Annotated in this window: 80 protein-coding genes and 1 pseudogene; 51 read left to right on the top strand and 30 right to left on the bottom strand. The window is 73.5% G+C overall.

Annotation, left to right across the window (positions count from 1 at the left end; all coding sequences use genetic code 11):
• The 6 genes from AB0424_RS28415 to AB0424_RS28390 form a co-directional block, all read left to right on the top strand.
• Nucleotides 1-565: HPP family protein (locus AB0424_RS28415; protein ID WP_366309422.1), on the top strand; the 565-nt coding region annotated here is incomplete at its 5' end.
• A gap of 67 nt (nt 566-632) precedes the next feature.
• Nucleotides 633-1,538, top strand: coding sequence for a sulfurtransferase (locus AB0424_RS28410; protein ID WP_366309421.1), 906 nt, complete (start codon nt 633-635; stop codon nt 1,536-1,538).
• Nucleotides 1,531-1,956, top strand: a complete 426-nt coding sequence (locus AB0424_RS28405; RefSeq protein WP_366309420.1) for a cupin domain-containing protein — start codon at nt 1,531-1,533, stop codon at nt 1,954-1,956. Before AB0424_RS28410 ends, AB0424_RS28405 begins: the two co-directional genes overlap by 8 nt.
• Nucleotides 1,957-2,064: 108 nt before the next feature.
• Nucleotides 2,065-2,538: a cobalamin-dependent protein gene (locus tag AB0424_RS28400; RefSeq protein ID WP_366309419.1), complete on the top strand. Its 474-nt coding sequence runs from the start codon at nt 2,065-2,067 to the stop codon at nt 2,536-2,538.
• Entirely contained in the window at nt 2,535-6,086 is a 3,552-nt protein-coding gene (locus AB0424_RS28395; protein WP_366309418.1) for an FAD/NAD(P)-binding protein, read from the top strand. Before AB0424_RS28400 ends, AB0424_RS28395 begins: the two co-directional genes overlap by 4 nt.
• The gene (locus AB0424_RS28390) at nt 6,083-7,810 is read left to right on the top strand and encodes an AMP-binding protein (protein WP_366309417.1); all 1,728 of its coding nucleotides are present in this window, start codon (nt 6,083-6,085) and stop codon (nt 7,808-7,810) included. The genes AB0424_RS28395 and AB0424_RS28390 overlap by 4 nt, the downstream gene beginning before the upstream one ends.
• 208 nt (nt 7,811-8,018) lie before the next feature.
• Here AB0424_RS28390 and AB0424_RS28385 read toward each other — a convergent pair whose 3' ends face one another.
• A complete protein-coding gene (locus AB0424_RS28385) occupies nt 8,019-8,597 on the bottom strand; it encodes a helix-turn-helix domain-containing protein (protein WP_366309416.1) in 579 nt (192 codons plus the stop codon).
• Between the two features lie 206 nt (nt 8,598-8,803).
• Between AB0424_RS28385 and AB0424_RS28380 the strand changes: the two genes are divergently transcribed.
• The 6 genes from AB0424_RS28380 (at nt 8,804) to AB0424_RS28355 (ending at nt 13,921) form a co-directional block, all read left to right on the top strand.
• Entirely contained in the window at nt 8,804-9,352 is a 549-nt protein-coding gene (locus AB0424_RS28380) for a carboxymuconolactone decarboxylase family protein (RefSeq protein ID WP_366309415.1), read from the top strand.
• A gap of 152 nt (nt 9,353-9,504) precedes the next feature.
• A complete protein-coding gene (locus AB0424_RS28375) occupies nt 9,505-10,515 on the top strand; it encodes a LysR family transcriptional regulator (RefSeq protein ID WP_366309414.1) in 1,011 nt (336 codons plus the stop codon).
• Nucleotides 10,516-10,728: 213 nt separating this feature from the next.
• Nucleotides 10,729-11,325, top strand: coding sequence for a TetR family transcriptional regulator (locus tag AB0424_RS28370; RefSeq protein WP_366309413.1), 597 nt, complete (start codon nt 10,729-10,731; stop codon nt 11,323-11,325).
• A gap of 415 nt (nt 11,326-11,740) precedes the next feature.
• Nucleotides 11,741-11,947 carry a cold shock domain-containing protein gene (locus tag AB0424_RS28365; protein WP_366309412.1) on the top strand — a complete coding sequence of 69 codons (207 nt, stop codon included), beginning with the start codon at nt 11,741-11,743 and terminating at the stop codon, nt 11,945-11,947.
• Between the two features lie 28 nt (nt 11,948-11,975).
• Nucleotides 11,976-12,335: a metalloregulator ArsR/SmtB family transcription factor gene (locus AB0424_RS28360; RefSeq protein WP_366309411.1), complete on the top strand. Its 360-nt coding sequence runs from the start codon at nt 11,976-11,978 to the stop codon at nt 12,333-12,335.
• Nucleotides 12,336-12,463: 128 nt separating this feature from the next.
• Nucleotides 12,464-13,921 (top strand): MFS transporter, encoded by a 1,458-nt coding sequence (locus AB0424_RS28355; protein ID WP_366309410.1) that lies wholly within the window; start codon nt 12,464-12,466, stop codon nt 13,919-13,921.
• On the opposite strand, the gene AB0424_RS28350 is transcribed toward AB0424_RS28355, so the two are convergent.
• Complete coding sequence (locus AB0424_RS28350; RefSeq protein WP_366309409.1) at nt 13,849-14,595, bottom strand: TetR/AcrR family transcriptional regulator C-terminal domain-containing protein; 747 nt, start codon at nt 14,593-14,595, stop codon at nt 13,849-13,851. The genes AB0424_RS28355 and AB0424_RS28350 overlap by 73 nt on opposite strands.
• A 136-nt stretch (nt 14,596-14,731) precedes the next feature.
• Between AB0424_RS28350 and AB0424_RS28345 the strand changes: the two genes are divergently transcribed.
• On the top strand, nt 14,732-16,258 hold the full coding sequence (locus AB0424_RS28345; protein ID WP_366309408.1) for an MFS transporter: 1,527 nt from the start codon (nt 14,732-14,734) through the stop codon (nt 16,256-16,258).
• A 98-nt stretch (nt 16,259-16,356) separates the two neighbouring features.
• On the opposite strand, the gene AB0424_RS28340 is transcribed toward AB0424_RS28345, so the two are convergent.
• The 3 genes from AB0424_RS28340 to AB0424_RS28330 form a co-directional block, all read right to left on the bottom strand.
• Nucleotides 16,357-16,827: a hypothetical protein gene (locus AB0424_RS28340; protein WP_366309407.1), complete on the bottom strand. Its 471-nt coding sequence runs from the start codon at nt 16,825-16,827 to the stop codon at nt 16,357-16,359.
• 102 nt (nt 16,828-16,929) lie between these two features.
• Entirely contained in the window at nt 16,930-21,234 is a 4,305-nt protein-coding gene (locus tag AB0424_RS28335; RefSeq protein ID WP_366309406.1) for a bifunctional nitrate reductase/sulfite reductase flavoprotein subunit alpha, read from the bottom strand.
• A gap of 264 nt (nt 21,235-21,498) precedes the next feature.
• Nucleotides 21,499-23,454, bottom strand: a complete 1,956-nt coding sequence (locus tag AB0424_RS28330) for an amino acid transporter (RefSeq protein ID WP_366309405.1) — start codon at nt 23,452-23,454, stop codon at nt 21,499-21,501.
• 349 nt (nt 23,455-23,803) lie between these two features.
• On the opposite strand from AB0424_RS28330, the gene AB0424_RS28325 reads away from it, so the two are divergent.
• Complete coding sequence (locus AB0424_RS28325) at nt 23,804-24,655, top strand: DUF4239 domain-containing protein (RefSeq protein ID WP_366309404.1); 852 nt, start codon at nt 23,804-23,806, stop codon at nt 24,653-24,655.
• Complete coding sequence (locus AB0424_RS28320; protein WP_366309403.1) at nt 24,652-25,044, top strand: VOC family protein; 393 nt, start codon at nt 24,652-24,654, stop codon at nt 25,042-25,044. Before AB0424_RS28325 ends, AB0424_RS28320 begins: the two co-directional genes overlap by 4 nt.
• Before the next feature lie 25 nt (nt 25,045-25,069).
• Here AB0424_RS28320 and AB0424_RS28315 read toward each other — a convergent pair whose 3' ends face one another.
• The 4 genes from AB0424_RS28315 to AB0424_RS28300 all read right to left on the bottom strand — a co-directional run bounded on the left by AB0424_RS28315 (nt 25,070) and on the right by AB0424_RS28300 (nt 29,715).
• Nucleotides 25,070-25,873, bottom strand: coding sequence for a thioesterase family protein (locus tag AB0424_RS28315; RefSeq protein WP_366309402.1), 804 nt, complete (start codon nt 25,871-25,873; stop codon nt 25,070-25,072).
• Between the two features lie 158 nt (nt 25,874-26,031).
• Nucleotides 26,032-27,498 carry a PHB depolymerase family esterase gene (locus AB0424_RS28310; protein ID WP_366309401.1) on the bottom strand — a complete coding sequence of 489 codons (1,467 nt, stop codon included), beginning with the start codon at nt 27,496-27,498 and terminating at the stop codon, nt 26,032-26,034.
• 172 nt (nt 27,499-27,670) lie between these two features.
• The gene (locus AB0424_RS28305) at nt 27,671-28,501 is read right to left on the bottom strand and encodes a glycoside hydrolase domain-containing protein (RefSeq protein ID WP_366309400.1); all 831 of its coding nucleotides are present in this window, start codon (nt 28,499-28,501) and stop codon (nt 27,671-27,673) included.
• Nucleotides 28,502-28,608: 107 nt separating this feature from the next.
• Nucleotides 28,609-29,715 carry a magnesium and cobalt transport protein CorA gene (locus AB0424_RS28300; protein ID WP_366309399.1) on the bottom strand — a complete coding sequence of 369 codons (1,107 nt, stop codon included), beginning with the start codon at nt 29,713-29,715 and terminating at the stop codon, nt 28,609-28,611.
• A gap of 156 nt (nt 29,716-29,871) precedes the next feature.
• Between AB0424_RS28300 and AB0424_RS28295 the strand changes: the two genes are divergently transcribed.
• Nucleotides 29,872-31,011: a winged helix DNA-binding domain-containing protein gene (locus AB0424_RS28295; RefSeq protein WP_366309397.1), complete on the top strand. Its 1,140-nt coding sequence runs from the start codon at nt 29,872-29,874 to the stop codon at nt 31,009-31,011.
• A gap of 42 nt (nt 31,012-31,053) precedes the next feature.
• Here AB0424_RS28295 and AB0424_RS28290 read toward each other — a convergent pair whose 3' ends face one another.
• The gene (locus tag AB0424_RS28290; RefSeq protein ID WP_366309396.1) at nt 31,054-31,869 is read right to left on the bottom strand and encodes a helix-turn-helix transcriptional regulator; all 816 of its coding nucleotides are present in this window, start codon (nt 31,867-31,869) and stop codon (nt 31,054-31,056) included.
• 161 nt (nt 31,870-32,030) lie between these two features.
• On the opposite strand from AB0424_RS28290, the gene AB0424_RS28285 reads away from it, so the two are divergent.
• Entirely contained in the window at nt 32,031-33,716 is a 1,686-nt protein-coding gene (locus AB0424_RS28285) for an AMP-binding protein (protein ID WP_366309395.1), read from the top strand.
• Complete coding sequence (locus tag AB0424_RS28280) at nt 33,713-35,326, top strand: AMP-binding protein (protein WP_366309394.1); 1,614 nt, start codon at nt 33,713-33,715, stop codon at nt 35,324-35,326. Before AB0424_RS28285 ends, AB0424_RS28280 begins: the two co-directional genes overlap by 4 nt.
• Nucleotides 35,327-35,404: 78 nt before the next feature.
• Here AB0424_RS28280 and AB0424_RS28275 read toward each other — a convergent pair whose 3' ends face one another.
• From AB0424_RS28275 to AB0424_RS28260, 4 genes and pseudogenes are all read right to left on the bottom strand, one after another.
• Entirely contained in the window at nt 35,405-35,920 is a 516-nt protein-coding gene (locus AB0424_RS28275; RefSeq protein ID WP_366309393.1) for a GNAT family N-acetyltransferase, read from the bottom strand.
• A 145-nt stretch (nt 35,921-36,065) separates the two neighbouring features.
• Nucleotides 36,066-36,851, bottom strand: coding sequence for a TIGR04222 domain-containing membrane protein (locus tag AB0424_RS28270; protein ID WP_366309392.1), 786 nt, complete (start codon nt 36,849-36,851; stop codon nt 36,066-36,068).
• Between the two features lie 122 nt (nt 36,852-36,973).
• Nucleotides 36,974-37,897 (bottom strand): hypothetical protein, encoded by a 924-nt coding sequence (locus tag AB0424_RS28265; protein ID WP_366309426.1) that lies wholly within the window; start codon nt 37,895-37,897, stop codon nt 36,974-36,976.
• A gap of 246 nt (nt 37,898-38,143) precedes the next feature.
• Nucleotides 38,144-38,431 (bottom strand): annotated as a pseudogene (locus AB0424_RS28260) (hypothetical protein); the annotation flags it as partial.
• 214 nt (nt 38,432-38,645) lie between these two features.
• On the opposite strand from AB0424_RS28260, the gene gcl reads away from it, so the two are divergent.
• A complete protein-coding gene (gene gcl / locus AB0424_RS28255; protein ID WP_366309425.1) occupies nt 38,646-40,424 on the top strand; it encodes a glyoxylate carboligase in 1,779 nt (592 codons plus the stop codon).
• Nucleotides 40,425-40,533: 109 nt separating this feature from the next.
• Here the strand turns inward: gcl and AB0424_RS28250 are convergent, their stop codons facing one another.
• Nucleotides 40,534-41,511 (bottom strand): DUF5937 family protein, encoded by a 978-nt coding sequence (locus tag AB0424_RS28250; protein ID WP_366309391.1) that lies wholly within the window; start codon nt 41,509-41,511, stop codon nt 40,534-40,536.
• Between the two features lie 76 nt (nt 41,512-41,587).
• Between AB0424_RS28250 and AB0424_RS28245 the strand changes: the two genes are divergently transcribed.
• Nucleotides 41,588-42,934, top strand: coding sequence for an MFS transporter (locus tag AB0424_RS28245; protein WP_366309390.1), 1,347 nt, complete (start codon nt 41,588-41,590; stop codon nt 42,932-42,934).
• A 327-nt stretch (nt 42,935-43,261) separates the two neighbouring features.
• On the opposite strand, the gene AB0424_RS28240 is transcribed toward AB0424_RS28245, so the two are convergent.
• From AB0424_RS28240 to AB0424_RS28230, 3 genes are all read right to left on the bottom strand, one after another.
• Nucleotides 43,262-44,719 carry a catalase gene (locus AB0424_RS28240; protein WP_366309389.1) on the bottom strand — a complete coding sequence of 486 codons (1,458 nt, stop codon included), beginning with the start codon at nt 44,717-44,719 and terminating at the stop codon, nt 43,262-43,264.
• Between the two features lie 187 nt (nt 44,720-44,906).
• Nucleotides 44,907-45,797 (bottom strand): 2-hydroxy-3-oxopropionate reductase, encoded by an 891-nt coding sequence (locus tag AB0424_RS28235; RefSeq protein ID WP_366309388.1) that lies wholly within the window; start codon nt 45,795-45,797, stop codon nt 44,907-44,909.
• A 44-nt stretch (nt 45,798-45,841) separates the two neighbouring features.
• Nucleotides 45,842-46,675, bottom strand: a complete 834-nt coding sequence (locus tag AB0424_RS28230; protein WP_366309387.1) for a TIM barrel protein — start codon at nt 46,673-46,675, stop codon at nt 45,842-45,844.
• Between the two features lie 140 nt (nt 46,676-46,815).
• Between AB0424_RS28230 and AB0424_RS28225 the strand changes: the two genes are divergently transcribed.
• From AB0424_RS28225 to AB0424_RS28185, 9 genes are all read left to right on the top strand, one after another.
• Entirely contained in the window at nt 46,816-47,067 is a 252-nt protein-coding gene (locus AB0424_RS28225) for a hypothetical protein (protein WP_317875524.1), read from the top strand.
• Between the two features lie 44 nt (nt 47,068-47,111).
• The gene (locus tag AB0424_RS28220) at nt 47,112-47,450 is read left to right on the top strand and encodes a helix-turn-helix domain-containing protein (protein ID WP_366309424.1); all 339 of its coding nucleotides are present in this window, start codon (nt 47,112-47,114) and stop codon (nt 47,448-47,450) included.
• 155 nt (nt 47,451-47,605) lie between these two features.
• Nucleotides 47,606-48,130 (top strand): 2-oxo-4-hydroxy-4-carboxy-5-ureidoimidazoline decarboxylase, encoded by a 525-nt coding sequence (uraD, locus tag AB0424_RS28215; RefSeq protein ID WP_366309386.1) that lies wholly within the window; start codon nt 47,606-47,608, stop codon nt 48,128-48,130.
• A complete protein-coding gene (gene uraH, locus AB0424_RS28210) occupies nt 48,127-48,516 on the top strand; it encodes a hydroxyisourate hydrolase (RefSeq protein WP_366309385.1) in 390 nt (129 codons plus the stop codon). The genes uraD and uraH overlap by 4 nt, the downstream gene beginning before the upstream one ends.
• 5 nt (nt 48,517-48,521) lie before the next feature.
• Nucleotides 48,522-49,445, top strand: coding sequence for a factor-independent urate hydroxylase (gene pucL / locus AB0424_RS28205; RefSeq protein ID WP_366309384.1), 924 nt, complete (start codon nt 48,522-48,524; stop codon nt 49,443-49,445).
• A 73-nt stretch (nt 49,446-49,518) separates the two neighbouring features.
• Nucleotides 49,519-50,937, top strand: coding sequence for a nucleobase:cation symporter-2 family protein (locus AB0424_RS28200; protein ID WP_366309383.1), 1,419 nt, complete (start codon nt 49,519-49,521; stop codon nt 50,935-50,937).
• 48 nt (nt 50,938-50,985) lie between these two features.
• On the top strand, nt 50,986-52,374 hold the full coding sequence (locus AB0424_RS28195; RefSeq protein ID WP_366309382.1) for an 8-oxoguanine deaminase: 1,389 nt from the start codon (nt 50,986-50,988) through the stop codon (nt 52,372-52,374).
• Between the two features lie 383 nt (nt 52,375-52,757).
• Entirely contained in the window at nt 52,758-54,107 is a 1,350-nt protein-coding gene (locus AB0424_RS28190) for a nucleobase:cation symporter-2 family protein (RefSeq protein ID WP_366309423.1), read from the top strand.
• Nucleotides 54,108-54,166: 59 nt separating this feature from the next.
• The gene (locus AB0424_RS28185; protein ID WP_366309381.1) at nt 54,167-54,814 is read left to right on the top strand and encodes an aspartate/glutamate racemase family protein; all 648 of its coding nucleotides are present in this window, start codon (nt 54,167-54,169) and stop codon (nt 54,812-54,814) included.
• Nucleotides 54,815-54,854: 40 nt separating this feature from the next.
• Here the strand turns inward: AB0424_RS28185 and AB0424_RS28180 are convergent, their stop codons facing one another.
• Complete coding sequence (locus AB0424_RS28180) at nt 54,855-55,541, bottom strand: hypothetical protein (RefSeq protein ID WP_366309380.1); 687 nt, start codon at nt 55,539-55,541, stop codon at nt 54,855-54,857.
• A 142-nt stretch (nt 55,542-55,683) separates the two neighbouring features.
• Here AB0424_RS28180 and AB0424_RS28175 point away from each other — a divergent pair, with 142 nt between their 5' ends.
• The 3 genes from AB0424_RS28175 to AB0424_RS28165 all read left to right on the top strand — a co-directional run bounded on the left by AB0424_RS28175 (nt 55,684) and on the right by AB0424_RS28165 (nt 59,786).
• On the top strand, nt 55,684-56,655 hold the full coding sequence (locus AB0424_RS28175; protein WP_366309379.1) for a fibronectin type III domain-containing protein: 972 nt from the start codon (nt 55,684-55,686) through the stop codon (nt 56,653-56,655).
• 117 nt (nt 56,656-56,772) lie between these two features.
• Nucleotides 56,773-57,858, top strand: a complete 1,086-nt coding sequence (locus tag AB0424_RS28170; protein ID WP_366309378.1) for a hypothetical protein — start codon at nt 56,773-56,775, stop codon at nt 57,856-57,858.
• Between the two features lie 119 nt (nt 57,859-57,977).
• Entirely contained in the window at nt 57,978-59,786 is a 1,809-nt protein-coding gene (locus tag AB0424_RS28165; RefSeq protein ID WP_366309377.1) for a hypothetical protein, read from the top strand.
• Nucleotides 59,787-59,836: 50 nt separating this feature from the next.
• Here AB0424_RS28165 and AB0424_RS28160 read toward each other — a convergent pair whose 3' ends face one another.
• The 3 genes from AB0424_RS28160 to AB0424_RS28150 form a co-directional block, all read right to left on the bottom strand.
• On the bottom strand, nt 59,837-60,982 hold the full coding sequence (locus tag AB0424_RS28160) for a GDSL-type esterase/lipase family protein (protein WP_366309376.1): 1,146 nt from the start codon (nt 60,980-60,982) through the stop codon (nt 59,837-59,839).
• Between the two features lie 200 nt (nt 60,983-61,182).
• Nucleotides 61,183-62,805, bottom strand: a complete 1,623-nt coding sequence (gene aceB, locus AB0424_RS28155; protein ID WP_366309375.1) for a malate synthase A — start codon at nt 62,803-62,805, stop codon at nt 61,183-61,185.
• A gap of 226 nt (nt 62,806-63,031) precedes the next feature.
• The gene (locus AB0424_RS28150; RefSeq protein ID WP_366309374.1) at nt 63,032-63,646 is read right to left on the bottom strand and encodes a nucleotidyltransferase family protein; all 615 of its coding nucleotides are present in this window, start codon (nt 63,644-63,646) and stop codon (nt 63,032-63,034) included.
• Nucleotides 63,647-63,831: 185 nt separating this feature from the next.
• On the opposite strand from AB0424_RS28150, the gene AB0424_RS28145 reads away from it, so the two are divergent.
• Together AB0424_RS28145 and AB0424_RS28140 are read left to right on the top strand one after the other, a co-directional pair.
• A complete protein-coding gene (locus AB0424_RS28145; RefSeq protein ID WP_366309373.1) occupies nt 63,832-64,152 on the top strand; it encodes a DUF5955 family protein in 321 nt (106 codons plus the stop codon).
• A gap of 64 nt (nt 64,153-64,216) precedes the next feature.
• Entirely contained in the window at nt 64,217-64,762 is a 546-nt protein-coding gene (locus tag AB0424_RS28140; protein ID WP_366309372.1) for a GNAT family N-acetyltransferase, read from the top strand.
• Between the two features lie 30 nt (nt 64,763-64,792).
• Here the strand turns inward: AB0424_RS28140 and AB0424_RS28135 are convergent, their stop codons facing one another.
• Complete coding sequence (locus tag AB0424_RS28135; RefSeq protein ID WP_366309371.1) at nt 64,793-65,419, bottom strand: response regulator transcription factor; 627 nt, start codon at nt 65,417-65,419, stop codon at nt 64,793-64,795.
• On the bottom strand, nt 65,416-66,699 hold the full coding sequence (locus AB0424_RS28130) for a sensor histidine kinase (protein WP_366309370.1): 1,284 nt from the start codon (nt 66,697-66,699) through the stop codon (nt 65,416-65,418). The genes AB0424_RS28135 and AB0424_RS28130 overlap by 4 nt, the downstream gene beginning before the upstream one ends.
• 112 nt (nt 66,700-66,811) lie before the next feature.
• Here AB0424_RS28130 and AB0424_RS28125 point away from each other — a divergent pair, with 112 nt between their 5' ends.
• Together AB0424_RS28125 and AB0424_RS28120 are read left to right on the top strand one after the other, a co-directional pair.
• Entirely contained in the window at nt 66,812-67,888 is a 1,077-nt protein-coding gene (locus tag AB0424_RS28125; protein WP_366309369.1) for an ABC transporter permease, read from the top strand.
• Nucleotides 67,885-68,565: an ABC transporter ATP-binding protein gene (locus tag AB0424_RS28120; RefSeq protein ID WP_366309368.1), complete on the top strand. Its 681-nt coding sequence runs from the start codon at nt 67,885-67,887 to the stop codon at nt 68,563-68,565. Before AB0424_RS28125 ends, AB0424_RS28120 begins: the two co-directional genes overlap by 4 nt.
• 113 nt (nt 68,566-68,678) lie before the next feature.
• On the opposite strand, the gene AB0424_RS28115 is transcribed toward AB0424_RS28120, so the two are convergent.
• Nucleotides 68,679-69,488 carry an IclR family transcriptional regulator gene (locus tag AB0424_RS28115; protein ID WP_366309367.1) on the bottom strand — a complete coding sequence of 270 codons (810 nt, stop codon included), beginning with the start codon at nt 69,486-69,488 and terminating at the stop codon, nt 68,679-68,681.
• 327 nt (nt 69,489-69,815) lie between these two features.
• Here AB0424_RS28115 and allB point away from each other — a divergent pair, with 327 nt between their 5' ends.
• Nucleotides 69,816-71,150: an allantoinase AllB gene (gene allB, locus AB0424_RS28110; RefSeq protein WP_366309366.1), complete on the top strand. Its 1,335-nt coding sequence runs from the start codon at nt 69,816-69,818 to the stop codon at nt 71,148-71,150.
• 3 nt (nt 71,151-71,153) lie between these two features.
• Nucleotides 71,154-72,272: an allantoicase gene (alc, locus tag AB0424_RS28105; RefSeq protein WP_366309365.1), complete on the top strand. Its 1,119-nt coding sequence runs from the start codon at nt 71,154-71,156 to the stop codon at nt 72,270-72,272.
• A gap of 290 nt (nt 72,273-72,562) precedes the next feature.
• Here the strand turns inward: alc and AB0424_RS28100 are convergent, their stop codons facing one another.
• Nucleotides 72,563-73,303 carry an SDR family oxidoreductase gene (locus AB0424_RS28100; protein WP_366309364.1) on the bottom strand — a complete coding sequence of 247 codons (741 nt, stop codon included), beginning with the start codon at nt 73,301-73,303 and terminating at the stop codon, nt 72,563-72,565.
• A gap of 172 nt (nt 73,304-73,475) precedes the next feature.
• Between AB0424_RS28100 and AB0424_RS28095 the strand changes: the two genes are divergently transcribed.
• The 4 genes from AB0424_RS28095 (at nt 73,476) to AB0424_RS28080 (ending at nt 76,659) form a co-directional block, all read left to right on the top strand.
• Nucleotides 73,476-74,084 (top strand): dihydrofolate reductase family protein, encoded by a 609-nt coding sequence (locus AB0424_RS28095; RefSeq protein WP_366309363.1) that lies wholly within the window; start codon nt 73,476-73,478, stop codon nt 74,082-74,084.
• A 116-nt stretch (nt 74,085-74,200) separates the two neighbouring features.
• Complete coding sequence (locus AB0424_RS28090) at nt 74,201-75,124, top strand: DMT family transporter (protein WP_366309362.1); 924 nt, start codon at nt 74,201-74,203, stop codon at nt 75,122-75,124.
• 364 nt (nt 75,125-75,488) lie between these two features.
• A complete protein-coding gene (locus tag AB0424_RS28085) occupies nt 75,489-76,004 on the top strand; it encodes an RICIN domain-containing protein (RefSeq protein ID WP_366309361.1) in 516 nt (171 codons plus the stop codon).
• Between the two features lie 175 nt (nt 76,005-76,179).
• Nucleotides 76,180-76,659: an RICIN domain-containing protein gene (locus AB0424_RS28080; protein WP_366309360.1), complete on the top strand. Its 480-nt coding sequence runs from the start codon at nt 76,180-76,182 to the stop codon at nt 76,657-76,659.
• A 194-nt stretch (nt 76,660-76,853) separates the two neighbouring features.
• On the opposite strand, the gene AB0424_RS28075 is transcribed toward AB0424_RS28080, so the two are convergent.
• A complete protein-coding gene (locus AB0424_RS28075; protein WP_366309359.1) occupies nt 76,854-77,075 on the bottom strand; it encodes a hypothetical protein in 222 nt (73 codons plus the stop codon).
• Between the two features lie 146 nt (nt 77,076-77,221).
• Between AB0424_RS28075 and AB0424_RS28070 the strand changes: the two genes are divergently transcribed.
• The 3 genes from AB0424_RS28070 to AB0424_RS28060 all read left to right on the top strand — a co-directional run bounded on the left by AB0424_RS28070 (nt 77,222) and on the right by AB0424_RS28060 (nt 80,358).
• On the top strand, nt 77,222-78,433 hold the full coding sequence (locus tag AB0424_RS28070; RefSeq protein ID WP_366309358.1) for a histidine kinase: 1,212 nt from the start codon (nt 77,222-77,224) through the stop codon (nt 78,431-78,433).
• A complete protein-coding gene (locus tag AB0424_RS28065) occupies nt 78,430-79,104 on the top strand; it encodes a response regulator transcription factor (RefSeq protein ID WP_366309357.1) in 675 nt (224 codons plus the stop codon). Before AB0424_RS28070 ends, AB0424_RS28065 begins: the two co-directional genes overlap by 4 nt.
• A gap of 75 nt (nt 79,105-79,179) precedes the next feature.
• Nucleotides 79,180-80,358, top strand: a complete 1,179-nt coding sequence (locus AB0424_RS28060; protein WP_366309356.1) for a cytochrome P450 — start codon at nt 79,180-79,182, stop codon at nt 80,356-80,358.
• Nucleotides 80,359-80,430: 72 nt separating this feature from the next.
• Here the strand turns inward: AB0424_RS28060 and AB0424_RS28055 are convergent, their stop codons facing one another.
• Nucleotides 80,431-81,426: a Gfo/Idh/MocA family oxidoreductase gene (locus AB0424_RS28055; RefSeq protein ID WP_366309355.1), complete on the bottom strand. Its 996-nt coding sequence runs from the start codon at nt 81,424-81,426 to the stop codon at nt 80,431-80,433.
• A 115-nt stretch (nt 81,427-81,541) separates the two neighbouring features.
• Here AB0424_RS28055 and AB0424_RS28050 point away from each other — a divergent pair, with 115 nt between their 5' ends.
• From AB0424_RS28050 to AB0424_RS28025, 6 genes are all read left to right on the top strand, one after another.
• Entirely contained in the window at nt 81,542-82,300 is a 759-nt protein-coding gene (locus AB0424_RS28050; RefSeq protein WP_366309354.1) for a GntR family transcriptional regulator, read from the top strand.
• An 87-nt stretch (nt 82,301-82,387) separates the two neighbouring features.
• Nucleotides 82,388-83,407 carry a sugar ABC transporter substrate-binding protein gene (locus AB0424_RS28045; RefSeq protein ID WP_366309353.1) on the top strand — a complete coding sequence of 340 codons (1,020 nt, stop codon included), beginning with the start codon at nt 82,388-82,390 and terminating at the stop codon, nt 83,405-83,407.
• Nucleotides 83,404-84,459 carry an ABC transporter permease gene (locus AB0424_RS28040; protein ID WP_366309352.1) on the top strand — a complete coding sequence of 352 codons (1,056 nt, stop codon included), beginning with the start codon at nt 83,404-83,406 and terminating at the stop codon, nt 84,457-84,459. Before AB0424_RS28045 ends, AB0424_RS28040 begins: the two co-directional genes overlap by 4 nt.
• Nucleotides 84,456-85,274: an ATP-binding cassette domain-containing protein gene (locus AB0424_RS28035; protein ID WP_366309351.1), complete on the top strand. Its 819-nt coding sequence runs from the start codon at nt 84,456-84,458 to the stop codon at nt 85,272-85,274. Before AB0424_RS28040 ends, AB0424_RS28035 begins: the two co-directional genes overlap by 4 nt.
• Nucleotides 85,275-85,332: 58 nt before the next feature.
• Nucleotides 85,333-86,508, top strand: a complete 1,176-nt coding sequence (locus AB0424_RS28030) for an ROK family glucokinase (RefSeq protein ID WP_366309350.1) — start codon at nt 85,333-85,335, stop codon at nt 86,506-86,508.
• Nucleotides 86,505-87,119, top strand: a complete 615-nt coding sequence (locus AB0424_RS28025; protein ID WP_366309349.1) for a hypothetical protein — start codon at nt 86,505-86,507, stop codon at nt 87,117-87,119. Before AB0424_RS28030 ends, AB0424_RS28025 begins: the two co-directional genes overlap by 4 nt.
• Before the next feature lie 19 nt (nt 87,120-87,138).
• On the opposite strand, the gene AB0424_RS28020 is transcribed toward AB0424_RS28025, so the two are convergent.
• Both AB0424_RS28020 and AB0424_RS28015 read right to left on the bottom strand, forming a co-directional pair.
• On the bottom strand, nt 87,139-88,701 hold the full coding sequence (locus tag AB0424_RS28020) for a mucoidy inhibitor MuiA family protein (protein ID WP_366309348.1): 1,563 nt from the start codon (nt 88,699-88,701) through the stop codon (nt 87,139-87,141).
• A gap of 7 nt (nt 88,702-88,708) precedes the next feature.
• The coding region (locus AB0424_RS28015; protein ID WP_366309347.1) for a DUF4139 domain-containing protein at nt 88,709-89,603 on the bottom strand (895 nt) is incomplete at its 5' end.

Below are 89,603 nucleotides of genomic sequence, written 5' to 3'. Positions count from 1 at the left end.
ATGCGGTCCATGTGCCCCTCCCCAGACGGATGCTGTCCTTCCGTCATTCGAAGGGGGCGGGGCGACATCCCCTTGTCGAGTACAGAACATCCACGCCCCGCCCTTCCCCGGCGCCCGGCCCGCCGTCCTCGGCACCGCCGCCACCGTCGTGTCGCTGCTGATCCTGGTGGCCCTGGGCGAGGCGACCGGCCATCTGCTCATGATCGCGCCGCTCGCCGCCACCGCGATGATCGTCTGCAGCACCCCCGCCCTGCCCCCGGCCCAGCCCCGGGGCGTCATGCTCGGCCAGGTCGGCTCCGGTGTCCTCGGCCTGCTCGCCGTCGCCGCCTTCGGCCACTCCCTCTGGGTGGCCGCCGTCGCCGCCGGCCTCAGCGTCGGACTCATGCTGCTGCTGCGGGCCGTCCACGCGCCCGCCGCCGCCACTGCCGTCCTCGCCGTGCTCCAGGACCCGGAGCCCCTGCGCTTCCTCGTCCTGCTCGCCGTCGGCAGCGCCCTCCTGGTCGCCGTGGGCGTCGTCGCCTCCCGCCTCGGCGCGATCGGCAAGTACCCGACGTACTGGTGGTGAACCACCCGCCCCGGCCGTGACCCCCGTCCAGCGCGCACACCCGCGCGTCGACCCCAACGGAGCGCCCATGCAACGAGACAGACTGCTCGTCAGCTGCGAGCAGGTCATGGAAGGGCTGCGGAACCCCGCGGCCCGCGACACGGACACCGTCGTCGTCGAGATCACCGAAGGCGGCAGCACCCAGGGCCGGGTCCCCGGTTCCGTCCGCCTGGACTGGACCGGCGACCTCCAGGACCCGGTACGGCGGGACGTCATCGGCCCCGAGGCGTTCGCCGCACTCCTCGGCAGGCACGGCATATCCGCCGACCACACCGTCGTCTTCCTCAGCGGCAACAACAACTGGTGGGCCGCCGCCGGATACTGGCAGTTCGCCCTCTACGGTCACCGGCGGCTGCGGCTCCTCGACGGCGGCCGGCTCCGCTGGGAGGAGCTCGGCGGCCCCCTCACCCAGGAGACCCCGGAGCGGCCGCCCGTCGACTACCCCGTACCCTCCCTCGACGAGACCGTCCGGGCCCGCCGCGAGGACATGCTCGACCACATCGGCCGCCACCAGCTCCTCGACGTGCGCTCCCTGGAGGAGTACCTCGGCCGGAGCAACACCCCGCCCGGCGTCCCCGAGGACCTCGGCGTGCGGTGCGGCCACGCGCTCTCCGCCGACCACATCCCCTGGAACACCGCCGTCCGCCCCGACGGAACCTTCCGCGACCAGGAGGAGCTGGCCCGCGCCTACGCCGGCGTCCGCACCGACGCCCCGACCGTCGTCTACTGCCGGGTCGGCTGGCGCTCGGCGCACAGCTGGTTCGTCCTGAGCGAACTCCTCGGCCTGCCCGACATCCGCAACTACGACGGCGCCTGGCGGGAGTTCGGCTCGCTCATCGGCGCCCCCATCGTCAACGGCCCCCAGCCCTGGGGCCCCGACGGCATCCCGGCCGTCGTCGCCCAGCGGACCCCGGAGGTCACCGCCCGTGCCTGACGTCACCGTCTTCCGCGACGTGTTCCGCAACGGCTTCGACCAGACCGACCTGCCCTGGGTCCCCTGGGCCGAACCCGGCCGCGTCGGCGTCGAGTACGTCGTCCTCTGGGGCCCCGACCCCGCGGCGGACGAGGACTCCGCCTCCCTGCTGCTCCGCTTCCCGCCCGGCGCCCACGGCGACTTCCACGAACACCTGGGCCACGAGCTGATGCTCGTGCTCGACGGCACCCTCGACCACAGCGACGGACGCCGCTTCCACCGCGGCGACCTCGTCGTCGAGGAACCCGGCACCCGCCACCAGATGTCCAGTGCCACGGGCTGCACCGTCCTCGCCGTCCGCGCCCGCCCCGCCGCCCCGCGCACCCCGCAGGACGGCGAGATCACCACCGGCGTCGGAGCCGGCGTCCCGGCCCCCTGACCCGTCCGCACACCCCGAGGCCACCGGGCGCACAGGCCCGGCGGCCTCGCTCCGTACCCGCGCCCGTCCCGAACGCCCGCCCGTCCGCACGCCTTCCGGAGAGACGCCATGACACCGCCCACACGGCCCCAGTCCCTGCGCAGTCCCGAGCCCTCCCGCCGGGTCCTGCTCACCACCGGTTCCTCCGACGCGCACACCTGGAACCTGGTCCACCTCCAGCTCTTCCTGGAGGAGCACGGGCACTCGGTGCTCAACCTGGGGCCCTGCGTCCCCGAGCGGCTGCTCGTCGACAGCGCCCGGATGACCAGCCCCGACCTCGTCGTGCTCTCCTCCGTCAACGGCCACGGCCACCAGGACGGGCTGCGCGCCGCCCGCGCCCTGCGCGCCGACCGCGCGACCCGGTCCGTCCCCATGGTCATCGGCGGACTCCTCGGCATCTCGCCGGAGGGCGCCGCCGCCCGCACCGCCGAACTCCTCGACGCCGGATACGACGAGGTCTACGCGGACGGCACCCCGCCCACGGCGCTGCTGCGCCGGCTCGCCGGACTCGGCGGCGCGTGTACGGGGCGGGCCGCGGCTTGACGACGTCCGCCCCGCCCCCGCCCCCGCACGCCCCCGGAGACCTCGGCGCCCACGTCCGCGCCGCGGCCGAGGCCGGCGAACTGGTCGTCCAGCCCCGGATGGGCATGGTCGGGTCCCGCGAGATGGCCGCCGGAGTCGCCGCCGTCGCGGCCCTGCCGGAACGCACCGTCGCCACCCTCACCATCGACAGCTACACCCGCGTCGGCGACCACGCCGCCGCCACCGCCGCCCTGCGCGGCGGCCGGCCCCTCAACGGGTTCCCGCTCGTCAGCCACGGCCCCGCCACCACCGCACGCGTCGCCGCGGCGGCCGGCCGCACCACCCCCGTCCAGGTCCGGCACGGTTCGGCCGACCCGATGGCGATCTTCCGCACGATGACCGCCGCCGGCCTCGCCGCCTCCGAGGGCGGCCCCGTCTCGTACTGCCTGCCCTACGGCCGCACCCCGCTCGCCGAATCCGTCGCCGCCTGGCGCGAGTCCGTCGCCTACCTGACCGAGGAGAGCCGCGCGCACGGCCGCCGCGCCCACCTGGAGTCCTTCGGCGGCTGCCTGCTCGGCCAGCTCTGCCCGCCCTCGCTGCTCGTCGCCGTCTCCGTCCTGGAATGCCTCTTCTTCGCGGCCCACGGGGCGACCAGCGTCTCCCTCAGCTACGCCCAGCAGACCCACCCGGCCCAGGACGCCGGAGCCCTCACCGCGCTGCGGCTGCTCTCCGACGAGTTCCTGCCGCCGGCCGTGGACCGCCACATCGTGCTCTACACCTACATGGGCGTCTACCCGAGGACCGTGCCCGGCGCCCGGCTGCTGCTGCGCCGAAGCGCCGAACTGGCCGTCCGGGGCGGCGCGCAGCGCCTCATCGTGAAGACCGAGACCGAGGCGCACCGCATCCCGACCGTCGCCGAGAACCTGACCGCCCTGCGGATCGCCGCGGCCGCGGCCGCCCGGACCCCCCGTGGCGCCGGCACCCCCGGGGCCGGTGCGCGGGCCGGCCGGGGAGGTCAGGCCGACGCGGACGCCGAAGAGGTGCTCGTCGAGGCCCGCGCCCTTGTCACGGCCGTCCTCGACCTCTCCGACGACATCGGCGCCGCCCTGCTCAAGGCGTTCGACCGGGGCCTGCTCGACGTGCCGTTCTGCCTCCACCCGGACAACCGGGGCGCCGTCCGTTCCACCGTCGCACCGGACGGGCGCCTGCAGTGGACCGACCTGGGCGCGCTTCCGCTGCTCACCACCAGCAGGAGGACCACTCCGATGACTTCGCGACAGCTCTCCGGCATGCTCGACCGGGTCGCCCGCGAGCACGACCGCGCGGCCGGCACGGACGACGACCGGGAACCGGCTGTCCCCGGACCCGGGAACCGCCTCCGGGCCGGGGGGCGGGCCGAGGCACACGACCAGGCCCAGGACCACGTCCCGGACCACGTCCCGGACCGGGCGACGGACCGGGCCACGGGTCCGGCCCGGAGACACGACCGGGCCCCGTCGCCGACGGCGGCCCCCGGCCGGGAGCCCGCGCCGGACCCCGTACGCCGCGGCGCCCCGGCGGAGCCCGCGGCCCCGCTGCGGATCGCGTTCGTCGGCATGGGCCCGCGCGGTCTCTCCGTACTGGAGCGGCTCGCAGCCCGCTGCGCCGAGGAGGCGCCCGGACGGCCGGTGGAGGTGTACGCGGTGGATCCGTACGAGGCGGGGGCCGGTCGGATCTGGCGGACGGACCAGTCGCCCTGGTTCCTGATGAACACCCCCGCCCAGGAGGTCACCATGTTCTCCGGGCCCGCCGACGACGGGCCGCACCGGCCCGGCGCCGGACCCACCCTGGGGGAGTGGTGGGCGGAGGACGACCCGGCGGACGCGGCACCCGAGGGGTACGCGCCGCGCGCCGTCTACGGCCGCTACCTGACCCACGTCATGCGGCGGATCGAGGAGACCCTGCCGCCCTCGCTCACCGTCCACCGGGTCCCGGCCCGGGTGATCTGCGCCGACCGCGTGCACGGGGACGGACCCGGAGCGCACCGGCTGCGGCTCGACCGCGGGGACGTCCTCACCGTCGACCGGGTGGTCCTCGCCACCGGCCACCCCGTGAACGAACCCGACGCGGACCAGCGCGCCTGGCAGCGGTTCGCGCGCGAGCACAGCACCCCCGCCCGCCCCGTCCGGCACATCGCCGGCGGCTCGGCGAGCGAGATGCCGCTCGCCGAGATCCCGGCGGGCGCGAGCGTCGGCATCGTCGGCATGGGACTCACCTTCTACGACATCCTCACCGAGCTCACCCTCGGCCGGGGCGGCGTCTTCACCGAGGGCGGCGAGGGACTCCTCTACCTGCCCAGCGGCAAGGAGCCCCGCATCCTGGCAGGCTCCCGAGGCGGCGTGCCGCTGCTCACCCGGGGCGCCAACCAGAAGGGTCCCGCCCACCGCTACCGGGCCCGGCTGTTCACCGCCGAGCGGATGGCCGCCCTGCGGTCGGCGGCGGCGCCGGTCGACTTCGAGCGGTCCGTCCTGCCCTGGCTGCTGGCCGAGGTCAACCTCGTCCTCCTCGCCACCCGGATCCGCCGGGCCCACGGTGCCGACGCGGCGGCCGAGTTCACCGAGCGCGGCGTCGAGGCCCTCGCGGACCGGCCCGACCTCCGGCTCCTGCAGGGGCTGGCCGCCGCACACCGCGTCGACCCGCGGCCGCTCACCGGCCTGGACGCGCTGGCCCGCCCGTTCGGCGGCCGGCACTTCGGCTCCCCGGCCGAGTTCCACAAGGTGCTCACCGACTGGCTGCGCAGCGACCTGGCCGAGGCGCGCCAGGGGAACGCCGACGGCCCCCTCAAGGCGGCCGCCGACGTCCTGCGGGACGTCCGGCAGACGATCCGCTCGGTCGTCGACTTCGGCGGCCTCGCCCCGGAGTCGCACCGCCGCTTCCTCGCCGAGTTCGGCCCGGTCGCGGCGATGGTCTCGACCGGGCCGCCCCAGGTGCGCTCGGAGCAGTTCCTCGCCCTGCTCGCCGCCGGCGTCCTCGAACCCGTCGGCCCCGGGGCCCGGTTCGCCGCCGACCCCGTCGAGGGCCGGTTCTCCGTCGAGTCCCCCCAGGTCGAGAACTCCTGGGTGCCGCTCGACGTCGTCGTCGACGCCCGGGTGCCGGGGACCGACCTGGCGGCGGACCGGGACCCGCTGATCCGCGGTCTGATGGTGGACGGTGAGATCCGCACCTTCACCAACCACGCCGAGGGCGCCGGTGAGTTCGCCACCGGCGGCCTCGACTGCACCGACGCCCCGTTCCATCCGGTGCGTGCCGACGGCTCGGTGGACACCACCACCCACGTCCTCGGCATCCCCAGCGAGCACACCCGCTGGTTCACCCAGGTGGGCAGCGGACGCCCGGGCGCCTGGGGCTCCTTCACCCGGGACGCGGACGCGATCGCGGCGGCGCTGCTGCGCGGGGCGGCGGTCGGGGGCGGGTCCCTCCGGACCGGTGGCGGGCCCGGCCGGCACCGCCGCCGCAACGGTCCGTCCGGCGGCCCCACCGCCGACCTTCCCCGCCCCGGCGGGGTGCTGCTCGGGGGTGCGGCGCGATGACGGACGCCCGCCCGCCCCGCTCGTCCGCGCACGAGGAGTACCGGGCCGCCCGTGACCTCCTCCTGCGGCTGCGCGGGGACCGGGAGGCGGCCTGCGCCGCCTTCCGGTGGCCGCGCGCCGGGGACTTCAACTGGGCGCTCGACTGGTTCGACGTCATCGCCGAGGGCAACGACCGGCCGGCCCTGGAGATCCTCGGCCGTCCCGGCCCGGACGGCGCCGTCCCCGTCGTCGACCGCCTCACCTTCGCCGAACTCTCCGCCCGCTCGGACGAGTTGGCCGTCACTCTGGAGGAGTGCGGCGTCCGGCGCGGCGAGCGCGTCCTGATCCTTCTGGGCACCCGGGCCGAACTCTGGGAGACGCTGCTGGGCTGTGTGAAGTCCGGCGCCGTCGTGGTGCCCGGCTACCAGGACCTGACCCGGGACGAGGCCGCCGACCGGATCACCCGGGGCGCCATCCGGCACGTGCTCTGCGCGCCCGAACTCATCCCGCTCATCGAGGGGTTGCCGGTTCCCGGCCTCCGCATGGCGCCGGGCGCGGACCGGGCCGGCTGGGTCCCGTACCCCGACACCCGAGGCCCCGGCCGCCGCGCCCACGTCCCCGACCGGCCCACCCGTACCGCCGACCCGTCCTTCTGCTACTTCACCTCCGGGACGACCTCGCTGCCCAAGCTCGTGGAGCACAGCCACGCCGGCTACGGCGTGGGCCACCTCTCCAGCCTGTACTGGAGCGGGCTGCGCCCCGGGGACCGCCACCTCAACCTCTCCGCGCCCGGCTGGGCCAAGCACTCCTGGTCCAGCTTCTTCGTGCCGTGGGCGGCGGAGGCCACGGTCCTCGCGCCGCCGGACGGCGGGCTCCCGCCCGAGCTCCTGCCCCGGGCGCTGGCCGACCACGCCGTGACCAGTCTCTGCGCGCCGCCCAGTGCCTGGCGGGCCGTGCTGCCGTACGTCACCGGCGGCGCGGGCGCCCCCCGGCTGCGCGAGGCCACGGCGGCCGGGGAGCCGCTGACGGCCGAGACCGTGCGACGGGTCGAGGCCGCCTGGGGCGTCCGGGTGCGCGACGGCTACGGGCAGACCGAGGCCACCGCCCTCATCGGCCGCGCTCCCGGCACCCCCGAACCGATCGCCCCGCTCGGCCATCCGCTGCCCGGCTACCGGATCGTCCTGCGGGACCCCGAGACCGGCGAGGCGGGCGACGCGGGCGAGGTCTGCGTCGACCTCGCGGACCGCCCGCCCGGCGTGATGCTCGGCTACGCGGGCCTGCCGGGCCGCACGGCGGACGCCTTCGCCGGCGGTCTGTACCGCACGGGCGACCGGGGCGAGCGGTGCGCGGACGGCTCCGTCCGGCTGCTCGGCCGGACGGACGAGGTCTTCAAGTCCCATGGCCACCGGGTCTCCCCGATGGAGATCGAGGCCGTCCTGCGCGTCCACCCGGACGTGGCGGACGCGGCGGTGATCCCCTGCCCGGACCCGGACGGCGGCCTCGCGCCGTACGCCGTGGTGGAGCTCAGGGCGGCGGGGGGCGCAGCCGCCCTGAGTCCGGCCGCGGCCTGCGAGGGCGCCGTCGACCGTCACCGGCGGATCGGAGACGAGCTGATCGCCCTCGCCGCCGAGCGGCTCGCGCCGGTCTTCGTCCCGCGCGGGGTCGACGTCGTCCCGCGGCTGCCCCGCACCCGCTCGGGCAAGGTCCGCCGGGGCGACCTCCGCCCCGCCTCCGCGGTGCGCTGACCCGGAGGGCTCCCACCGGACCCGTCCGACCCGCCGGACCTGCGGAACCCGAGGGGCCCGCCGGACCGGTGGACCGCCGGACCGGTGGACCGCCGGACCGATGGACCGCCGGACCGATGGACCGCCGGACCGATGGACCGCCGGACCGATGGACCGCCGGACCGATGGACCCGCCCCCGCCCGGCTTCGACCGGCGGGGGCGGGTCCATCAGGCGCTGACCTGCTCCCGGTCCGCCGTGCGCAGGAGGACCTCCGCCACGGTCCTGGCGCGTACGGCGGCGTCCGCCGTGCCCTCGCGTACGGCGGTGACGATCGCCCCGTCGCCGAGAAGGGCGAGCTGGCGGGCCAGGGACTCGTGGTCGCGGTAGCCGCCCTCGGCGAGAAGGCGGTCGAGGACGCCGATGACCTTCTCCTTGTGCTCGGCGGCCACGTGGTGCGCCGGGCTGTCCGGATCGGCCGTCTCGACCATGGTGTTGATGAAGGCGCAGCCGCGGAAGGAGGCCGCGGCGAAGCGCTCGGCGAGGCCGTCGAAGAGGGCGAGGGGCAGCTCCGAGGGGGAGCGCCCGCTGGCCGCGATCCGGCCGTCGAGCCAGGCGCGCCACATGGCGTCGCGGCGCCGCAGCACCTCGACGACCACGTCGTCCTTGCTGGGGAAGTGGCGGTAGAAGGAGGCGCGGCCGACTCCGGACTCGGAGAGGATCCGCTCGATGCCGACGGCCCGGATCCCCTCTTCGTAGAAGAGACGCTCCGCCGCACCGAGGAGTCGTTCTTTCGCGTTCGTGGCCATGCCCGACGGTACCACTCGGTTCCGAATAGGTTGCCGTATCAACGACCTCCGCCCGGAAGGCTTCCGGTGGGCCAACCGTCGCGTCGTATCAGGGATTTCCATGCGAGAGGCGGAGGCGGCCCCTCCCGTTGCATCGGACGGAACCGGTCGGTACCGTCTCGATGGTACCGATCAGTTCCGTCTTGGTCCGGCTCAAGGAGAGCTCCATGCCCCGCCTGCCCCAACTGACCGTCGAGACCGCCAACGAGGAGCAGCGCGAGCTGCTCGAAGGCACCCTCAAGCAGCTCGGCAAGCTGCCCAACCTCTACGCCGCCCTCGCCAACGGCCCCGCGGCGCTCCGCGGTTACCTCGCCATGCGCGAAGCCCTCGTCGGCGGCGCCTTCAGCGCCCGGCAGCGGGAGCAGCTCGCCCTCTACATCGCGCAGCGCAACGACTGCACGTACTGCGTCTCCGCGCACACCCTGCGCGGCGGCAAGGTCGGCCTCGACGAGCAGGAGCTGCTCGACACCCGCCGCGGCGGCGACGCCGGGGACCCGCACATGGACCAGGTGCTCCGGTTCACCGGCGCCGTGATGGCCACCGCGGGCCGCGTGGCCGACGAGGACCTGGCGGACGCCCGCGCGGCCGGCGTGACCGACGCCGAGATCGCGGAGATCGTCGGCCACGTCGCCCTCAACGTGCTGTCGAACTTCTTCAATCACGTTGCGCAGCCGGACTTGGACTTTCCGTTGGTCCCGGCGCACCTCGCCGAGTAGAGTCTTCGCGGCCGAGCAGGGGTGCCGGGCGCGACGGAGCGTCCGGCACCCCTGCGGCTTGTGCGACACACCGACTGGGGCGATCGAAGCGGGTGGTCGACCAACCACCCGGGGCGAGGACACTGCCGCCTGCGCGGCAGGGGGGAATTCACGTGGACATCGACGCAAGAACCCTTCGGACCTTCCGCGAGGTGACCCTCACCGGGTCCTTCACCCAGGCGGCGCGACGCCTCGGGTACTCGCAGTCCAGCGTCACGGCGCAGATGCGCGCACTGGAGAGGCAGGTGGGCGAGCCCGTCTTCGAGCGGCTCCCCAACGGTGTGCGGCTCACCGACTCGGGCACCGTCCTGCGCGACTACGCGCGCCAGATCCTCACCCTCGTCGGGGAGATGGAGACCGCCCTGCGCCGGCCGGCGGCCAACCCGCCCCGCCTCACCGTCGGCATCGTCCCCGCCCTCGCCTACGGACAGCAGCTCGCCCGGGTCACCCACATCGGGCGGCGGCTGCTCTCCGGCGTCCAGCTCGCCCTGCGGGTCATGGGGACCTCCGAGGTCCACGACGCCTTCCGGTCCGGCGCGATCGACGGCGCCCTGGTCCTCACCGTCGTGGACGCGGAGGACCCGACCGCCCTGTTAGCCGACCAGCCCCACCCCGAGCGCGCCGACGACCTCACCGAAGTCCGCCTCCAGGAAGTCGAGTTCGTTCCCGTCACGAGCATCGGCCACCGGCGCGGCCACGGCCGCCAGGTCGTCATCGCCGACCCCGACTGTCCCTCCCAGCGCTGGCTGCCCGAGTTCCTCCGGCTGCGCAGCGACACCGCGCCCGAGATCCACGAACTGGGCTCCATGGCGGGCGTGCGTGCCGCCACCCAGTCCGGCCTGGGCTGCGCCATGCTCCCCATGGCGCTCGCCGCCTCCCCGCAGGAGGCCGACGGGCTGCGTCCGCTCCCCGGCGTGCCCCGGATGCGCTGGAACGCCTCCCTGCTCCTCGGCCGCCATGACACCCGCCCGGCCCTCGACCGGCAGAACCTCACCGAGACCCTCCGCCAGGCCACCGCCCTCGCCTGCGCCGTCCACCCCGGTGACCAGGGCCGCCCTGCCGCGGTCGATGTCCTCGGCGGTGACGCCGCCGTGCTCGGCCCGGATCCGAGCATCGCCTCCTGACCCTCTCCGCCGGCGCGCGCCCCGGGCCTTCCGGTGTCCGTGCGCGCCGCCCCCGAGCGGTGCCGCGGCGTACCGTCGCCTCCCCCCGGCCCCACCCCCGACCGGGTCCATGAGGGAGCGACGGGCGCCGCGGCACCTCCGACCCCGGTGCCGCGTCGGCGCCGCTCCGGCCGCGGTCCCGGCCGGGTGCCCGGTGGCTAGAGTGGGGGCACGATGACACGTTTTCGCGAGAGTGTTCGGTCCCTGCTGCGCGAGCAGGTGCTCGACGCCGCCTACCGCCTCGTCGCCGCCGAAGGCTGGGGCGGGCTGCGCATGACGGCCATCGCGCGCGCCGCCGGGATCAGCCGCCAGACGCTCTACAACGAGTTCGGGTCGAAGGAGGCCATCGGCAGGGCCCTCGTCCAGCGTGAGCTGGAGGGTTTCCTGGTCGGCATCCAGGGCGAACTCGACGCCCACCGCGGCGACCTGGAGGCCGCCGCTTCCGCCGGGGTGCGCTACACGCTCCAGCAGGCCGTGGACAACCCCCTGATCAAGGGGGTACTGGTCGCGGCGCGCGGCGGCGAGGACGATCTCCTCGCCTATCTGACCACGCGCGCCGAGCCGGTCTTCGGCACCGCGATGACGATGCTCGACGCCTACGCGGTCGAGGCGTGGCCCGAGGTGGACGAGGAGTCGCGCGGACTGGCGGTCGAGACGATCGTGCGGCTCACGGTCAGCCACATCGTGCAGCCGGTGGCCTCGCCCGAGGAGTCGGCGCGGCGCATCGCCCGGATCACGGCGAGGATCGCGTATCCCGGCGGGACCGCCTGAGCGTCCGCCCCGGAGCCGTGCGGGGCCTAGGGCCTGTCGTCACAATCCCCTCGTTGCCCGGAGGGCGGCCCTGCGGCGTCTGGTGCGTGCTCTCGGTGTGCCGGGTGGAAGTGCTCGTACTGGGCGTACTCGCGCTTTCGCCCGGTGCGGCGAGAGCGCGTGCCAGGCGTCGCGGGGCAGAGGGGAATGTGACGACAGGCCCTAGCGGTGAGTGTGCGAGCCGCAGTCGTCGGAAGGAGGCGAGGCCCGGTGTCGGACACGGGGGATCTCCGGCACCGGGCCTCTGTTGAAGATTGTACGAGACGGCGAGGGGTGGCTGTCCACCCGGGGGTGCCGGGTCCGGATGGCGAAGCGCGGGCGTACGGGGTACATCTCCCTCTGAGGCGTATCAACCGGTGACGACAGGGAGGCCGCCGTGGAAGGCAGAAGCATCGGGTTCGTGCATTCCTTCAACCGTCTCGGCGGGTACGGCTTCGTCGTCCCGGTGAACTCCGAGGACCAGGTGTACTTCCGCGCCGAGGACATCGAGGGTGACGACCAGGTCGTCTCGGAGGGGCAGCAGGTCTCCTTCGTCCTGGTCCTCGGCGAGGGGCGTTTCGAGGCCAGGGAGCTGCGCATCTGACGCCGCCGGGGCTGCCTACGATGGCCCCATGTCTGAGCGAGTGGATCCCGAGGCCGCCTCCCGCCCCCACGAGGGGACCCCCGGCCCGCGGGAACTCTCGGCCGCGGCGGGGGTGTTCGCGCTGCTCTCGGACCCGACGCGACTCCATCTGATGTGGCTGCTCACCCGTGGCGAGGCCGACGTGACCGCGCTGACGGAGGCGTGCGGCGCGGCGCGCCCCGCGGTGAGCCAGCACCTGGCGAAGCTGCGCCTCGGCGGCCTCGTGCAGTCGCGCAAGGACGGTCGCCGGGTCGTGTACGGGATGCCGGACGGGCACCTGAAGCGCCTGGTGGTCGAGGCGATCAGCCGCGCCGACCACGAGGTGAGCGGCGAACCCTGGCACGCCTGAGGGAGCGCCCGCCCCGGCCGACGGCGACCGGAACCGACCTGGTGTGAACATGTGCGCACTCATGCACGCGTCGGATACCGTAAGGACGTCAGTCGTTCGTCGTCCGCAGGGGCCGACCGGGGGCGTCCATGCTGTCCGTGCTGCGCAACCGCACCTATCGCCGGCTGCTCGGTGCCCAGGTCGTCGCCCTGGGCGGCACCGGCCTGGCCACCGTGGCGCTGAGCCTCCTCGCCTACGACCTCGCGGGCGCGAACGCCGCCGCCGTCCTCGGCACCGCCCTCGCGATCAAGATGGCCGCGTGCGTGGCGATCGCCCCCGTCGTCGCCGCGCTCGCCGACCGGGTGCCCCGGCGCGCCCTGCTCGTCTCGATGGACCTGGCGCGTGCCGCCGTCGTCCTCTCCCTGCCCTTCGTCACCCGGGTGTGGCAGGTCTACGTCCTGATCCTGCTGCTCCAGGCCGCCTCCGCCGCCTTCACCCCCGCCTTCCAGGCCACCCTGCCCCAGGTCCTGCCGGACGACCGCGCGTACACCGAGGCCCTCTCCCTCTCCCGGCTCGCCTACGACCTGGAGAGCCTGGCGAGCCCCGCGCTCGCCGCGGCCCTGCTCACCGTCGTCCCCTACGCCTGGCTCTTCACCGGCACAGCCCTCGGCTTCCTGGTCTCCGCGCTCCTCGTCCGTACCACCGTCCTCCCGGCACCGGCACCGGCACCGGCCGGGCCGGCGGCGGACGCGCCACCCGCCTCCGCCGGCCCCGGCGGCCGCGCCCGGCGCGCGTACGCCAAGGTCGCCTTCGGGACACGGCTGCTCCTCGCCACCCCGCGCCTGCGGGCCCTCCTCGCCCTCGATCTGGCCGTCGCGGCGGCGGGGGCGGTGGTGCTGGTCGACACCGTGCTGCTCGTACGGGACACCCTGGGGCGCGCCGCCGGCGACGTGCCGCTCGCCCTCGGGGCGTACGGGGCGGGTTCGATGGCGGTGGCCCTGGTGCTCCCGCGCGTCCTCGGGCGGGCCGACGACCGGTCGGTGATGGTGCGGGCGGCGTGGGTGCTCCCCGGGGCGCTCGTGCTCCTCGCCGCGGGCCTCGCCGTCGCGCCGGGGGCCTGGTCGTGGCCCGCGCTGCTCGGGCTCTGGCTGGTCGTCGGGGCGGCGGGTTCGGCGGTCCTCACGCCCGGCGGCCGGGTGGTGCGGCGTTCCGCGGGCGGCGGCGACCTGCCGGCTGCCTTCGCGGCCCGCTTCTCGCTGTCGCACGCCTGCTGGCTGGTCACCTACCCGCTCGCCGGCTGGCTGGCCGTGCGCTCGGGGCCCGCCGTGTCGGCGGCCGTGCTCGCGGTCGTCGCCCTGCTCGGGGCGGGGGCGGCGGCCCGGCTGTGGCCGCGCCCGGACCCGGCCGAGCTGCCGCACGCCCACCCCGAACTCCCCGCCGGGCACCCGCACCTGGCGGGTCCGGCCGGTGCGCACGCGCACGACTTCCACATCGACGCGCTGCACCGGCACTGGCCCCCGGCGCGCCCCGCGGGTCAGGCCGGACGTGCGCCCGGCCGCCGCGGGAGCCGCATCTCCAGGCCGTCCAGGACCACCTCCAGGCCGTAGGAGAACTTCGCGTCGCGGAGGGTGACGGGGTCGACCGTGGCCGTGCCGGCGGCGTCCGCGTACGCCTCGGAGAGGTGGTCGTGGTCGGCCGCCGCCTGCTGGGCCGCGGGCATGAGGCGCGCGATGAACCCGGCCTCGGTCTCCCCGGAGCGCGCCACGGTGGTGAGCCAGGCGGCCTCGGTGGTGCTCATGCCGATGACGTACGACAGGACCGTGTCGATCGCGCGGCTCGGCTCGGGGAACCCGGCGGCGGCGAAGAGGCCGGCGAGGCGCTCGGAGTACGCCATGAGGTTCGGGCCCAGGTAGGCGAGGCCGGCCTGTCCGAGGACGGACGAGAGCCAGGGATGGCGCAGGGCGGTGCCGCGGAAGGAGGCGGCGGCCTCGGTGGCGGCGTCGCGCCAGGGGCCGCCCGGATCGGGGACGGTGAGCTCGGCGGCGACCTCGTCGACGGCGAGCTCCATCAGCTCGTCCTTGGTCGCGACGTGGCGGTAGAGGGAGGTCGCGCCGGCGTTCAGGCGGGCGCCGAGCTTGCGCATGCTGAGCGCCTCGATGCCGTCGGCGTCGAGCATGACGATCGCCTCGCGGACGATCGTGGTCCGGCTCAGCGCGGGCTGGTCGGGGGCGGCCTGCTCCCGCGTCCAGACGGACGGCACGGGGTTCGCCTTGGTGGCCATGGTCCTGGTCCTCCTTCATTGCTGCGTACGGCGTGCGCATTCAGCGTACAGGTCTCCGGTCTTGCGAACGCCGTGCGCAGCTGCGTACAGTGTTCGCATCGAAGGACGACGAACGAAAGCCGAGGGGGAACTCCCGATGGACACCCGCAACCCACGCCGCTGGTGGATCCTGGTCGTGCTGTGCCTGAGCACCCTGGTCCTGGTGGTCGACAGCATGGCGCTGACCGTCGCGGTCCCCTCCATGACCGAGGACATCGGCGCGAGCGCCCAGGACATCCAGTGGATCCTGGACTCCTACATCCTGGTCTTCGCCGGACTCCTGCTCACCTCGGGAAGCCTCGGCGACCGCTTCGGCCGGCGGAAGATCATGATCATCGGCCTGCTGCTCTTCGGCGCCGCCTCCCTGGCCGCCACGGTCTGCACCACCCCCGGCGAGGTCATCGCCGCCCGGATCGCGATGGGGGTCGGCGGCGCGCTGATCATGCCCTCGACACTCTCCATCCTCATCACCGTCTTCGAGGAGGACGAGCGTCCCAAGGCGATGGCGGCCTGGGGCTCCGTGTCCATGCTCGGCCTGGTCGGCAGCCCCGTCCTCGGCGGTGTCCTGATCGACCACTTCTCCTGGCACTCGATCTTCTTCATCAACGTCCCGGTGGTCGCGCTCGCCGTCCTCGCCGCGCTCACCCTGATGCCCGAGTCGAAGGGTCCGTGGCAGAAGCCCGACCCGCTCGGCGCGATCCTCTCCGCCGTCGGCATGACCGCCCTGATCTGGTGGATCATCGAGATCCCGCAGCACGGCGCCTTCCAGGGCCGCTCGCTGGTCACCCTCGCCGTCGCCGTCGTCACCCTCGCCGGCTTCGTGATCTGGGAGAACGTCACCCCCGAGCCGATGGTGCCGCTGGTCCTCTTCAAGCACCGCAACTTCAGCGGCGGTTCGCTCTCGCTGACCCTCGTGCAGATCGGCAACGGCGGCCTGCTCCTCGTCCTCACCCAGTACCTGCAGTTCGTCCTCGGCTACTCGCCGGTCAAGGCCGGCCTCGCCTTCGTCCCGCTCGCCGTCGCCGCCCTGATCGGCAACGGCGCCGGTGCCGGCCTCGCCGCGAAGACCGGCAACCGCATCCTGATCCTCGTCGGCATGCTCGTCATGGCCTCGTCCTTCGCCCTCCTCACCACCGTCGACGCGCACTCCGGCTTCACCGTCCCGGCCATCGCCCTCGGACTCCTCGGCCTCGGCGCCGGTCTCGCCATGCCGGCCGCCGTCGGCGCGCTGATGAGCACCATCCCCGAGGAGAAGGCGGGCGTCGGCTCCGCACTGAACGACACCATCCAGCAGGCCGGCACCGCGCTCGGCATCGCCATCCTCGGTTCGCTGCTGACCGGCGCGTACTCCCGGGAGATGCCGGCCGACGCCCCCGGGCAGGCCAAGCAGTCGATCGGCGGCGCCCTCGCCGCCGCCCAGGGCGACGCCCGCCTCGTCGACGCCGCCCGCGACGCCTTCACCTCCTCGATGTCCACCACCTTCACCATCAGCGCCATCGGCGTCCTCGCGGCCGCCGTCCTCGCCACCCTCGCCATGCGGGACGCCAAGCCGACCGCCTCCGCCTCCGCCGCCGCCTCCGACGAGCCGCAGCCGGAGAAGGAGACGGCGGAGCCCGTCGCCTGAGCCCTCCCGCCACGGGAAGAGCCGGTGCCTTGTCGGGGCACCGGCTCTTTGCGTGCGGGGGCGCGGTCGGGCGACGGCGGCGTGCCGCCGCGGCGGTGTCAGCGGGCCGTCGTCGGCGCCGGGGCGGAGGCGAGGGAGAGGGCGAGCGCGAGGCCGTGGGCGAGCTGGCGGCCGAGGTCGGCCTCGGGGTCGGCGCGGACGAGCCGGCGGACGGCCTGCATCGCCTCCCATGCGGAGATCTCGGCCAGGGTTCGGCCCCACGACTCGTCCAGGCGGTCCGAGAGGTAGGCGCAGAACCCGAGCTGAATCGTTCCTTCGCGTGCGCGCTCCTCCTGGTGGGCCTTGAGCGCCGCCGTCAGGAAGGCCGTCGCCCTCCGCGGGCCGAGCGCGCCCAGGATGATGCGGAGGTACGGGTCCACCAGGGGCGCACTCGCCGGACGTGGCGCCGGGTGGCCGGGCCGGTCCGCCGGACGCGGCGTCTGGAGCGCGTGTGGGTGGGCGGGACGGCTGTGCGGGTGCGGACGGTCGTGCGGTGCGGACGGCAGAGCATCCCGGTAGTCGTTGGCCATGGGCTCACAGTTATGCGACGTCCCCCGGCGCCGGAGCCCGCGACACGGCCCTCGGCGACTTCAACGCCCGAACGGACGTGTGGCCCGGCGGCGCGGACCCGGTCAGTACACGTCGCGGACGTAGCGCCGGTCGGCCGACAGCTGCTTCACCCAGGCCGCCGCCTCCTCCGGGCTCATGCCGCCGTGCCGGGCGACGATGTCGCGGAGCGTCCGGTCGACGTCCTTGGCCATGCGCGTGGCGTCGCCGCAGACGTAGAAGTGGGCGCCGTCGCGGAGCCAGGACCAGAGCACGGCCCCGTGTTCGCGCATGCGGTCCTGCACGTAGACCTTGGTGCGCTGATCGCGCGAGAAGGCGACGTCGAGACGGTCGAGATGGCCCGCCGCAAGCTGCTCCCCGAGTTCCCGGCGGTAGTAGAAGTCGGTGGCCTCGCGCTGCTCGCCGAAGAAGAGCCAGTTCGGGCCCGTGTGCCCGCGGGCCCTGCGCTCCTCCAGGAAGCCGACGAAGGGCGCCACACCGGTACCGGGGCCGACCATGATCATGGGGGTCGAGGGGTCGGCGGGCGGCCGGAAGGCGGGGGAGCGCTGCACGAAGACCTGCACCGGCCCGTCGTCGGCGCCGTCGGCGAGATAGGTGGAGCAGACGCCGCCGCGCTCCCGCCCGCGGCCGTTGGCGTAGCGGACGACGGAGACGGTGAGGCTGACCTCGCCGGGGTGGGCGAGCGGGCTGGAGGAGATCGAGTACAGGCGCGGCTGCAGCCGCCTGAGCACGCCGGTCCAGTCCGCAGCGGAGGCCCGCAGGGGGAAGGCGCCGACCAGGTCGGCCGCCTGGAGTCCCCAGCCCCACTTGGCGAGTTCGTCCTTGTTGCCCGGCCGCAGGAGCCGCTTCAGCCCGTGGCTGCCGGTGCGGTCGGCGACGAACCTCAGGAGGTCGGGGGTGATCCGGCTGATGTCCAGCCGGGTGCGCAGGGCCTCCGCGAGCGGGACGGTCCCGGCGTCGCCGACCGAGACCGGCTCGTCCGGGTCGAGACCGGTGAGCGCGAGCCACTCGGTGACGAGGCCGGCGCCGTTCACCGGCCAGACGCCGAGCGCGTCGCCCGCCTCGTACGCCAGCTCGCCGCCCCGCGTGTCGAAGGAGAACCGCCGCACCTCCTTCTCCGAACCCGGCAGGCTCAGCAGGCGGTTCCCGACCAGCAGGGTCGCGAACGGCGACGTTCTGGAGTACGCGCTCCGGCCCTCGGCGGAGCCGGCGGAGACCGTGGCCGGCGTCCGGTGCGGGGCCGGCGCCGGGGGGCCCGCCGCCGGGGGAGCCGCCGGAGCGGCCGCGGCGAGCGAGGCGACGACACCGGTCAGCCAGGCGTCCGCGCTCTCCTCGTGGTCGGGTTCGCAGTCGGTACGCGGGTGCAGTCGGGTCGCGCCGAGTTCGGCGAGCCGCTCGTCGACCCGGCGGCCGTGCCCGCAGAAGTCGTCGTAGCTGGAGTCGCCGAAGGCCAGCACGGAGAAGCGCAGGCCCGTCAGCGGCGGGGCGTCCGGGGAGCTCAGCGCCTGCCAGAAGCCGGCGCCGTTGTCGGGCGCGTCACCGTCGCCGAACGTGCTGGTCACCACCAGCAGGTCGGTCTCCGCGCCGAGCTGGCCGAGATCGACGTCCGTCATCGCGAGCAGCTCCGGCGCGCGCCCCGCTCCGGACAGGGAGCCCGCCACGGTCGCGGCGAACTCCTCGGCGTTCCCCGTCTGGGACGCCCACAGGATCAGCAGCCGCCGGGCGGGCGCGGCGTCCCGGCCTCCCGGCGCGTCCGTACCGCCGGACGGCGACGGACCGGCCCCCGGCGGCGCGGACGGTGCGGGCGCGCCGGTGCGGGAGAACATGCCGGCCAGGAGGCCGTCGACCCAGAGGGCGCGGGCCGGGGCGAGCGGAGCGCCGGACGGCAGGACGGGGACCGCGGCCCGTCCCTCGGGCGGTGTGGCGGTCGCCGCGGCCAGGCCGGGGAGGCCGGACAGACCGGCGACGTACCCCGCGAGGTACTGGCGCTCGGACGCGGTGAACGCGGGCGGCGCGGCCAGGTCCGCGACGCCGAGCAGCGAGGCGAGCAGGGCCCCGGCGGAGCCCGCCGCGCCCGCCCCGCCGGCGGGGACAGCGACGGCGGGGGAGGCGAGGGGAGCGGCGGGGGAGGCGGCGGCACCGGCCGGGACCGCCGGGTCCTCGCCCGTGCGGGCCGGCGGCACCGGCGCCGCCGTCCTGGTGAGGGCGACCGCGCACGCCTTGAACTCCGGCTGGAAGGACACCGGGTCGACGGCGTCGTGGGTGACGGCGTTGATGCTGAGGTACTCGCCGAAGAGGTCGTTCCAATGGAAGGGCGCGAAGCAGTCGCCCGGCCTGACCCGGTCGGTCACCACGACGGGGAGGACGGCGCGGCCGCGGCGCGAGGCTATCTCCAGGTGGTCGCCGTCGCCGACGCCGAGCGCCGCCGCGTCCTCGGGATGGACCTCGACGAAGGGCCCCGGGTTCAGCTTGGCGAGCCGGGCCACCTTCCCGGTCTTCGTCATGGTGTGCCACTGGTGCTGGAGGCGCCCGGTGTTGAGGACGAACGGGTAGTCGTCGTCGGGCAGTTCGGCCGGCGGCAGGTGCGGCCGGGCGAAGAACCGGGCGCGTCCGCTCGCCGTCGGGAAGGCCAGCCGGGGCCGGCTGCCGTCCTCGCGCTCGCGCAGGGTCTGGCTGACGCCGTCGTTCACGTAGCGGATCGGGTTGCGGTCGGGGCCGTCGGCGGTGGGCGCGGGCCACTGCACGGGCGTGGAGCGCAGCCGCTCGTAGGTCACCCCGCGCAGGTCCCAGCCGGTCTGCGGGTTCCAGGCCCGCTTGAGCTCCTCGAAGACCTCCTCCGCGCTCGTGTACGCGAACGAATCGGCGAACCCCATCTCGCACGCGACGCGCGCGATCAGCTGCCAGTCGGGCAGGGCCTGGCCGGGCGGGTCGACGACTCCCCGGACCAGGGTGAGGTTCCGCTCGGAGTTGACCATGACGCCGTCGGACTCGGCCCACAGCGTGGCCGGCAGGACCACGTCCGCGTAGGCGTTGGTCTCGGTCTCCGTGAACACGTCCTGGGTGACGACCAGTTCCGCGGCCTCCAGGGCGGCGATGACGGTCCTGCGGTTGGCGACCGAGGCCACCGGGTTGGTGCAGATGATCCAGCAGGCTTTGATCTCCCCGGCCGCCATCCGCTCGAACATGTCGACCGTGCCGGTGCCGACGTCCGTCCGGAGGGAGCCCGCGGGGACGTCCCACAACTCCTCGACGAAGGCGCGTTCGGCGTCGACGAGGACCGACCGCTGGCCGGGCAGGCCCGGCCCCATGTACCCCATCTCCCGCCCGCCCATGGCGTTGGGCTGGCCGGTCAGCGAGAAGGGACCCGATCCGGGCCGGCACAGCGCCCCGGTGGCGAGGTGCAGGTTGACCAGCGCGTTGGTGTTCCAGGTGCCGTGGGTGGACTGGTTGAGCCCCATCGTCCAGCAGCTCATCCACGCGCCGGCCTCGCCGATCCACCGCGCGGCCTGCCGGATGTCGGCCTCGGCGAGCCCGGTGATCTCGGCGACCCGCTCGGGCGGGTAGTCGGCGAGGAAGGCGGGCATCCCCTCCCAGCCCTCGGTGAACTCGGCGATGAACGCCTCGTCGGTGTGGCCCTCGGCGACCAGCAGGTGCAGCAGCCCGTTGAGGAGGGCCAGATCGGTGCCGGGCCGTATCTGCAGGAAGAGGCCGGCCTTGTCGGCCGTGGCGTTGCGGCGCGGGTCGACGACGACGAGCCTCGCCCCCGCCTTGACCCGCTCCATCATGCGCAGGAAGAGGATGGGGTGGCAGTCCGCCATGTTCGAGCCGATGACGAGGAACACGTCGGCCCGGTCGAAGTCCCGGTACGAGCCGGGCGGGCCGTCCGCCCCGAGCGACAGCTTGTAGCCGGAGCCGGCGGAGGCCATGCACAGCCGGGAGTTCGACTCGATGTAGCGGGTCCGTACGAAGCCCTTGGCCAGCTTGTTCGCCAGGTACTGCGCCTCCAGCGACATCTGCCCCGACACGTAGAACGACAGCGCGTCCGGCCCGTGCTCGTCCAGGATCGCGCGCAGCCGCCGCGCGACCGCCGTGACGGCCGCGTCGACGTCGGTCTCGGCGGGTTCGCCGGCGCGCTCGGCCCGGACGAGCGCGGTGCGCGCCCGGCCGCCGGCCGCCATCATGTCCGCGCTGGTCGAGCCCTTCGTGCACAGCCGGCCGAAGTTCGACGGGTGCGCCTTGTCGCCCGTGGACCTCACCGCCCGCCGCAGGCCCGTCCCCGGGTCGCGCGCGACGTCCAGGACGATCCCGCAGCCGACTCCGCAGTACGAGCAGACCGTCCGGACGGCCTCGGTCCGCGAGTCCGACGTCACCGGGACTCCTCCCCCTCAGGAACCATCCGCCGTCCCGACCCGCGCCGGTACACCGGACCGTGGGAGGTCTCCCACGGCCACGACCGTACGGAGCGCGGGTTTCCGGACCGTCACACCCCACGGACACGCGGCGTTACGCGCCCCGCACGACGGCCGGGAGATTACCGTGAGCGACCTGGGAGCGGGTCGAGGCCGGCCGGGGCCGGCCCGCACCCGGGCCCGTGACCTGGGCCGGGGCGGTGGCGGCCGAGGCGGAGCCGGTCCTCAGCCGACGTGCACGCGCGGGCGGCGGTCACGGTCCGGCTCCGCCTCGCGCAGCACCTCGCGGGTGACCGGCGCGACCTCGCCCTGGCCGAGGAGGAAGAACCTGAGGAAGTTGGCGAACGGGTTGCCCTCGGTCCACTCCAGGTAGATGTGGGGGCGCGTGCCGGTGGTGTCCCGGGCGTGCAGCAGCAGCGCGGCGAGCGCGTTGGGCACGGAGGAGGACTCCACGGTCAGGACGCGGTAGCGGTCGTGCAGGACCTCGCCCCGGACGGTCAGCCCGGCCTCGAACTCCGAGGGGTCGGTGACGGTCACCTCGACGAAGACGAAGTCGTCCTGGGGCGGGATGTCGTTGTCGGCGCGGATCTGCTCGATCTTCTCGCGGTACTCGGCGACGTCGCGGTGGTCGGGCTCGTTGGCGATGAACCGCGCCGAGCGCCGGGAGACGTCCTGGACGAAGCGCTCGGCGGTCTCGTCGAGCTCGACGTGGGTGACGCGCAGCTCGAAGGCGCGGCCGAGGCGGGAGAGGAGGGAGATGAGGATGATGCCGGCGATGAAGCAGGCGCCGATCTTGACGCCGTCGGGGCGCTCGATGACGTTGACGACGGTCGTGTAGAGGAAGACCACGGAGATCACGCCGAAGCCGATCGTCCAGCCGCGCTGTCCGGCCTTGCGGGCGGCGATGGTCACGGCGATGGCGGCGGAGCAGATCAGGACCAGGACACCGGTGGCGTAGGCGCCGCCCTGTGCGTCGACGTCCGCGTCGAAGATCCACGTCACCAGGAACGCGACCAGCGTGAAGACGATGACCATGGGGCGCACGGCACGGGCCCAGTGCGGGGCCATGCCGTACTTGGGCAGGTAGCGGGGCATGAGGTTGAGCAGGCCGGCCATGGCGGAGGCGCCGGCGAACCACAGGATCGCGATCGTCGACACGTCGTAGACGGTGCCGAAGGTGTTGCCGAGGTACTCGTGGGCGAGGTAGGCGAGCGCGCGGCCGTTGGCCTGGCCGCCGGGCTCGAACTCCTCGTGGGGGATGAGGACGGTGGTGATGAAGCTGGTGCAGATCAGGAAGACGCTCATGATCAGCGCGGCGGTCGTCAGGAGCTTCTTGGTGTCACGGATCCGGCCGGTGGGCGTCGTCTCGGTGTCGCTCGGGTCGCCCTTCACGTGGGGCATGACGGCGACGCCGGTCTCGAAGCCGGACAGGCCGAGGGCGAGCTTGGGGAAGACGACGAGTGCGACGCCGATCATGACGAGGACGTTGCCGTGCTCCTGCGTCAGGGCCGCCGTCCAGTCGGTGACGACGTGCCCCGCGGTCGCGACGTGCCAGAGGCCGGTGATCACGACGACCACGTTCAGCGCCAGGTAGATCCCGACGAGGGCGACGGCGACGCCGATGGCCTCCAGGAAGCCCTTGAGGAAGACCGCGCCGAGCAGCGCGATCAGGATCATGGTGATCAGGACCTGCTTGTCGTGCAGCGCCGACTCCAGGTGCGGGTTCTCCACGAGGTGGGTGGAGGCGTCGGCGGCCGACAGCGTGATCGTGATGAGGAAGTCGGTGGCGGCGAAGCCCAGCAGGGTCAGGACGAACAGCTTGCCCTTCCAGAACGACAGCAGCCGCGACAGCATCGCGATCGATCCCTCGCCGCGCGGGCTCTCCTCCGCGACCCGCCGGTACACCGGCAGCGCGCCCGCCAGCGTGACGACGACGAGCACGATCGTGGCGACGGGGGAGAGCAGCCCGGCGGCGAGGGCGGCGATGCCGGGCTGGTAGCCGAGCGTCGAGAAGTAGTCGACACCGGTCAGGCACATGACCCGCCACCACCGCTGCCCGCGGTGCCCGCTGTCCGGCGCGGCCTCCACCGGCCGCGAGGGCCTGCCCTTGCCCATGTCGGAGAGCCCTTCCAGCATCCACGCGCGCAGGCGTCCGGTGGGCGCGTCGGGTGGGGTGGCCATGGTGGTGCTCCTGAGCTGGGGTGACGAGGGGGCGGCCGCCGATCGGAGGGCCGCCGGGCCGGGCCGTCGAACGGACGGCCGAGCCAGCGTAGGCAGCGCCGGGAGGCCCGATCGGGGCGGAGGCGTCAGGAATCCGTCAAGGCGCGTCAGGAATGCGTCAAGACGCAGCGGTCGGCCTCACTCGTCGGAGTGAAACGACGGGACGTCCCCCCGCGGGCCGCGCGAGGGGCGTGCGCGGGGCGCGCCGTACCGCGCACGGCACCGGGCCCCCGCGCCCGCCCCGACGACCCTCCGTCCCCCGCCGCCGGACGCGCGAAGGGCCCTCCCGCTGTCCCTAGACTCCCCGCACATGTCGCTCTGGCTGCTCAACCACTTCAGCACCTTCACCCTGGCCGCGGTCGTCGTCGGCGGCACCGTCGCCCTCGCCGTCGCCGGCAGCGTCCTCGCCCGCCGCAGGTACCCGTCCCTGGCCGAGGGCGAGCACAACGACATGGTCGGGGTGACCCTGGGGATGTTCGGCGCGATCTACGGGATCATCCTCGCGTTCGTGATCGTCACCCTCTGGACCCAGCTGGAGAGCACCCAGACCGTCGTCGCCACCGAGGCCACCGACGTCGCCCTCATCGCCCGCGACGCCGCCGCCTTCCCGCCCCCGGTCCGCGCCCGCGTCGACGACGCCCTCAGCGGCTACGTGCACGGCGTCGTGAACGACCAGTGGCCCCTGATGCGCCGCGGAACCCCCGACTACGACGCCACCTCCGGCAGCCTCCAGGCCGTCTTCGACGTCCTCCAGTCGTACGAACCGAGGACCGCGCGCGAGGAGGTCTTCTACGAGGAGGCCGTCAGCCGCCTCAACGACGTCGCCGGCCAGCGCCGCGCCCGCCTCACCATGGCCGAGCAGGAGCTGCCGCCGCTGCTCCAGGTCCTCGCCTTCGGCGGCGCGCTCGTCCTGGTCCCGCTCACCTTCCTCTACGGCATGCGCAGGCTGCGCATCCAGCTCCTCTTCGTCGCCTGCGTCGCCGGCCTCATCGGCTTCAGCCTGCTCCTGGTCCTCGTCCTCGACCGGCCCTTCGCCGGCGAGCTGAGTGTCAGCCCGGAGCCGTACCGTCAAGGAGCGCTCGCCCCGTACTGGGGCGAGACGCCGAACGAGTCCCCCGACGGGCCGTCGACCCCGGCCCGAGCAGAGGAGAGAACCCCGTGAGGATCCATCTGACCAGCGTCTTCGTCGACGACCAGGCCAAGGCCCTGCGGTTCTACACCGAGGTCCTCGGCTTCGTGAAGAAGCACGACGTGCCGGTGGGCGGCGAGGACCGGTGGCTGACCGTGGTCGCGCCCGACGAGCCGGGCGGCACCGAGCTCCTCCTGGAGCCCGCCCGCCACCCGGCCGCGAGGACCTACCGCGACGCGCTCGTGCGGGACGGCATCCCGCTCGCCCAGTTCGCCGTCGACGACGTGGACGCGGAGTACGCCCGCATGCGGGAGCTCGGCGTCCGCTTCACCCAGGAGCCCCAGCGGACGGGCCCCGTCACCACCGCCGTCTTCGACGACACCTGCGGCAACCTGATCCAGCTCGCGACCGCACCCGCGTAGGCGGCCGAGGGGCCGCCCGTCGCGGTCAGGATCCGGGCTGGGGGCGGACCGTGAGGATCTGCTGCGCCTGCCCCACGGGCCCGTGGACGTCGTACAGGACACTGCTGGTGAGACCCTGGCCCGTCGGGCCGAAGGCGGCGGTGGTGTCGAGGCCCGTCCACGGCCCCTCCGGCTGCCGGTGCAGGTGGATCGTCAGGTCGACGTTCGGGAACATCCACGCCGCCGGGTCCTGCTGCACGGCGATGCCGTTCGCCGTGTCGACGAGCGCGACGTAGGAGGCCAGTGCGCTGCTCTCCTCGCCCCCGACCAGACCGACGAGCGAGGACACCCACGCCGTGGTGCGCCCCCTGCGGACCGCCGGGGTGCGCCGGACCTCGATGGAGGAGATGTAGCCCCCGCCCCACTCCCCGTCCATCGCCCACCGGGGGAGCTCGTCGGGCGAGGGCACCGACGGGTACGGGCTGTCGGCGACGGCCGACGTGTCGAGGGACGCCAGCAGCCAGGCGCGGGCCCGGACCACCGTCCGGCCCCCGATGGCCACGCTCGCCTCGAGCAGCTCGATCGTCCGCCCCGGCCGGACCGTCTCCACCGTGATCTCGCACTCGTCCAGGGCGATCCGGCCGAGGATGTCGTAGCTGATCCGCGCCAGGGCCAGGCCGTCGGTGCGCCCCGCCAGATGCCGGTCGATCGCGTGCACGACCAGCCCGCCGAGCGGACTGAAGTGCTGCTCGTCGGCGCTCCACGCGCCGCCCGCGTACGCCGTCGGCTTGTAGCGGTTCTCGCCGGTCCGCTCGTAGTAGCTGTCCGGGCCGGCAGTGCCTGTGCTCACGCGATCCGTCTCCTCGGGCGGGGCATGCATGGATAGTTGCCTGGGCCATGCATTCTAGGGACCGGGACGATCACGGACACCGTGAGATGTGCCTCACCCCCACCCCCACCGGGACGCGGCCGGCGCCCTGCCCGCGGGCAGGGCGCCGCGCTCCCGGGTCAGCAGACGACCCAGTAGCCCGGGGAGGTCTCCTTCACGGTGCTGGTGGTGAAGAGGTTCCACAGGCCGAGGTTCTGCTCCGAGCCGTTCGCGTAGGCGTAGCCGCCCGACTGGTGGGCCCGGCCGGCCTGTGTGTGGGCGTAGTTGCTGGCCGTCACGCACGTCACGGCGCCCGGCGTGGTCGCCCCGACCGTCCCCGACCTGGCCCCCACCGCGCCGGCGGCGTCTACGGCGGCGACGGTGTAGCCGTAGGCCGTGCCGGCGGTCAGGCCCGTGTCGGTGTACGAGGTGGCCGTGACCGGGGCGGTGTCGACCTGGGTGCCGTTCCGGTACACGTGGTACGAGGCGGCGCCCGGGACGGCGTTCCAGCTCAGCGACGCGCTGGTGGCCGTCGTGGCGGTCGCGGTCAGACCGGTCGGGGCCGGCAGGCCGGGAGCGTCCGCGGACCCGGCGCCGAGCGCCTTGGCCATGTTCATCACGGCCGTCATCTGCGGACCGCTCTTCTGGGCGTAGTCGGCCGACTTGTACCCCCACCAGTCCCAGCACCCGCGCGGGTTGCCGGACATGGTGGTGGTCTGCGGATAGAGCACGATCATGTCGTTCGTGTCGGCGTACTCGTTCAGGTAGCCCTTGTCCATGAGGGCGTTGCCGACCAGCCCGAAGTACTGGTAGCAGCCGTGCAGCGTGACCATCAGCCGGCAGGACGCGCCGCTCTGGCAGCTCAGCGGCACGTACGCGAACCCCTCGTTCCCCATGCTGATCGCGCTCGGGTTCCCGCCGGGGGCGTACGCGCTCTGGTCGAACCTGACCAGCTTCCCGGTCAGGGGCGAGGAGCTCGCGGGGGCCACGGCGCCGAACAGATGGGTCAGCATGTCCTTCACCGGGTCGCCGCCGCAGTTGTTGACGTACGGCGAGTCCGTGGAGGAACAGGAGTTGGGGCCGATCGGGCTGACCCAGGCGTGGCCGGCGGCCGACGTCTTCGCGTATACGACATCCGCTCCGAGGTCGCGGTAGTACGTCGCCAGGTCGTCGTTGACCGGCTGCTTCACCGTGGTGTCGTTGGTGCCGTGGAACAGCCACACCTTGTCGCCCGACAGGTTGGCCACCGGATCGACCTTCCCGGCCGCGGCCCGGTCCCGGGTCAACTGCTCCAGCTGCGCGGGTGTCTTGCGGGCCGTCAGGGTGTCCATGCACCCGTACAGCGCCGTGTTGAGGTTGTTCTGCGCGCAGTCGTAGGCACCTGCCGAGAAGATCCCCGCACCCTGGAACACGTCGGAGTAGGCGACGTGCATCTGGTTCGCCATGAACCCGCCGGACGACAGGCCGCTGACGTACGCCGCGTCGATGCTGTACCGCTCGAGGGACCCCGGCGTCGGCGCCGGCACGGCGGCCGTCGCACCGCCGACCGTCGATCCCGCGATTCCGACCGTCGCCAGGACGGCCACGACAAGCTGTCTGATCTTCATGCGCATCTCCAGATGGGGGTGGGGATGCGCACATCCTGGTGACCCTCCGTGGCCCCGAACACATGGCGTTCCCCCACTCCTCCGGGGCGCAATGTGGCGGGCCTTGCCATAGGAACGGCGACGGCCGCCCCCGAGGGGGCGGCCGTCAGGCGGTGTGGAGGAGGGCCGGCCGTCAGCCGACGATGGCGACCGGCGCGTCCCAGGCGTTGCGGTCCACGTTGATCGTGTGACCGCCGCGCGTCTCCTTGCTGTTGGCCTTGTACTGGTGGCCGCGGCTGTGGTCGGTGTACAGCTTCGGGTCCCAGGGCCAGTCCTTGGTGGTGGTCTCCTGGCCGTTCCACAGGGCGTACCAGAGGTTGCCCGGCAGGTCCGTGCGGTCCTTGGCGGTGGCGATCGCCTTGGCACTGGAGCTGCTGAAGCCGTAGAGCCCGGCGCGGTAGGTCTTGGCGCGCAGGGTCTTGGTGAAGGACCGCACATAGGTCAGCGTGGCGTCGTTGCACGCCTTGTCGGCGATGTCGTACGGCTCCATGTTCAGGTAGACGGGGCTGCCCGGCTTCATGCCGAGCGCCGCCGCCTTGGCGACCGCGTCGTTGGCGTTGCTCGCCCCGACGGAGGCCGCGGTGGCCGCCGTGAACCTCTCCTTGTTCCCGCTCTTCTGGCACGGCGGCTGGGCGCCGACGTAGAGCGGGATGATCCGCCACCCCATGGTGTCGACCGACTTCACCCACGCCTTGGTCAGGTTCGGCTGCGCGCACCCGCGGTTCTTCCCGCCGATGTAGACCGCGACACCGCCGTAGTACCCGTCCTTCCGCCACGCCGTCATCGCGGCCGACGACGGAGCCGTGCAGGCGTCGAACGCCCGGCCCGTGTACGTCCTCTGCGCCGACCACGCCGTGGCCGCCGTCGACACCTGCGCGGCCACCCCCGCCCCCGCGACGACCACGACACCCGTCGTCGCCATCGCCACGTAGCGACCTCTTCTGGACAGCCGGTGCTTCGGCATTCCCCACCCCAAGTGACATCCGGCCCCGGCCCTCCGGAGCCCTTCCACCCTATCCGCCACCACCCCACCCGCCCCGGCGGTCCCCTCCGTCTCCCGAGGTCAGACCGCTACAGCCAGTCCTTCTTCTTGAACACCACGTACAGGCTCGTGCACACCACCGCCATCAGCACCACCGCGAACGGGTACCCGCCCGCCCAGTGGAGCTCCGGCATGTTGTCGAAGTTCATGCCGTAGATCGTTCCCACCAGTGTGGGGGCGAAGAGGATGGCCGCCCAGGACGAGATCTTCTTGATCTCCTCGTTCTGTTCGAAGCCGGCTTCGGCGAGGGCGCGCATCTCGGCGTTCTGCTGCTGGGTGACGAGGGTGGCGTTGACGGTGAGGATGTCGGCGAGGGCCTGGCGGAAGCCGTCGACGCGTTCGCTGGTGTGGGTGACGTGGTCGGCGACGTCGCGGAGGTAGCGCTGGAGCTCCTCGTCGGTGCCGTACTTGGCGAAGCCGGCGATGAGGGCGTGGAGCATCCCGACGAGGGGACGGGTGGCGCGCTGGAACTCGACCATCTCGCGGGAGAGTTCGTAGATGCGGCGGGAGACGGCGGGGTCGCCGCCGAAGACCTCGGTCTCGATCTCGTCGATGTCGTTCTGGACGCCGGCGACCACGGGGGCGTAGCCGTCGACGACGGCGTCGAGGATCGCGTAGAGGACGGCTTCGGGGCCGAGGGCGAGGAGGTCGGGGTTCTCCTCCATGCGGCGACGGACGGCGGAGAGGTCGGGGGCGGCGCCGTGGCGGACGGTGATGAGGAAGTCGGGGCCGACGAAGACGTGCAGTTCGCCGAAGTCGACCTCCTCCTGGGCGTCGAGGTAGCGGGCGGCGCGCAGGACCACGAAGAGGGTGTCGCCGTACCGTTCGAGTTTGGGGCGCTGGTGGGCCTCCATCGCGTCCTCGACGGCGAGTTCGTGGAGGTCGAACTCGGCCGCGAGGGAGTGGAGTTCCTCGTGGGTGGGGTGCTGGAGACCGATCCAGGCCATGCCCGCCGGGTCCTCGCGCAGGCGCCGGAAGGTCTCCGCGAGGGTGGCCGGGGAGGCGACGCGGCGGCCGTCGCGGTAGAGCCCGACCTGGACCACGCTGGGCGTGTCCGCCGGCGGCCGCGCGGAGGCGGTCTCGGGCGGCGGCTCGGGGTGGCGGCGCCAGGCCGCCCGGGGTCGGCGGTCGGACATCGTCGTGCACCTCCTGGGTCACCCGAAGGATATAGGGGACGGATGGGGTGTATGCCGTGGAAGGGGCCGGTGGGGGCGGAGCCGCGCCGGTGAACGGGGGCGGTGGGCCGGGGATAGCGGACCGTATCTGTCCGCAAGGATCGATAGCGTGCCGGTATGGCCCTGAAGACGACCCACCCCGTGCTCGGTACGCGCGCCCTGAACCGCGCCACGCTCGACCGCCAGCTGCTCCTGCGCCGGTCGGCGCTCGGCGCCGAGGAGGCCGTGGCCCGACTCCTCGGGCTCCAGGCGCAGAACACGAAGCCGCCGTACTACGCGCTCGCCGCGCGCCTCGACGGCTTCCGGCCCGAGGACCTGTCGACGCTCATGGAGTCGCGGGCCGTGGCCCGCATCGTCACCCTCCGGTCCACGGTGCACACCCACACGGCGCGGGACGCGGTCGCGCTGCGGGGGCTGGCCCAGAAGGGGGCGATCGACCGCGAGCTCGCCATGTTCGTGGCGCGAGGGGGCCTCGACGGCGTGGACCTCGACCGGGTGGCCGCCCGGTCGCGCGCGCTGGTGGAGGAGCGGCCGCGGACGCCGAAGCAGCTGCGCGAGGAGCTTCTGAAGGAGTGGCCGGACGCCGATCCGCTGGCCCTCACCATCGCGTTCCGCTGCCGGCTGCCGCTGGTGCAGGTCACCCCGCGCGGGCTCTGGGGCCGCGCCGGGCAGGTGGCGCTCACCACCACCGACGCATGGTTCGACCGGGTGCCGCCCGAGGCCGCCGACGTGGACGAGACCGTGCTGCGCTACCTCGGCGCCTTCGGGCCCGCCTCGGTGAAGGACATGCAGACGTGGTCCGGGCTGACCGGGCTCAAGGAGGCGTTCGAGCGGCTGAGGCCCCGGCTGGCCCTCTTCCGGAGCGAGCGGGGCACCGAGCTGTTCGACCTGCCCGACGGGTCCCGCCCCGACGAGGACACCCCCGCCCCGCCCCGGTTCCTGCCCGAGTTCGACAACCTGCTCCTGTCGCACGCCGACCGCTCCCGGGTGGTCAGCGCCGACCACCGCAGCCGCACCTGGAAGGGGAACCAGGCATACCGCGTCTTCCTCCTCGACGGCTTCGTCGCCGGGCGCTGGCACCTGGCCGAGACCAAGGAGCGCGTCACGATGACCATCGAGCCGTTCGAGCCGCTCCCCTCCGGCGCGAGCGGCAGGCGGCAGCGCGCGGAGCTCCTCGCCGAGGCCGAGCGGACCCTCGCCGTGCTGGGCACCGAGGGCGTCCCGTACGAGATCGGCTTCGCCGCCCCCGAGCTGTGACCGACGGGCGGTGACCGGCCCGCTCCGGGCGGCCGGGTCCCCTCACGGCAGCGCCCCCGCGCGTCGGGCCGCCACCACCGCCTCCATGCGGGTGTGGGCGCCGAGCTTGCGCATCGCCGAACGGAGGTAGCCCTTGACCGTCTCGGGGCGCAGTCCGAGGCGACGGGCGGCCGTGGCGTTGGTGGCGCCCGAGGCCACGGCGGCGAGGACGTCGGTCTCGCGGGGGGTCAGGGTCACGCCGGGGGCGGGGGTGGCGGTTCCGGACGCGGTCCGGAGGCGGCCGCAGACGGCGAGGAGACGCTCGCGCAGCGCGGGGTCGGTCACCTGGGGGGCCAGTTCGCGGAGCTCGCCGTAGGCGTGCCGGACCTCCTCCCAGGACGGGCCGGGGGAGGGCGGGGTGAGGAGCCGGCGCACCTCGTCGCGCACGGCGAGGGCCTGTTCGACGTCGCGCGCGGCGGCCACGGCCGCGTCGAAGACCCGCTCGCCGATCGGCAGAGCGTCGCGCATCGCGCCGTAGAGGACGCCGCGGACCTGGCGCCGGACGACCACGGGCACGGCGACGACCGAGCGCAGCCCCTCCGCGGAGACCGGCCCGTCGTACTCGTGGGTGATGTGCCGGGCGGAGGGGTAGTCCGTCACGGCGCAGGGTCGGGAGAGGGCGAGGCACTTGCCGCCGAGACCGGAGCCGGTGGAGATCGCGAGGCCCTGCAGGGCCGGTGTCACCGCCCCGTTCAGCTCGTCGATCCGCAGGCCGCGGGCCTCGTGGAGCAGGCCCCCGAAGGCCACCGGAAGGCCGGTGGCGCGGCGCAGCCGCTGGAGCGCGCCGCGCAGCTCCACCGATTCGACGTGCTCGCGCACCGTGCTCTCCTTCGTCGGCCCCGACGCCGCCGGTCGGCGTCCGTGCACCCCGTCCCGGTCCCGGCGACGCCGTTCGGCGCGTTCACCCCCGAACGGGGGTAGTGAGACCTGGGTCACTGATTACACGATGTCCGGGACCGGTCCCGCAACGAGGAGGACACATGACGGCAGCGAGCGCGACCAGCGCGACGGAGCGGTTCAGGGAGGCCCGGGACTTCCTGCTCCGGCATCGCGACGACTACGGGACCGCCTACGAGGGCTTCGAGTGGCCCCGTCCGGACCGTTTCAACTGGGCGCTCGAATGGTTCGACGTCATCGCCGAGGGCAACGACCGGACCGCCCTGCACCTCGTCGAGGAGGACGGCTCGGAGACGAAGGTGTCCTTCGCCGAGATGTCCGCCCGCTCGAACCGGGTCGCGAACTGGCTGCGCGCCCAGGGCGTCCGCGCGGGCGACCGGATCATCGTGATGCTCGGCAACCAGGCCGAGCTGTGGGAGACCGTGCTCGCCGCGATGAAGCTGCGGGCCGTCGTCATCCCCGCCACGCCGCTCCTCGGCCCCGCCGACCTGCGCGACCGCGTCGACCGTGGCCGCGCCCGGCACGTGATCGTGCGCGCCGAGGACACGGCGAAGTTCGACGACGTGCCCGGCGACTACACCCGGATCGCGGTCGGCGGGAACGGGGTGAACTGGCTCGGCTACGAGCACGCGGCCCGCGAGTCCGCCGACTTCGAGCCCGACGGCGTCACCCTCGCCGACGACACGCTCATGCTGTACTTCACCTCCGGCACCACCGCCCGCCCCAAGCTCGTCGAGCACACCCACCTCTCGTATCCGGTGGGGCACCTGTCGACGATGTACTGGATCGGGCTCAAGCCCGGCGACGTGCACCTCAACATCTCCTCGCCGGGCTGGGCCAAGCACGCCTGGTCCAACCTCTTCGCCCCGTGGAACGCGGAGGCGACCGTCTTCATCCACAACTACGCGCGCTTCGACGCGGCCCGGCTGATGGACGAGATGGAGCGGAACGGCGTCACCAGCTTCTGCGCCCCGCCGACCGTCTGGCGGATGCTGATCCAGGCCGACCTCGGACAGCTGAAGACCCCGCCGCGCGAGGTCGTCGCCGCCGGCGAGCCGCTCAACCCCGAGGTGATCGAGTCGGTGCGGCGCGCCTGGGGGGTCACCATCCGGGACGGCTTCGGCCAGACGGAGACCGCCGTGCAGGTCTCCAACAGCCCCGGCCAGCGGCTCAAGGAGGGCTCGATGGGCCGTCCGAGCCCCGGCTTCCGGGTCACCCTGGTCGACCCGGTGACCGGCCGCCCGGACGTCGAGGAGGGCGAGATCTGCCTCGACCTGTCGGCCAACCCGGTGGGCCTGATGACCGGCTACCACGGCGACCCCGAGCGGACCGCCGAGGCGATGGCGGGCGGCTACTACCGCACCGGCGACATCGGCTCGCGCGACGCGGACGGGTACATCTTCTACGTCGGCCGCTCGGACGACGTCTTCAAGGCGTCCGACTACAAGATCAGCCCCTTCGAGCTGGAGAGCGCCCTCCTGGAGCACGAGGCCGTGGCGGAGGCCGCCGTCGTCCCCGCGCCCGACCCGGTGCGCCTGGCCGTGCCCAAGGCGTACGTCGTGCTCGCCGCGGGCTGGGAGCCGGACGAGGAGACCGCGAAGGCGCTCTTCGCCCACTCGCGCGCGGTGCTCGCCCCGTACAAGCGCGTCCGGCGGATCGAGTTCGCCGAGCTGCCCAAGACCGTCTCCGGCAAGATCCGCCGGGTGGAACTGCGCCGGCTCACCGCCGAGGGCGGCGGCACGGAGTACGCGGAAGGGGACCTCTCGTGACCGGACCGACCCGGAGCACCGCCGAACTCTCCTACGCGCACGGGGTGTCGACCACCCCGCTCCTCGGCGACACGATCGGCGACAACCTCGACCGGGCCGTCGCCGCCTGGCCGGACCGGGAGGCGCTCGTCGACCTGCCCACCGGCCGCCGCTGGACGTACGCGCGGTTCGGCGCCGACGTCGACCGGCTGGCGGACGCGCTGCTCGGCAGCGGGGTGCGCAAGGGCGACCGGGTCGGCGTCTGGGCGGTCAACTGCGCCGAGTGGGTGCTCGTCCAGTACGCCACCGCCCGCGTCGGCGCCGTGATGGTCACCATCAACCCGGCCTACCGCGCCCACGAGCTGGCGTACGTCCTCGACCAGGCGGGGATCACCCTGCTCTTCGCCTCGCTCGCCCACAAGACGAGCGACTACCGGGCGATGGTCGACCACGTGCGGCCCGAGTGCCCGGAGCTGCGCGAGGCCGTCTACTTCGGCGACGCGAGCTGGGACGCGTTCCTCGGCCGCACGGCGGGCGGGCTGCGCCCCGAGCCGCTCTCCTGCGACGAGCCCGTCAACATCCAGTACACGTCGGGGACCACGGGCTTCCCCAAGGGGGCCACCCTCTCCCACCACAACATCCTCAACAACGGTTACTTCGTCGGGGAGATGATCGCCTACAGCGAGCAGGACCGCGTCTGCGTCCCGGTCCCCTTCTACCACTGCTTCGGCATGGTGATGGGGAACCTGGCCGCCACCTCGCACGGCGCCTGCATCGTGATCCCGGCCCCCTCCTTCGACCCCGCCGCCACCCTGAGGGCCGTCCAGGAGGAGCGCTGCACCTCGCTGTACGGGGTGCCGACGATGTTCATCGCCGAGCTGAACCTGCCCGACTTCGCGACGTACGACCTCTCCACCCTGCGCACCGGGATCATGGCGGGCTCGCCGTGCCCGGTGGAGGTGATGAAGCGGGTCGTCGCCGAGATGAACATGGCGGAGGTGTCGATCTGCTACGGCATGACCGAGACCTCTCCCGTCTCCACCCAGACCCGCCGCGACGACGACCTGGAACGCCGCACCGGCACCGTCGGCCGGGTCATGCCCCACGTCGAGGTGAAGGTCGTCGACCCCGCCACCGGCCTCACCGTGGAGCGCGGCACGGCCGGGGAGCTGTGCACCCGCGGCTACGGCGTGATGCTCGGGTACTGGGACGAGCCCGAGAAGACGGCGGAGGCGATCGACGCGGGCCGCTGGATGCACACCGGCGACCTGGCCGTGATGCGGGCCGACGGCTACGTCCGGATCGTCGGCCGCATCAAGGACATGATCATCCGGGGCGGCGAGAACGTGTACCCGCGCGAGATCGAGGAGTTCCTCCACGGACACCCCAAGATCGCCGACGTCCAGGTCGTCGGCGTCCCCGACGAGCGGTACGGCGAGGAGATCCTGGCCTGTGTCGTGGCCCGCGACCCCGCCGACCCCCCGACCCTGGAGGACGTCACGGCCTACTGCCGCGACCGGCTGGCCCACTACAAGATCCCGCGCAGGGTCGAGGTCCTCGCCGAGTTCCCCATGACCGTCAGCGGCAAGGTCCGCAAGGTGGAGCTGCGCGAGCGGTACGGCTCCGTCTGAGCCACGGGCGCGCGCACTCCGCCCCCGCCGCCTGCGCTCCCGGCTCGGCAGGGCTCGCGGCTCGGCGGAGTTCGCGGCTCAGCGGAGTTCGCGGCGCATGCAGATCCGGGGCCACGCGGAGAGGCCGTGGGCCTCCTCGGCGCGGCTGATGGCGAGGAGACCCTCGGTGAGGGCCGGGTCGGAGGAGGCGAGCGGGCGGAAGCCGAGCCGCGCGTAGTACGGGGCGTTCCACGGGACCTCGGTGAACGTCGTCAGGGTCAGGGCCGTCAGGCCCTGCCTCCTGGCGGCCGTGGCGAGATGCTCGATCAGCCCCCGGCCGACGCCCCGGCGGGCGGCGTCCGGGTGCACCGACACCTGCTCGATGTGGGCCGAGCCGTCCACCGTGTCGGTGAGGAGATACGCGACCGGGCGGTCGGCCGCGTCCACCGCGACCCAGGCGCGGCCCGCGTGGCGGTACGTCTCCAGGACGTCCAGGGGCAGCGGGTCGTCGTCGGCGATCGCCGCCATGCCGAGGGAACGGAACGGCTCGCCCGCCGCCCGTTCGATGTCCTGGAGCAGCGGGAGTTCGGCCGCAGCGGCCGCTCTGATGCGCATAGGACAGTATGGCGCGAGGGTGCCGGACAGGTCCGCCCGTGGCGGGACCCGGTCCGGGACGCGGCCGGTTCCGTCCTGCGTTCCCGGCCCGATCACGGGTCCGCGTGCCCGGCCCGTGCCTCGGCCCGTACGCGTACTGGTCGCCCTACGCGCTCCCGGCGGGCGACTCCCGGTCCGGGCGGTCGAGCAGGCCGCCCTCGCGGGAGAAGCGGGGCAGGAAGAGGGCGAGGGCCGGATCGCCGTACAGCGCCACGTACAGCTGGACCAGCCGTCCGTCGGTGACCTCGCGCCGGTGGGCCGGCAGCGGGTAGCGCTCGCGGAGGTCGTCGAGCAGCCTGCCCGCCGCGCGGGTCGCGGGCGGCATCCGCAGCAGCGCCACCGCCGCGAGGACCGTCGGCACGCCGACGGCGAGCGCCACGGCGACGTTCGCGGCGGAGGGCCCGGGGGTCCCGGGGCCGAGGAGCCCGGTCGCCGCACCCGCCACCACGGTCAGCGGGACGCAGCCGAGCAGAGCCCGGGCGGCCCACAGTCGCGCCGCCGGCCGCAGCAGTCCGGCTCCGCGCAGTTCGCCGCGCAGCGCGTCCACGGCGCGCCGCGCCTCCGGGCGCAGCGACAGGGCCCGCAGGGCGAACGCCCGGTGGAGCGCTCCGTGCACCCCGAGCTGGACGGGATCGCTGGTCCGGCCCGGGCCGCCGTTGGCCCGAATCGTATGTTTGCGGCCCGCGGCCACGGCGCCGCGCTGGTGCAGCGCCACGAGCGCGACGGTCACCGCCGCCCGCCGGCCGCCCCGCAGCAGCGCGAGGGCCTGCGGCGGCGGCACCTCGTCGCCGGCCACCCCTCCGCTTTCCCGGCTGCGGGTTCGCAACAGAGCGGCGGCCAGCAGGAGTTCCGCCCAGGCCGCACCGATGAACCACCACATCCCCGTCGCCATGACGCCCACCCCCGAGGGTGTTGTGCCCGGCAGAACATGATCGTCACGCGTGAATGGCCGGTTTCGGATGCCGAGGTCTTGTGGGCACGGCGGGAGGAGCGGTGCGCCCGTCCTCCGCGGGGTCAGGCTCCGCCCGCCGCCAGGTCGTCGGCGGCCAGGTTCACCGGCTGCGGGGTGCCGGTGAGGTCGAGCACGAAGAGCGGCAGACCGATCTCGGCGGCGCGGGAACGGGCCTCCGGGGTGTAGCCGGCGAGGGAGAAGAAGACGCTCACCGCGGAGGCGCTCAGCCCGTTCAGCCACAGGCACTCGACCGCCCGCAGGCTCGTCTGGCGGGTGCTCGGGTCGACCTGGGCGACGAGCCCGGGCGCCCTGAGGTCCACCCCGGAGGCCGGCCGCTCCTCCGGCTGCACGACGTCCCGGAATCCGAGCCAGCGCAGGTACCCGGCGGCCGCGGCCACCGCGTCCCGTGCGGTCCGGATCGTCACGGGCCGGAAGGCGCCGCGCACCGGGGCCGGACGCGGGGCCGTCGGAGGCAGCGGGATGTGCGCCGGGTACCGCTCGGCGAACGAGCGCTGCGACGCGCCGATCCGGGGCGGGACGCCCGCGCCCTGCGCCGCCGCGCGCCCCGTCCCCTGCCTCTCCTCCCGCTCCGACTCCCGCTCAGCCTCCGGCTCGTCCGCGGTCGGACCGTCAGGCCGGGGCCCGCCCGCGCCGCGCCCGCCCGCACCCGTACCGCTTCCTCCGGTGGGTCCGCTGCCGAACCAGTCCGACCCCGGCTCGACCGCCCGCGGCCGCGCCGTACCGGGCGGGGCGGCCGGGCCGACACCGGTCCCGCCCGCGCCGGAGTCGACTCCGCCCGGGGCGGCGCCGTCGGGACCCGCCGCCGCGTCCCCGCCCGGGCGGGGAGCACCGTGTGCCGGTTCCGGCCACGACTCCACGTGCTCGGATGCGGGCCCGGCGGTGGGTCCCGCGGCGGGCCCGGCGGCCCGTCCCACGGTCGGCCCGGCGGCCCCGAATCCCTGCTCCCGGCCCTGCTCGCCGGGCATCGCCCCACCCCGGTGCCGGCCGGTCCCCGGAGGGGTACCGCCCTGCTCGGAGACGGCCCCGGGCCGCACAGGGGACACCGGGGCGGGACCCGCGCCCGGCGCGGACGGCGGCGCGGACGGCGGCCCGGCGTCCGACGGAAGCGAGGTCGGCGGTTCGGCTCCCGGAACCCCCGGAGCCTCTGGTGCTCCCGGTGTTCCCGAAGCCTCCGGCGCTCCTGGTCCTCCCGCAGAGGGAGCCGTTCCGGTCACGGGCTGGACGGGGACGCGGAGGACGGTGCCGCAGGGGCAGCCGAGCTCGGGGTGGGGCCAGTCGTCCTCGCGGCCGCAGGCGCGGCACCGGACGGTGACCCATTCGTCGGTCCAGTTCCGGTGGGTGATGGGCTCCGCGGTCGCGCCCGCCGTCACCGCCGGCGCGACGGGGCTTCCGCACGCGCAGGGGAAGACGGGCGCCGCGTACGCCTGCGTACGCAGGCACTCCGGGCAGCGCACCGGTACGGAATCGCCCACAACCAACCCCCTGTCGTTCGGTCCCATCGTCCACCCATCGACCACCTCGGGGGAGGTCTTCGGCCACTTCGGTGATTCCGCCGGGCGGACGTCTCTTGACGGTTCTCCGCGACCCCACCTACATTGCTTCCGTATAGCAGAACAGTATTTCCGCATTACGGAAACAGGCCGCGAAGGGCTCCCGAGCCGCGACGCGCGCCCGCATCCGACCGGCCGAAGCAGGAGCACTCCCATGCCTCGTATGACCGCCGCCGCAGCGGCCGTTGAGATCCTCAAGCGCGAAGGCGTCACCCAGGCGTTCGGCGTCCCCGGCGCGGCGATCAACCCCTTCTACCGCGAGCTCAAGAACGTGGGCGGTGTCGGCCACACCCTCGCCCGCCACGTCGAGGGCGCGTCGCACATGGCCGAGGGCTACACCCGTGCCAAGGCCGGCAACATCGGCGTCTGCATCGGCACGTCCGGCCCCGCCGGCACCGACATGATCACCGGCCTGTACTCGGCGATCGCGGACTCCATCCCGATCCTCTGCATCACCGGCCAGGCTCCGGTCTCGAAGCTCCACAAGGAGGACTTCCAGGCCGTCGACATCGCCACCATCGCCAAGCCGGTGACCAAGGCGGCCACGACCGTCCTGGAGGCCGCGCAGGTCCCCGGCGTCTTCCAGCAGGCATTCCACCTGATGCGCTCCGGCCGTCCGGGCCCGGTCCTCATCGACCTCCCGATCGACGTCCAGCTGACCGAGATCGAGTTCGACCCGGAGACCTACGAGCCACTGCCGGTCTACAAGCCGCGGGCCACCCGCGCGCAGGCCGCCAAGGCGCTGAGCTTCCTCCTGGAGTCCGAGCGCCCGCTGATCGTCGCCGGCGGCGGCATCATCAACGCCGACGCCACCGACCTGCTCGTCGAGTTCGCCGAACTGACCGGCATCCCGGTCATCTCCACCCTGATGGGCTGGGGCACCATCCCGGACGACCACGAGCTCGCCGCCGGCATGGTCGGCGTCCAGACCGCGCACCGCTACGGCAACGCGACCTTCCTGGAGTCGGACTTCGTCCTCGGCATCGGCAACCGCTGGGCCAACCGCCACACGGGCTACAACCTGGAGGCGTACACCAAGGGCCGGAAGTTCGTCCACGTCGACATCGAGCCCACACAGCTCGGCAAGATCTTCGCCCCGGACTACGGCATCGCCTCCGACGCCAAGGCCGCGCTGGAGCTCTTCGTCGAGATCGCCAAGGAGCTGAAGGCCGCCGGCACGTTGCCGGACTTCTCCGCCTGGGCCGCCTCCGCCCAGGAGCGCAAGGCCACCCTGCAGCGCCGCACCCACTTCGAGAACATCCCGATGAAGCCGCAGCGGGTCTACGAGGAGATGAACAGGGCCTTCGGCCCGGAGACCCGTTACGTCACCACCATCGGTCTCTCCCAGATCGCGGCCGCGCAGTTCCTGCACGTCTACAAGCCGCGCCACTGGATCAACTGCGGACAGGCCGGCCCGCTCGGCTGGACCATCCCGGCCGCGATCGGCGCCGCCACCGCCGACCCGGAGACCCCTGTCGTCGCCCTCTCCGGCGACTACGACTTCCAGTTCATGATCGAGGAGCTGGCGGTCGCCGCCCAGCACAAGGTCCCCTACGTCCACGTCCTCGTGAACAACGCCTACCTCGGTCTGATCCGTCAGGCGCAGGGCGGCCTCGGCATCAACTTCGAGGTCAACCTCGAGTTCGAGAACATCAACACCCCCGAGATCGGCGTCTACGGCGTCGACCACGTCAAGGTCGCCGAGGGGCTGGGCGTCAAGGCCATCCGCGTCACCGACCCGGACAAGCTGGGCGAGGCGCTGGAGCAGGCCAAGAAGCTGGCCGTCGAGCACCAGGTCCCGGTCGTCGTCGAGGCCATCCTGGAGCGCATCACGAACATCGCGATGAGCAAGACGGTCGACATGAGTGACGTCACCGAGTTCGAGGAGCTCGCGACCGAGCCCGGCCACGCGCCGACCGCCATCAAGGCCCTCGCGGTCTGATCGCGACGCCGCACCACGGCCCCCGTCCCGAGGAGCACCGGGACGGGGGCCGTCCCCCACCCTGGCCCATCGGACCCGAGGCCGCCGACGCGCTCCGTCGATCCGTGCGTCAGCCCCCGCCCGGCGCCCGGACGAGCGTGCTGCCCGCCTCCGTCCGCTCGTACAGCACCGACCGGCCCGCCCGCCCGCGGCGTACCAGCCCGGCGTCGAGCAGCACCCTGAGATGGCGACCCACCGAGCCGAGCCCCTGGCCGGTGAGCGCCACCAACTGGCTGGTCGAGTGAGGGGATTCGAGGCGCACGAGGACCTCGGCCCGGGACCTGCCCAGGAGCGCGCCGAGCGCCTCCGGCACCAGCGGCCCCGCCGTGTCGGCCAGGACGCCCGCGCACGGGTACACGACGGCGAAGCGTTCCGTTCCCTCCCAGGAGACCCACCCCGTGTTCGCGGTAACCGGGACGAAGAGCAGCCGGCCGCCGTCGACCGCGCGCGGCGGATAGGCGCGGGTGCTGACCTGGAGGCGGCCGTCGCCGAGCCAACGGGTCTTGCCCGGGCACAGCTCGTCGAGCGCCGCGGCCCAGCCTCCCCGGCCCAACCGGGCCGTCCGGGCGACCACGTCGGCTTCGAGCGCCCGGCGTCGCCGCGGCCACTCGGGCAGCACGGTCTCCCGCCACACCCAGGTCAGGACCCCGGCCATCCGCTCCGGCAGATCCCGCGCCGAGCGGAGCGGCTCCGGCACGGGACGTCCGAGCGAGACGGCCAACTGCTCGACGGCGTCCGCCGGTTCGACGGCGCGCACGGCCTCGACCTCCTCCGCGAAGGTCCGCTCGCCGTCGCCCTGCGGCGTCGGCGTGAGGAAGTCCGCGTTCCAGGTCCGCCCGAGGGCCGCCCGGACGAGGAGGGCGTCGAGAGGTTCGGCGGCGAGGCGTTCCCGGTAGGCGGGGAGCCGCTCGGCCAGCCAGGCCCGCTCTCCGGGATGGGAGCCCGCCGCCGCGTGCAGGACCTTCAGGGCCGCGATCGCCTCGGCGAGCGGCGACAGCAGGAACCGGCCCCCCGCGAGCGAGTCGGCACCGATCCGCCACCAGCCCACGCCGCCACCCGCTCCCTCGGTTTCGCCTCCGCGCGAAACAGTACCGACGCCGCCGGGCCTCCCCGAAGCTCCTCGCATGCCCCGCTACCGCGCGCTGTTCCGCATCCCCGGGTTCACCCCGCTGTTCCTCACCGGCTCCGCCCAGATCGCCGCCCAGACCGTCGCCGGTCTCGGCCTCGCCACCCTCGTCTTCCGGGCGACCGGCTCCCCGCTCCTCTCCTCGCTCGCGCTGTTCGGCCCGTCGCTCGCCCAGCTCCTCGGCGCGACCACGCTGCTCTCGGCGGCCGACCGTCTCCCGCCCCGGAGCGCGCTCGCCGGCCTCGCCCTCTTCTTCGCCCTCTGCACCGCCGTCCTGGCGGTGCCCGCGCTCCCCGTCGGCGCGGTCTTCGCCGTCCTCCTCGCCCAGGGCCTCGCGGGGTCGCTGGGCGGCGGGGTGCGGCACGGCCTCCTCAACGAGATCCTGCCGCGCACGGAGTACCTGCTCGGCCGCTCCCTGACGAACATGTCCTCCGGGGTCTGCCAGATCGCCGGCTTCGCGTCCGGCGGGCTCCTCGTCGCCCTGCTCTCGCCGCGCGGCACGGTCCTCGTCGGCGCCGGGCTCCACCTCGCCGCCGCCGTCTGCGCCCGGCTCGGGCTCGACCGGCGGCCGCCCCGCGCCGCCGGGCGGCCGTCCTTCGCCGAGACCCGGCGCGGCAACGCGCGCCTGTGGGCGTCCCCCGCCCGCCGCCGCTGCTACCTGGCCCTCTGGGTGCCCAACGGGCTGATCGTCGGCTGCGAGTCGCTCTTCGTGCCGTACGCCCCCGGGCACGCCGGGCTGCTCTTCGCCTGCGGCGCGCTCGGGATGCTGGCCGGGGACACCGCCGTCGGCCGCTTCGTGCCGGCCCGGCTGCGCGCGCGTGTCCGGTTCCCCCTCCAGGCACTGCTCGCGGCCCCGTTCCTCCTCTTCGCCCTCGACCCTGGAGTGCCGCTCGCCGTCGCCGCCGTCACCGTCTCCTCCGTGGGGTACGGGGCGAGCCTGCTCCACCAGGAACGGCTGATGGAACTGGTGCCCGAGGAGCTGGCCGGGCACGCCCTCGGGCTGCACGTCTCGGGCATGCTCGCCCTCCAGGGGCTCAGTGCCGCGCTGGCCGGCACCCTCGCCCAGTCCACCTCCCCGCGCACCGCGATGGCGGCCCTCGCCGTCGCCTCGCTCACCGTGACACTCGCTCTGGCCCGCGCCGACCGCGCCGACGGCGACGGGAGCACCGACCGAGCCGACGGCGACGGGAGCACCGACCGGGCCGACGGCGACGGGACCGTCGACCGGCCCGGCGGCGGGGGAGCACCGTCGGCGAGGGCCGCACGGCGGCGCCCGGTGACGGCGACCAGGGCCGTGGACCCCGCGGCCGGACACGCAAGAAGAGCGCGGAACCAGGGACCGTAAACCTGGTTCCGCGCTCTCCGGCTTGATGACCGCCCGACGGCACGAGGCTGGCGCGACAGGACGTTCGCGCCGCCGGGCGGAGTCTGTGGGCCCCTTCCGGGGCTGGGCGTTGGGACCGCGGCGGTGCCGACGGGCGCGCCTGCCGTCCCTTCTTTCAGGTCAAGAAGGGGGGGCCGGGTGCCCTTACCACCGCACTGGCTCGGCGCCGCCGCGGTCCTCACGCTTGTCCGGTCCGCCGGCCACCCCTCATCCGGGCCGGCGATCCGGACCGCGTACGGCGCTGACCTCCCGTCAAGCGCCGCACGCAGTCTGGTTGCTGCGGTGCGGTCAGTCCTCGCGCAGGGCGCGGACCGCCTCCGCCACGCGCTTGCCGTACTCCGCGTCGGCGGCGGCGAAGTGCGCGAGGTTCTTCTCGATGACGTCCTCGCGGGACACCTGGGACAGGCCGCCGGCGATGTTGGCGACCAGACGGCCCTTCTCGTCCTCGGACATCAGGCGGTAGAGCTCGCCGGCCTGGAAGAAGTCGTCGTCCTTGGTGTGCTGCGGCGCCTCGTGGGTGCCGGTCCAGCCGTGGATCGCGAGCGGCGCGGCGAGCGCGGCGTCGGTCTGGGCCGGGCCCTGGTACGAGTTGGGCTCGTAGTTCTTGTCGTGGCGCGAACCGTTGCGGGTGGCCATGAGGCCGTCCCGGCCGTAGTTCTGGGCCGTGGTCGCCTTGGGGGCGTTCACCGGCAGCAGGGTGTGGTTCACACCGAGGCGGTAGCGGTGGGCGTCCGCGTAGGCGAAGAGGCGGCCCTGGAGCATCTTGTCCGGCGAGGGGCCGATGCCCGGGACGAAGTTGTTCGGGGAGAAGGCGGCCTGCTCGACCTCGGCGAAGACGTTCTCCGGGTTGCGGTCGAGGACCAGGCGGCCCACCCGCTGCAGCGGGTAGTCGCTGTGCGGCCACACCTTGGTGAGGTCGAACGGGTTGAAGCGGTACTCCGCGGCCTCGGCGGCCGGCATGACCTGGACGTACAGGGTCCACGAGGGGCTCACACCGCGCTCGATGGCCTGGAGCAGGTCGGTCTGGTGCGAGTTCGCGTCCTTGCCGACGAGCTCGGCGGCCTGGTCGGCGGAGAGGCTGCGGATGCCCTGGTTCGTCTTGAAGTGGTACTTGACGAAGAAAGCCTCGCCCGCCTCGTTGGTCCACTGGTAGGTGTGCGAGCCGTAGCCGTTCATGTGCCGGTACGAGGCCGGGATGCCGCGGTCGCCCATGAGCCAGGTGATCTGGTGGGTGGCCTCCGGGGCGTGCGCCCAGAAGTCCCAGACGTTGTCCGCCTCCTGCTTGCCCGTGAAGGGGTCGCGCTTCTGGGAGTGGATGAAGTCGGGGAACTTGATCGGGTCCTTGATGAAGAACACCGGGGTGTTGTTGCCGACGAGGTCGTAGTTGCCCTCTTCGGTGTAGAACTTCAGGGCGAAGCCGCGGGGGTCGCGGACCGCGTCCGCGCCGCCGAGCGAGTCGGCCACGGTGGAGAAGCGGATGAACGTCTCGGTCTTCTTGCCGACCTCGGAGAGGAACGCGGCCTTCGTGAAGCCGGTGACGTCGTCGGTCACCTCGAAGAAGCCGTACGCGCCGGAACCGCGGGCGTGCACCACGCGCTCCGGGATCCGCTCACGGTTGAAGCGCGCGAGCTTCTCCAGCAGGTGCTGGTCCTGGAGGAGGAGAGGGCCACCGACGCCGGCGGTGGCGGAGTTCTGGTTGTCGGCGACGGGGGCGCCGGACTCGGTCGTAAGCACGCGCTTCGACATCGTGACCTTCCGTACGGGGAGCTCTGCAGACGGTGCGAGGAGCGTAAATTCGGCTCGAACGTAACGTCAACAGTTTGTTGAAAAGGAAGTGTGGTGTTCCGGCCGGCGGCGACGCCTTGGGCGCGACAGGACAGTTGTCAGCGCCGCCGCCGACCGGAATTCAGGGGCCCCGGTAGGGGGCGGTGGGTCAGACCTGGCTGCCGGAGAGGCGCTCGACGGCGCGCAGCAGGGCCGAGTGGTCCAGGCCGCCGTCGCCCTGCGCACGCAGGGAGGCGACGAGCTGGGCGACGACGGCGCCGACCGGGAGGGCCGCACCGACGTTGCGGGCGGCGTCGGTGACGATGCCCATGTCCTTGTGGTGCAGGTCGATCCGGAAGCCGGGCTTGAAGTCCCGGTTCAGGAAGTTGTCCTTCTTGCGGGTCAGGACCGTGGAGCCGGCCAGACCGCCGTTGAGGACGTCCAGGGCGGCCTGGAGGTTCACGCCGGACTTCTCGAGGAAGACGACGGCCTCGGCGCACGCCTGGATGTTGACCGCGACGATCAGCTGGTTGGCGGCCTTCACCGTCTGGCCGGAGCCGTGCGGGCCGCAGAGCACGATGGTCTTGCCGAGGGCCTCCAGGATCGGGAGGGCCTCGTCGAAGTCGGCCTGCTCGCCACCGACCATGATCGAGAGCACGGCCTCGATCGCGCCGGCCTCGCCGCCGGACACCGGGGCGTCGATGACGCGGATGCCCTTCTCGGCGGCGTTCTTCGCGAGGTCGACCGAGGTCTGCGGGGTGATCGACGACATGTCGACGATCAGCGCGCCCTGCTTGGCGTTCTCCAGGATGCCCTCGGGGCCGTAGGAGATGGCCTCGACCTGCGGGGAGGCGGGCACCATCGTCACGATGACGTCGGCGTCCTCGACGGCCTCGGCGATCGACGCGGCGGCGGTGCCGCCGGCCTGGGTGAGCCGGTCCAGCTTGTCCTGCTCCAGGGTGAAGCCGGTGACCGAGTAGCCGGCCTTCAGAAGGTTCTCGGACATGGGGGAGCCCATGATGCCGAGGCCGATCCAAGCGATCTTGGGGAGGTTGCTCATGAGGGTGCCTCTCAAAACAAGGTGATACGGGGAGGTGGCCTGCGTCAGCGAGCCGGTCGGGCCTCGGCGGGCAGCCACTCGAAGGACGCGGCGGCGTCGGCGGCCTTGTACTCCAGGCCGACCCAGCCGTCGTAACCGGCCTTCTTCAGCTCGTCGAGGAGCTGCTCGAGCGGCAGGTCGCCGGTGCCCGGCGCGCCGCGGCCCGGGTTGTCCGCGATCTGGACGTGGCCGGTCTTGGCCGCGTACTCCGCGATGACCCGGCCGACGTCCTCGCCGTTCATCGACAGGTGGTAGATGTCGAGGAGGAACTTGGCGTTGCCGAGGCCGGTGGCCGCGTTCACCCGGTCGATCACCTCGATGGCGGAGGGGGCGCTCACCAGCGGGTAGAGCGGCGACTCCGGCTTGTTGAGGGTCTCGACGAGGAGGATCGCGCCGATCCGGTCGGCCGCGCGGGCCGCCAGGACCAGGTTCTCCAGGGCGAGGGCGTCCTGGATCTGCGGGTCGACGCCCTCCACGCGGTTGCCGTAGAGCGCGTTGAGCGCCTTGCAGCCGACGGAGGCGGCGAAGTCGGCGGCGACCTCGATGTTGGCGCGGAAGCGGTCCGACTCTTCCCCGGGTACGGAGAGGGCTCCGCGGTCCGGGCCGGGGAGCTGCCCGGCGTAGAAGTTCAGGCCCACCAGCTGGGTGCCGGCGTCCTCAAGAGCCTTCTTGAGGGCGTCGAGCTCGCTCTGCTCGGGGGTGGCGGTGTCGATCCAGGGCCACCACAGCTCGACCGCGGTGAAGCCCGCCGCGGCGGCGGCCGCGGGGCGCTCCAGGAGCGGGAGTTCCGTGAAGAGGATCGACAGGTTCACATCGAAGCGCTGGTCCGTGTATCCCATGAGGGGCGGCGCTCCTTCCGTATTGCGGAAGTAAGTTTCTGTCTGACGGAATGTTGCAAGGCGGGCGCCGTACTTGTCAAGAGGTCCCCGCAGGTCCGGGGCTCCCGCCGGGCGGAACGGGGCCGTAGCGTGGGGCCATGGTGCGTTTGAGAGTGGAGTTCACGACCGAGCCGTTCGACCTCGACGAGGCGCCGGCGCACGCGGTCGTGGCCCGTGAGGTCATCCAGTCGGCAGAGCTGGACGCGGTCGACGTCGGCCCCTTCGGCAACACGGCGGAGGGCGGCGCCGACGCGGTGCTCACCGCGGTCGACTCGCTGCTGCGCAGGTCGCTCGCGGCCGGTGCCACCCGCGTCTCCCTCCAGGTCAACGTGATCGGCGAGGGGGAGAAGTGAGCGAGCACCCGTTGGTCGCGGCCGTGAAGCCCCTGGTGGACGCCATGGGCGCCGAGCTGCTCGTCCCCGCCCAGGCGGAGCCCGACGACGTCGTGCTGGCCTGGGAGGGGGAGGACGTCCTCGCCGTACGGCTGCCGCAGCTGTCCGACTCCCTGGACCACATCCTGGCGGCGATGGAGCGGCGGCACGGGATGCCCCTGGCCGAACTCGACCGCAAGGCCAAGCAGGAGGTCGTCCGCCTGCTGGAGGCGCGCGGGGCCTTCTCGGTGCGCCACGGGGTGGAGACGGTGGCCGGGGCACTCGGTGTCAGCCGGTTCACCGTGTACAACTACCTGAACCGCGAGACCGCCCTGAACAGGGAAAAAGCCGCCAAGAACGACTAGTTGATCTTGTGTGGCCGGGAGCCGTCGTCCGGATGTCGGGACGACGGCTTTTGTGTGACCGAGTTTTCAACAAAGTGTTGACGTCGTGTTGCGGAGGGCGTTAGCTATCCGCAGCCCGTCCGACGCACAGCGAAAAACAGCCACGGAGGCTTCCCGTGACTTCAGGTACGACACCGGGCCTCACCCGGTTCAACACCTCGGCGGACAGCGAGGCCCTCGCCGCGCTCCACGAGGTGTGCTCCAGTTCGGCGTGGGGGAGCAAGCTCCTCGCCCAGCGCCCGTACTCCACCGCCGAAGCCCTCTTCCTCGCCGGCGACGCCGCCACGGCCGAACTGACCGCCGAGGACCTGGCCGACGCGATGGCGGGCCACCCGCCGATCGGTCGTCCGAAGGAAGGGGACCCGACCTCCTCCCGCGAACAGAGCGGGATGGCCGGCGCCTCCGCGGAGCTCAAGGCCGAGATGCTCGAACTCAACCTGGCCTACCAGGACAGGTTCGGTCATGTCTTCCTCATCTGCGCCACCGGCAGGACCGGCGAGCAGATGCGCGACGCGGTCCGCGAACGGATCGGGAACACGCCGGAGGAGGAGCGGGAGATCGTCCGCACCGAACTGGGCAAGATCAACCGCATCCGGCTGACCCGTCTCGTAGAGACCCCCGAGGAAGAGAGCTCCGCATGAGCACCGACACCACCGCCTCGGTGTCCACCCACATCCTGGACACCAGCATCGGCCGCCCGGCCGAGGGCGTCGCCATCACGCTCGCGGCCCGCAGCGGCTCCGGCGCGGAGTGGGTCACGCTCGGCGGCTCCGCCACCGACGCGGACGGGCGCTGCAAGGACCTGCCGGCGCTGCCGGAAGAAACCACCCACGTGCGTCTCGACTTCGAGACCGAGACGTACTTCGCCAAGAAGCAAGCCGAGGCGCAGCAGGACGCCCCCCGCGTAAGGGACAGCGGTGCGTTCTTCCCGGAGGTGGCGATCACGTTCGCCGTCACCCCGGGCGAGCACTATCACGTACCGCTGCTGCTCAACCCGTTCGGCTACTCCGTTTACCGAGGGAGCTAGCAGACATGCCCACGATTCTCGGCCAGAACCAGTACGGCAAAGCAGAGAACCGCGTCGTCAAGATCACGCGGGACGGCGCCACCCACCACATCAAGGACCTGAACGTCTCCGTCGCCCTCTCCGGCGACCTCGACGACGTCCACCTCACCGGCTCGAACGCCCACTGCCTCCCCACCGACACGACGAAGAACACCGTCTTCGCGTTCGCCAAGGAGTACGGCATCGAGTCCGCCGAGCAGTTCGGCATCCACCTCGCCCGCCACTTCGTGACGGGCCAGGAGCCGATCAAGAAGGCCCGCATCCGGATCGAGGAGTACTCCTGGGAGCGCATCGCCTCCTCGGACGCCAACTCCAAGTTCATCGGCTCGGACGAGGTCAACCACTCCTTCGCCCGCAGGGGCCAGGAGACCCGCGTCAGCCAGATCACCTACGACGGCGAGAAGTTCGAGGTCATCTCCGGCCTCAAGGACCTCGTCGTCATGAACTCCACCAACTCGGAGTTCTGGGGCTACATCAAGGACCAGTACACCACCCTCCAGGAGGCGTACGACCGGATCCTGGCCACGCAGGTCTCCGCCCGCTGGCGCTTCAACTGGACCGGCGACGACCAGCGCATGCCCAACTGGGAGCGGTCGTACGAGCAGACCAAGAAGCACATGCTCGAAGCCTTCTCGGAGACGTACTCGTACTCCCTCCAGCAGACGCTGTACCAGATGGCCACGCGCATCATCAACCACCGCTCGGAGATCGACGAAGTCCGCTTCTCGCTCCCGAACAAGCACCACTTCCTCGTCGACCTCGAGCCCTTCGGCCTCAAGAACGACAACGAGGTCTACTACGCCGCCGACCGCATGTACGGCCTCATCGAGGCCACCGTCCTCCGCGACGGAGCCACGGCGCAGATCCCGGTCGACATGACCAACCTCTAAGCGGCATCCGCGTGACCGGCCCCGCCCGCCCGCAGTCGGGCGGGGCCGGTGCACCGGACCGGAGGGAACAACCATGGCACAGCCTGCAAAGGGGCCGGCAACCGCCGAAGGCCCGTGTTCCACCCCGCCGTCCACCACCGTCCCGGCCCCGGCCGAGTGCCACCCGGTGGACGAGAAGCTCCCCGCCTCGCGGCTCGTCCCCGCGGCGCTCCAGCACATCGCCGCCATGTACGCGGGCGTCGTCACCCCTCCGCTGATCATCGGCCAGGCGGTCGGCCTGGACGCCGCCGGAATGACCCGGCTCATCGCGGCAAGCCTGCTCATCGCCGGCTGCGCCACCATCCTGCAGACCCTCGGCATCCGACGCTTCGCCGGCAACCGCCTGCCGTTCGTCAACGCCGCCTCGTCCGCCGGCATCGCCCCGATGCTCGCCATCGCCGAGACCAGCGCACCCGGACACCAACTGCCCGCCATCTACGGCGCGGTGATGGTCGCCGGAGTCTTCTGCCTCGCCGTCGGACCCTTCTTCGGCAAGCTCCTGCGCTTCTTCCCGCCGCTCGTCACCGGCGTCGTCATCACCCTCATCGGGGTGACCCTGATGCCCGTGCCCGTCGGCTGGGCCCAGGGCGGGGACCGCACCGCCGCCGACTTCGGCGCCATGAGGCACCTGGCCCTCGCCGGCTTCACGCTCGTCGTCATCCTGCTCTTCCAGCGCTTCGGCAAGGGCTTCGTCAAGCAGATCGCCCTGCTGCTCGGCCTGTTCATCGGCACCCTCGCCGCGATCCCCTTCGGCATGGCGGACTTCGGCGCGCTGCGCGAGGCCCCCGTCGCGGCCCTCCCCGCGCCCTTCGCCTTCGGAGCCCCCGAGTTCCAGCCGGCCGCGATCCTCTCCCTCTGCATCGTCATGCTGGTCCTGATGACCGAGTCCAGCGCCGGCATGCTCGCCCTCGGAGAGATCTGCGACCGCCGCAGCGACGGCCGGACCATCACCCGCGGCCTGCGCACCGACGGCATCGCCACCCTGCTCGGCCCCGTCTTCGGCGGCTTCCCGACCTCGGCCTTCGCCCAGAACGTCGGCGTCGTCTCGCTCACCCGGGTCCGCTCCCGGTACGTCGTCGCCGTCGCCGGCGGAGCCCTGATCGTCCTCGGCGCCTTCCCGGTCCTCGGCGCGGTCGTCTCCACGGTCCCGATGCCCGTCCTCGGCGGCGCCGGCATCGTCCTCTTCGGCTCGATCGCCGTCAGCGGCATCCGCACCCTGTCGGAAGCCGGGCTCGACGACAGCTCCAACATCATCCTGGTGGCCGTCGCGCTCGGAGCGGGCATCATCCCGCTCGCCGCGCCCACCTTCTACGCCGGCTTCCCCGCCTGGGCGCAGACGGTGCTCGGCTCCGGCATCAGCGCGGGCGCGCTCGTCGCCGTCCTGCTCAACCTGTTCTTCCACCACCTCGGCACCCGGAGCCGTCACACCGCTCCGGCACTCAAATCCTCCTAGGGTCCTGCCGTGCCCACACCACCACAGAGGAATGAAGGAACCACCGCCATGGCAGCACCTTCGGCAGCCCAGCGCATCGTCATCGAGAACGCGGCGATCGCGACCGTCGACGCGAACGACACCGAGTACGCCTCCGGGTACCTCGTCGTCGCCGACAACCGGATCGAGTCCATCGGCGCCGGCAAGGCGCCCGAGGGCCTGGAGAACGTGGTCCGCCGGATCGACGCCACCGGTCACCTGGTGACGCCCGGTCTGGTCAACACCCACCACCACTTCTACCAGTGGATCACCCGGGGTCTGGCCACCGACCACAACCTGTTCAACTGGCTGGTCGCGCTCTACCCGACCTGGTCGCGGATCGACGAGTCGATGGTCCGCGTCGCCGCCCAGGGCTCCCTGGCGATGATGGCCCGCGGCGGCGTCACCACCGCCATGGACCACCACTACGTCTACCCGAAGAACTCCGGCGACCTCTCCGGCGCCATCATCGGCGCCGCCTCCGACATGGGCGTCCGCTTCACCCTCGCCCGCGGCTCGATGGACATGAGCGAGAAGGACGGCTTCCTGCCGCCCGACTTCGCCGTCGAGACCACCGAGGGCGCGCTCGCCGCGACCGAGGAGACGGTGCGGAAGTTCCACGACGCCTCCTTCGACGCGATGACCCAGGTCGCCGTCGCCCCCTGTTCCCCCTTCTCCATCTCCACCCAGCTGCTCAAGCAGGGCGCCGAGCTGGCCCGCCGGCTCGGGGTGCGGATGCACACCCACGGCTCGGAGACCGTGGAGGAGGAGAAGTTCTGCCACGAGCTCTTCGGCATGGGCCCGACGGACTACTTCGAGTCCACCGGCTTCCTCGGCGAGGACGTGTGGATGGCGCACTGCGTCCACATGAACGACTCCGACATCGCCGCCTTCGCCCGCACCGGCACCGGCGTCGCCCACTGCCCGTCCTCCAACGCGCGCCTGGCCGCCGGCATCGCCCGCGTACCGGACATGCTCAAGGCGGGCGTGCCCGTCGGCCTCGGCGTCGACGGCACCGCCTCCAACGAGTCCGGCGAGCTCCACACCGAGCTGCGCAACGCGCTCCTCATCAACCGCCTCGGTGCCCACCGCGAGGCCGCGCTCAACGCCCGCCAGGCCCTGCGCCTCGGCACCTACGGCGGTGCGCAGGTCCTCGGCCGCGCCGACAACATCGGCTCCCTCGAAGCCGGCAAGCTCGCCGACTTCGTCCTCTGGAAGATCGACGGCCTCGGCCACTCCTCGATCGCCGACCCGGTCACCGCCGTCGTCTTCGGCGCCGCGGCACCGGTCACCGCCTCCTTCGTCAACGGCAAGCAGATCGTCGAGAACAACCGACTGCTCTTCGCCGACGAGGAGCAGATCGCGCGCGACGCGCGCGCGGAGGCCCAGCGCCTGGCCCGGATCACGGCCCAGGGCTGACCTCCCCACGGAGTCCGACCGAGGGGGACGGCCCTCGGTCGGTCGCCGCGGACCCGAGCGGGGTCCGCGGCAGCCGGACCGGGCGGTGCCGTACGCAGAAGACGTACGGCACCCCCGGGACGGTGAACCCCGCCCGCACCCCCACCGGGTCCGTCCCGCGCCGCCCTCTCCGCGCGCACCCCGCCCCACCGCATCGAGCCGCACCTCCTGCACTTCGCACCGCATCGCACCACCTCCCTGAACCCCGCGTCACCGCCGACGTGTAACCGACCGGAGGAACCGCCGTGGCCGCCACGCCCCAGGTTCGCAATGCACCAGCCGCAGGCTCCGCCCCCGAAGACCGCGAGAAGCATCCGGTCGACGAGACGCTGCCCCCACTCAAGATGCTCACCAGCGGCCTCCAGCACGTCGCCGCCATGTACGCGGGCGTCGTCGCCCCGCCGCTGATCGTCGGAGCCGCCGTCGGCCTCTCCGGCACCGAACTCACCTTCCTGACCGGCGCGAGCCTCTTCACCGCCGGTCTCGCCACCTTCCTCCAGACCCTCGGCGTCTGGAAGATCGGCGCCAAGCTGCCGTTCGTCAACGGCGTCACCTTCGCCGGCGTCGCACCGATGCTCGCGATCGTCGACACCACCGAGAACAAGGCCGACGCGCTGCCGGTCATCTTCGGCGCGATCATCGTCGCCGGACTCCTCGGCTTCCTCGCCGCCCCCTGGTTCTCCCGCCTCGTGCGCTTCTTCCCGCCGGTCGTCACCGGCACGGTCATCACCCTCATAGGCGTCTCCCTCCTCCCGGTCGCCTTCGGCTGGGCCCAGGGCCCCAACCCCAAGGCAGCGGACTACGGTTCGACGACCTTCCTCTCCCTCGCCGGCATCACGCTCGTCGTGGTCCTGCTGCTGCGCCGCTTCACCCGCGGCTTCCTGAAGCAGATAGCCGTCCTCGTCGGCCTCGTCGTCGGCACCGTCATCGCCATCCCCTTCGGCGTCACCGACTTCTCGCCGGTCACCGAGGCGGACATCGTCGGCTTCCCCTCCCCGTTCCACTTCGGCGGACCCCAGTTCGCCCTCGCCGCGATCATCTCCATGTGCGTGGTCATGCTGGTCTCCATGACCGAGTCGACCGCCGACATGCTCGCCCTCGGCGAGATCGTCGACCGGCCCGCCGACGAGAAGACCATCGCCGCCGGACTGCGCGCCGACACCCTCGGCTCGGCGCTGAGCCCGCTCTTCAACGGCTTCATGTGCAGCGCCTTCGCCCAGAACATCGGCCTGGTCGCCATGACCAGGATCCGCAGCCGCTTCGTCGTCGCCTGCGGCGGCGGCTTCCTGGTCCTGATGGGCCTCTCCCCGGTCGCCGCCTCGCTGATATCCGTCGTGCCCCGCCCCGTCCTCGGCGGCGCGGGCGTCGTCCTCTTCGGCTCGGTCGCCGCCAGCGGCATCCAGACCCTCGTCAAGGCCGGTCTGGAGAAGGACAACAACGTGCTGATCGTGGCCGTGTCGCTGGCCGTCGGCATCATCCCGATCACCAAGCCGGACTTCTACCACGCCTTCCCGGAGACCGCCCAGATCATCCTGGACTCCGGCATCTCCACCGGCTGCGTCGCGGCCGTCCTGCTCAACGTGGTCTTCAACCACCTGGGCCGGCGCCGGGACGACGACGACGTCACCGCCCCGATGGAGCCGGGCGACGAGATCTCCGGCAGCCACTCGGCGAAGGCGGCGCACGCCCACTGAACCACCGGCCCGTCCCCCCGCCCGCCCCGGTCCCCGCGCACGCCGCGGGGCCCGGGGCCGTGGTGCTGATCAACCCCAACACCTCCACGGCCACCACCGCGATGATGACCGCGATCGCCCGGCGGGCCCTCGGTCCCGCCCTCCCGGTCCGCGGTGTCACCGCCGCCCGCGGTCCCGGCATGCTCACCGACCCGGCCGCCCTGCGCGCGGCCGCCCCCGAGGTCCTCGCCGCCGGCCTCCGCGCGACGGCGGAGGGCGACTGCGCCGCGCTTCTCGTCGCCGCCTTCGGCGACCCGGGCGTCGAGGAGCTGCGCGCGGCCGCCGGGATCCCCGTCGTCGGCCTGGGAGAGGCCGCCCTCCGCGAAGCCGCCGCCGAGGGCCTCCCGTTCGGCGTCGCCACGACCACCCCGCTCCTCGCCGACGCCATCGCCGACCGCGTCACGGCCCTCGGCCTCGCCGACCGGTACACGGGCATCCGCCTCACCGCGGGCGCCCCCGAACGCCTCTCCGCCGACCCGGCGCTCCTGCTCGACCGGCTGGAGCGCGCGGTCCGCGCCTGCGCCGACCGCGACGGCGCCCGGTCCGTCGTCATCGGCGGCGGCCCGCTCGGCGAGGCCGCCGAGCACCTCCGCGACCGCTGCGGCCTCCCGGTCGTCGCCCCCGTCCCGGCGGCGATCCGCGCGATCACCCGCCTCCTGACGGCCTGACAGGCCCGGAGCAGCGCCCGCGCCCGGCCCGCCCACCCGGTCACCCCTCCACCTCGATCCGGCGGCGGCACTCGCGCGCCAGCGCCGGGTACGCGGCGGCGATCGCCTCGTACAGCCTGCGCCCCAGCAGCCGCTCGGCGTCGGCGCGTCCGGTGGCCCCGTACAACCCGTCGAGCAGGGCCTCGTACCGCGACAGGGCGTGCCGCAGATAGGCGACCTGCCAGCGCACCAGCGAGCCGGCGGGGGGCCCGCCCCGGGTCCCGCCCGGCCGTCCGGGCCCGCTCCCGTCCGGGCGCGCGGTCGCGCTCCGGCCCTCGGCCCCCGCTCCGGGCTCGGTCGGTGCCGTCGGCCGCGACGACCCGGGACTCCGGCCGGCCAGGGCGTGCCGGTGGCGCACGGCCCGCCGCTCCAGCTCGGGCCCGGGAAGCCGGGGGACCTCGATGGGCTCGGCGCGGACGGCGGCGAGGACCGCGGCGCGCCGGCGTTCGGCGTGGGCCTCGGCCGCGGCGGACCGGGCCGGCGCGCGGGCGGAGGTCTCGGAGAACTCGGGGGTCCGCTCGACGCTCTCGACCCGGGCCAGCAGATAGAGCCGCACGGGCGCGAGGGACCAGCGCCGCGGATCGCGGCCCTGGACGTCGGGCGTGCCGAGCAGGTCCCGCACCATGGCGTCGGTCCAGCCGCGGCGGCGGACACCGGTGAAGCTCACATAGATCGTACGGTCCGTCATGATTCCCCCAGAAGTGATTACGGAGCGTGACGAATTCAGTGAAGCGCACCCCACTGACAACGCCCCGCCGCGCGGGTCTTGCGGGGGTGCCGCCGACTGTGCGATATAGGTCTGGACCTTTCCGACGGACGGAGGCCGGCCCGTGCAACGCCTGCTCGCCGCAAGCCTGTTGACCGCTCTCGGGCTGAGCCTGACGCTCACCCTCACCGCCTGCTCGGCCGCGGCCGCACCCGAGCCGCCGGACACCCGCGCCCCCACCACGCCCCTCGGCGTCACCGCGACCGCCGGCAGCGCGAGCACCGTCCACGTCATGTGGAGCGCGGCCGCCGACGACCGGGCCGTCGACGGCTACGCGGTCTACCGCGAGGGGACCAAGGTCAAGGACGTCCCCGCCACCACCCTCATGACCGACGTCGTCGGCCTCGCCCCCGGCGCCCCCCACACCTTCACCGTCCGCGCCCGAGACGCCGCGGGCAACCTCTCCGCCCCCAGCAGCCCCGTCACCGCGACCACCCCGCGCACCACCGCCGAGGACCGCACGCCCCCCACCGCCCCCGGCGCCCTCCGGGTCACCGCCGACGGCAGCCGCGCCGCCACCCTGCGCTGGACCCCCGGCCGCGACGACACCCGCATCACCGCGTACGACGTCTACCAGGCGGACACCCGCATCCACACCGTCCCCGGCACCGCCACCACCGCCCGCCTCACCGGACTGCGCCCCGGCACCGCCTACGCCTTCACCGTCCGTGCCCGCGACGCCGCCGAGAACTCCTCCCCGGACAGCGCGCCCGTCGACCTCACCACCGCATCCGCGCCCGGCGCACCCCCCAACACCGCCCCCAGGGACCTCACCGCCACGGCGGCCAGGGGCGAGATCACCCTCACCTGGACCCCGCCGCGCACCGGAGCCCCCGTCACCCACCACGAACTCCACCTCGACGGGCACTTCGCCACCACCATCGTCTGGGGCACCACCCCGCCCCCCGGCCGGGCCACCTACACCTTCCCCGTCCCCGACGCCCCGGGCACCCGCTACACCGTCACCCTCCGCGCCCAGCTGCCCGACGGCACCTGGGGCGACTTCTCGGCCCCGAGGACGGTCGTGGTGCGCTGACCCCGCGTCACCGCGCCGCCCCACACCGGCCTTGGCCGGAATCGCACCCTTTCGCCACGCACCGTCGCGTCGCACTCTGCGACCAAGGGGCACGACAGGCTGCTGGGGGGCGCGCCGATGACCGAACCGGTGACCGAGCCGATCTACGTACCCGCGCTGCCCGCCCGGCGCAGCGGCTTCGCCGCCTACGGGGGGCTCGCGCCGGACGTCCGGGCGGCCGTCGCGCCGCTCTGGACGGTCCCGCCCCGCGTCGGCCCCGAGCGGACCCCGGGCCGCCGCCCGACCCACCCGCCCGACCCCGACGCCCTCGCCCTCGGCGGTCACCTGCACCGGGCCCTGACCGGCATCGCGCGCGTGCAGCGCGACCGCCCGGCCTGGGTCGACACCCGCCACGTGGAGAGCGGCCCCCGCGCCTTCGTCACCGGCCCGTACCCGCTGCGGCCGGTGACCGGCCCCGAGCGCGCCGCCTGGCAGCAGGTGGCCTGCGCCGAGGCCGCCGCGGCGGGAGGCGGCGGCCTCGGCGTACGGGTGCGCCCCGACCCCGCACCCGGCGGACGGTGGGCCGAGGGCGTCGGCCGCCTCCTGCACCGGATCGCCTTCGCCCACTGCCCCGTGGACCTCCTCCTCGACCTGGGCGCCGTCGACGACGCCGACGACGCGGCCCCCCGCACCGCGCTCCACGCCCTGGACCTCCTCGGCCCGCTCCACCCCTGGCGCGCCGTCGTCCTGCTCGCCGGCGCCTTCCCACGCAGCCGACCCGAGGGGTACGGAGCCGCCCTCACCGAGACCGGACGGGCCGACCGGGACCTCCGCGACCTGCTGCGCCACACCGGCGGAGGAACCGGCCCGCAGCCCCTGTACGGCGACTACGGCGCCCACGACCCGGCCAGCGCCGACCGGGTCTCGGACACCGGGCACGACCCGCTCCGGGGCGCGGTGCGCTACACCACCCGCCGCACCTTCCTCGTCGGCGAGGTGCGCGCCGGCGGACCCGGACCCCACCACGGCGTCCGCGCGCTCGCCCGCGACATCGTCGACTCCGACGACTTCAGGGGAGCGTCCTACAGCCGCGGCGACCGCTGGCTCCAGGCGTGCGCCGACGGCACCGGCCCGCCCGGCACCGGGCACCCGGACGCCTGGATCTGCGCCGGCCACCTCCAGCACCTGACCCACACCGCCCGCGAGCTGCGGCGGAGCGCCTGACGCGAGCCGCCGGCCAGGAGCGCCCCGAATCCCCGGCCCGTCGCACCCGGAGGGCGCCGACACACCTGGCCCGTGCGCCTTGCCGCCCGGAACGAGCGGCCCGGAACTACCCTGGGACTGTGGCCGAGACCGTACTCACCAACACCGGGCTCGACAGGTTCCTCGAACTCCTCGACGGAACACCCGAGCGCCGGGACCCCGTGTTCACCCGCGCCGCCGAGGCGGTGCTGGGGCTGCTGGCCCTCCGGGGCGCCGACCGGGGCACGGGGGTGCCCGAGCCGACACCGGGACTCGTACGGCAGCTGCTCGTGGAGGACCTGCCGACGTTCGTGTACGCGCCGCCCGGCGAACTCGCCGCCTACCCGGCCGTCCTGGGCGCGCTCGCCGCACGCTTCGACGGCGGGCGCGGCGAACGGGTCGCCGCCGTGGTCGCGGAGACCGGCCCCGACTTCGAACGGGCCATGAACGACCCCGGCAACCTCACCTGGCACCGCTGGTACGCCTCCCTGCTCCGCGGCTGCGGCGCGGATCTCGCCGACCCCGAGGACGTACGGCGCAGGCTCGCCGCGCTCGACGGCGCCCCGCTCCCCGACGGGGTGCACCGGGCCGACCTGATGGGCCGGACGGAGCTGGCGGACGTACTGCTCGCCGAGGCGCTCACCCGGGCGTACGTCCGGGACGCCGAGGCGCCGCCGCCCGCCGGACCGCTCCTCACCGACCACGCCGTCGCGACCGGCATCGGGCAGGTGGCGGCCGCGCTCCGGGACCGCTGGACGGCCGCGGGGCTGGCCGAGCAGCTCGCCGGACCGTACGCGCGGTTCGCGCCGGGACCCGACGCCTTCCCGCACCTGGTCCTGGCCGACGCGCTCCTCGACGAGCACCTCGACTACTACGGGGACCCCGCCGCGCCCGTCCCGCCGCCGCCCTCCGTCGAGACCGCGCCGGGGCCCGGCTCCGTCGAGGCGGACGCCGACGCGCTCATCGCCGCCGTCGAGGAGCTGGCCGAGGAGGAGTTCGAGCCCTACGGCGGCGAGGCCCCGCACCTGCTGTACGTCGTCTACCAGCGCGGCTGCTCCGCCGACTCCGTCGCCCGCAAGGCGGCCGAGTACGAGGACTGGGCCGTCGACCCGGACCTGGAGGACCTGCCGGTCCAGGTGCCGGCCGAGGCGCCGGAGGAGTACGCCACGCCGCCGCTCCCGGAGCTCGTCCGGCTCCTGGGCGCGGCCGAGCTGGACGAGGCCGACCGGGCCCGGCTCGAAGCGCCCGCCCGGGACCTGGCCGCCGCCGTCGACCGGCTCGCCGCCACCGGCCTGGTCTTCCGCGCCGGCGACGCCTTCGGGCTGACGCCGCGCGGCGCGGGCGTCGTGCGCTATCTGCTCGGCGTGCGCGGCATCGTCGCGCCCGACGCCGCCCGGGCCGCCGCCTGGAGCGCGCCGGTCATGGCCGCCGCCGCGGCGGGCTGGCCCTCCTGCGTCGCCGCGCGCGTCCTCGCCGACTGGCTCCACGCGCGCGGGGACACCGCCGAGGCGTGGTCCGCGCTGCTCGCCGCACTGGGCACCGTGCACGCCGGCACCGAGGACGCGGCGGCCGTACGGGCGCTCTTCACCGTCCTGGACACCGCCGCCGCCCCGGCCGACGCCCTCCGAGGGGCCCTGCGCGACCCGGTCGTCGGCGCCTACGCCCTCCAGGCCCTGCGCGAGCGGGACGAGCCGGCGGACGCGATCCAGGTGGGGACCTCCGCGCGGGCGCTGCACCTCCTCGACGCGCTGCCCGGGAAGAAGGGCCCGCTGGAGTCCCGCCGTACCGCCTTCGACGAGGCGGCGTCCGCCTGGCCCGGCGGTTCCGCCGCCCTGGTCCGGGCGATGGCTGACGCGGACCGCCACGAGGCCGAGCGGGTGCTCGGCCCGCTCGGCATCACCGTGCCCTGAACCGGGCCCCGGACGAGGAACCGGCCCCGCCGTGACCGGCTCCGTCGCGGCTACCCGGCCGTGAGGTACATGCCCGAGGGACCCGACCCCGCGGTGTTGCGGCAGCTGTGGTTGCCGGTCGGTCGGGCGTGGACGAGCGCCAGGCAGCGGCCGAGGGCCTGCTGGCCGTAGGCGTTGGGGTGCATCGACTCCTGGACGAGCCCCTGGGTGCTCTGGCTGTCGATCCAGCGCGCCCACTCGCTCGTCGTGCCCGACGGGGGCAGCGACGCCGTCACCTGCCGGCTCGCCTTGGCGCAGACCTCACGTCCCTGGAGCGCGTCGCGCAGGTCCATGAACTGCACGCCCTTGGCCGCGGCGACGCCCTTCAGCCGGTCGGCGAGCTGGGGGACGAGCGCGTCGCGGGCCCAGTCGGAGTCGGCGTTCCAGAAGGGGCAGCCACCGGTGTTGGTCCGCGTCCAGCCGCTCTCGCCGTAGCGGTTGTCGGCCGCGCGCGGGATGGGGGAAGGGTACGACTGGAGGACGATCCGGTAGTCCGACGCGGCGTATCCGGCGGCCGACATGACGGCCCGGATCTCGTCGACGGAGGTGCCGACGTCCGCCATCACCCCGTCGATCCTCGCGTCCACCGCGGCCTGCTGGTCGTCGTGGCAGTAGGAGTACCAGACGATGTAGTCGGTGGCGCAGGTGGTGATGATGTCCGCGAAGCCGAGGTCGTTGCCGCCGATGGAGAGGGCGATCAGCTTCACGTCGTGCGAGGCGGCCACGGCCGCCAGCTGGTCGGCCTGCGGGGCCTCGCCCTTGTACGCCTGGCCGCCCCGCGAGGCGCGGATGACGTTCTTCGTGGTCGCCCCGGAGCAGGCGAGGTTGACCAGGGAGCTTGCGAGCGCGCCGGCGCTCTTGACCTCGGCGGTGTCCGACCGGTGGCAGCCGCCGGCGGTGGAGCCGTACACCCGGGACGGGTCGTACCCGCTGCCGGTCCAGGCGCGGTCGGTGCCGTTGCGGCTGCCGCTGTTGGTGAGGCTGTTGCCCTGCCAGCGGCCGGCCTCGCCGGAGATGTAGCTGTCGCCCATGGTGACGACGGCGGTGGGCCCGGTGCCGGCGGAGGCGTGGGCGGAGGGGGCGGCGACGGAGGCGAGTCCGGCGGCGGTACACAGTGCCAGGAGTGCGCGCAGCGCACGGTGGGGGGACGGAGGCATGGCTGTGCTCCTGCGGTCTGCAGTGACGTGGGGGACAGCCGCCGGCGCCGGTGGCATGGCGGAATCTGACACGTCCTGGCTTGTTACCGCTAGGTAGCTGCATATCTCGGTTCCGTCACGTCCCCTGTGGCACGACAGGGCCCCGCCCCCGGAGCTGTGCGTTCACCGGGGGCGGGGCCTGTGCGGGGCCGGGCGGAACCTCAGCCGACCAGCTGCTCGTAGGCGGGGAGCGTCAGGAAGTCCGCGTAGTCCGCGTCGAGGGAGACGTGCAGGAGCAGGTCGTGGGCCTGCTGCCACTTGCCGGCCGCGAAGGCGTCCTCGCCGATCTCGGCACGGATGGCGGACAGTTCCTCGGCGGCGACCTTGCGGGCGAGCTCGGGAGTGGCCGTCTCGCCGTTCTCGAACACGACACCCGCGTTGATCCACTGCCAGATCTGGGAGCGGGAGATCTCGGCGGTGGCCGCGTCCTCCATCAGGTTGAAGATGGCGACGGCGCCGAGGCCGCGCAGCCACGCCTCGATGTAGCGGATGCCGACCTGGACGGCGCTCACGAGGCCGCCGTAGGTGGGCCTGGCGTCCAGCGAGTCGATCGCGATGAGGTCGCCGGCCGCGACGGAGACGTCCTCGCGGAGGCGGTCCTTCTGGTTCGGCTTGTCGCCCAGGACGGCGTCGAAGGAGGCCATGGCGATCGGGACCAGGTCGGGGTGGGCGACCCAGGAGCCGTCGAAGCCGTCGCCGGCCTCGCGGTCCTTGTCGGCCTTGACCTTCTCGAAGGCCACCTTGTTCACCTCGGCGTCCCGGCGGGACGGGATGAAGGCCGCCATGCCGCCGATCGCGTGCGCGCCGCGCTTGTGGCAGGTGCGGACGAGGAGTTCGGTGTACGCGCGCATGAACGGGGCCGTCATCGTGACCGCGTTGCGGTCCGGGAGGACGAACTTGGCGCCGCCGTCACGGAAGTTCTTCACGATGGAGAAGAGGTAGTCCCAGCGGCCCGCGTTCAGGCCGGCGGCGTGGTCGCGGAGCTCGTAGAGGATCTCCTCCATCTCGTACGCGGCCGTGATGGTCTCGATGAGGACCGTGGCGCGGACGGTGCCCTGCGGGATGCCGACGTACTCCTGGGCGAAGACGAAGATGTCGTTCCAGAGGCGGGCCTCCAGGTGCGACTCCGTCTTCGGCAGGTAGAAGTACGGGCCCTTGCCGAGGTCGATCAGCCGCTGGGCGTTGTGGAAGAAGTAGAGCCCGAAGTCGACGAGCGCGCCGGGCACCGGGCGTCCGTCGAACGTGAGGTGGCGCTCCTCCAGGTGCCAGCCGCGCGGCCGCATGACGACCGTGGCGAGCTCGCCGGCCGGCTTGAGGGCGTACGACTTGCCCGACTTCGGGTCCGTGAAGTCGATCTTCCGGGTGTACGCGTCGATCAGGTTGACCTGGCCGAGGACCACGTTCTCCCAGGTCGGCGCCGAGGCGTCCTCGAAGTCCGCGAGCCAGACCCGCGCGCCGGAGTTCAGCGCGTTGATCGTCATCTTGCGGTCGGTCGGGCCGGTGATCTCGACCCGGCGGTCGTTCAGGGCCGCCGGGGCCGGCGCGACCTTCCAGGAGTCGTCGGCGCGGATCGCCGCGGTCTCCGGCAGGAAGTCCAGCGTGGACGTGCGGGCGATCTCGGCGCGGCGCTCCGCCCGGCGGGCGAGGAGCTCGTCCCGGCGCGGGGTGAACCGCCGGTGCAGTTCGGCGACGAAGGCCAGGGCGGCCTCGGTGAGCACCTCTTCCTGACGCGGCAGGGGCTCGGCATCGACGACGGCCAGGGGGGACGGCGCTGGTGCGGACATGAACTGTCACTTCCTTCAGCGGACTTCACGGGCGGTGCCATACGGCCGCCGGGCGTCGCGATTCGGCACGGAGTGCCGCAGGCGCCGAGATACGGCCGCGAGCGCCGTTTCGGGAAACAGGCGCTTCTGAACAGTGGATACTAGTTTCCTCATGGTGGAAGTTCAATGGTTTGTTGATGTCGAGATTCTCCGGATCGACACAACGTGGCGCACGGTGCCAGCCCCCTCACTCCAGATGGGCCAGATCCGCCTCCGTGTCGATGTCGTAGGGCTCGGCCACATCCGAACAGTCCACCGGCGTGATCGCATCCCGGTGCGCCGCCAGATAGTCCCGCGCGCCCCGGTCGCCCACCGCCCCCGCGGCGATCCCCGCCCAGTGCTCCGACCCGAACAGCACCGGATGGCCGCGCTGCCCGTCGTACGACGCCGCCGCCAGCGTGGCGCGCGACCCGTACGCCGCCCGCACCCGCGCCACCGCCTCCGCGCCGATCCCCGGCTGATCCACCAGCAGCACCAGGGCCGCGTCCACGCCCCGCGCGTCCGCCCCCAGCGACTCCAGCCCCACCCGCAGCGACGACCCCATGCCCTCCGCCCACCCCGGGTTCTCCACGACCACGCAACCGGGCAGCTCCGCGAGCTCCCGCACCGCCTCCGCCCGCGCCCCGACCACCACGTGCACCACCTCGCACCCCGCCGCCCGCAGCACCCCCACCGCGTGCTCGACCAGCGGCCTGCCCCGGTGCGTCAGCAACGCCTTCGGCCTTCCGCCGAGCCGCCGCCCACCCCCCGCCGCAAGCAGCAGTCCGGCGACGACGGGCCCTCGATCATCCGCTGTACTCATGGGAACTGCATACCGCATCGCGCGGAATGACACGGTCGCCTGAATTACGCTCACCAAGGGTGGCGCGTCGGGGTGGCGAAGGAGTTAACTGGCCCGCGGCTCACGGGGGTCGGTCAGTGGGACGGCCGGCCCGGAGTGATCGTCGTACGGAGTTCTGCGCACAGGGTCGTGCGAGGGGGAGAACCATGTTGCGAAGCGTGGGGCAGAGGCGAGTGACCGGCGAGGGTGTGGACCCCAGGGTGGTCGGACTGCGGTCCGCCGTGTCCCGGCTGCGGCGGGAACTGGCCGCGCACCGGGTGGAGTTCACGGACCGGGGCATCGCCGAGGACGAACTCGCGGCCTTGGACGCCATGGCGCTCAGCGGCGCCCCGGAGGTCCGCAGGCTGCGCCGCTCGCTGCTGCTCGTCGCCGGCTGCGTCGGCTCCGTCAGCGCGCTCGCGGAGGCACTGGACGGCGTCCGCCGGGCCGTCGAGCTCTTCGGCCCGCCGCCACCCCCGAACGCCTGAGCGACAGGGCGCGCGCGAGGAAACCGGATTGCCCCGGGCGGGCGGTTCGCGTTGGCTGGGCGGCATGACCGAACTGACGACCGACCGCCTCCTCCTGCGCCGGTGGCGCGACTCCGACCTGGCGCCGTGGGCGGCGATGAACGCCGACCCCGAGGTCCGGGAACACCTGGGCGACCCGCTGACCCGGGAGCAGAGCGACGCCTCCGTGGCGCGCTTCCTGGCCGACTTCGACCGCCGGGGCTACGGATGGTGGGCGGTCGAGGTCAGGGACACCGGCGCGTTCGCCGGATTCGCCGGCCTGGACGAGGTGGACGACGGACTGCCCTTCACCGGAGTCGAGATCGGCTGGCGGCTGGCCCGCCCGGCCTGGGGCAAGGGCTACGCCACCGAGGCCGCGCGCGCCGTCCTCGCCCACGGCTTCGAGTCCCTCGGACTCCCCGAGATCCTCGCCGTGACGACGGCCGGCAACCTCCGCTCCCAGGCGGTGATGCGGCGCCTCGGGATGAGCCGCGCACCGGAGGACGACTTCGACGACCCCACCGCCCCCGAAGGCCCGCTCCGCCCGAACGTGCTCTTCCGCATCGCCCGCCCCACCGAGCCCACGGCGTAGACGGCCCCCCGCGCGCCGGCAGGACACCCCCTAGCGCCGGATCAGCCGGCGGGCCGTCGCCGTCGCCACGGCGGCGGTGCGGGAGTCGACGCCCAGCTTGGCGAAGATGTGGACCAGGTGGGACTTCACGGTGGCCTGGCTGAGGAAGAGCGCCTTGCTGATCTGCTGGTTGGAGAGACCCTCGCCGACGAGCTGGAGGACCTCCAGCTCGCGCTTGGTCAGGGCCTCGGCGGGGGTGCGCATCCGGTCCATCAGCCGGTGGGCGACCGCGGGGGCGAGGGCGGACTGGCCGGCCGCCGCCGTACGGACCGCCGCGGCCAGCTCCTCGGGCGGCGCGTCCTTCAGGAGGTAGCCGGAAGCGCCCGCCTCGACCGCCGCGAGGATGTCGGCGTCGGTGTCGTACGTGGTGAGGACCAGCACCTTGGGCCCGTCGGGCACGGCGGTGATGGCCGCCGTCGCCTCCGAGCCGTGCATGCCGGCACCGAACTGGAGGTCCATCAGGACGACGTCCACGCCACCGGCGGCGGCCAGCTCCACCGCCCGCTCGGCCGTGGCGGCCTCGGCGACGACCGTGAAGTCGGGCTCCGTGTCGAGGACGGCGCGCAGGCCCGCCCGCACCACCGGGTGGTCGTCGGCCAGAAGAAGGCGGATGGTCATGCGGAGGCTCCAGCCGGGAGGGGGAGGGAGACGGCGACGGCGGTGCCCTGGCCGGGCGCGGACTCGACGGTGAACGTGCCGCCCAGCGACTCCGCCCGCGAACGCATCGCCGGCAGCCCGAAGCCGGCGTCGGACGAGGGCCGCACGGAGGCGGGATCGAAGCCCCGGCCGTCGTCGACGACGTCCAGCGTCACCGAGGCGTCCATGAACGACAGGGTGATCTCGGCCCGCGAGGCCCCCGCGTGCCGCACGGTGTTCGCCAGCGCCGACTGCGCGATCCGCAGCAGCGCCACCTCGTAGGGAGTCGGCAGCTCCACCGGTGTACCGCTCGTCGTGAAGCGGACCCGGGGGGCGGCCGGACGGCCCGCCCCCGGCGCGTACGGCTCCGGCCCGCCCGCCCGCGCGTCCGCCTCCGCTCCGGCCTCCCCGTCCGGCGCGTACGCCGCTCCCGGCCGGCCCGGCTCGCACAGCCGCTCCAGGGCGGCCGCGAGAGAGCCGTGCTCCAGGTCCGGGGGAGTGAGGGCGCGGACGAAACGGCGGGCCTCGGCGAGGTTGTCCTGGGCCGCCTCGCGGGCCCGGCCGATGTGACCGGCGGCGGGGGAGTCCGGCGGCAGGGCCCGCTCGGCGGCCCGCAGCAGCAGCTGGATCGAGGAGAGGCCCTGCGCGAGGGTGTCGTGGATCTCGCGGGCGAGCCGCTCCCGCTCGGCGAGGGTGCCCGCGTGCCGCTCCGCCGCGGCGAGCTCCGCGCGGGTCTCGATCAGCTCCTCGATGAGCTGCCGCCGCCGCTCGCTCTCCCGGTACAGGGCCTGGTACCCCAGGACCGTCGCGACCGCGACCGCCGCGCCGAGCAGCGGGCCGATGAAGACGCCCGGATTGAGCGCGGCACCGTGGCCCACGTACGAGAGGATCGCCGAGACCGCGGTCAGCCCCACGGCCGGCAGCGACCAGCGCACGGGCAGCAGGTGCAGCTGGAGGAAGTAGAGCGGGAAGGCCAGCCAGAGGGCCTCCGGCGTGAGGCAGAGCAGCGCGAGCCAGGACAGGCCCAGGACCCCCAGCCACACGGCGGCGGCCCGCTGCGAGCCGCGCACGGACGGCAGGGAGGAGCCCGCGGCGTAGACCGCGCCGGTGACCAGCGCCATCGCCGTCCCGCCCGTCGAGTCCGCGCGCACCGCCGCCAGGACGAGCAGGCCCGCCATGAGCAGGTGCAGGCAGAGCCGCAGGGCGCGGAGGGCGGGGGTGAGGGGACGCCGGGCCGGGTGGAGGGAGGAGCGGGGATCCATGATCCCTCCAGGGTAGACAGCGGGAGACAATCCGGACTCAACCGAAAGTTTGATTGCGGAGCCATCCGTGGCGCGATGCCCCGGAGGCACCCGGCCGACCACTCTGGTCAGCATGTTCGTGGCATGGAGAGACCTGAGATTCGCCAAGGGGCGCTTCACCCTGATGGGCACCGTGATCGTGCTGATCACCCTGCTGGTGGGGCTGCTGTCCGGGCTGACCGCCGGACTCGCGCGAGAGAACATCTCCGCGATCACCGGCCTGCCCGCCGACCGGCTCGCCTTCGCGGCGCCGCCGACCGGGCAGTCGGTCTCCTTCACCAACTCGACGGTGACGGAGGAGCAGTGGCGCCGGTGGTCGCAGCGGCCCGGTGTGACCGAGGCCGCGCCGCTCGGCATCCGCACCCTCAACGCCGCCGCCGGGGACCGCACCGCCGCCGTCTCCGCCTTCGGCACCGAGAGCGGATCCGGGCTCGCCCCGGCACCCGTCGGCGCGGGGAAGGCGGTGCTGTCCGAGTCGGTCGCCGAGGAGCTGGGCGTGGGCGCCGGGGACGCGGTGCGCCTGGGACCGCTGGAGGTGACCGTCACGGCGGTCGCCGGCGACGCCTCGTACAGCCACACCCCCGTGGTGTGGACCTCCCTCGACGACTGGCAGAGGTTCGGCCACAGCGGCACCACCCCGCAGGAGCAGGCCACCGTCATCGCGCTGAGCGGCGACGGCGCGGACTGGGCCGCCGGTGACGCGGCCGCGGGGACGGAGGCGCGGACGATCGACGACGCGCTCACCGCCATAGGGTCCTACCAGGCGGAGAACGGCTCGCTCCAGCTGATGCGCGGCTTCCTCTTCGCCATCTCGGCGCTGGTCATAGGAGCGTTCTTCACCGTCTGGACCATCCAGCGCAGCGGCGACGTGGCCGTGCTCAAGGCGCTCGGCGCCTCCACGCCCTACCTCCTCAGGGACGCCCTCGGGCAGGCCGTCCTCATGCTCACCGCCGGCACGCTGCTCGGCACCGCGCTCGCGGTCGGCATCGGCGCCCTGGTCAGCGGCGGGAACGTGCCCTTCGTCCTGGAACCGCTCACCGTCCTGGGGCCGGCCGCCGTGATCGTCGTCCTCGGCGTCGTCGGCGCCGCCCTGTCCATCCGGCGGATCACCGCCGTCGACCCCCTCACCGCCCTCGGGAGCGCCCGATGAGCCTCGTCCTCGACGCCGTCACCCTCACCTACCCGGACGGAGAGGGCCGGCTCACCGCCCTCGACGCCGTCTCCCTCACCGTCCCCGCCGGCACGCTCACGGCCGTCGTCGGCCCGTCCGGCTCCGGCAAGTCCAGCCTGCTCGCGGTCGCGGCCACGCTCGTCACCCCCGACGAGGGCCGGGTGGTCGTCGCCGGCACGGACACCGGGCCGCTGACCCCCGCCGCCAAGGCGCGGCTGCGGCGCGAGCACATCGGGATCGTCTTCCAGCAGCCCAATCTGCTGCCCTCGCTGAGCGCCCTGGAGCAGCTCCAGGTGATGGCCCATCTCTCGGGCCTTCCCCCGAAGGCGGTACGGGGCCGCGCCCGGGACCTCCTCGACGCGGTGGGCCTCGGGGACCAGGCGCACCGGCGCCCCCACCAGCTCTCCGGCGGTCAGCGCCAGCGGGTGAACATCGCCCGCGCCCTCATGAACGAGCCGTCCGTCCTCCTGGTCGACGAGCCCACCAGCGCCCTCGACCACGAGCGGGGCGCGGCCGTCATGGACCTCCTCGCCGGCCTCACGGCCGAGCGCGGGACCGCGACCGTCCTCGTCACCCACGACCGCACCCATCTGTCCCGCACCGACCACACGGTCACCGTGCGGGACGGCAGGCTGGTGGAACCGGCCCGGGCCTGAGGGTCCGGGGGCGTCAGGAGATGCCGCCGGGGTCGCGTACCTCGATCACACCGTCCACGTCCGCACCCCTGGCGACGAGCGGAGAGGCGCTCGTCGCCAGGGGTGCGCGCGGTTCAGGACTGGCCGTTGCCCGAGGTGTTCGCGAGGGCGGCCGACAGCTCGCGGGCGACTTCCTGGAGGATCGGGACGATCTTCTCCGTGGCGGCCTCGGTGACCCGGCCGGCGGGGCCGGAGATGGAGATGGCCGCCGCCGTCGGGGAGTCGGGGACGGAGACCGCGAGGCAGCGGACTCCTATCTCCTGCTCGTTGTCGTCGACCGCGTACCCGCTCTCGCGGACCTCGACGAGCGCGTCGAGGAAGCCGTCGGGGGTGGTGATGGTCTTCTCGGTGGCGGCCGGCATGCCCGTACGGGCGAGCAGCGCGCGCACCTCGTCCGCCGGGGTGTGCGCCAGCAGTGCCTTGCCGACGCCGGTGGAGTGCGGCAGGACCCGGCGGCCGACCTCGGTGAACATGCGCATGGAGTGCTTGGACGGCACCTGCGCCACGTAGACGATCTCGTCCCCGTCGAGCAGCGCCATGTTGGCCGTCTCGCCGGTCTCCTCGACGAGCCGGGCGAGGTAGGGGCGCGCCCAGGTGCCGAGGAGGCGGGCGGAGGACTCGCCGAGCCGGATGAGGCGAGGGCCGAGCGCGTACCGCCGGTTGGGCTGCTGGCGTACGTAGCCGCAGGCCACCAGGGTGCGCATCAGGCGGTGGATGGTGGGGAGGGGCAGTCCGCTGCTGGCGGAGAGCTCGCTCAGCCCGACCTCGCCCCCGGCGTCGGCCATCCGCTCCAGGAGGTCGAAGGCACGCTCAAGGGACTGGACGCCACCGCTCGCGGCGGAGGGCTTGGCGGCGTCGGTGGTGCTGGCGCTGGACGTCGGCACGTCAACGGTCCTTTCGAGGCAGGCGGGCAAGGCAGCAGCCTACCGGGCCACCGGCCGGGGCACATGGTCCCGGTGCCGGCGTACGCGCCGGTCAGGGGGTGTTTGTCCGGTGTCGCCGAGGGCCCGGCGGGGTCCGGGTCCGCCCCGCATGTGCGGAGCTACGTTCTACTGTACGGAATTTGCTTTCCACTTTGTGGAAACATCCAAGGTGGGTTCACCAAGGGCCGATGCTGGAAGTGTGCCCTTGACGACATGTCGTCCGGAAGTGAAGACTCCTTCAACAGTTCGTTGAATTTTCTCGCCGAAGTGCTTGAAGAAGGGGTACGGGTGGACGTCAACCTGGTCCTGCGCTCGACACGCGTCATCACCCCCGAGGGGACGCGCCCGGCGTCGATCGCCGTCTCCGGAGGGACGATCGCGGCCGTGCTGCCGTACGACGCCGAGGTACCCGCCGGTGCCCGGCTCGAGGACGTCGGCGACGACGTCGTCCTGCCCGGGCTCGTCGACACCCACGTGCACGTGAACGACCCCGGCCGCACCGAGTGGGAGGGCTTCTGGACCGCCACCCGCGCGGCCGCCGCCGGCGGCATCACCACCCTGCTCGACATGCCGCTGAACTCGCTGCCCCCGACGACCACCGTCGAGAACCTCCGCGTCAAGCAGGAGGTCGCCCGCCGCAAGGCCCACATCGACGTCGGCTTCTGGGGCGGTGCGCTCCCCGACAACGTCAAGGACCTGCGCCCCCTCCACGACGCCGGGGTCTACGGCTTCAAGTGCTTCCTCTCGCCCTCCGGCGTCGACGAGTTCCCCTCGCTCGACCAGGAGCAGCTCGCGACCTCCCTCGCCGAGATCTCCGGCTTCGACGGCCTGATGATCGTGCACGCCGAGGACCCGCACCACCTCGCCGCCGCCCCCCAGCGCTCCGGCGGCGCGTACGCCGACTTCCTCGCCTCGCGCCCCCGCGACGCCGAGAACACCGCCATCGAGAACCTGGTCAACCAGGCCCGCCGGCTGAACGCCCGCGTCCACGTCCTGCACCTCTCCTCGTCCGACGCGCTGCCGCTCCTCGCCGCCGCCAAGGCCGAGGGCGTCAAGATCACCGTGGAGTCCTGCCCGCACTTCCTCACCCTCACGGCCGAGGAGATCCCGGACGGCGCCACCGAGTTCAAGTGCTGTCCGCCCATCCGCGAGGCGTCGAACCAGGACGCGCTGTGGCAGGGCCTCGCGGACGGCACGATCGACTGCATCGTCTCCGACCACTCCCCGTCCACCGCGGACCTCAAGACCCCCGACTTCGCCTCGGCCTGGGGCGGCATCTCCTCCCTCCAGCTCGGCCTCCCCGCCATCTGGACCGAGGCCCGCCGCCGCGGCTTCGACCTGACGGACGTCGTCCGCTGGATGTCCGAGGCCCCCGCCCGGCTCGCCGGACTCACCCGCAAGGGCGCCATCGAGGCCGGCCGCGACGCCGACTTCGCCGTCCTCGACCCCGACGCCACCTTCACCGTCGACCCGGCCGAACTCCAGCACCGCAACAGGATCACCGCCTACGCGGGCAGGACCCTCAGCGGCGTCGTCACCTCCACCTGGCTGCGCGGCGAGCGGATCGCCGACCACGGCACCCTGGCCGAGCCCTCCGGCCGCCTCCTCGAAAGGAACAACTGACCCGTGAGCACCGGCATACCCTCCTTCACCGGCGACGCCAGCCCCTTCGGCGGCGGTGACCCGTACGCCGACTACCGCACCGCCGACTTCCCCTTCACCCAGTACGCCGACCTCGCCGACCGCCGCCTCGGCGCCGGTGTCGTCGCCGCCAACGACGAGTTCTTCGCCGAGCGCGAGAACCTGCTCAAGCCCGAGCCCGCCGAGTTCGACCCCGAGCACTTCGGCCACAAGGGCAAGATCATGGACGGCTGGGAGACCCGCCGCCGCCGCGGCGTCTCCGCCCAGCAGCCGCACCCCACCGAGGACGACCACGACTGGGCCCTCGTCCGCCTCGGCGCGCCCGGCGTCGTCCGCGGCATCGTCGTCGACACCGCCCACTTCCGCGGCAACTACCCGCAGGCCGTCTCCGTCGAGGCCACCTCCGTCGCCGGCTCGCCCTCGCCCGAGGAGCTCCTCGCCGACGACGTCAAGTGGACGACCCTCGTCCCCCGCACCGCCGTCGGCGGCCACGCCGCCAACGGCTTCGCCGTCGACGTCGAGCAGCGCTTCACCCACCTGCGCGTCAACCAGCACCCCGACGGCGGCATCGCCCGCCTCCGCGTCCACGGCGAGGTCGCCCCCGACCCCGCGTGGCTCGGCGTGCTCGGCACCTTCGACCTCGCGGCCCTGGAGAACGGCGGCCAGGTCGAGGACGCCTCCGACCGCTTCTACTCGCCCGCCACCAACACCATCCAGCCGGGCCGCTCCCGCAAGATGGACGACGGCTGGGAGACCCGCCGCCGCCGCGACAAGGGCAACGACTGGATCCGCTACCAGCTCGTCGCCGAGTCCGAGATCCGCGCCGTCGAGATCGACACCGCCTACCTCAAGGGCAACAGCGCCGGCTGGGCCGCGCTCTCCGTCGCCGCCGAAGGCTCCGAGGACTGGACCGAGATCCTGCCCCGTACCCGCCTCCAGCCCGACACCAACCACCGCTTCGTCCTGGACACCCCCGCCGTCGGCTCCCGCGTACGGATCGACATCTACCCGGACGGCGGCATCTCCCGCCTCCGCCTCTTCGGCTCCCTCACCGAGACCGGCGCGGCGCGGCTGACCGCCCGCCACCAGGAACTGGGCGGCTGAGAAGCCCCCAACCACCGGGCGGGCACGACACCCCGCCCGGTGGCTTCTTTTCGGGCTCGGTTCGCCTCCGGGCGCCTTGAGCCGGACTCACGGCCCCGGACGTGCTCGCCGCCCCCCTTTTTTCGGGCTCGGTTCGCCTCCGGGCGCCTTCAGCCGGACTCACGGCCCCGGACGTGCTCGCCTCCCTCGTTCCTCGGGAGGCTGCGCGCGTCCGGGGCCGTTCCTCCGGCGGCGCCCTTCGGCTCACTCGCCCCTCTTCTTCGGGCCTTCGGCTCACTCGCCCGGGGGTGTCAGGCCGCGTGGCCGCCGTCGACGGAGAGCTCGGCGCCGGTGACGTAGGTGCCGCCGGGGCCCGCGAGGAAGGCGACCATGGCGGCGACCTCGTGCGGGGTGCCGAAGCGGCCGAGGGCGGTGAGGGCCGACTGGCCGGGGGCGTACGGTCCGTCGGCCGGGTTCAGGTCGGTGTCGACCGGGCCGGGGTGGACGAGGTTGGCGGTGATGCCGCGGGCGCCCAGCTCGCGGGCGAGCGCCTTGGTGAGGCCGACGAGGGCGGACTTGCTGGTCGCGTAGAGGGTCCCGCCGGGGCCGGGTACGCGCTGGGTCATGCAGGTGCCGATGGTGATGATGCGACCCCCGTCGGGGAGGCGCGCGGCGGCTGCTTGGGAGGCGAGGAAGGCCGCCCGGACGTTGACGGCGAGGACGCGGTCGACGTCCGCGAGGGTGAGCGACTCCAGGGGGCCGAGGACGCCGATGCCGACGTTGTTGACCAGGACGTCGAGACGGCCCAGGGCGTCCGCGGCCCACTCGACCGCGCCCGCCGCGTCGCCGGCGTCGGCGGCGTCGGCGCGGAGGGGGAGGGCCTTGCGGCCGGCCGCCTCGATCCGGGCGGCGACGTCCCGGGCGCGGGCCTCGTCCTGGACGTAGGTGAAGGCGACGTCGGCGCCCTCCTGGGCGAGCCGGACGGCCGTGGCCGCGCCGATGCCGCGGCTGCCGCCGGTGACCAGGGCCGCCGTGCCGTTCATCGTGGACATCCCGAAACCTCCGTGGGTCGTGAGCAAGTGGTTGCGGGTTCAATAAAAGTCGGCGGGCCCGTCGGACGCTGGCGGCAATCGGACCCCGACGCGGCCACCGATGAGTTCCGTCGGGCGGTGGAGTCGAAGGGGGTGAGACACGATGGTCCGGAGAACAGAAAGGGCACCCGCCATGGCCACCCTCAGCCTGACCCAGTTCCTCACCCTCGACGGCGTCGTCCAGGCGCCCGGAGGGCCGGAGGAGGACCGCAGCGGCGGTTTCGAGCACGGCGGCTGGTCCGTGCCGTTCGGCGACGACGACTTCGGGCAGCGCATCACCGAGATCTTCGACCGGCCGACCGCGTTCCTGCTCGGCCGCCGCACGTACGACATCTTCTCGGGGTACTGGCCCCTGCACACCGACCCCGCGGACCCCGTCGCGTCCAAGCTCAACGGGCTCCCCAAGTACGTCGCCACGACGACGCTCGCCTCCGCGGACTGGGAGGGCACCACCCTGCTCCGCGGCGACGTGGTGAAGGAGGTCGCCGATCTGAAGGAGCGCCTCGACGGCGAGATCCAGATGCACGGCAGCGCGACCCTCGCCAGGACCCTCCTCGACCACGACCTGATCGACACCCTCCACCTGCACGTCTTCCCGGTGGTCCTGGGCACGGGGCGTCGCCTGTTCTCGGACGGGGTCCGGCCCACCGCGTTCCGCCTCACCGACGCGCGCACCACCGGCTCAGGCGTCGCCCTCCACACGTACGAGCTGGCGGGCAGGCCCGCGTACGGCAGCTACTGACCGCGGGGGCCGGCAGAAAGGTGTAGCCGCCACGGGCCCGGCCGGGTACGGTGATCGCTCCACGTGGGAGCCGCCGAAGTCTCCACCCCGTCTCAAGAGTTGGAGAAGCGGCCGCCATGTCGTCGATCGCCGCCCCCGTGACCCTCGGCGCCCCCCGCCGGGCCTGGCTCACCGACCTGCCCGTCCTGCTCGTCGCCGTCGTCTGGGGCGCCAGTTATCTGGCGGCCAAGGGCATCACCACCACCCACACCGTCGTCGCGGTCCTCGTCCTGCGGTTCGCCGTGGTCCTGCCGGTCCTGGTGGCGGCGGGCCGGCGCAGGCTCCGGGCGCTGACCGCGGCCCAGTGGCGGGGCGCGGCGACCCTCGGGCTGATCCTCGGCGGGATCTTCCTGCTGGAGACGTACGGCGTCGTGCACACCTCCGCCACCAACGCGGGCCTGATCATCAGCCTCACCATGATCTTCACCCCGCTCGCGGAGGCCGCCGTGAACCGGGTGCGGCCCCCGCGGGCGTTCCTCGCCGCCGCGGGGCTCTCCGTGGCCGGCGTCGTCCTGCTGACCCAGGGCGGCGGTTTCACCGCGCCCTCGCTCGGCGACCTGCTGATGCTGCTCGCGGCCGTCGCCCGGACGGTGCACGTCCTGGCCATGTCGCGGATCAAGGCGGTCCGCTCGGCGGACTCGCTCTCCCTCACCACCGTCCAGCTCGGCTCCGCGGTGGCCGTGTTCGCCGTCCTGGCCGCCGTCCCGGGCACCGGGGCCTCGCCGTGGGCCGTCGCCCTCGCCTTCGGGCCGCGCGAGTGGGCCGGGCTGCTCTTCCTCTCCGTCTGCTGCACCCTCTTCGCGTTCTTCGTGCAGATGTGGGCGGTCCGCCGCACCTCACCCTCCCGGGTCAGCCTCCTCCTCGGGACGGAGCCCCTCTGGGCGGCCGCCGCGGGCATCGCCCTCGCCGGCGACCGCCCCGGCGTCCTCGGCCTCGCCGGCGCCGCCCTCGTGCTGGCGGGCACCGCCTGGGGCCGCCGGGCCGCCGACCGGGCCGCCTAGGGGGTGTCCTGGCCCTGGACGCCGTCCAGGGACACCGCGTCGGCAAGCCCGACGACGCCCGCACCTTGGGCCCCCGCACTCCGTGCATCCCCCGCGGGAGACGACGCGGGCCTCTGCCGGGCTGCATCCGTTGCACAGGAAAGCTGCGTGCCTCGCACACCCTGACGTTCCGTCCGGCCCTAGATTCCTTGTTGCCGGACACCCGCCCGGGCGACGAACGCTGCCATGCCGCGTCGATCCTCAATGATCTGCGCTCATGGCCGCGCGGCGCGGACGGTGGAGTCGGCCGCAGGCCGTCGTGCCGGCGCTTCGTGCGCCACGTGGAAGGAAGCGCGACCACGTGCTTCATTTGAGAAAGCTGATCATGCGTAAGTCCATACTGGCCGTCTTCGCGGCCCTCCTGGTCGTGTTCACCATGAACGTCTCGACCGCCACTGACGCGGACGCCGCGACGTACCACGTGCTGAAGAACAAGTACTCGGGGAAGTGCGCCACGCCGAAGGGCAACGGCACCTCCAACGGGACCATCATCACCCTGTGGGACTGCACCGGCTCCCCGCTCCAGCACTGGGAGATCCGAATGGACAGGGGGAGCTACCAGATCGTGAACAGGGCGAGCGGTAGGTGCCTGACCCCGTACGGCAACGGCTACAAGACCGACGGCGCCGTCCTGGGCCTGTGGGACTGCGACACCAGCAGCACCAACTACCCGCAGCTGTTCGACTACGACCAGGGCTGGACCTGGACCGCTTACTCGGGCCCGGACTACCGCTGCCTGACGAACAAGGGCGGCAGCCACGCCAACGGCACCTACCTCACCCTGTGGCGCTGCGCCGGCGACTACCCCACCGAGCAGCAGTGGGTCTTCAACTACGCGTAGGAGCCCCTTCGGGGCACCCGCCCCGGGCGACGAACGCTGCCATGCCGCGTCGATCCTCATGATCTGCGCTCATGGCCGCGCGGCGCGGACAGGTGTCCCCGCCCGTCCGGCCAGGCAACCACCACATCACCGCCACCCCCGACCGCGGGGTCGGCAACCTTCGAGGAAGACCGAGATGATACGCAAGGCGTCAGCCCTACTCATCGCACTGCTCACCGCGCTCGGCGTCAGTGTCCTGTCGACCGGCACGGCCAACGCCGCCGGCAACCGGCTCTACAACCAGGGCAGCTGCGCCACACCCGAGGGCAACAGCACCGCCAACGGGGCAGTCATCACCGTCTGGTCCTGCACGGGCAGCAGCCTGCAGAACTGGCACTGGCTCAACCAGCACATCGTGCACGACGTCAGCGGCAAGTGCCTGACCCCGCGCGGCAACGCCTCCGCCACCAACGGCACGGTCCTGACCCTGTGGACCTGCGACTGGAGCGACTCCAGCCCGCAGGTGTTCGTCGGCAACTCCGGACGGACCTGGACCCAGTTCGGGGGCAAGTGCATCACGAACAAGGGCAACTCCTCGGCCAACGGAACCTGGCTGACCCTGTGGACCTGCAACCCGGAGTTCAACAACCCCCAGGCATGGGGCCTGGTCTTCTGACGATTCCGGGGCGGGGTGTGAGCGGTCCACGCTCTCACCCCGCACCCGTCGGGACCGACTCGCGTGACGGATGCCCCGGCATGACCGCCGCCCCGTGATCGCGTTCGTCGCGCGATCCCCGTGCTCCGGCGCCCGTCGGTCACCCTCGCCTGCCTCCCACCCTGGCGCCCATGACCTTCCGGACACCCCCTACCTCAGGTCCGGGGAACCCGGTCCGACACGATCATGAGGACCAGGCCGAGGACCGCGATCACGATGTTGGCGAACACCTCGCGGCCCTCCAGGAACCAGACGTTGTCGGTCAGGAACCGCGTCAGCCCCATCAGCCGGAACCAGCCGTCCGTGAGCTCCCGGACCACCCCGCAGACGCCGAACACCGTGAGCAGGAATCCGCCTACCTCGAGAATTCTCTTCATGCCGTGATCATGGCGGGGGTGGCCGGGCGGCCGCGTCCGCCTCCGGTCCACGGCACCCGCTACCGAAGTATCGAGCTGTGCGACTTCGGTAGCCGCCCGGGCCGCTCATGCCCGGCGGGCGCCCCTCGGCTGCGTACATTGCCCTTATGACTCGTACGGACCGGCAGCGCTGGCTGCTCCCCTCTCACCTGGTCGAACCGGGTGGGACGGGGGCGCCGAGGCCCCGCCGAACGGCCCGCGACTGGGTCGTGGACACCACGCTCTTCCTGCTCGCCGCCTTCGTCGGCCTCCTGGTCGCCGACACCACCGCGCAGTACACCAGCGAGGCGGTCACGCTCGCCGACCAGCTCGCAGGAGCCGCCGCCTGCTGCGCCCTCTGGGCGCGCCGGAGGTGGCCCGTCGGGCTGGCCGTCGTGCTCTCCCTGGTGAACGTCGTGGCCCCGGTCGCGGCCGGGGCGCTGCTCGCGAGCCTGTTCAGCGTCGCCGTACGCCGTCCCTTCCGCGAGGTCGCGTGGATCGGCGCGTTCGCCGTCGCCACCTCGGCCGTGCAGGTCGTCGTCCGTCCCGACCCCACCACCAACGCCTGGCTGTCCGTCGCCATCGGCTCGATCCTCGTCCTCCTCGTCACCGCCTGGGGCATGCTCGTCCGCTCCCGGCGCCAGCTCGTCGAGGCCCTCAGGGAACGCGCCCGCCGCGCCGAGGCCGAGGCCGAGCTGCGGGCCGCCCAGGCCCAGCGGCTGGCCCGCGAGGCCATCGCCCGCGAGATGCACGACGTCCTCGCCCACCGGCTCACCCTCCTCAGCGTGCACGCCGGGGCCCTGGAGTTCCGGCCCGACGCCCCGCCCGAGCAGGTCGCCCGCGCCGCCGGCGTCATCCGCGACAGCGCCCACGAGGCCCTCCAGGACCTCCGCGAGATCATCGGCGTCCTGCGCACCCCCGGCGAGGGCGGCGAGGGGGACCGGCCCCAGCCGACCCTCGTCACGCTCGACGCGCTCGTCGCCGAATCCCGCGAGGCGGGGGCCGACGTCGTCCTCGACACCACCGTCGACGACCCCGCCGCCGTGCCCGCGGCCACCGGCCGCACCGTCTACCGCATCGCGCAGGAGGGCCTCACCAACGCCCGCAAGCACGCGCCGGGAACCGTGGTCACGGTCACCGTCCGCGGCCGGCCGGGCGACGGCCTGACCGTCGACGTCCACAACCCCGCCCCGTCCGGTCCGGTCCCGCACGTCCCCGGCTCCGGCCAGGGACTGATCGGCCTCACGGAACGCGCCACCCTCGCCGGCGGCCGGATGGAGCACGGCCCGGCCCCCGACGGAGGGTTCGCCCTGCACGCCTGGCTACCGTGGCCCCCATGACCATCCGGCTGCTCATCGTCGACGACGACCCCCTGGTCCGCGCTGGCCTCACCCTGATGCTCGGCGGCGCCGACGGAGTGGAGATCGTCGGCGAGGGCTCCGACGGCGCGGACGTCCCCGAACTCGTCGCCCGGCTCGCCCCGCACGTCGTCCTCATGGACATCCGCATGCCGAGGGTCGACGGCCTCACCGCCACCGAACGGCTCCGTGCCCGCCCGGACGCCCCCGAGGTCATCGTCCTCACCACCTTCCACGCCGACGAACAGGTGCTGCGCGCCCTGCGGGCCGGCGCCGCCGGATTCGTCCTCAAGGACACCCCGCCCGCCGAGATCCTCGCCGCCGTCCGCCGCGTCGCCGCCGGGGACCCCGTCCTCTCGCCCGCCGTGACCCGCCGTCTGATCACCCACGTCGCCGCCGACCGGCCGGAGCGGTCCCGCCGCGCCGCGGCCGCCGGCCGCCTCGGCCGGCTCGCCGAGCGCGAGCGGGAGGTGGCCGTCGCCGTCGGCCGCGGCCGCTCCAACGCCGAGATCGCCGCCGAGCTGTACATGAGCGTCCCGACGGTCAAGGCCCACGTCTCCCGCGTCCTCGCCAAACTCGACCTCGACAACCGGGTCCAGATCGCGCTCCTGGTCCACGACGCGGGTCTGCTGGACGAGGCCGACGGCGACTAGGCCGTGTCCTGTCGATCATGCCGGGCTCGCGCCACGACCCCCGGAAGGGACCGCCCGGTCGGATAGTCTGAACCGATGTCCGTCATCGAACTGGGGGAGTACGGCGCGGACTTCACCGCGAACCCGTATCCCTTCTACGCGAAGCTCCGCGAAGCCGGTCCCGTGCACGAGGTGCTGATGCCGGACGGCTTCCGGTTCTGGCTGGTCGTCGGCCACGAGGAGGGGCGCGCCGCGCTCGCCGACCCGCGCCTGGCCAAGTCCCCGTCCGTCATCGGCGTGAAGCCGCCGGAGGAGGACATCATCGGCGTCCACCTCCTCGCGGCGGACGCCCCCGACCACACCCGGCTGCGCCGCCTCGTCACGGCGGAGTTCACCGGCCGCCGGGTCGAGAGCCTGCGGCCCCGCATCGAACGGCTGACCCAGGACCTCGCCGACGCGATGGAACCGGCGGGCCGCGCCGACCTCGTCGACGCCTACGCCTTCCCGCTGCCGATCACCGTCATCTGCGAACTCCTCGGCGTCCCCGCCGAGGACCGCGACACCTTCCGCCGCTGGTCGAACGAACTGGTCGTCCCCACCGGCGAACAGGGCATCCAGGAGGCCCTGGAGGGCTTCGCCGGGTATCTCGACGAACTCATCGAGGACAAGCGGGCCGCCGGGCCCGCCGACGACCTGCTCTCCGGCCTGATCACCGCCCGTGCCGAGGACGGCGACCGGCTCTCCCTGCCCGAACTCCGAGCCATGGCGTATCTGTTGCTCATCGCCGGACACGAGACCACCGTCAACCTGATCTCCAACACCGTCCGCAACCTGCTCACCCACCCCGCACAGCTCGCCGCCCTGCGCGCCGACCCCTCCCTGCTCGACGGCGCGATCGAGGAGTCCCTGCGGTACGACGGCCCGGTGGAGACCGGCACCTACCGCTTCACCCGGGAGGAGGTCGTCCTCGGCGGCCGGGTCGTCCCCGCCCACGAGAGCGTCCTCGTGGGCATCGGCGCGCTCGACCGCGACCCCGCCCGCTTCCCCGACCCCGACCGCTTCGACATCCGCCGGGACACCCGCGGCCACCTCGCCTTCGGCCACGGCATCCACTACTGCCTCGGCGCCCCGCTGGCCCGCCTGGAGGGCAGGATCGCGCTCCGTACCCTCCTCGACCGCTTCCCCCGGCTGGAGCTCGACCCCGGGGGAGAGCCCTGGGAGTGGCTGCCCGGCCTCCTGCTGCGCGGCGTCAGGAGCCTTCCCGTCCGGTGGTGAGCGCTCGGGCGCCCCGGCCACCCGCGGCCCCGGCCGGACATGCCCGCACGGGGATGTCCGGCCCGGCACCGCTCAGGCGGCGTCCACCCGCACCGGCCGCCGCTCCCGGCGGGAGAGCTCGCACGCCTCCGCGATCCGGAGGGCCGACAGGGCCTCCCGTCCGTCGCACGGGTTGGCGGCCTCGCCCCGCACCAGCCGTACGAAGGCGTCGAGTTCGGCCTCGTACGCGGGACCGAACCGCTCCAGGAACCCCGGCCAGGGCTTGCCCGGCGCGGCCGGGCCGTGCGGCTCCACGGAGGTGAGCGGCGCGCGCTCGTCCAGCCCGACCACGACCTGGTCCCGCTCGCCCGCCAGCTCCATGCGCACGTCGTACCCGGCGCCGTTGCACCGCGTCCCCGTCACCGTCACCGGCGTGCCGTCGTCCAGGGTGAGCAGGGCGGCGGCCGTGTCGACGTCACCCGCCGCGCGGAACATCGCCGGGCCCGCGTCCGAGCCCGTCGCGTACACCTCGACGACCTCCCGCCCGGTCACCCAGCGGACGATGTCGAAGTCGTGCACCAGACAGTCCCGGAAGAGCCCGCCGGAGAGCGGCAGATACGCGGCGGGCGGCGGCGCCGGGTCGGAGGTCACCGCCCGTACGGTGTGCAGCCGGCCGAGCCGCCCCGACCGCACCGCCTCGCGCGCCGCCCGGTACCCCGCGTCGAAGCGGCGCATGAACCCCAGCTGCAGCTCGGTGCCCGCCGCGGCCACCGCCGCCAGGGCCCGCGCGGTCCCCGGGACGTCCAGGGCGATCGGCTTCTCGCAGAAGGCAGGCAGTCCCGCCTCCGCCGCCCGCGTGATCAGCTCCGCGTGCGCGGCCGTCGCCGAGGCGATGACCACGGCGTCCAGGGCGTGCCCGAGCAGGGCCTCCACGTCCGGGGCCGCCTCCGCGCCCAGCGCCCCCGCGACACCGGCCGCCCGCGACGCGTCCGCGTCGGCCACGACCAGCGCCCCGACCTCCGGATGGCGGGCCAGCACACCCGCGTGGAAGCTCCCGATCCGTCCCGTACCGATGAGTCCGATGCGCATGGCCCCACCGTGGGGGCGCCCGTCCCGACTGTCAAGGATTTGTCAGGACATCCGGACGTCACGACCTCCCGTCATGTGCTTCCTGTCACCCGCACACCGGGGCTACGCTCCCCCAGTGTCCAAGCAGTCCGGATCCCCCCTGCCCCCGCTCTCCGTGGACCGCGGCAGCCCGGTCCCGCTCTACTTCCAGCTCGCCCGCCAGCTGGAGAGCGCCGTGGAGAACGGGACGCTGGCCCCGGGCACCCTCCTGGGCAACGAGATCGACCTCGCCACCCGCCTCGGCCTGTCCCGTCCCACCGTCCGCCAGGCCATCCGGACCCTCGTCGACAAGGGCCTCCTGGTCCGTCGCCGCGGCGTCGGCACCCAGGTCCTGCCCGGCGGGGTCCGGCGCCCGCCGGAACTCGGCAGCCTCTACGACGACCTCGACGCCGCGGGACGGAGCCCCGCCACCCGGGTCCTCGTCGACCGCACCGAACCCGCCCCCGGACCGGTCGCCGCCGCCCTCGGCATAGCCCCGGGCAGCGACGTCCGCTACCTGGAGCGGCTGCGCACCGCCCACGGCGAACCCATGGCGTACCTGCGCAACCACCTCCCCGCCGGGCTCGTCGCCGCCGACACCGCGCTCCTGGAGACCACCGGCCTCTACCGCACCCTCCGCTCCGCCGCGATCACCCTGCACAGCGCCCGGCAGTCGATCGGCGCCCGCGCCGCGACCGCCGCCGAGGCCGTGCTCCTCGACGAGCCGGCGGGCGCCCCGCTGCTCACGATGGAGCGCACCACCTTCGACGACACCGGCCGCGCCGTCGAGTACGGCTCCCACCTCTACCGGGCCGCCCGGTACGCCTTCGAGTTCCGGCTGATGGTCCGTCCGTAGCCCCGAGGAGGCCCCCTGACGAGCGCTGCGATCCGCATGACCGATACTGCAATGCACGCAGAAGGACACAAAGGAGGGCACGGCCTCGTGACCAGGCTTCGGACCGGAGGGGTACGCGCCGTCGTCGGCGCCGTGCTCGCGCTCACACTCACAGGGGCGCTCGCGGGGTGCAGCAGCACCGGCGGGAAGAGGGCGGAGGACGCCCGCAAGGCAGCCGCTGCCCAGGGCCGGGCGGCCGTCGACACCCCCCGCTGGACCTTCGCCATGGTGACCCACTCCGGTGACGGGGACACCTTCTGGGACATCGTCCAGAACGGCGCCAAGCAGGCCGCCGTCAAGGACAACATCAACTTCCTCTACGCCCACAGCGACGAGGGCAAGGAACAGGCGCAGCTGATCGACTCGTACGTCACCAAGGGCGTCGACGGTCTCATCGTGACCCTGGCCAAGCCCGACGCCGTGAAGGCCGCCGTCGAGAAGGCCGTCAAGGCCGGCATCCCGGTGATCACCGTGAACTCGGGCGCCGAGCAGTCCAAGGCGTACGGCGCCCTGACCCACATCGGCCAGGACGAGACCGTCGCAGGCGAGGCCGTCGGCGAGGAACTCGACCGGCGCAAGAAGAAGAAGGCCCTCTGCGTCCTGCACGAGCAGGGCAACGTCGGCCACGAGCAGCGCTGCGGCGGAGCGAAGAAGACCTTCGGCGGCGAACTCGTGAACCTCTACGTCGACGGCACCAACATGCCCGACGTGAAGGCGTCCATCGAGGCCAAGCTCCAGTCCGACAAGGACATCGACGCCGTCGTCACCCTCGGCGCCCCCTTCGCCGACGCCGCCGTCCAGGCCGCGAAGAGCGCCGGGAGCACCGCGGAGGTCGACACCTTCGACCTCAACGCCAAGGTCGCGACCGCCCTCCAGGCCGGCACCCTCGGCTTCGCCGTCGACCAGCAGCCCTACCTCCAGGGCTACGAGGCCGTCGACCTGCTCTGGCTCTACCGCTACAACGCCGACGTCCTCGGCGGCGGCAAGCCGGTCCTCACCGGACCCCAGATCATCACCAAGGACGACGCCGCCGCGCTCGTCGGCTACGCGGAGCGGGGCACCCGATGAGCTCCACCGCCCCGCCGTCGGACGGCGTCGACCACGTCGACGAACGGCTGCTGCGCACCACCCCGCTCAAGAAGCTCCTCGCCCGCCCCGAGCTCGGCTCGGTCGTCGGCGCGATCGCCGTCTTCGTGTTCTTCTCGGTCGTCGCCGACAGCTTCCTGCGCCCCGCCAGCCTCGGCACCGTGCTCTACGCGGCCTCCACCATCGGGATCATGGCCGTCCCCGTCGCCCTGCTGATGATCGGCGGCGAGTTCGACCTCTCCGCCGGCGTGATGGTGACGAGCTCGGCGCTGATCTCGTCGATGTTCAGCTACCAGATGACGGCGAACGTCTGGGTCGGCGTCGGCGTCTCGCTGCTCGTCACCCTGGCGATCGGCCTGTTCAACGGCGTCATGCTGACCCGCACCAAGCTGCCCAGCTTCATCATCACGCTGGGCACCTTCCTCATGCTGACCGGCCTGAACCTCGGCCTCACCAAGCTGATCAGCGGCACCGTCTCCACGAAGACCATCGCCGACATGGAGGGCTTCCCCTCCGCCCGGAAGCTCTTCGCCTCGCAGCTGACCATCGGCGGCGTCGAGTTCAAGGTCACCATCCTGTGGTGGTTCGGCCTCGTCGCCCTCGCCACCTGGATCCTGCTCCGCACCCGCTTCGGCAACTGGATCTTCGCCGTCGGCGGCGGCGCCGACGCGGCCCGCGCGGTCGGCGTCCCCGTCTACCGGACGAAGATCGGCCTCTACATGGGCGTGGCCTTCTGCGCCTGGATCTCCGGCCAGCACCTGCTGTTCTCCTTCGACGTCGTCCAGTCGGGCGAAGGCGTCGGCAACGAGCTCATCTACATCATCGCGGCCGTCATCGGCGGCTGCCTGATCACCGGCGGATACGGCTCCGCCATCGGCTCGGCGGTCGGCGCCCTCATCTTCGGCATGACCAGCAAGGGCATCGTGTACGCCGAGTGGAACCCCGACTGGTTCAAGTTCTTCCTGGGAGCGATGCTCCTCCTGGCGACCCTGCTGAACGCCTGGATCCGCAAGCGCGTGGAGGCCACCAAGTGACGACCGACGCCACGGCGCCCGCCGCCCCCGACGCCGCTCCGCTCGTCGAGCTGACCGACGTCAGCAAGTACTACGGCAACATCCGCGCCCTCGAAGGGGTCTCCCTGGAGGTCCGCGCGGGCGACATCACCTGCGTCCTCGGCGACAACGGCGCCGGCAAGTCCACCCTCATCAAGATCGTCGCGGGTCTCCACCGGCACGACGCGGGGACCTTCCGCATCGAGGGCGAGGAGGTCACCCTCGCCAACCCCCGCGACGCCCTCGACCGGGGCATCGCCACCGTCTACCAGGACCTCGCCGTGGTCCCCCTCATGCCGGTCTGGCGGAACTTCTTCCTCGGCTCCGAGCCCACCAGGGGCTCCGGTCCCCTCAAGCGGCTCGACGTCGGCCTCATGCGGAGCACCACCCGCGAGGCGCTGCTCCGCATGGGCATCGACCTGCGCGACGTCGACCAGCCCATCGGCACCCTCTCCGGCGGCGAGCGCCAGTGCGTGGCCATCGCCCGCGCCGTCCACTTCGGCGCCAAGGTCCTCGTCCTCGACGAGCCGACCGCCGCGCTCGGCGTCAAGCAGTCCGGCGTCGTCCTGAAGTACGTCGCCGCCGCACGTGACCAGGGCCTCGGCGTGGTCCTCATCACGCACAACCCCCACCACGCCTACCTCGTCGGCGACCGTTTCGTCCTCCTCAAGCGCGGCGCCATGGCCGGCAGCCACACCAAGGCGTCCGTGACGCTCGACGAGTTGACCCGGCAGATGGCAGGCGGCTCCGAGCTGGAGGACCTCCGCCACGAACTGGAGCGGCCCTCCGCGACGTGACGGCCGTCGCGGCCGACCTCACGGCCCCCTCACTCTCCAGCTGGCAGAATCGGAGCCGATGAGTACCTACCGCGACCTCACCCACCGGGGCTCGGCCCGGGGCACCGTCCTGCGGACCGTCGGGACCCGGGAGCGGCGCTCCCACCTGACGGCGCCCCGGGTGCCGACCGTCGGCATCGACATCGGCGGTACGAAGGTGATGGCCGGTGTCGTCGACGCCGACGGCAACATCCTGGAGAAGCTCCGCACGGAGACCCCGGACAAGTCCAAGAGCCCCAAGGTCGTCGAGGACACCATCGTCGAGCTGGTCCTGGACCTCTCCGACCGGCACGACGTGCACGCCGTCGGCATCGGCGCGGCCGGCTGGGTCGACGCCGACCGCGCCCGGGTGCTCTTCGCCCCGCACCTCGCCTGGCGCAACGAGCCCCTCCGCGACGCCCTCCAGGGGCGCCTCGCGGTCCCCGTCATGGTCGACAACGACGCCAACACCGCGGCCTGGGCCGAGTGGCGCTTCGGCGCCGGACGCGGCGAGGACCACCTCGTCATGATCACCCTCGGCACCGGCATCGGCGGCGCGATCCTGGAGGGCGGCCAGGTCAAGCGCGGCAAGTACGGCGTCGCGGGCGAGTTCGGCCACATGCAGGTCGTCCCCGGCGGACACCGCTGCCCCTGCGGCAACCGGGGCTGCTGGGAGCAGTACAGCTCCGGCAACGCGCTCGTCCGCGAGGCCCGCGAGCTGGCGGCGGCCGACTCCCCGGTCGCCTACGGCATCATCGAACGGGTCAAGGGCAACATCCCCGAGATCAGCGGTCCGCTGATCACCGAGCTCGCCCGCGAGGGCGACGCCATGTGCGTCGAACTGCTCCAGGACATCGGCCAGTGGCTCGGCGTCGGCATCGCCAACCTGGCCGCCGCCCTCGACCCCTCCTGCTTCGTCATCGGCGGAGGCGTCTCCGCCGCCGACGACCTCCTGATCGGCCCCGCCCGGGACGCCTTCCGCCGCCACCTCACCGGCCGCGGCTACCGCCCCGAGGCCCGCATCACCCGCGCCCAGCTCGGACCCGAGGCGGGGATGGTCGGCGCCGCCGACCTCGCCCGGCTCGTCGCCCGCCGCTTCCGCCGCGCCAACCGGCGCCGCGTCGAGCGGTACGAACGGTACGAGCGCTACGCCCAGGTCCTGCGCAACGGGACCACGGGCCGGGCCGCACGCACTCCCGAGGACCCGCCTTCATGACCGTGCCCCACCAGTCCACCCCTTCGCGCGACCCGCGGGCCAAGCTGCCCGAGGACCGCCGGCACATGATCCGCCGCCGCTGGCTGACCGCCGTCACCATCGTGCTGCTCGTCGGCATCCCGGCCGGCTACCTCGTCATCTCCGCGGGCCAGAGCCGCGACAGCGGCCGCGACAAGGAGCGCGAGTCCTCGGCCGCCGGTCTCCAGGCCAACTGGCCCTCGCTGATGAAGCGCCGGGTCTTCGAGGTGCCGGTGCCCGCCGGAGCCTGGGACGTCGCCTACTACGAGACCAGCAACTGGAAGACGAGCCGGCTCTACGTCCAGTTCACGACGACCGCCGGCGGCCTCGACGCCTTCCTCGCCGAGTCCGGCACCGGCCGCGCGCGCCTCACCTCGGGCCGTATCACCGTCGGCGACCGCGACGCCGAGATCGCCGGCTGGACCTTCGGCGACGGCGCGACCGACGCCACCGCCGCCGGCACCACAGGCGGCACGGCCTGGGCGGGCACCTCCGTACTCCGCGAGGAACCACGCCCCGACACCGACATCACGGTCGACCTCACCGACCCGGCCTTCCCGCGGGTGTACGCGGTCTCCGCGACCAGCCCCTGAACCTCCGGACCCGGCCCGGTCAGAGGCCGGTGACCTTGGCGCTCGCCGACAGCTCGTACACCAGGGTGACCGTGCGGCGGCCGCCGGGCGGGAGGTCCACCTCCCAGCGGGCGATGCCGTCGGCGTCGACCGCGTCCGGCGGCGGGGAGCAGGCGTCCTTGTGGAGGCGCACCTCCACCGCGGAGACCTCGGAGACCGGGATCCGCTCCCGCAGCACCACGGTGCGGCCGTCGCTCTCCCCGGGCGCGGAGAAGCGCGACACATGGAGCCGTACCGTGCGGGTGACCACCGTGCGCTGGGTCAGGCCGACGGAGTCGCGGGACTCCTCGGCCAGCCGGACCACCCGGTAGTCGTCGCGGCTGCCGAAGGCCAGCTCGGCGGCGGCGCCGACGGCCGTGAAGTCCAGCGTGCCGCGCCCGGTGAAGCCGCTGCCCCGGACGAGGTCGACGGGCCCGGCGAGCAGCACGTGGCCGGACAGGTTGTCGAACCGGACCACCTGCGTGACCAGCGGGGACAGCTCCGGCGAGCAGGCGTACTCGGCGCGGGCGGGCGCGGTGAACGAGGACAGCGGCACCCGGTGGGCCCGCCCGTCCCCGGGCACGGAGACCGGTGCGGGCGCCTTCAGGACGCGCGCCTCGCCGCCGTCGTCGACCCCCGGCAGACCGAGTACGGGGGCCGGACCGAGGGACTCGACGTCCTCCTCGCGCAGCTCCACGTCGACCGTCCGGCGCTCCGCCGCCGAGCGGTCCTTCAGCGTCAGCCGGTCCTCGGCGATGCGCGGCGGGTCGGTGGCCAGCGCCGAGCGGGCCGTCGAGAGGGTCAGCCGGACGCCCGACCAGTCCTCGCCCGTGCGCTGCCAGACCATCGCGTCGGTCTCCACGGTGAGGGAGTCGCCGTCGAGCACGGCCCGGTAGGCGGGCCGCCACAGGGCGCACGGGGTGAGGTGGCTCAGACGCAGCCCCACGGGTCCGGCCGCCGCGGTCTCCACGGTCAGCTCGACGTGGCCGACCAGCTCGGCGGGGTCCTCCTCCGACCGGTGCAGGGCCAGCTGGGACTCCAGGAGCTCGGACTCCAGCGCGGACTGCCGGGCCTGCACGGCGCGCAGCCGTTCGGCGTACGTGTCGCGCTCGCCGTCCACGCGGTCGAGCTCGCGGGTCCAGCGCGACCGCTCGGTCTCGCCGTAGCCGGTGCCCTCGCCGATCTCCCGCATCAGGTCGCCGGCGAGCCGGCCGAGCAGGCCGAGGCGGGCCCGCAGCCGTTCGGCCTGCCGGCCGAGGTCGGCCTCCTCCTCTTCCAGGGCGTGGACGCGCAGGCGCAGGGCGGAGTCGTCGACGGGCGAGGGGCGAGGTCCGCGCGGGGTCCAGGTGCGGACGATCCGCACGTCGAGGACGTCCGCGGCGTGCTCGGCGGTCAGCTCGGCGTGGAGGGTCCGGTCGACGGCGAGCGCGCCGACCGGACCGAGACGCAGCCGGGTGACGCCGGCCGGCAGGTCGAGGACGGTGGTCCGCTCGACGAGGGCGCGGTCCTCCAGACAGGTCACCGCGGTGACGGGGAGGGCGATCGGCTCGGGGGGCGTGGTCATGGCGGTGTCAGCTCCTGCGGTTGCCGCCGACCAGGGCCTTGCCGGTCGGGATGCGGATCTCGTAGCCGCCGTCGAGGGCGGTGGTGGCGCCGGCGGGCAGGTCGAGCCGCCAGACGCGGGTGCCCGGCGCGAGGCGGTCGGGGCCCGAGCCCTCCTCGGGCGTCGTCCAGCCGGCCCGCTCCTCGATGCGGACGTCCGGCTCCGTGCTGACCGGAACCCGTTCGTGGACCTCGACCGTGACGGGCCGCGCGAGCCGGTTGGCCAGCTCCACGTGGACGCGGTGGTCGAGCACGGTGGTCTGGTTGCGCATGCCCGCGGTCGACTCGTTCAGATGCGTGCGGCGGGTGACCCGGATTCCCTCGGCCGGGCCGAGCCCCATCCGGCGGACGCCGCCCGGAGCGAGCGTGGGCAGCGCGGCGGTCAGCAGGAAGTCGTCGTCGACGGTGACCTCCACCGGCCCCGCCAGCAGCGCCTGGTCGGTGGCGTTGGCGAGGACCAGCGTCGCGTACACCGTCTGCTCGACGGAGGGCACGCAGAGGTACTCGGTGCGCAGCCCCACGCCGATCTCGCCGACGGTCACGGTGTGCCAGGTGCCGTCCGAGGGGACGTCGGCGCGGGCGGTGGCGTCGAAGCGGTGGTCGAAGGAGCCCGCCGACTCGCGGGGGCGCACGGTCTTCCCCGGCAGCGGCTGGTCGGCCACCGCCTCGGCGCGGCGCCGGTACTCGGCCGCCACCAGGTCCGAGGGGGCGTCCGGGAACAGCCGGCCGCGGCGGCCGCCCCGCTCGTCGGGACCGCGCAGCACCAGGGCCGCGTAGTCGAGCTCGGCGCCGCTCGGCTGCGGCGGCCCCGGGGGCGGCGGAGGCGGGGGCGGCGGCGCGGCGGCGGCGGGAGCGGGGGGCACC

It is taken from the genome of Streptomyces sp. NPDC051180 (assembly GCF_040689545.1).
Classification (GTDB): Bacteria; Actinomycetota; Actinomycetes; order Streptomycetales; family Streptomycetaceae; genus Streptomyces.
The sequence above is the reverse complement of the archived record's forward strand: the minus strand, read 5'-3'. Positions and strand labels throughout refer to the sequence as shown.

Coding starts and splice junctions, on each gene's coding strand:
- AB0424_RS28030 (WP_366309350.1), top strand. CDS start 85,333: ATGAGTACCTACCGCGACCTCACCCACCGGGGCTCGGCCCGGGGCACC.
- AB0424_RS28090 (WP_366309362.1), top strand. CDS start 74,201: ATGTCGTCGATCGCCGCCCCCGTGACCCTCGGCGCCCCCCGCCGGGCC.
- AB0424_RS28055 (WP_366309355.1), bottom strand. CDS start 81,426: ATGCGCATCGGACTCATCGGTACGGGACGGATCGGGAGCTTCCACGCG.
- AB0424_RS28330 (WP_366309405.1), bottom strand. CDS start 23,454: ATGGCCACCCCACCCGACGCGCCCACCGGACGCCTGCGCGCGTGGATG.
- AB0424_RS28120 (WP_366309368.1), top strand. CDS start 67,885: ATGAGCCTCGTCCTCGACGCCGTCACCCTCACCTACCCGGACGGAGAG.
- AB0424_RS28085 (WP_366309361.1), top strand. CDS start 75,489: ATGCGTAAGTCCATACTGGCCGTCTTCGCGGCCCTCCTGGTCGTGTTC.
- AB0424_RS28275 (WP_366309393.1), bottom strand. CDS start 35,920: ATGCGCATCAGAGCGGCCGCTGCGGCCGAACTCCCGCTGCTCCAGGAC.
- AB0424_RS28235 (WP_366309388.1), bottom strand. CDS start 45,797: ATGAGCAACCTCCCCAAGATCGCTTGGATCGGCCTCGGCATCATGGGC.
- AB0424_RS28385 (WP_366309416.1), bottom strand. CDS start 8,597: ATGGCCACGAACGCGAAAGAACGACTCCTCGGTGCGGCGGAGCGTCTC.
- AB0424_RS28170 (WP_366309378.1), top strand. CDS start 56,773: ATGACCGAACCGGTGACCGAGCCGATCTACGTACCCGCGCTGCCCGCC.
- AB0424_RS28245 (WP_366309390.1), top strand. CDS start 41,588: ATGCCCCGCTACCGCGCGCTGTTCCGCATCCCCGGGTTCACCCCGCTG.
- AB0424_RS28360 (WP_366309411.1), top strand. CDS start 11,976: ATGTCTGAGCGAGTGGATCCCGAGGCCGCCTCCCGCCCCCACGAGGGG.
- AB0424_RS28060 (WP_366309356.1), top strand. CDS start 79,180: ATGTCCGTCATCGAACTGGGGGAGTACGGCGCGGACTTCACCGCGAAC.
- AB0424_RS28145 (WP_366309373.1), top strand. CDS start 63,832: ATGTTGCGAAGCGTGGGGCAGAGGCGAGTGACCGGCGAGGGTGTGGAC.
- AB0424_RS28240 (WP_366309389.1), bottom strand. CDS start 44,719: ATGTCGAAGCGCGTGCTTACGACCGAGTCCGGCGCCCCCGTCGCCGAC.
- AB0424_RS28095 (WP_366309363.1), top strand. CDS start 73,476: ATGGCCACCCTCAGCCTGACCCAGTTCCTCACCCTCGACGGCGTCGTC.
- gcl (WP_366309425.1), top strand. CDS start 38,646: ATGACCGCCGCCGCAGCGGCCGTTGAGATCCTCAAGCGCGAAGGCGTC.
- AB0424_RS28295 (WP_366309397.1), top strand. CDS start 29,872: ATGGCCCTGAAGACGACCCACCCCGTGCTCGGTACGCGCGCCCTGAAC.
- AB0424_RS28285 (WP_366309395.1), top strand. CDS start 32,031: ATGACGGCAGCGAGCGCGACCAGCGCGACGGAGCGGTTCAGGGAGGCC.
- AB0424_RS28350 (WP_366309409.1), bottom strand. CDS start 14,595: ATGGCCACCAAGGCGAACCCCGTGCCGTCCGTCTGGACGCGGGAGCAG.
- AB0424_RS28160 (WP_366309376.1), bottom strand. CDS start 60,982: ATGCCTCCGTCCCCCCACCGTGCGCTGCGCGCACTCCTGGCACTGTGT.
- AB0424_RS28100 (WP_366309364.1), bottom strand. CDS start 73,303: ATGTCCACGATGAACGGCACGGCGGCCCTGGTCACCGGCGGCAGCCGC.
- AB0424_RS28025 (WP_366309349.1), top strand. CDS start 86,505: ATGACCGTGCCCCACCAGTCCACCCCTTCGCGCGACCCGCGGGCCAAG.
- AB0424_RS28220 (WP_366309424.1), top strand. CDS start 47,112: ATGGGCGCCGAGCTGCTCGTCCCCGCCCAGGCGGAGCCCGACGACGTC.
- AB0424_RS28370 (WP_366309413.1), top strand. CDS start 10,729: ATGACACGTTTTCGCGAGAGTGTTCGGTCCCTGCTGCGCGAGCAGGTG.
- AB0424_RS28140 (WP_366309372.1), top strand. CDS start 64,217: ATGACCGAACTGACGACCGACCGCCTCCTCCTGCGCCGGTGGCGCGAC.
- uraH (WP_366309385.1), top strand. CDS start 48,127: ATGAGCACCGACACCACCGCCTCGGTGTCCACCCACATCCTGGACACC.
- AB0424_RS28270 (WP_366309392.1), bottom strand. CDS start 36,851: ATGGCGACGGGGATGTGGTGGTTCATCGGTGCGGCCTGGGCGGAACTC.
- AB0424_RS28190 (WP_366309423.1), top strand. CDS start 52,758: ATGCTCACCAGCGGCCTCCAGCACGTCGCCGCCATGTACGCGGGCGTC.
- AB0424_RS28080 (WP_366309360.1), top strand. CDS start 76,180: ATGATACGCAAGGCGTCAGCCCTACTCATCGCACTGCTCACCGCGCTC.
- AB0424_RS28345 (WP_366309408.1), top strand. CDS start 14,732: ATGGACACCCGCAACCCACGCCGCTGGTGGATCCTGGTCGTGCTGTGC.
- AB0424_RS28150 (WP_366309374.1), bottom strand. CDS start 63,646: ATGAGTACAGCGGATGATCGAGGGCCCGTCGTCGCCGGACTGCTGCTT.
- AB0424_RS28130 (WP_366309370.1), bottom strand. CDS start 66,699: ATGGATCCCCGCTCCTCCCTCCACCCGGCCCGGCGTCCCCTCACCCCC.
- AB0424_RS28325 (WP_366309404.1), top strand. CDS start 23,804: ATGTCGCTCTGGCTGCTCAACCACTTCAGCACCTTCACCCTGGCCGCG.
- AB0424_RS28195 (WP_366309382.1), top strand. CDS start 50,986: ATGGCAGCACCTTCGGCAGCCCAGCGCATCGTCATCGAGAACGCGGCG.
- AB0424_RS28380 (WP_366309415.1), top strand. CDS start 8,804: ATGCCCCGCCTGCCCCAACTGACCGTCGAGACCGCCAACGAGGAGCAG.
- aceB (WP_366309375.1), bottom strand. CDS start 62,805: ATGTCCGCACCAGCGCCGTCCCCCCTGGCCGTCGTCGATGCCGAGCCC.
- AB0424_RS28020 (WP_366309348.1), bottom strand. CDS start 88,701: ATGACCACGCCCCCCGAGCCGATCGCCCTCCCCGTCACCGCGGTGACC.
- AB0424_RS28230 (WP_366309387.1), bottom strand. CDS start 46,675: ATGGGATACACGGACCAGCGCTTCGATGTGAACCTGTCGATCCTCTTC.
- AB0424_RS28200 (WP_366309383.1), top strand. CDS start 49,519: ATGGCACAGCCTGCAAAGGGGCCGGCAACCGCCGAAGGCCCGTGTTCC.
- AB0424_RS28125 (WP_366309369.1), top strand. CDS start 66,812: ATGTTCGTGGCATGGAGAGACCTGAGATTCGCCAAGGGGCGCTTCACC.
- AB0424_RS28065 (WP_366309357.1), top strand. CDS start 78,430: ATGACCATCCGGCTGCTCATCGTCGACGACGACCCCCTGGTCCGCGCT.
- AB0424_RS28180 (WP_366309380.1), bottom strand. CDS start 55,541: ATGACGGACCGTACGATCTATGTGAGCTTCACCGGTGTCCGCCGCCGC.
- AB0424_RS28300 (WP_366309399.1), bottom strand. CDS start 29,715: ATGTCCGACCGCCGACCCCGGGCGGCCTGGCGCCGCCACCCCGAGCCG.
- AB0424_RS28410 (WP_366309421.1), top strand. CDS start 633: ATGCAACGAGACAGACTGCTCGTCAGCTGCGAGCAGGTCATGGAAGGG.
- AB0424_RS28040 (WP_366309352.1), top strand. CDS start 83,404: ATGAGCTCCACCGCCCCGCCGTCGGACGGCGTCGACCACGTCGACGAA.
- AB0424_RS28070 (WP_366309358.1), top strand. CDS start 77,222: ATGACTCGTACGGACCGGCAGCGCTGGCTGCTCCCCTCTCACCTGGTC.
- AB0424_RS28075 (WP_366309359.1), bottom strand. CDS start 77,075: ATGAAGAGAATTCTCGAGGTAGGCGGATTCCTGCTCACGGTGTTCGGC.
- AB0424_RS28340 (WP_366309407.1), bottom strand. CDS start 16,827: ATGGCCAACGACTACCGGGATGCTCTGCCGTCCGCACCGCACGACCGT.
- AB0424_RS28265 (WP_366309426.1), bottom strand. CDS start 37,897: ATGCCCGGCGAGCAGGGCCGGGAGCAGGGATTCGGGGCCGCCGGGCCG.
- AB0424_RS28310 (WP_366309401.1), bottom strand. CDS start 27,498: ATGAAGATCAGACAGCTTGTCGTGGCCGTCCTGGCGACGGTCGGAATC.
- pucL (WP_366309384.1), top strand. CDS start 48,522: ATGCCCACGATTCTCGGCCAGAACCAGTACGGCAAAGCAGAGAACCGC.
- AB0424_RS28305 (WP_366309400.1), bottom strand. CDS start 28,501: ATGCCGAAGCACCGGCTGTCCAGAAGAGGTCGCTACGTGGCGATGGCG.
- AB0424_RS28400 (WP_366309419.1), top strand. CDS start 2,065: ATGACACCGCCCACACGGCCCCAGTCCCTGCGCAGTCCCGAGCCCTCC.
- AB0424_RS28390 (WP_366309417.1), top strand. CDS start 6,083: ATGACGGACGCCCGCCCGCCCCGCTCGTCCGCGCACGAGGAGTACCGG.
- AB0424_RS28135 (WP_366309371.1), bottom strand. CDS start 65,419: ATGACCATCCGCCTTCTTCTGGCCGACGACCACCCGGTGGTGCGGGCG.
- AB0424_RS28355 (WP_366309410.1), top strand. CDS start 12,464: ATGCTGTCCGTGCTGCGCAACCGCACCTATCGCCGGCTGCTCGGTGCC.